66 protein-coding genes, 2 tRNA genes and 2 rRNA genes are annotated in these 83485 nt (G+C 27.4%); 48 read left to right on the forward strand and 22 right to left on the reverse strand.

The window, feature by feature from the left end:
- Positions 1–182: 182 nt before the first annotated feature.
- Positions 183–518 (reverse strand): hypothetical protein, encoded by a 336-nt coding sequence (locus ACWXVS_RS00940; protein ID WP_455994598.1) that lies wholly within the window; start codon positions 516–518, stop codon positions 183–185.
- A gap of 48 nt (positions 519–566) precedes the next feature.
- On the opposite strand from ACWXVS_RS00940, the gene ACWXVS_RS00945 reads away from it, so the two are divergent.
- The 8 genes from ACWXVS_RS00945 (at position 567) to ACWXVS_RS00980 (ending at position 11870) form a co-directional block, all read left to right on the forward strand.
- Positions 567–806, forward strand: a complete 240-nt coding sequence (locus ACWXVS_RS00945) for a hypothetical protein (protein WP_438340598.1) — start codon at positions 567–569, stop codon at positions 804–806.
- Positions 807–951: 145 nt separating this feature from the next.
- Complete coding sequence (locus tag ACWXVS_RS00950) at positions 952–1230, forward strand: hypothetical protein (protein ID WP_438340599.1); 279 nt, start codon at positions 952–954, stop codon at positions 1228–1230.
- Positions 1231–1762: 532 nt separating this feature from the next.
- Positions 1763–5548: an AAA domain-containing protein gene (locus ACWXVS_RS00955; protein ID WP_455994600.1), complete on the forward strand. Its 3786-nt coding sequence runs from the start codon at positions 1763–1765 to the stop codon at positions 5546–5548.
- On the forward strand, positions 5538–7553 hold the full coding sequence (locus ACWXVS_RS00960) for a hypothetical protein (RefSeq protein ID WP_455994602.1): 2016 nt from the start codon (positions 5538–5540) through the stop codon (positions 7551–7553). The genes ACWXVS_RS00955 and ACWXVS_RS00960 overlap by 11 nt, the downstream gene beginning before the upstream one ends.
- Positions 7553–8518: a hypothetical protein gene (locus ACWXVS_RS00965; RefSeq protein ID WP_438340602.1), complete on the forward strand. Its 966-nt coding sequence runs from the start codon at positions 7553–7555 to the stop codon at positions 8516–8518. The genes ACWXVS_RS00960 and ACWXVS_RS00965 overlap by 1 nt, the downstream gene beginning before the upstream one ends.
- A 2-nt stretch (positions 8519–8520) precedes the next feature.
- Entirely contained in the window at positions 8521–10515 is a 1995-nt protein-coding gene (locus ACWXVS_RS00970; RefSeq protein ID WP_438340603.1) for an AAA family ATPase, read from the forward strand.
- A 701-nt stretch (positions 10516–11216) separates the two neighbouring features.
- Positions 11217–11375 (forward strand): hypothetical protein, encoded by a 159-nt coding sequence (locus tag ACWXVS_RS00975; RefSeq protein ID WP_455994604.1) that lies wholly within the window; start codon positions 11217–11219, stop codon positions 11373–11375.
- Between the two features lie 234 nt (positions 11376–11609).
- The gene (locus ACWXVS_RS00980) at positions 11610–11870 is read left to right on the forward strand and encodes a hypothetical protein (protein ID WP_455994606.1); all 261 of its coding nucleotides are present in this window, start codon (positions 11610–11612) and stop codon (positions 11868–11870) included.
- A gap of 769 nt (positions 11871–12639) precedes the next feature.
- On the opposite strand, the gene ACWXVS_RS00985 is transcribed toward ACWXVS_RS00980, so the two are convergent.
- The 3 genes from ACWXVS_RS00985 to ACWXVS_RS00995 form a co-directional block, all read right to left on the reverse strand.
- On the reverse strand, positions 12640–13233 hold the full coding sequence (locus ACWXVS_RS00985; RefSeq protein WP_455994608.1) for a hypothetical protein: 594 nt from the start codon (positions 13231–13233) through the stop codon (positions 12640–12642).
- Between the two features lie 81 nt (positions 13234–13314).
- Positions 13315–14529: a DUF262 domain-containing protein gene (locus ACWXVS_RS00990; RefSeq protein WP_455994610.1), complete on the reverse strand. Its 1215-nt coding sequence runs from the start codon at positions 14527–14529 to the stop codon at positions 13315–13317.
- Positions 14507–15010, reverse strand: coding sequence for a DUF262 domain-containing protein (locus tag ACWXVS_RS00995; RefSeq protein ID WP_455994612.1), 504 nt, complete (start codon positions 15008–15010; stop codon positions 14507–14509). The genes ACWXVS_RS00990 and ACWXVS_RS00995 overlap by 23 nt, the downstream gene beginning before the upstream one ends.
- A 282-nt stretch (positions 15011–15292) precedes the next feature.
- Between ACWXVS_RS00995 and ACWXVS_RS01000 the strand changes: the two genes are divergently transcribed.
- From ACWXVS_RS01000 to ACWXVS_RS01015, 4 genes are all read left to right on the forward strand, one after another.
- Positions 15293–15418: a hypothetical protein gene (locus ACWXVS_RS01000; RefSeq protein WP_455994614.1), complete on the forward strand. Its 126-nt coding sequence runs from the start codon at positions 15293–15295 to the stop codon at positions 15416–15418.
- Entirely contained in the window at positions 15372–15758 is a 387-nt protein-coding gene (locus ACWXVS_RS01005; RefSeq protein ID WP_455994616.1) for a hypothetical protein, read from the forward strand. Before ACWXVS_RS01000 ends, ACWXVS_RS01005 begins: the two co-directional genes overlap by 47 nt.
- Before the next feature lie 243 nt (positions 15759–16001).
- Complete coding sequence (locus tag ACWXVS_RS01010) at positions 16002–16211, forward strand: hypothetical protein (RefSeq protein WP_455994618.1); 210 nt, start codon at positions 16002–16004, stop codon at positions 16209–16211.
- A gap of 22 nt (positions 16212–16233) precedes the next feature.
- A complete protein-coding gene (locus ACWXVS_RS01015; RefSeq protein WP_455994620.1) occupies positions 16234–16419 on the forward strand; it encodes a hypothetical protein in 186 nt (61 codons plus the stop codon).
- 245 nt (positions 16420–16664) lie between these two features.
- Here the strand turns inward: ACWXVS_RS01015 and gpmI are convergent, their stop codons facing one another.
- The gene (gene gpmI / locus ACWXVS_RS01020; RefSeq protein ID WP_455994622.1) at positions 16665–18179 is read right to left on the reverse strand and encodes a 2,3-bisphosphoglycerate-independent phosphoglycerate mutase; all 1515 of its coding nucleotides are present in this window, start codon (positions 18177–18179) and stop codon (positions 16665–16667) included.
- Between the two features lie 302 nt (positions 18180–18481).
- On the opposite strand from gpmI, the gene ACWXVS_RS01025 reads away from it, so the two are divergent.
- From ACWXVS_RS01025 to recO, 6 genes are all read left to right on the forward strand, one after another.
- Positions 18482–21232 carry a DUF885 family protein gene (locus ACWXVS_RS01025; protein WP_455994624.1) on the forward strand — a complete coding sequence of 917 codons (2751 nt, stop codon included), beginning with the start codon at positions 18482–18484 and terminating at the stop codon, positions 21230–21232.
- A gap of 219 nt (positions 21233–21451) precedes the next feature.
- Entirely contained in the window at positions 21452–24178 is a 2727-nt protein-coding gene (locus tag ACWXVS_RS01030) for a DUF885 family protein (RefSeq protein ID WP_455994625.1), read from the forward strand.
- 312 nt (positions 24179–24490) lie between these two features.
- Positions 24491–24594: ribosomal RNA gene (gene rrf / locus ACWXVS_RS01035) — 5S ribosomal RNA — on the forward strand.
- A 393-nt stretch (positions 24595–24987) separates the two neighbouring features.
- Positions 24988–27501 (forward strand): hypothetical protein, encoded by a 2514-nt coding sequence (locus ACWXVS_RS01040; RefSeq protein WP_455994627.1) that lies wholly within the window; start codon positions 24988–24990, stop codon positions 27499–27501.
- Positions 27502–28182: 681 nt separating this feature from the next.
- A 5S ribosomal RNA gene (rrf, locus tag ACWXVS_RS01045) occupies positions 28183–28286 on the forward strand.
- A 42-nt stretch (positions 28287–28328) separates the two neighbouring features.
- Positions 28329–28994, forward strand: a complete 666-nt coding sequence (gene recO, locus ACWXVS_RS01050; protein WP_455994629.1) for a DNA repair protein RecO — start codon at positions 28329–28331, stop codon at positions 28992–28994.
- A 6-nt stretch (positions 28995–29000) separates the two neighbouring features.
- Here recO and ACWXVS_RS01055 read toward each other — a convergent pair whose 3' ends face one another.
- The gene (locus ACWXVS_RS01055; RefSeq protein ID WP_438340617.1) at positions 29001–30848 is read right to left on the reverse strand and encodes an RNase J family beta-CASP ribonuclease; all 1848 of its coding nucleotides are present in this window, start codon (positions 30846–30848) and stop codon (positions 29001–29003) included.
- Positions 30849–30963: 115 nt separating this feature from the next.
- On the opposite strand from ACWXVS_RS01055, the gene ACWXVS_RS01060 reads away from it, so the two are divergent.
- From ACWXVS_RS01060 to arcC, 4 genes are all read left to right on the forward strand, one after another.
- Complete coding sequence (locus ACWXVS_RS01060) at positions 30964–31410, forward strand: hypothetical protein (RefSeq protein WP_455994631.1); 447 nt, start codon at positions 30964–30966, stop codon at positions 31408–31410.
- Positions 31403–31882, forward strand: a complete 480-nt coding sequence (locus tag ACWXVS_RS01065; protein ID WP_444704993.1) for a large conductance mechanosensitive channel protein MscL — start codon at positions 31403–31405, stop codon at positions 31880–31882. The genes ACWXVS_RS01060 and ACWXVS_RS01065 overlap by 8 nt, the downstream gene beginning before the upstream one ends.
- Positions 31883–32129: 247 nt before the next feature.
- Entirely contained in the window at positions 32130–33173 is a 1044-nt protein-coding gene (argF, locus tag ACWXVS_RS01070; RefSeq protein ID WP_438340620.1) for an ornithine carbamoyltransferase, read from the forward strand.
- A gap of 2 nt (positions 33174–33175) precedes the next feature.
- On the forward strand, positions 33176–34111 hold the full coding sequence (gene arcC / locus ACWXVS_RS01075; protein ID WP_438340621.1) for a carbamate kinase: 936 nt from the start codon (positions 33176–33178) through the stop codon (positions 34109–34111).
- A gap of 40 nt (positions 34112–34151) precedes the next feature.
- Here the strand turns inward: arcC and rlmB are convergent, their stop codons facing one another.
- Both rlmB and ACWXVS_RS01085 read right to left on the reverse strand, forming a co-directional pair.
- Entirely contained in the window at positions 34152–34856 is a 705-nt protein-coding gene (rlmB, locus tag ACWXVS_RS01080; RefSeq protein ID WP_438340622.1) for a 23S rRNA (guanosine(2251)-2'-O)-methyltransferase RlmB, read from the reverse strand.
- Positions 34856–36064 carry a class I tRNA ligase family protein gene (locus ACWXVS_RS01085; protein WP_455993904.1) on the reverse strand — a complete coding sequence of 403 codons (1209 nt, stop codon included), beginning with the start codon at positions 36062–36064 and terminating at the stop codon, positions 34856–34858. Before ACWXVS_RS01085 ends, rlmB begins: the two co-directional genes overlap by 1 nt.
- Positions 36065–36131: 67 nt before the next feature.
- Between ACWXVS_RS01085 and argS the strand changes: the two genes are divergently transcribed.
- Positions 36132–37757 (forward strand): arginine--tRNA ligase, encoded by a 1626-nt coding sequence (gene argS, locus ACWXVS_RS01090; protein WP_455994633.1) that lies wholly within the window; start codon positions 36132–36134, stop codon positions 37755–37757.
- Positions 37758–37841: 84 nt separating this feature from the next.
- On the opposite strand, the gene ACWXVS_RS01095 is transcribed toward argS, so the two are convergent.
- The 4 genes from ACWXVS_RS01095 to rpoE form a co-directional block, all read right to left on the reverse strand.
- Positions 37842–37935, reverse strand: a tRNA-Ser gene (locus tag ACWXVS_RS01095).
- An 81-nt stretch (positions 37936–38016) separates the two neighbouring features.
- Positions 38017–39363, reverse strand: a complete 1347-nt coding sequence (locus ACWXVS_RS01100) for a thermonuclease family protein (RefSeq protein ID WP_455994635.1) — start codon at positions 39361–39363, stop codon at positions 38017–38019.
- Positions 39363–40283 (reverse strand): class II fructose-bisphosphate aldolase, encoded by a 921-nt coding sequence (locus ACWXVS_RS01105; protein WP_455994637.1) that lies wholly within the window; start codon positions 40281–40283, stop codon positions 39363–39365. Before ACWXVS_RS01105 ends, ACWXVS_RS01100 begins: the two co-directional genes overlap by 1 nt.
- On the reverse strand, positions 40237–40506 hold the full coding sequence (rpoE, locus tag ACWXVS_RS01110; RefSeq protein WP_438340627.1) for a DNA-directed RNA polymerase subunit delta: 270 nt from the start codon (positions 40504–40506) through the stop codon (positions 40237–40239). The genes ACWXVS_RS01105 and rpoE overlap by 47 nt, the downstream gene beginning before the upstream one ends.
- 336 nt (positions 40507–40842) lie before the next feature.
- Between rpoE and arcA the strand changes: the two genes are divergently transcribed.
- Positions 40843–42075: an arginine deiminase gene (arcA, locus tag ACWXVS_RS01115; protein WP_455994639.1), complete on the forward strand. Its 1233-nt coding sequence runs from the start codon at positions 40843–40845 to the stop codon at positions 42073–42075.
- A gap of 70 nt (positions 42076–42145) precedes the next feature.
- Here arcA and ACWXVS_RS01120 read toward each other — a convergent pair whose 3' ends face one another.
- Positions 42146–46063, reverse strand: coding sequence for an MAG2960 family serine endopeptidase lipoprotein (locus ACWXVS_RS01120; RefSeq protein WP_455994641.1), 3918 nt, complete (start codon positions 46061–46063; stop codon positions 42146–42148).
- Between the two features lie 447 nt (positions 46064–46510).
- Between ACWXVS_RS01120 and rpsB the strand changes: the two genes are divergently transcribed.
- Both rpsB and tsf read left to right on the forward strand, forming a co-directional pair.
- Positions 46511–47398 (forward strand): 30S ribosomal protein S2, encoded by an 888-nt coding sequence (rpsB, locus tag ACWXVS_RS01125; protein ID WP_455994643.1) that lies wholly within the window; start codon positions 46511–46513, stop codon positions 47396–47398.
- Positions 47399–47427: 29 nt separating this feature from the next.
- Positions 47428–48306, forward strand: coding sequence for a translation elongation factor Ts (tsf, locus tag ACWXVS_RS01130; RefSeq protein ID WP_444705000.1), 879 nt, complete (start codon positions 47428–47430; stop codon positions 48304–48306).
- 432 nt (positions 48307–48738) lie between these two features.
- Here tsf and ACWXVS_RS01135 read toward each other — a convergent pair whose 3' ends face one another.
- A complete protein-coding gene (locus ACWXVS_RS01135) occupies positions 48739–49251 on the reverse strand; it encodes a dUTP diphosphatase (RefSeq protein WP_455994645.1) in 513 nt (170 codons plus the stop codon).
- Positions 49252–49376: 125 nt separating this feature from the next.
- Here ACWXVS_RS01135 and ACWXVS_RS01140 point away from each other — a divergent pair.
- The 5 genes from ACWXVS_RS01140 to ACWXVS_RS01160 all read left to right on the forward strand — a co-directional run bounded on the left by ACWXVS_RS01140 (position 49377) and on the right by ACWXVS_RS01160 (position 55689).
- Positions 49377–49461: transfer RNA gene (locus ACWXVS_RS01140), tRNA-Leu, on the forward strand.
- A 112-nt stretch (positions 49462–49573) separates the two neighbouring features.
- The gene (locus ACWXVS_RS01145) at positions 49574–50410 is read left to right on the forward strand and encodes a hypothetical protein (RefSeq protein WP_438340638.1); all 837 of its coding nucleotides are present in this window, start codon (positions 49574–49576) and stop codon (positions 50408–50410) included.
- 193 nt (positions 50411–50603) lie between these two features.
- Complete coding sequence (locus ACWXVS_RS01150) at positions 50604–51782, forward strand: acetate/propionate family kinase (protein WP_455993915.1); 1179 nt, start codon at positions 50604–50606, stop codon at positions 51780–51782.
- A gap of 150 nt (positions 51783–51932) precedes the next feature.
- Complete coding sequence (locus tag ACWXVS_RS01155; RefSeq protein WP_455994668.1) at positions 51933–53801, forward strand: ABC transporter ATP-binding protein; 1869 nt, start codon at positions 51933–51935, stop codon at positions 53799–53801.
- Positions 53794–55689, forward strand: coding sequence for an ABC transporter ATP-binding protein (locus ACWXVS_RS01160; protein ID WP_455994647.1), 1896 nt, complete (start codon positions 53794–53796; stop codon positions 55687–55689). The genes ACWXVS_RS01155 and ACWXVS_RS01160 overlap by 8 nt, the downstream gene beginning before the upstream one ends.
- A 122-nt stretch (positions 55690–55811) precedes the next feature.
- Here the strand turns inward: ACWXVS_RS01160 and ACWXVS_RS01165 are convergent, their stop codons facing one another.
- The 8 genes from ACWXVS_RS01165 to ACWXVS_RS01200 all read right to left on the reverse strand — a co-directional run bounded on the left by ACWXVS_RS01165 (position 55812) and on the right by ACWXVS_RS01200 (position 67526).
- The gene (locus tag ACWXVS_RS01165) at positions 55812–56528 is read right to left on the reverse strand and encodes a pseudouridine synthase (RefSeq protein ID WP_455994649.1); all 717 of its coding nucleotides are present in this window, start codon (positions 56526–56528) and stop codon (positions 55812–55814) included.
- Complete coding sequence (locus tag ACWXVS_RS01170) at positions 56528–57835, reverse strand: M20/M25/M40 family metallo-hydrolase (RefSeq protein WP_455994651.1); 1308 nt, start codon at positions 57833–57835, stop codon at positions 56528–56530. The genes ACWXVS_RS01165 and ACWXVS_RS01170 overlap by 1 nt, the downstream gene beginning before the upstream one ends.
- Positions 57836–57856: 21 nt before the next feature.
- Positions 57857–59146, reverse strand: coding sequence for an endonuclease (locus ACWXVS_RS01175; protein WP_455994653.1), 1290 nt, complete (start codon positions 59144–59146; stop codon positions 57857–57859).
- Positions 59147–59348: 202 nt separating this feature from the next.
- The gene (locus ACWXVS_RS01180) at positions 59349–59471 is read right to left on the reverse strand and encodes a hypothetical protein (RefSeq protein WP_455994655.1); all 123 of its coding nucleotides are present in this window, start codon (positions 59469–59471) and stop codon (positions 59349–59351) included.
- A gap of 59 nt (positions 59472–59530) precedes the next feature.
- Positions 59531–62269 carry a DNA topoisomerase (ATP-hydrolyzing) gene (locus ACWXVS_RS01185; RefSeq protein WP_455994669.1) on the reverse strand — a complete coding sequence of 913 codons (2739 nt, stop codon included), beginning with the start codon at positions 62267–62269 and terminating at the stop codon, positions 59531–59533.
- A gap of 74 nt (positions 62270–62343) precedes the next feature.
- Positions 62344–64266: a DNA gyrase/topoisomerase IV subunit B gene (locus ACWXVS_RS01190; RefSeq protein ID WP_455966449.1), complete on the reverse strand. Its 1923-nt coding sequence runs from the start codon at positions 64264–64266 to the stop codon at positions 62344–62346.
- A gap of 466 nt (positions 64267–64732) precedes the next feature.
- A complete protein-coding gene (gene thiI, locus ACWXVS_RS01195; protein ID WP_438340649.1) occupies positions 64733–65899 on the reverse strand; it encodes a tRNA uracil 4-sulfurtransferase ThiI in 1167 nt (388 codons plus the stop codon).
- Position 65900: 1 nt separating this feature from the next.
- Positions 65901–67526 (reverse strand): hypothetical protein, encoded by a 1626-nt coding sequence (locus ACWXVS_RS01200; RefSeq protein ID WP_455994657.1) that lies wholly within the window; start codon positions 67524–67526, stop codon positions 65901–65903.
- A gap of 103 nt (positions 67527–67629) precedes the next feature.
- Here ACWXVS_RS01200 and rpmG point away from each other — a divergent pair, with 103 nt between their 5' ends.
- The 17 genes from rpmG to greA all read left to right on the forward strand — a co-directional run bounded on the left by rpmG (position 67630) and on the right by greA (position 83044).
- Positions 67630–67776, forward strand: a complete 147-nt coding sequence (gene rpmG / locus ACWXVS_RS01205) for a 50S ribosomal protein L33 (protein WP_438340651.1) — start codon at positions 67630–67632, stop codon at positions 67774–67776.
- A gap of 3 nt (positions 67777–67779) precedes the next feature.
- Positions 67780–68070 carry a preprotein translocase subunit SecE gene (gene secE, locus ACWXVS_RS01210; protein ID WP_438340652.1) on the forward strand — a complete coding sequence of 97 codons (291 nt, stop codon included), beginning with the start codon at positions 67780–67782 and terminating at the stop codon, positions 68068–68070.
- Positions 68071–68089: 19 nt separating this feature from the next.
- Positions 68090–68668 (forward strand): transcription termination/antitermination protein NusG, encoded by a 579-nt coding sequence (gene nusG / locus ACWXVS_RS01215; protein ID WP_438340653.1) that lies wholly within the window; start codon positions 68090–68092, stop codon positions 68666–68668.
- Between the two features lie 31 nt (positions 68669–68699).
- Positions 68700–69275, forward strand: coding sequence for a variable surface lipoprotein (locus ACWXVS_RS01220; protein WP_455994659.1), 576 nt, complete (start codon positions 68700–68702; stop codon positions 69273–69275).
- A gap of 67 nt (positions 69276–69342) precedes the next feature.
- Entirely contained in the window at positions 69343–70299 is a 957-nt protein-coding gene (gene tsaE, locus ACWXVS_RS01225; protein WP_455966445.1) for a tRNA (adenosine(37)-N6)-threonylcarbamoyltransferase complex ATPase subunit type 1 TsaE, read from the forward strand.
- Positions 70299–71243, forward strand: coding sequence for a tRNA (adenosine(37)-N6)-threonylcarbamoyltransferase complex transferase subunit TsaD (gene tsaD, locus ACWXVS_RS01230; RefSeq protein ID WP_455994661.1), 945 nt, complete (start codon positions 70299–70301; stop codon positions 71241–71243). The genes tsaE and tsaD overlap by 1 nt, the downstream gene beginning before the upstream one ends.
- Position 71244: 1 nt before the next feature.
- The gene (yihA, locus tag ACWXVS_RS01235) at positions 71245–71796 is read left to right on the forward strand and encodes a ribosome biogenesis GTP-binding protein YihA/YsxC (RefSeq protein WP_438340657.1); all 552 of its coding nucleotides are present in this window, start codon (positions 71245–71247) and stop codon (positions 71794–71796) included.
- Positions 71797–71908: 112 nt separating this feature from the next.
- Positions 71909–73879 carry a GGDEF domain-containing protein gene (locus tag ACWXVS_RS01240; RefSeq protein ID WP_444705021.1) on the forward strand — a complete coding sequence of 657 codons (1971 nt, stop codon included), beginning with the start codon at positions 71909–71911 and terminating at the stop codon, positions 73877–73879.
- Positions 73860–74297, forward strand: coding sequence for a 50S ribosomal protein L9 (rplI, locus tag ACWXVS_RS01245; RefSeq protein ID WP_455966444.1), 438 nt, complete (start codon positions 73860–73862; stop codon positions 74295–74297). The genes ACWXVS_RS01240 and rplI overlap by 20 nt, the downstream gene beginning before the upstream one ends.
- Positions 74298–74342: 45 nt before the next feature.
- Positions 74343–75755, forward strand: a complete 1413-nt coding sequence (dnaB, locus tag ACWXVS_RS01250) for a replicative DNA helicase (protein WP_438340660.1) — start codon at positions 74343–74345, stop codon at positions 75753–75755.
- Positions 75756–75758: 3 nt separating this feature from the next.
- The gene (locus tag ACWXVS_RS01255) at positions 75759–77159 is read left to right on the forward strand and encodes a YitT family protein (RefSeq protein ID WP_455994663.1); all 1401 of its coding nucleotides are present in this window, start codon (positions 75759–75761) and stop codon (positions 77157–77159) included.
- A gap of 107 nt (positions 77160–77266) precedes the next feature.
- Entirely contained in the window at positions 77267–78379 is a 1113-nt protein-coding gene (gene mnmA, locus ACWXVS_RS01260) for a tRNA 2-thiouridine(34) synthase MnmA (RefSeq protein ID WP_438340662.1), read from the forward strand.
- A 31-nt stretch (positions 78380–78410) separates the two neighbouring features.
- Positions 78411–81074: an alanine--tRNA ligase gene (gene alaS, locus ACWXVS_RS01265; RefSeq protein ID WP_455994665.1), complete on the forward strand. Its 2664-nt coding sequence runs from the start codon at positions 78411–78413 to the stop codon at positions 81072–81074.
- Positions 81067–81492: a Holliday junction resolvase RuvX gene (ruvX, locus tag ACWXVS_RS01270; protein ID WP_438340664.1), complete on the forward strand. Its 426-nt coding sequence runs from the start codon at positions 81067–81069 to the stop codon at positions 81490–81492. The genes alaS and ruvX overlap by 8 nt, the downstream gene beginning before the upstream one ends.
- A 4-nt stretch (positions 81493–81496) precedes the next feature.
- Positions 81497–81844, forward strand: a complete 348-nt coding sequence (locus tag ACWXVS_RS01275) for a hypothetical protein (RefSeq protein ID WP_438340665.1) — start codon at positions 81497–81499, stop codon at positions 81842–81844.
- Positions 81832–82584 carry a BC85_0335 family putative methyltransferase gene (locus ACWXVS_RS01280; protein ID WP_455994667.1) on the forward strand — a complete coding sequence of 251 codons (753 nt, stop codon included), beginning with the start codon at positions 81832–81834 and terminating at the stop codon, positions 82582–82584. Before ACWXVS_RS01275 ends, ACWXVS_RS01280 begins: the two co-directional genes overlap by 13 nt.
- Positions 82574–83044 carry a transcription elongation factor GreA gene (gene greA / locus ACWXVS_RS01285; protein ID WP_438340667.1) on the forward strand — a complete coding sequence of 157 codons (471 nt, stop codon included), beginning with the start codon at positions 82574–82576 and terminating at the stop codon, positions 83042–83044. The genes ACWXVS_RS01280 and greA overlap by 11 nt, the downstream gene beginning before the upstream one ends.
- The last annotated feature ends 441 nt before the right edge of the window (positions 83045–83485 follow it).

The raw sequence follows: 83485 nt of genomic DNA on the forward strand, positions 1-83485 counted from the left end.
TTCTTTTTGAGATTATGGTTGGTTTTGCAATCTTTTCTTTAGGCAAAATATTTGGTTTATAAGGTATATATTTTTTGACAAAAGTTTTTTTCTTTTTATTGTATTTTTATGAGCAAAAGCACTTAGAAATCCGCTTTGTGTAAGTTTTTTTATTAATTGGCTATATGATATTTTTACATTAGTTATTCTTTCATAAAATAAACGCTAAGACAAATATGAATTACAAGAACTATTTTTGTTCCAACAATTATTTTTTGCTTTCATATTTTTTCATAATTGATAATTAAATCATTACTGTAAATCTTTTTTCTATCGCCTCATTGATTGCCATGTGCTAAGTTAACTTCTTTTTTGCATAATTTAGCATTTCTTAATTTTTGTTTTAATCTTTTTATGATTGATATTGAACATTTTGCCTTTAAGGATAATCGCTTATTTGTTAAATTGGAATATGTAGTTATAACATCTAATTTTTGTTTTCTATTTAATTGAAAATAGTTTAATTCTATTTCATGCATAATAAGACCACCTATAACATTTTACTATATATGTTAGGCGGCTCGTTTTTGTTGCGATTTAACGGTTTAAAAATTTTAAGAAATGAAGCTATATCTGTTTTTAATGGAGTAAATTTAAATAAAGCAAAAGGTATTTTGTTTTACATTCCGACTTTATGAGAGATTTATTTAGAAGAATTTTTAAAATCTGATGAATATACTCTTTTTTCTCAATATAAAATTAAAATTATAGATTACAGTGGAGATAGAATATTCAAACAGACAACATTGCCTGATTATGTTTTTTAGCAATGATAATAAGCAAAAACCTTTCATGATTTTAGATGCAAAATTCAAAGAGGCATGAAGTAATATTATTTTAAAAATGGTTCTTTTAGTGATGTATTGAATGATTATGATAAATGTATAAGGGATATGGTGTCAATCAATTGCCATGCTAGCGGCGTTATTTTTTCCAAGTAATCATAAATTATCATTAAGCCCCGAAGCTTTTGTTGAACATTTTATTAGTAAATTCAATAATGTTGATAAATTTTATACATTTCCGGTTTTTATTCCTTTTCCATCTAATGATTATAATTTGTGATTAAAAGACTTTAAAAATAACTTTAATAAGACATCATTGTTTGTTAAGTCATATATTATCAAAGAAAAAATATATATTCAAGATACAGAAATAATTTCAAAGCAAGCAGAAGAATTAAGAACATAAGTTATATAAAATAAAATTAAACTTTTAACATGTATATAGTTAATTTAATTTAATAATGTTTTTAATTTGTATTATTGATATCTTTGTTCTTGATTATCAAAATAAAAAAAATAGTAATAGGAGTTTTTAATTAGTATTTTTATGATTGTATTTATCCTTAATTGTTATTCAAAACTATAATAAAATATTTTAAATATTAAGTTAAGCTTATTTTTTATTTTTAACAAATAATTTCATTTTTATGGTTGATATTAAAACTTAGAAATTTAGATTATAATTAGTATTTTTTTATATGAATACTAGTTTTTATTTATAATTAAAATACTATGAATTTTAGAATTCTCTCTCTCTCTCTCTTATAATCTATTTAAGAAAAAAGGAAGTCAATGAATAATATTGCCACAAATATAGTGGCTTTTTTCCTATCGAATAGAAATGTTGTTTTCAATAATCTATTTATTTAATGATAAAGATTTTAAACAATTAAAAAGCATTAAAGAATTCTAATAATTTAACTATATAAAGGGGCGTTATGAAACTTATATTAAACATTTTAAATAAATGTGATATATCTCATGCAGAATTAATTAATGCTAACGGCGTATTGAGAAAACAAGATTTTCAATTAACTTTTGGTAAAAGAGAAGTTCGCGGCAAAAAAATAACAATTTTAAACCAATTAGAAAAAGAATTAGAAAGTAAGAAATTAAATACAAAAGAAAAATTAGATTATAAAAAACTATTTAAATTTCTTAATGAAGGCGAAAATTTAAATTTTTATACGTGTGGTCTTTCTAGGGTATATTTAAAAGAAGATAATGACGTATATGACGAACTTATTAGAATCTCGAAAGACGAAAAGCTAACTCACAAAGAGTATGAAAATTTTTTAGTTGCAGTCCAAACTAAAGATTTGTCAAATTTAAAAATTAAAGGTATAGAAGTTGATGGCAACGCTATTAATCTATTTTTCAAGTTAACAATAACTAGAGAAATGAATAATATTGAGAACTCAATTATAAATTTCGAGTTACAAAGAATAAATATTTCCAATTATAATTTAGCAATTAGCAAAATTAATAGCAAACTTAATAAAATTGATGGAATTCAATTTGTATGTGATAGTGATAACAAATGTAACTCGCCAACTTGTAATAATTCAAAATCAATATCAATACAAATAATAAAAAGCGTTTTGCAAAATACTAAATCGATTTTTAAGAAAAATGAAGATTCTTTAAAATTGAATGATATTGAGAGATATTTTAGATTATTTTCAGAATTTTATAACAATATGAAAAATTCTGACGCTGCATTTTTCTTGAATTTGTCAGATAAGGATATTATTTTAGAGAAAAAACAAAACGAAAAAGACAATATTATTAATTTTGATAGTAATTATTTATATTTATTTCAAAAAGATAATTTTAATGTTTTGGGACATAAAAAAGACTGAAATCTTTCAGATATTCATTCAAGGGGAAGTTTGTTTGATTCGCTTAAAATAACATTTAAGTTTTACGAAGAAAAAACAGAAGATAAAAATGAGCTGAAAAATAGACAAAAAAGAGATTTAAAAAGCTACAACTTCGATAAAAATGTGGAAAAAATTGATGAAAATATTAATGCTATAAATAAAGAAATTCAAGAAATTAGTATCAACGTAGATAACTTTAACAAAGATATTAAAACATATAATGGCAGAATAAGAGATATTCAAAATTTAATCGATGAATATAAAATCTCAATTAGAAAAAAAGCACCTATATTATCTGATGATTTAATAAAAAAACAAAGTCTTAAAACTATTGAAAAAGAAAAAGAAGAAATTAAAAGTAAAATCAAAGAAAAAGAAAAAATAATTTATGAATATATAAATGAAAAAAATAAATTAATAGATAAACAAAATGAATTAAATAAGAAAATTAATTCCAAGAATGAAGAAATAAGCAAACAAAAATTACTTAAAAAAGAATATCAAAATTTGATAAACAAAATTGATAATGAAAACTATCTTGTTAAAAGAGTAAAATCGATAAAAATAGACCCTAAAACCAAAGATGATGTATCAATTGAAATAGAACCCTATTTTAAAAATAATAATTGAAAAAGATATCAATTATCAACTATTAATATTGGCGAAAAGACAATAATAACCAGATCACATAATTCTATTAAAAATTTATTTAAAGGTTATATAAAAGAACCTTCATTTTTAGCATCATTAATTGAGCCATTAACGGTGAAAATAGATGAAAATAGCAAAGCCGTTGATGATATTAATAATTTTATCTCTAAATATAATTTGAACGAAAAACAAGCTTTGGCCTTTAAAAAAGCAATTTTTTCTGATGCATTATTCTTATTGCAAGGTCCTCCAGGAACTGGAAAAACTCAAGTGATATCAGCTTTAATTGATTACTATCAATATAAAAATCAGAATATTATGCTAACCTCTTCAACACATGAGGCTATTGATAATGTTTTTGATAGATTTGCTAAATTAAGTCCAATAAATCCTAATGTTTTTGCAATAAAAGTGTCAAGTGGAAATAGGGCAAATAATATAAATCCTTATTCAAAAGAAAATTTATCTAATCGTTATATAAAAGCATTAATATCCGAAGAGAATTTATTGAATCAAGCTAACTCAACTAATAATAAAGTACTTGAATTATGCAATGATATTGATAAAGATGTTAAAGAAAATAATATGAGAATCTGAAATCTATTTATTAGAAAAATAATAGTAGATGGAAAGAAAATCGAAGAATTTGAAGAGTCATTAGAAGATCATTTCTTCATGTCAGAAGATGGCGGTGTTTCTGATAAAAAAAACTCTAGGAAAATTATTGATATTTTAGAAAAATATGACTATTTAAAAATTGGAAAAGAACTAAAAAAATTAGGAATAGATTCGCTGGAAAAAATATCTAACTATATAAAAGAAGTGGAGAATAAAAATACTAATAATTTTTGTAATTCTGAAGTTTTATCTAAAATAAAAAGCAAGTTAAACATTGCGATTGAACTTAATGACTTAAAAGACCAATATGAAGGTTTCTATTGAAATGAAAAATTAGTGGATGTTTTATTTGATAATGAATTAGTTAACTTATTTGGTTTGACAACTACATCAAGTAGTGAAATTGAACATAATGGCAATTTTGTTGACTTGACAACAGATTATAAAATTGATTTGACAATCATGGATGAAACTTCGAAATCAAATTTATTTGAAATAATAAATAGATGTTTACAATCAGGTAAATCAATTTTATGCGGTGATGCTTATCAATTACCTCCTACTGTTGATTTTTCAGAAGAATTATACAATTGAGTGATAGAAAAAGAACTTGGCCCAGATAATGTTGATAAAAAAATGCAAAATGATATTGTTAATAAAATTAATGATGCATTGGCATATCCTTATTTTAATGAAAAAATAAAAGAATTAACGAATATGCCGAATGGCAATTCATTGTCTTATGAATTTTTAGATATGCAACATAGATTCCCGGCTGAAATTTGTCATTTTATAAATGTTTTATATAAACAAAAAAATCAGGAACTTAAAACATTTAACAAAAATGCCGATTTTAAAAAATATAGCAATATAACTAGCAAGCTAAATTTGATAGATACTTACATTCTTCCAATAAAATACATTAATGATATAAAACAATTTGATAATAAATTTAACCTTGTTAATAATTTTGATCACAATATGCTAATTGAAGATGGCTTTATACCAATTTCATTTATTAAAAAATTTAATCAAAGTACACTAGACACTAGAATGAATCAATATAATGCGATTGTAACATTTAAAATAATTCAAAAATTAATTAATGATTTAGAAAATAATGGAATAAATATTAAAAATGAAAAATCAAAAATCGGAGTTATTGCTTTGACTAGAAATCAGGCAATTGTTATTAGAGGAATTATTCAATCTAAATATCCAGATTTATATACTAAATATATTGCAACGAGATCAATAGTAATTGATACGATTGATAACTTTCAAGGTAGAGAATGCGAATTTATTATTGTTGACTTAGTGAGATCGGAAAATAAAGGAACAGAGGAAACTCCTAATAAACGTAATACCAACTTTTTAAACGATGAAGCTAGACTGAACGTTGCTTTTAGTCGAACAAAAAATATTTTAATTGTTGTCGGTGATTTTTCATATTATAAAAATTCTAGCCAAGGCTTAACTGTATTGAAAAAATATATAAATCATTATTTGCAAAACAAAGATTCTTTTGTAACCCCAGAAGAATTTATAGGAGAGGAATATAATGAATGATAAGATAAAAATTAAACTTAATTTTCCGGTTATTCAAAAACGGGTTGAATTTACGTATCGTGAAATAGAAAAAATGGAAAATTATTATAAATTGATATTGATTCCGCTTATTGAATTTAAAAAATTAAATAAGTATATTACTGTAAATGACATATTTAAGGAGTTTTATAACATTAATAGTGATGTGTTAATTCGTAAATTTTGACTATTGATTTTAAGGGATATGCATAACAAAAATATAATAACTATAAATTTTAATTCTTCTGAAAGTAACATTGAGGATTTTGATTTATTAGAAATGGATATTAAAAACATTGACATAAATAAAAAAATTGAAAAATATGTTGAAATGAATAAGTTTTACAGTTTAACTGACCGAGTGATGAAAAAAAACTTCACTTTCTATATTAAGAGTAAGTTTTTATCGGAGAATTATGATAAATACTTTAACACTAAAAATATAGATAAGGCTTGAAATGGCTGCTCTTTTGAAGGCTTTGATAAAAATGAATCGAAAGAAATTGAACAAAAAGTTTCTGAACTTGAATATGATTTTGAAAAAGATGACTCAAAATTAATATTGAAAAAAAGTGTTGAAAATAGTAATGATATTAAGGTAGCATTTTTTGAATCTGATTATCCCTTTTATATTGACAATTCATCAACTATTATTTCTATTAATATAAGACCAATGAATATTGCTCAAAATTACTTTATGGAAGATTTTATAAAGAGTGATTTAATTGATGAACTGAATAATCGTAAATTGTTACATGAGTCTATATTCCCAAATAATACTTTTTTGAGTAATTTTCAAATTAAAGATAGCTCTGAAAAATTAGATATAAAAGAATTCGATATTAATAAATGAATGGTAAAAAAATCTTTCAATCAAAATAATATTGTTGAAGGAAAAAATAATGAAAAGTTTTTGATATTAGATAAAAAAATATTTGACATAAACAAAATAATAGTTGATGTAAAAATTGATGATAATGAAGTTGAAGAAAGTGCAGTAGACTTTTTTATTCCAACTGAAATACCCGAATCAAAATACCCTAAGTTACTTGAAGATATTTATGATAAAAAAATATCACCCACTGATATTATGGCTTCTGCTTTAGAAAAATATCTAGACGAATTTTTAAAAGACGTTAAAGAAAAATCTAACTCTAATTTTGAATTAATTTTAAAGATTTGAACATTTTTAAGTAATTTTAAAACTAAAGATTGATTCAAAGAAATTACTCAACTATTTTCTAATAATGTGTTTTTAGATGTTTTAAATACTATTAAAACTAGCGATGATTTAGATAAATTCATGAGCATTTTAAATAATGGCGAACTTATTTTTAAAAACATTATTAGTAAATACAATATTAATTCAGACAATCTGGATATTTTTAACTTTGTATCTTCATGAAATAACAATATGCTTAGAGAAATTTTTAAAAAACATGTAAATAACCATCATATGTTTGATTTATATAAAGACAATAAATTTAAAGAAACACTATTTTATAACGATTTAAAAAATCATATTTCTGGCGATTTTGAAGATTTAAATAAACAAATTGATTCGGACATTGAGGCTTCAGTTAAATTAAATTATTTAGAAAATTTCAAGAAAAAAGAAGTATATAAAGGTTTATTGGCTATTGACTGTTTAGATTACATTAATGAATATATTTTTAAAAAAGAGGAAGAAATAAAAAACTCTTTAGAATATATTAGAAATAACTTAATTTCTAAAGCTGTATCAATCAGACAAAGACTTGAAAAATTTAAAAAAAATAGTAAAACAACATTTACAAAGTCATTAGAAAAAATAGATCTAAAACTCGCTGAATATTACAAATATTTATCTAATAACTATGCCCATTCTTTTAGAAAAGACACAACTACGGCTGAGTATATTTTTAAAATTAGTAATGAAGAAGTAATAGCCGAAAATAATAAGTTAGATGAAATTAGTGAATATATAAAACAATTCGAGGTTAATAAATAATGAGCCATATAGCAACCGTAACATTGAATTTAAGTCAATTAGAAAAACGAGAATTAGAAAATATTTGTGATAAAAATACTGAACTACTAAATAATATGCTTTTATCTAATGAATATCAAAACAATGGTTTAATAAAAGAAGCTATTAAACAAATTAAGAATGTAAAATCAAATATTAACCAAAAAGTTGAAGTGGATTTAAATTCATACAAAGGATTAAGTTTATACGAATTAGAATATGACAAAATCAATAAATTATTATTGAATATAATTGATACAGTTGATTACAGAAAAATTGATAACTCAATTTCGATAAAAAATTTTAACCATTATGTATATGAATTTGGAAAATTAGCTTATGAAGCAAGAGATTTGATTATAAATAGTGATTTAGAGTTAACTGAAGATAATCTTAATTTAAAAATTAATGAACTAATGAATGCTAAAGCTTCTATTGAAGAATTAAGAAGCTTCAAGAATAATATTTATGCAAAAATAAGCAAAATTAAAAATAACGAATTAAAACAATATTTTGAAGATAAGATAAAAATAATTACAACTAAAAAAGATATTGATGATTTTAAAATTTGATTTAAAGAAAAAAATAATTCGATATTGAAAGCCGCTAAAATAGCAAAACCATTTATTGAGTTTTTAATGACTGAAGAAAAGTATAAATTAGCCGGAAAGCAAATAAAAGTTGTTAATGAAAAGCTTGGCGTAATTTATCTTTTAGAAAATGATTTAGAAGAGCAAGTGATATTTAATGTTTCGCCAGATGGAACAGTTGAATATCAAATTGGCGATTATAAAAGGCATGTATGTTCTAAAACGGCTAATCAGATGCTTGAATATATAACTAAAAATTCGAATATGAATATTGTTAAATATACCATGAATAGAACTTTTGTTGCAACTAAACCTAAATATAGCGCAAAGGAAAAAATAAAAAGATGAGGTAATTAATTATGAATTTAAAAGAAGCAATTACAACGCAATTAAAATTTAAGTTACTAAACAAAAATATAGTAATTTTGAAGGGGAATACTTCTGAGTTTTTATCGCCAAAAGTATTGAATTTACCAATTAAAAAACCCTCTTTAGATAGCATAAATAAGAATCTATTAAAAAGTGAATATTTAGAATTGCTTACTGAATTTTCTAATTTAGATTTTTTAACCTTTAATCAATATTTATTACACTATTTATACCAAGATAAAAATCTTTGTATTGATAATATATATCTTTACAATTCTAATTGAGAAATGAAAAGTGAAATAGTTCATGGTAACATAAAAATTTTTAAAAATAAAGATAATAAAAACGATCTTTGAGAAACTTTTGATGGTATTGAAAAATCAGAAATATTTGATTTTGTAAATATTGATAGTAATGATAATGGTAAAAATGAAGATATTAATTCAAAATTAAAAAACTTAATAATTGAAAAAATTAATAATGATGGTATTGCATCACAAAATTTATTTATCTTAGATTTAGCTGAATCTATTTATAGTGATAAAAACACTCAATTAGATATTGCTAAATTAAATTCATTGATTGATATGTTTACTAATGAAATTAACCAGATAACGCATAAGATTAAACCTTCAAATTTTAAATTAATAATTTTGATAAAAAACGATCAGATATTTAATTCGATACTTTTTAACAATAATCAAGAAATAACTTCTCTAACAATTCCTAATCCTTCATTAGATGAAAGAAAATCTTTTTTTAACATAAGAGGATCTTTATTTAAAAAACTTGATAATAAATTAATAACTAAAAAAGAAATTAGTGACGCAAGTGCAATAACTAATGGACTAACTTTTAGAGAATTATTTCAACTTGAAGTATTTTCTAACAAACTTGATAGTATAAAAGATTTTAAAGAACTATATAGACTGTGTTTTTTTGAAAAGAAAGAATCGGAATGAGAAAAAATTAATGCTGAAAATTTGAACAAATTCTTAGAAGATTTTGACAATAAAGTCAAAGGCCAATCTCATGTTGGCATTAAAATAAAAGACACACTAATTAGAAGTCGGGTAGGATTACAAGGCATTTTGCAAACCTCTGACATTCAGAAAAATTCAAAACCAAAAGGAATTTTATTTTTTGCAGGGCCTACAGGTGTTGGCAAAACCGAATCAGCAAAAGCCTTATCTGAATTTATTTTTAATGACCCAAATCAAATAATTAGATTTGATATGTCAGAATATAACCATGAAGAATCTGATCAAAAACTTTTAGGAGCTGCTCCAGGTTATATAGGTTATGAAGCGGGAGGGACGCTTACTAATGCTGTTTTACAAAAACCGTTTTCTATTTTATTATTTGATGAAATAGAAAAAGCTAATTCAAAAATTTTTGATAAATTCTTACAGATTTTAGAAGATGGCAGATTGACTTCTTCTAAAGGAGAACTAGTTGATTTTTCGGAAACATTTATTATTTTTACTTCAAATATAGGTGCGTCTACAATGCCTAAAGATGAGGACGGTAAAAAAATTCAAGAGCATTTTATTTCAGAAGTTAAAAAATATTTTAGAGATGAGCTAAAAAGACCGGAGATTTTGAATAGAATTGGTATACCAAACATAATTCCTTTTAATAAAATTAGCTCATTAGAAATTAAACTTGACATTATAAAATCTAAAATCAAGAAAATAAAAGAATTTTTATTAAAAGAAAAAAACATAAAATTAATATTCGATGATTCGATTGAAGAATATTATTCATTAGTAGCTAACAATATTGATGATTCGATGGGGGCTCGTTCACTTATTTTATTTTTAGAAACCGATTTAGTAAAAGCAATATCAAATATTATTTTTAAAAATAGAGAACTAATTGAGAAGAAATTATCAAAGTCTGAAGACGAAGACGGTTTAGTGAATCTAAAACTAAAATATGTATCTTCAAATAATAGTCACGGTTTTAAAGAAAAAATACTCTAAAATAAGTCAATTAAAGCAAAATATTTAGGCATTGTACCTAAATATTTTTGTTATTTATTAAATTTACAATAATTAATTTAAAAAGTAATTGATTTATATATTTTAATTTGCGACAATAACATTCAAAACTAAAAAATAGCAATTAATATTTTTGATAATTATGTTACTATTCGACTTTATTTAAAAAACACTCATAATAAAAAAATAATATTAAAAGTAATACACTAAATACTAACATTGTTAATAGCATCGACGTGAATATAATAGTGATGATGTATATTGACATAATATTTTATTTTGTAATCAGAGCGGGAGGCTACAATAATAGCAAAAATCAATGAAGTGACACTTAATATAATTGCATAAGTTAGTATTGCTATTGTAATACAATTTCAATATAACAATATAGGATGAAAAATAAACATAAATATGAAAAAAATTTTTTATCAATGTAAACAGAATATAACCGTAAAAGTATATAAGTTAGCAATGAAAATATTCAAAAAGTAAATGACATTCAAAAATACATCTTTTTCCTTGCTAATACTTTTCGCTCATTTTATTGTTTATAAATATAAGTTTATAAATTTAATTATAGCTCAATATAATTTTGCTTTTTAAGCATTATATTAAAATGATTTTTTGTGAATTCTCAATTATTTTGCAACATTCTATAGTTTAAAATAATTATAGGAGGTAATGTGAAATATAAAAAAATAGAAATCCAGAATTTAACAGATTTTGAGAAAAAAAGAAAAGGTATTTATATCGATATGACTAATGAAAAAATAAAAATAAACCAAATCGCTATAGAACACGAAGTTAGCCGTTTTACAGTTTCTAAAATTAAAGATCTATAAATTTTGACGGGACATTTAATGTCTCAAACAAAAATAAAGGAAATAAAAATAGACAAAAGTTTAGTGATGATTTTGTAGATTCTAAAATTGAAAAAATCAGAGATTTTAGTTCTTTTGTTTTTCACCAACCTATTGATAGAACTAGAAATGTTACTATGGCAATTTATTATAGAACAAAAGGTTCAATAATGTCTTTAAAAACTCTTTACAGACGCACCTTTAAAAAAAGGAGCTATGCAACAGAGCACTCGCACAAAGGGGCTAGAAAAGAAGCTAAAAGAAACGTTAAAAAATATTTTAAATAACACGGTTTTAGAAACAATATTTTATTATGTAATAAATAGTAGTGTTGAAAAATCTTTTAAAACTGCTCAATCAAATTATCCTATATGCTTTAAAATAAACAATATAAAACATTGAACAGAAATTAGTAAAATTGAAGACCAATTAATAGATTACTTTAATTTTATATCTCCAAAATTAAAAAAGAAATAGCGATAAAAACTGTTTTAGAAAAATAACTGAAGGCGATCCTGGTTGGTATGTTGATTATCATTTTAAAAACAAAACTCATTCAGGCGCAGACGAATATTATGCCCCAGTTGATACTAACGGCAATAGAGTTAATTTTTCAAAGAAAATAAGAGTTTTATTTCGTATGAACTCAAGTGGTGAATATTTTTTTTCAAAACTCCAGAAAACCGTTACAAAGCAAGTAGTGATTTATCTAACTTTTAACTCACAAGAGATTTTTTTTAATAGGTAAAAATCTTGACGTTTGAGACGATTTGGCTTATAAATTGAGTTTGATAGTTGTAACACATAAGTCAGTAGTTTCGACATTTACGGACAAGTTTAATTACCTGATTATAAATTTATAAAAATTTAAATTAAATACATCAGGTTCAAAAGAAGAAACGAATCACTTAAAAACAATGTTTAAAAACACAATTAAACAAGTGTATAATGACCTATCTGAATACTTTAAGTAGATTTTTAATTTTATTTTATTGTCCGAAAAAGTGGGTTTAAAAAATTTTGTTTACCAACCAATCAAAATATGAATAAAGCTTAAAAAATAAATTTAATATCATAAGTTTAATAAACATTTTTAAACTATAAGAATGTTGCAATTTGATTAAGAATTAACAGCAATTTATAGAACTTAAAATTATGATACTTTATGGTTTTAAATTATTCGTAATTTATTAATTATCTAATGAAAAAATTACACCAGTTAAACCAATGTAATTTTTTGACCATACTATCAAACATTATTGTTTTGTCTTCTTAATTCATCATCTACTATTTTTTCGATAACTTTTAATTTTTGCTTCATTTTTGTTTCATTAAATATATTAGACCCATAAGATTTTCCTGCATCGGCTTCTAGTTTTTTTCTTAAAGATTCATCTTTTATTAATCTAATTTTTTCTTGTAACAGTTTTAAATTTTCTTTGGCTAATTTGGTGCGATTTTTGGCTGATAAATATATCGCAAAAACAAAAATACCAAAGAAAGCTATAAGCAATAGAAATAATATTGATAAAAAAGGTGTGGTGAATACAAATATTTTTGAGAGAATATATTTGTTTTTTATCTTCATCGAATCAATTTTCTTTAATTCTAATGTTAATAAAACAGCCAAGATAAATGATCCAATATTAAATAAAATTGCAAATAGTAATATTGTTATTCCTGCTCCATCTGGATATACTTTTGGTATCAACATTGATAAAAAAGAAAAATCTACATCTTTTACCACATAATAATATCCAGTCGAAACCAAGTACAATATATATGCTAATATGGCAAAGGGTAATGATAAACCAAAATAAAGTTTTATTTTATTATTCATATTTCTCCTATTAATTATGTTTATTTTTCAATGTATTTTTCTATATTTTGTAATGTTCTTTTATAAATATCATCATTCATATTAATCCTTTGTTATTTCTTTAAATTTTTTAACTAATTCGTCATTTCTTTTCTTGATATCATTTATTGTTCAATAATCATTTTCAAGTTGTGAGATTTGTATTGCAGATCTAAATTTTGCCGCCTTTTTATATATCTCTTTTTTAGACTTAAATCAGTCATCAGAAGCTCTAATATTACGCCTTTTGTCTAAAGGAATTATGTTTCCAATTTGTTCATATAATTCTTTATTTTCTTTATCGAATTGTGCATGAGATTTAGGTAAAATATGTTCTATTTCTCATTTGGATGGCAATATATCCATCTCTTCTTGATCGTTTTGTGAATATTCAAACATTTTTATAATCATACTTATGATTTTTACATTTGGACTTTTGATTTTTTCCATCACATCATCTGAATCTTTTTTTTCTAATTTAGAAAAATCAAACTCATGGCCTTTTATTATGCTTTTATTTAGTAACAAAATGCCGTGTTTAATATCGTTTATTGAAGGAATTACTAAATATCTTGTGACAATTCTATTTCTTAGTTTTATTAATAACTCAAGATATTCACTTGTATCATCATTATTAATTTTGTCTTTATTTTTTAAGTAATATATTAAAGCTGGGTATTTACCAAAATCATTAGAGAAAGAAAAAATAATATCTAGTTGTTGTTTAATCTTCGAGTTTAAGTCTTTTTCTTCATTTAAGTTATTCACCATTTTTAGAAATGAAATAATATTTTTAATAGTTTCTATCATTTTGTTAAAAATATCATCAATGTTATTTTGTTCTAGATATTTTAATATGTATTTTCTTATTCCTGGGGTGGTACTGTCGATATCTCCTTCTTCTGCCCTTAAATAGAACATATAGTATGAAAAAATATCATTTAATGTCTTATTCATTGAAACACAATCATATTCTAATTCTTTTCATTGTTCTATGAATTTATCTTTTTCATTTTTATCTTTTAATAGGTTATATATCTTAGCTTTAAAAATATCGGCATCAGAAAGAGGGACCCCTCTATTATTAAGAGTTTCAAAAACCGTCATAGCAGATTGTTGAGATTGCGAAGATACAGTTAAGATAAGGGTTTTTTCTAATATGGTATTAAAAAAGTTAAATATCCCCTCAATTTCATTTTTTGCTTTTTCTTCAATCAACTCTATTAATTTTGCATAGTTTTTCGAATAATTACTTTTACTTTTTTTTGTTATATTCACCACTTTTGATGATATTCTCAAAATCTTCTAAATTACTTTGCATTACTGAAACATTTTGAATGGACATTGAATTTCTATCAATTATTTTTTTATAATCATTTGAAATATGTCAAATACATTCTTCAATTTCTTTTGCTAAATTTTTAGTATTTTCACTATTAGTGTTTTCACATTTTTTAAGAATTGCTCTTAAAAGTAGAAAAATGGTCGTTATGCGTTGTTGTCCGTCGATAATTTCTCATTTTCCATCTTCGTTTTCAAAGAAAACAATTGAACCTAAAAAATACTGTTCTTTTGAATTTGGCTCTTTAAGTATAATTTTGTAAAATTCTCATAAATCACTGAATAATTTTTCGGTTTGTTCTTCTCCTCATGAATATGGTCTTTGATATTCAGGTATTAAAAAATTATGTTCTTTAGAAGCATTTTGAAATAAATTTCTAATTGTTATACTATCTATATTTATTTTGTTTTGTGTCATATATTTGCCTTCTCCATGAAAATACGCAAAAATACACCTAATAGTTAGGTGTTAATTTATTGTTAAATTATTTATTAAGAGTCTGCTCTCTCTCTCTCTCTCAATCTTATTAAAAGAGGATTAGGGAAAGAAAATGCATTTAAAGTTTTCTTTGTATTATTCATGGTAATATAATTATAATAAATTTCTTTAGATATTGACATATCGAAAATGTGTTTTGATCATGTAAATTCTCAATTATTTTGCAACATTCTATAGTTTAAAATCACTATAGGAGGTAATGTGAAATATAAAAAAATAGAAATCCAGAATTTAACAGATTTTGAGAAAAAAAGAAAAGGTATTTATATCGATATAACTAATGAAAAAAATAAAAATAAACCAAATCGCCATAAAACACGAAGTTAGCCGTTTTACAGTTTCTAAAATTAAAAAATCTATAAATTTTAGTGGGACATTTAATATCTCGCACAAAAATAAAGGAAATAAATATAGACAAAAGTTTAGTGATGATTTTGTAGATTCTAAAATTGAAAAAATCAGAGATTTTAGTTCTTTTGTTTTTCAACAACCTATTGATAGAACTAGAAATGTTACTATGGCAATTTATTATAGAACAAAAGGTTCAATAATGTCTTTAAAAACTCTTTACAGACGCGCCTTTAAAAAAAGGAGCTATGCAACAGAGCGCTCGCACAAAAGGGCTAGAAAAGAAGCTAAAAGAAACGTTAAAAAATATTTTAAATAACACGGTTTTAGAAACAATATTTTATTATGCAATAAATAGCAGTGTTGAAAGGTCTTTTAAAACTGCTCAATTAAATTATCCCATATGCTTTAAAATAAAGAATATAAAACATTGAACAGAAATTAGTAAAATTGAAGACCAATTAATAGATTACTTTAATTTTATATCTCCAAAATTAAAAAGAAATAGCAATAAAAACTGTTTTAGAAAAATAACTGAAGGCGATCCTGGTTGGTATGTTGATTGTATTTTAAAAACAAAATTCATTTAGTCACAGACGAATATTATGCCCCAGTTGATACTAATGGCAATAGAGTTAATTTTTCAAAGAAAATAAGAGTTTTATTTCGTATGAACTCAAGTGGTGAATATTTTTTTAAAACTCCGGAAAATCATTACAAAGCAAGTAGTGATTTATCTAACTTTAACTCACAAAAGATTTTTAATAGGTAAAAATCTTGACGTTTGAGACGATTTGGCTTATAAATTGAGTTTGATAGTTGTAACGCATAAGTCAGTAGTTTCGACATTTACGAACAAGTTTAATTACTTGATTAGAAATTTAGAAAAATTTGAATTAAATACATCAGGTTTAAAGGAAGAAATGAGCCACCTAAAATCAATGTTTAAAAGTGCAATTAACCAATCCAAATATGAATAAATTTAAAAAATAAGGGCCGTAAGGTTAATTTAAAAATATATTGCTATTTAATTTTTTTCAAAATATATAGATTGACAAAAAAATAATAGCAAAGTGTCACACTTTGCTAATTTTCCTGATTACTGGTTTAAATTTTTAGGTCTTAAAAAATAAATTTGATATCATAAGTTTAATAAGAATTTTTAACTATAAAAATGTTGCAATTTGATTAAGAATTAACACTTATATTACTTTTATAAATTTAATTAGAACTTCTTTAGCAATGATTGTCCTGTCATTTCCTTTGGTTTCTGAATATTTAAATATTCAAGAATTGTGGGTGCAACATCACAAAGCGACCCATTTTTTAATTCAATATTTTTATCAGTTGAAACAAATAAAACCGGACTTGTTGTATGTTTTGTTGCAGGTTTATTATTTTCATCCTCAGTTATTTCGGCATTTCCATGATCGGCAGTTATGAATCATGTTACTTTATCACGATTAGCTATCACGAATTTAAGAATTCGTTCAAATTGTTCATCTAGAAACTCAATTGCTTTTATTGTTGCTTGTAAATTTCCAGTATGACCCACCATATCTGGATTAGCATAATTCATGATAACAAAGTCATAATCATTAATTTTTTCAAGCAATTCGTCAGTTATTTCTTTAGCTGACATATGAGGATAATCAGCAAAGCTTGCAGCTTTGATACTATTTACTAAAATTCTATCTTCATTTTTATAAATAACTTCTTTTCCACCATCCATAAAGAAGGTCACATGCGCATATTTTTGAGTCTCTGCTAATCTTAGTTGTTTTAGATTATTGGTGGCTAACACTTCTCCAAGCGGGTTATCTACTTGCATTTCTTTAAATGCGACTAAGGAATTAATACCCTCATATTTCATTAAAGAAGCAAAGAGATTTGGTTTTGTTTTGCTTTTAGGTTTATATTCATATAGTTTGCTATCTAAAATTAGATGACTAAGTTGTCTAGCACGATCTGGTCTAAAATTAAAGAAAAAAACATTATCATTTTCTTTTAAAAATAAGCCATTTTGGTTTTGTGCAGGGTAGAAAAACTCGTCATAAATTCCTTGATTATATTGTTCGTTTATATACTTATTAATATCTTTATACTTGATGGGCGATTTACCAAGAATCGCTTCAAGTGCTAATTCATTTCTTTCGAATATTTGGTCACGGTCCATAGCATAAAAGCGCCCTGAAATGCTTGAAATCGGATAATTGAAATCTTCTGATAATTTTTTAAGTATTATCAATGAATCATTAATTGATTGTGGCTTGACATCTCGACCATCGCCAAAAATATGAATTGAAACTTTTTTAAGCCCCTTGTGGTTGGCAAGTTTTATAATTTCAAATAAATGGTTATCTAATGAATGTACACCGCCATTACTTAGCAAGCCCATTAAATGCAAAGTGGTATTGTTTGCTATTGAATTATCAATTAATTTATTTATTACCTCGTTTTTTTCAAAATCACCAGTCTCTATTGCTCTATTAATCAATGATAAACCAGTATATACAATTCTTCCTGCCCCGATGTTTAGATGGCCGACTTCTGAATTCCCAATTTGACCTTTTGGAAGGCCTACATATTCTCCGGATGCTTGCAAAACAGAATTAGGACACATTGCAAACAAATAATCAAATATTGGATGATAAGCCTGTGCAAAAGCATTTCCTTGTCTTTCATTTCTAAGACCCAAACCATCAATTACTGTTAATATTACTTTTTTTTGATTTTCCATACATTACCTCTATAATAAAAAAAATATATTTTTACTTATATAAATTTTATAATAAAACAAATGATGCTAAATCATTTCGATTGATTGAGGTGTTAAATTATAAAATATCTTAAAAAGATTGAGATTTGACTTTTTTTGGTCCATTTTTTCCTCTAATTATGTAAACTAAAGGCAAATGTAATATAATAAAAAATGTGTATCTATTGTGGACACACAAATCTTTATTTTTTAAACTTTATCAAAAGGTAAAAAATTTTATTAAATGATAAATTAATAAACTAAATTTAAGGATAAGTATATATATGACTCCAAAAACAAAAAAAGCCCTAATTATTAGTGGTATTGTAGGCGGTATTGTTTTAGTACCTACAGTAGTTACAATAATTCCATATGGCGCTCAAATTTCATGATTTAAAAGAGAAACTCAAAAGAATCAAAGATATGAGAAAGAATATGTAGAAGCTAAGAAAGCAGCTGTTGAAGATGAAGCAAATAAGGCTTTAAAAGCTAAAATCGATGCTAAGGATGCTCAAATTGCAGACTTAACACAAAAAAGCCAAAAAGCTGATGAAGCAACTAAAGCAAAATTAGAACAAGAAATTAGAAATGCTGAAGCAGAACGTGCTCAACTTGACGATCAATATCAAGAAAATATTGAATCTAAAATTTTACCTATATTAGCAAAAATTGCTGAAGAAGGTGATTTGAGATACTATGAAGGTACCTTAAAAAATACAGCCGAATATGTAGTATTGTCATACAAAAAATTTCAAAGAGATTTAGCAAAACTTGCTTCTAGAGATGATTTAGATATAAATTATCCAAGCAAGGAAAATGCTCAAGAAATTATTAAGTTCTATCAAGATTGAATTAATACATTTTCGAAAATTAATTCAAGAAACCTAAACACTGCCTCAACAGCATGAGTAAGCGGATTAAAATATGAATGAGAAATAGCTAAAACAGTTTATGCATCAGAAAGCCGTTTACTTGGTGTTTGATTAGAATGAGGTCTATCTTCAGCATATCCTATCAATGCTTTTTATGACACAATTAGTTCAATTGATGAAGAGAGAGCTCCAAAGGTTCAAAAGAATCTTAAAGAAGGAATTGAATCTGATGTTGTTTTATCAAAAGTGGTTATCAAAAATAATGTAAGATCAATTTTATCTAATTTTTACCAAGATCAATTGAAAGAATTTTTAAATGGATCTGATGATGAAATAAAAGTTACTGACCTTATTGCAAAAAATGAAGAATTAGCTAAATCAAGCCCAAAATTAGTGGAATTCCACAAATTCTATGCTAATGAATATTACAAGGCTTCTAAATCAGGTTTGGGTGAAAATCTAGATGAATTAAAACTATATAAAGCAAATAAAATCAACGAAAAAGAAAATCACGTTGAAGTATTTGATGGCAATGATGTTAAAACAGTTTATGGTGTTGGTTTAACTGAAAAAGACCTAAATGCTAAGAATGTTGGTTTAAATTCTATCGTAGGAAAACCAGGTGTAACAAATGGAGATAAGGTTTATAGTGGTATCTTAAAATTCTCTACTACTACAGATGATACAGCCCAAGATGTGTTTAATTCAGGTTATGAAACAACGACAACAGCTGCTAAAAATATGAAATTGACAGCCGCTGCAGTTGCTAAATTAATTACTGGAAAAGACAAAGGTGTATGAGCTCCAACAATTAAGTATGATGCTGATGGTCTTGGACCAAATCCAGTTGAAGAAGTTAAATTAAAAATTAGAGATGCTAATGGTGAAATCAATATTTCTGATTTCTACAAGTGATTAAACCAAGAACAATTCTTCTTTGGTCGTGAAGATGCTTCATATTACACAGAAGCTAAAAAACACGATTTAGCAAATGATCCTAAATTACAGGATGCAAGACAAAATCTAACCAGATTAGGATATGACTTCTTAAAGACAAATCACAACCAATATGGTTCAATTACAAATGAACAATTCTACTATGGAGCACTAGAAGCATTCAAGGGTTACCATGAATTTAGAGATACTACAATTGAGCATGGATATTCATATTTCCCTAAGAGTGTTCCAAGATACGGAATCACTTCATATGAATATAGAAGACGTGCCGAAGAAGGTGTTGGTGCATATAATGGTAATGCACAAGTTGAAAAAGACGGATTTGGTGCATTTACATTTAATGTCGATCCATACTATAGCTTACCAAAATGATCAGTAACTTCTTTTGCTAACCACGAAAGTGTTATGGGACACCACAACCAAATCTATTACGCTAAAGAGTTTTTAAAAACTATTGATGGATTAACTGTTGGAAATATCTTTGATTACACTTCATATGCAGAAGGTTGAGCTTTATTTATGGAATGATTCGGAATTGAATCAGGACTATATGGAACTCCTGACTTTGACAGCGAAGACTATTACGCTTTCCCAGTAAGTTTTAAACATTCAAATGGAATTACAAGCTTTGTTTCTTCAGCAATATCGCAAGATGAATCAGCTGTAACTGCCGCAGAAATTAAAGGAATGAAGGAATTACATGGTGGTGTATATTGGAGTTTAGTTGCATCAGAAGGCAAAAATAACTCAAGCGATGAAGAACACACTCTAAGAGCTGTTGAATTAGCTAATATGTTACAATATTTTGGTGCTTTAAATGAAGCTCAATTACGTAACATGAGACGTGCTGTCGATCCTGCATACCATGGAAGAATTGAAGGAAAAGAAGATTTACCTGCCGGTGCATCAATTCAAGATGTTAGAAACTTCCTACATGCTAACTCAGCATTAGGAATTGGTGATATTACATCAGAATCAAAACGTTATCTAAACCTACCTGGACAAGCAACATCATATAATGCTGGTAAAGAAGCTATGTTGAAGCTATATGACAGAGTACGTCAATCAAAGGGACTTTCAAGAAAAGATTTTGTTACTGTCGAAGATAAGGCAAACATTAAAGAACTATTAAATCTAATGTTAGAAACAGGTGGATTACCTCTTGAAACTTTAAAGGAAATTGTAGAATTACATTACAAACTATAAGAGATTTAATTATTCTTTTTTAAAAACATCTAGCTAGTCTAGATGTTTTTAATTTTCCTTTCTTGTAGTGAAACTAAAACTCTGTATAGTATCAAAGATAAATATTTTTATGCTTTTTCATTTAAAATTAAGGTACCTGCAATTTTTGGCAGGAACTACTAAACATTGGATTTATATTTTTAAATTAGACATATAATAAAAGGATTTTAAATAATATATATGACTCAAAAAAACAAAAAAGCATTAATAATAACTTCGGTTGTTGGCACCTTAGTTGCAGCTCCTGTGATTTTTACTGTAATCCCTTTTGCTGCTCAAAATGCTTTATTTAGAAAAACAATTAATGAAAACAAGAAACTAGAAAGCGAATTAACAAATGCTGAGGCAAAGGCAGTTGAGGCAAATGTTGATACAAAAAATAATATTGAGGAAAAGAATACCAAACTAAAAGATTTAAACACAAAGTATAATGAATTGGATGATAAAAAGAGTGAACAAGCCACAAAAATTGCTAAAGAAATCGAAATGCTTGCTAGCGAAATTAGAAATCTTGAGTTAGAATACAAAGTAAACATTGATAATGCAATATTGCCTTATTTAGCTAAAATCGCCCAACATGGTGATGCTAAGTATTATGATAATAATTACAAACATACAGCTAGATATATTGTTCTTTCATATGATAAGTTTCAGAGAGAATTAGATGATTTGGCGGCAAATATTGATATATTCTATCCTGAAAAAGAAGATGTTGACAAGATTGTTAAATACTATCAAAAATGAATTGATTTATTTTCAAAAATTAACTCTAATAATCTCAATGTAACTACAACAGCCTGAGCAAGTGGATTGAAATATGATTGGGAAATCGCGCAAACCGTCTATGCTTCACAAGGGCGACTAGCAGGTGCATTTTATGAAGGTGGACCAACATCAGCTTACCCAGTTAATTCATTTTATAAAACTATTTTAAGAATAACTGGCGATAAAGCCGAAAAGATGCAAAGAAACTTAAACGAAGGAATGCAAGCTAATATTGTTTTATCAAAAGTTGTTATTAAAAACAATGTTAATATCATCTTATCAAGACATTATTCAAAGGAATTGCTAGAGTTTGCAAAAGGAACACAAGAATCAAAGTCTGTTATTGAGATAATTGATTCTAATAAAACTCTTGATGAAAAAACCAAGGCATTCCATAAATTTTATGCAACTGAATATTACAAAGCATCAACTACTGGCTTAGGCGAAAATTTAGAAGAGCTTAAGGTGTTTAAATCAAATGTAGTTAACGAATTAGAAAATACTATTGAAATTTTTGATAATTCAAGTAAAAAAGTTGTTTCAATTTACGGGCTTGGTTTAACTGAAAAAGATCTTGATGCTAAAAATGTTGGTTTATCAAGTATTCCTGGTGATGAGAAAAATACAACTGGTAAAAAGATATATGATGGTATTTTAAAATTTGCTACAACTTCAAATGATTCTGCACAGGACGTATTTAATTCGGGTTATGAAACAACAAAGACGGCTGTTAAGAACATGGAATTAACTGCAAAAGCAGTTGCCAGATTAATTACCGGAAATGAGAACGAGCCATGAACCCCAACTATTAAGTATGATTCTGATGGTGTTGGCCCACAAGAGGTTAAGGATGTTGTACTTGAAATAAGAGATGCAAATGGGAATATTAATTTGCCTGAGTTTTATAAATGATTAAACCAAGAACAGTTCTTTTTTGGTCGCGAAAATTCCTCATATTACACGCAAGAAAAGAAGAATGAATTAGAAAAAGACCCAAAATTACAAGATGCTATTAAAAATTTAAAGACTTTAGGTTATGAATTCTTAAAAGGCCAAAATTCTAAATATGGTTCAATTACAAATGACCAGTTTTATTACGGAGCTTTAGAAGCTTTTAAAGGTTATAATCAATTTAGAGACACTACTATTAACGAAGGATATTCTTATTTCCCTAAACAAGTGCCGAGATATGGAATTACTACATATGAATATTCAACTCGTTTAAGTTCAGGTGTCGGTGCATATAACGGAAGAGCTAAGGTTGAAAAAGACGGATTTGGTGCATTTACATTTAATGCGGACCCTTATTTTGGCTTGCCAAAATGGTCAGTAACTTCTTTTGCTAACCACGAAAGTGTTATGGGGCACCACAACCAAATATACTATGCGCAAAAATTTCTAAAAACTGTTGATGGGCTAACGATAGGAGACATTTTTAACTATACTTCATACAAGGAAGGTTGAGCTTTATTTATGGAATGATTTGGAATCGAGGCAGGTTTATATGGAACGCCTGACTTTGAAAATGAAGATTATTACGCTCTACCTGTTAGCTTCAAATCGGCAAAAGGAATTACAAGTTTTGTTAAAGCGACAAGACCACAATATGTAACTAACGAAGAAATTAAAGGAATGAAGGAACTACATGGTGGCGTATATTGAAATTTAGTTGTTTCAAAAAACAAAATTGATGATGATAAATTGCATACTTTGAAAGCTGTTGAATTAGCTAATATGTTGCAATATTTTGGTGCTTTAAATGAAGCTCAATTGCGTAACATGAGACGTGCTGTTGATACTGCATATCATGGAGATATTAAAGGTACTGATGATTTACCAGCTGGCGCTTCAATTAATGACATAAGAAAATTCCTACATGCTAACTCAGCATTAGGAATTGGTGATATTACATCAGAATCAAAACGTTATCTAAACCTACCCGGACAAGCAACATCGTATAATTCAGGTAAAGAAGCAATGTTGAAACTATATGACAGAGTTCGTAAGTCAAAAGGCCTTTCAAGGGAAGAATTTGTATCAAATAAGGAAAACATTAAGGAATTTTTGAATTTATTATTAGAGACTGGTGCATTACCTCTTGAAACCTTGAAAGAAATTGTCGAATTACATTACAATTTATAATTTTATCTGCAAAATTAAAACTAGCCTTTTTGGCTGGTTTTTTTCTTATTAATTCTCAATCAAATCGCAACACTTTTATAGTTTAAAAATGTTTATTAAACCTATGATATCAAATTTATTTAAGACTTAAAAATTAAACCAGTAATCAGGAAAAACTGGTGATGTAGTAAATTTTGTGTAAATTTATCTCCTACTTACTTTTTGAGTAAGAGATTTGAGAATTGCAATATAGTATAAAATGATTGAGAATTTACATAATGGATATTTTTTTAAAAAAAATGAATATAAAAAAAATTAGTATATAATTATATCCATAGCAACCATAACGAAGGGGACCACCTGATTCCATTCCGAACTCAGCAGTTAAGACCTTCCGTGCCGAAAATACCATAAGGGAAGATAGGTCGTTGCTTTTTTTTATTTCCTTTTTTACTTTAAGCATTGTAGGTAACTAAAAACTGATATTTATAAATTTATGAAATAATAATCTTCATGTTTTAAAAAAATATAAAAAAGTTATAACTAATTACTTTGGTAATTTCATTCTATTTACTATATAATATAGTTAATGATTGATTATATAAAATGTTATTTCCACATTTTAATGTAATAAAAAAGTCCTTAAAATAAGATAGATTTGAATATTTGCAATACAAATCAATCAGTTAACATGTAAATTTTAATTTAATTCGAGACTAATTTTAATTCTTAAAATAATAAATTTTTTTTATAAAAAAGTTAATATTTTTCAAATTTTGTAATTAGTTATTTTTAAATAAATTTAAATATAAAATAAATGAGGTATTTTTATGAGGTTATTTAATTTATTGTTGAATGTGTTTTCGAGCGTTTTAATTCCAACAACCCCTGCCGTAATTAGTCGCCAGAGTGAGGATGTTCAAAATAAACAAGAGATTTTAGAAGCAAAAGATAGGAACACTGATATTCTTGATAATTCAATAATTCACAAGCCAACATCTGATGAAATTGAGAATTTGGCCGATTTAAAAATTTTTTATTCAGCAATGACTTTAAAAACACAATATAACTTGTTGCATGCCTATAAAGTTTTGAAGAAATTGCTCAAAATTAATGATTCTGCTGAAATTGATGAATTACCATATAAGAAATATAATGATGAATTAAATCTCGTTCCAGATAATAAACTTAACAACCAATTTTCAGAATATAATATCGCATTTTTGTCGTCATCTTGAAAAGAATTTATTCGTTTATTTAAACAAGCTTCGTTTAATTACGAAATTTTTCTTAACGAAGAAATAAAAAAACAAAATATTAATACTGATTTAAAGGCAAAGGAGGAGCCTCAAAAACTTAGTATTTTTAACCAATTAGATTCCAAATATGATGATGTGTATTTTATTAGAGTTGTTATTGCTGAATTTGAGGCCCTTGAACTGTTAAAAAATAATAAAGAAAATGTGAAAATTGATACTAAAATAATAGACTTATTAAAAGTAGAAGATGGAACAAATCCATCTTCTCCACAGTATGTCAATACCTTGAAAAAAATTATTCCAATTATTACCGAAATAAGAAACATCGCTGGAGAAAGTATAGCTAATAAGCTTTCAAAAGAAGTGGATAAGGAATTAATTAATGACAAGATTAGACTTGAAGCGTTAACAGCTGCCGTTAGAGCAAAAGGCTCAGCTGAATATGAAAAAGATATTAAACAGCGAGCATTAAATGTTACAAAAAATACCTCAATGGAAGAATTAATTAAACTTAGAGATGATGCTGAAAAAGTGTATGATACATTAAAAAGTAAAGCAGAAGAATCATTCCAAAAACTAAAAGAAAAAATGAAATTTCGTGAGCAAATAGATAATGCATGAAACGTTAAGGTTTTACAAAGAGTATATGGCGAGATTATTAAGCAGCAAATTAGTGAGCTTAGAAAAGACACAGAAGCAGTTGTAAAAAAAACTATTGGTTCAGATATGCATGACGATTTTGAAAAGCGTTTATCAAATCAAAATTTAACTTTGGAACAATTGACTGTTATTTTTGAAGAAGCCAATAATGAATTTATTAATGAAAAAGAAAATGCTACTAGAATAGTAAATTCTATTCTTGATGAAGAAGCCAAAAGAGAAAATATTGAAAAAATAGAAAAATCAAACAATATTACAGAATTAAAAAAAATTGCAGATGAAGCTAAGAAAATTAGAGCAAACGAAGATTTGCTAAACGCAAGAAAAAATGCTAAAGAGGCAGTTGATAAAACAGTTGGTTCATCAAAGCATGATGAATATCAAATGAGATTAGAAAAATCACAAGAGGAAATAGATAAACTTTTAGAATTAATAAAAGAAGCAAATCTTGAATATACTACTAAAAAAACAGAAGTTAACAAGATTTTGGAAAGCCTTGATGATAAAAAAGATTTTGTTGAAAAATTTAATAATGCTAACAATATAGCGAAGTTAGATGAATTGCAAAAGATTTTATTGGTTGAAAAGCAAGAACAAGATTTGGTTAATTTAACTAAAAGAGCACAAAAAGCAGTTGACCAACTTGAAGGTTCTAGTCAATATGATGAATTTAAAAAAATGCTTGCTAATGCTAAAGGTGATATGGCTAAACTTCTTAGTGTTGCTGAGAAAGCAGAACCCATTTATAATGCCGAAAAGCAAAAAGTATTAGATATATATAATAAATTATTGGATAAAAAGGATTACCAAGCAAGAATTGACAGCGCGAAAAACATTGGGGCACTAAAGCTTTTATTAAAAGAAATAACCCAAGAAAAAAAGTCGCAGGATAATGCTAAGATAAAAAAAGATGCTGTGGATGCTGTTAATAAGTTAGAAGGTTCTGATATAAAATCTCAATTTGATAAAGAATTAAAAGAAGGCCTTGATGATCCTGAAAAATTAAGTAATATTATTGAAAGAGCTAATAAAGAATTTAGCAAAGAGTTTGAAACAATTAATAAAGAATTAGATAAATTAAATGACTCAAATGTAAAGAAAAAAGAGCTAGAAAAATTAGCTAAAAAAGCTAAAAACATAAAAGAATTAAGAAGCATAAAATTACAAATTCAAAAGGCCATTCTTGAGCAAGAAAACAACAAGAAAGATGATCCAAAAAAAGATAATCCTAAAATGAATCAACCAAAAGAAGAAGAGAAAAACCCTAGTATTCCTAAAAAACCTGATATTTCTAAAAAAGATAGCAAATCTAAGGTTAATGTAGCTGCAATTGCAACCCCGCTTGTGGTAATACCAACGTTGGCAGGAGCAAGCGTTGGCACTTGATATATGATTAAACGTCATAGAAAGAATAAAAAAATGTAATTTTAATATATATTAAAATATAGCAAGCATACTAAATAAAAAGATAAAACCTTAGTCATTGCGAAAAGATAATATATAATTGCGCAATAATATTTAAAAAAATAATTTTTATAAAACTAGCTATACGGCTGGTTTTTAATATTATTTTGTTTCTAGTAAGTAGAGAAATAGTTTTGAATAATTAGATAAAGTAAGGATATTATGCAAAGCTTTAAAAAACTAGAATAATATTAATTAAGCTAATTGTTAAAATAATGAAACATAGTTAGAACAAGAAACTTGCGGATTTTCATAAATAAGATATTTGGTTATTTATGAAATACAATTAAAAATATTATAGATATATTTTTTAATATTCTTTATTGACTATCTTGTTAAAACAATAGCAAAAAAATAGAAACATTTTGTATCCAAACCCTTATGATTTAAAAATTATGCAAGATGATTTGATATATTGATTGGGAATATAAATTAAGTTACTTTTTTGCGGTAATAAACCTTTATAAGTAAAAAGCATATCTAGATATAATGAATTTTATTTTTACAATAAAATTAATTTTTATTATAAAATAATGTGCAAACATGTTTTGCAATTTCTAATTAAAAAACAAGTTTATCGATATAAAAATAATAATTTTAAAAAAATATTATAAAAAAATTTTTTTAATATATAATTATATTTACAGCAACCATAACGAAGGGGCCCACCTGATTCCATTCCGAACTCAGCAGTTAAGACCTTCCGTGCCGAAAATACCATAAGGGAAGATAGGTCGTTGCTTTTTTTATTTTATTTTTTTAAAAAATAGAAAGTAAAATTATATTATATGGTTAATAGAGAATTCGAGACCGAGGGAATAGTTCTAGAAATAATAAATCATGGTGATAATGATGCTATCATCCAAGCTTTGACACAATCGGGTGTTTGTTATTTTTTTGCCAAAGGAATACAAAATGTCGAATCCAAAAATAGAAGAAATTTATTATTATTAGGATTGGTAAATTTTGAATTAATAAGATCGAAATTTATTGGTAACATGCCTAGACTAAAAAGAGCAACACTAGTTTCGTTTTTTCCATTGCAAGAAACCTTGCAAGATATATTTAATAAAGTTCATTACTTTTTAAAGCGAGCAGGTAAGCAAAACAATAATTTTTTATATGCTAGATACAGGGTTTTTTTAGAAAATGTTGAAAAAAAACCAAACCATAGTTTTATTTATATCTTATTAGCTTTTTTAGATATGTTTGGTTATAGGCAAAATTTAAGCTCATGTGTAGAGTGTGGAGATAAAGAACATATTGTAGATTTTGAATTTTATAAGGGAGGTTTTTTATGCCGAGACCACTCACAAAAAAGTAAGGATATAAATTTATTAAGATGTTTGTATTGGATTGAAGCTGATTTTGAATATTTTAAGAGTAATATTGATGAAATTGATGTTATACAAATAATAAATATAGTTATTTCTTTTATGAAAACGATGATATAAAAACCCCTATTCTTCAAGGGGTTTTTCAACTTTTTTAGGTTTTTCTTTTTTAATTTGTTTATTTTTTTTATTTGCTGAGTTTTTTCTTATTATTTTTTTTGGTTTTGAATTTTTGTTTTCAGTTTCAACTTGACTTGATTTTTTAGTATTGTTTTCTTTCTGCATCTTTTGTTTATTAATTTCAACTTGATCAACAAGAAGAATAGTAGGAATAATAACAACATTTCTTCTTTTGCTTTTATAAAAGAAAGGGTCAAGTCTATCGATAATTAATTGTTTAATTCTAGGTATCGTTCAATCTTTTTCGTTTTTAATTGTGTATAAAACCGCCCCGTGTACAAGTCTTTTTGCGTCTTCTACTAATTGCAATGAGTTTTTAACAAAAAATGCTCCTCTTGATACGATTCTTGGCTTTCCAAGAATTATATTTTTTTCTTTATTAATAGCCATTATTACATGGACAAAACCATTTTGTCCCAATTCCATTCTTTCTTTCATGATTTGTGAATTTGTTTTTGATAGAATGTTTCCATCTATAAATACAGGACCAAAATATACTTTTTCATTTGATAAAGAAATCATATGGTTTTGTAAATAATAAACGTCCCCCAACTTAGCAATAATAATGTTATTTGGTTTGATTCCTGATTCAATTGCCGTATAGCCATGAACCACACTCATTCTAAATTCACCATGATATGGCATGAAATATTTTGGTTTTGTTAATTCAAATATCTTTCGATGTTCATCACGGTAGGCATGCCCTGAGGTGTGTAAGTAGCCATCAACACCATTTTCTCTTATAATTGCTCCTAGTTTATATAATCTATTAACTAATAACTCACATTTAGATCTATTTCCTGGTATTGGACTAGATGAAAAAATTATTGTGTCCTTAGGTTTGATTGATATATTTGGGTGTTTATCATATGACATCTTGGCTAGTCCCGCCATTTCTTCACCTTGGGAACCGGTTGTCAAAATTAGTAATTCATTGTCATTATATTTTGAAAGACTTTTTTTATCTATAAAGACTTCATCAGGCGCATTTATATAACCTAATCTTCTACCGATATCAATGTTATCGATCATTGATCTACCAAAAGCAATAACTTTTTTGCCTAATGAAGCGCCGAGCTCAATGATTGCTTTTATTCTTGTAAGATTTGATGCAAATGCCGTAATGATGATTTTCTTTTCAGCTTCTAACATATATTTTTTTATGTCTTTTAATATATCGCTTTCTGATGGAGAATGGTTAGGGCGCATGGCGTTAGTTGAATCCGAAAATAAGACATCTAGACCTTCTTCGCCAATCTTTTTTAGTTTTGAGAAATCGGTTAAATTGCCAATAGGTCGATAATCGAATCTAAAATCACCAGTCATCATTAATGATCCATTTGGAGTTTTGATTCTAACACCAAATGCGTCAGGAATTGAATGTTGAGCAGTTCATCAATCAACACTACAATCACCAAAATCAGCCACAAGATCTCGGTTTATTTCAATAAACTGGACATTTACCTTAATTTTCATATCAGAAAACTTAAGTTTTAGATATTGAATAGCAATTCTTGGGGCATAAATTCTTTTTACATTTACTTGTTGAACCAAATATGGAACACCACCGATATGGTCTTCATGCCCGTGTGTTATGAAAAGCCCTTCAATTCTATCCTGGTTTTCAGCTAAATAAGTAAAATCTGGAATTGAACCGTTAATCCCGGTAACAAAACTATCGCAAAACTTAATTCCGGTATCAATAATAAAAATATGTTGGTCATATTCAATTATTAGTGTGCTTTTTCCAATTTCTTGCATTCCGCCTAAACCAAATATTTTTGTTGGTTTCATATTTTAACCCTCCAGATGAAATTATCTTGTGTACTTTATAAAAAAAGGAATTATTAAATAATACTTTATATAATTATATACATTATTAATATTTTTTAAAAATGGAGTAAAAAAAATGAAAAGTGAAGCAAAAATAAGTATAAGTTCATTTATTTTTAAGATTCTTGTTTTTATAGGTCTTATTATTTCTGGATACTTTATTTACGCATCCGTGTCTAATTTTCTTGGTTCTGTTAATAACAAATTTGAGAGTTCGGATGTTAACCAGGCCTATAAAGGAATAAATGATTTTCTCAATGATATTATTAATCTACTCAAAGAAAATTTAAAATGATTTATTATTCTAGGTTTTTCCTTATTGGGTGCTATCTTAACTTGAATATTAGATGTTATTGTTCTTTCATTTGCTCCATGAAAAACTAATAAATTTGGGAAGACTATTTTGTTTTTATCAACAATTTTTCCTCTTTTTCCTATTTTTTGAATTATATCAATTATAGGGAATTTAGCAATTATGGCCAATAAGAATTCATATAAAAAGAGAGTAAAACAAAATGAATAAAAAAGAATTTGAAGAAAAAAAGAAATATGTAAAAAATGCATTCAAGGATGCTAAGAATGTTGTTAAGCGTGGAAATATGATAATGCTAGCTATAGGGTTATTATTAGGTACCTCGTTTGGCGCTGTAATATCTTCGCTAGCTAAGGATGTTATTCTTGCGGCTATTACCTCTGTTTTTAATGTTAACGAGGTAAAGGACATCAAAATCGGCAATATTCTTATTGGCCAATTTCTTGCGGCACTTATTCAGTTTCTTATTGTTACAGTGGTTATATTTGTAAGCTTATTTTTAGTATATTTGATTAGGAATATCATTCAGTATCACAAGGCAAAAAAATTACCAATAGTTGAAGAAGTTGAGGAGCCAAAACCATTAACTACAGAGGAACTAATTTTAGAAGAACTTAAAAAGATTAATGTTGAACTTGCAAAAAATAAGAAGAGTGATGAAGAGAAATTAGTGCAAGAATAAAACCTAAGAATTGAATTGCGATTTACTGATTTATAAAGTATAAGCTTAATAGCTTATATTTTTTTGTTCTTTTTAAATTTCATTTATTTTTTACTTTAGGCTAAATAAAGCTATAACTATTTAAAAAAATAAAAAAATTGCTATAATTTTAGCGTGTTTTATATAACCAAAAAACACTTAAAAACTATAAAAAGTCTATCTAAAAATATTAAATATATAACCAAATAAACATAGGAGATTTTATAATATGCCAATGAATTTAAAAGGTCGTAGTTTAGATACAGCTCTAAACTTCACAACCGATGAAATCAATTACCTTTTAGATCTTTCTTGAGAATTAAAGAAAGCTAAAATGCAAGGGCTACATATTAACAATCGTCCTTTAACAGGAAAAAACATTGTTATTATGTTCCAAAAAGACTCAACAAGAACACGTTGTGCATTCGAAGTTGCTGCCGCTGATTTAGGGGCAAGCTGCACATACATTGGACCTACAGGATCTAATTTTGGTAAAAAAGAATCAGTTGAAGATACAGCTATGGTTTTAGGCCAAATGTATGATGGTATTGAATTCCGTGGTTTTAAACAAACAGATGTTGAAGCACTTGCTAAATATTCAGGTGTTCCAGTTTGAAATGGTTTAACCGATGCTGAACACCCAACACAAATGTTAGCTGACTACTTAACATTTAAGGAATTCGTAGGTGATCTAAGAGGAAAGAAAATTGTTTTCGCAGGTGACATTAAAAACAATGTTGCTCGTTCATTAATGATTGGTGCTGCATTCTTTGGTGTTCATATTGTTTTATGTGGTCCTAAATCACAATGAGAAATTGTTAAAAGCGGGCCAAACCATAAAGATGTTTATGAAGCTGTTCAAAAACTTTTTGAACGTAACGGCGGATCAGTTTCATTTTCAGATAACAAGATTGAAGCTGCTATGAATGCTGATGCTATTTATACAGACGTTTGAGTATCATTAGGTGAACCATTTGAACTATTTGAATCACGTATTCAAGAACTTGGTGCATTTCAAGTTGATATGGCTATGATGAAAGCAGCAAAAGAAAGTGTTATTTTCTTGCACTGTTTACCTGCATTCCATGATGATAAAACTTTATTCTCATCAGAAATCAAAGAAAAACTTGGACAAAAATACCCAGTTGTTGCAACCGGAGCTATGGAAGTTACTGACGAAGTATTCCAATCAAAATACAATAAATCAATTCAACAAGCTGGAAACCGTATGCACACAATTAAGGCTGTTATTCTAGCTACAATAGGATATTAATTATGAGTAGAATCGTTATTGCCTTAGGTGGGAATGCGTTAGGAAATAATCCTGCAGAACAAAAAGAATTAGTTAAAATTCCTGCGAAAAAAATTGCTGAATTAGTTAAGGCCGGCCATGAAGTTATTGTTGGCCACGGAAATGGGCCACAAGTTGGTATGATTTTCAATGGTTTTGTTAGTGCTGCATCAGTTAATCCTAAATCACCATTAGTTCCTTTACCAGAAGCTGGCGCTATGTCACAAGGATACATTGGATACCATATGGTTAATGCAATTACCAATGCATTTAAGGAAGAAGGATTAGAAGAAAAAGAAGTACTATATCTATTGACTCAAACTTTAGTAGATCCAATGGATCCTGCATTCAAAAATCCTACAAAACCTATTGGTCCTTTCTTTATGACAAGAGAAGAAGCAGAAATGGCTAATCCTAATAGTGTTATTGTTGAAGATGCTGGACGTGGTTTTAGAAAGGTTGTCGCTTCGCCAAAACCAATTAACTTTGTTGGTATTAACCAAATGAAGAACGCTATTGAAGCTGGAGCTACTGTTATCGTTGGTGGTGGTGGTGGTATCCCTACTGTTAAGGATGAAAATGGTTTTATCAATGGAGTTGATGGAGTTATTGACAAGGATTTTGCTTTAGCAAAAATGGCTGCCTTAACAAATGCAGATTACTTCATTGTTTTAACTGCAGTTGACTACGTTAAAGTAAACTACGGAAAACCAGAACAAAAAGATCTAAAACACGCAACAAAAGCTGATCTTGAAAAATACATCGAAGAAAAACAATTTGCTCCTGGAAGTATGTTACCAAAGGTGCAAGCTGCTATTAAGTTTGTTGAAGAAGGCGGAAAGGCTGCATTCATCGGAGATTTAAAAGATTTAGAAGACATTATTGCCGAAAAAATTGGTACAAAAGTTACTTTAAATTAATTTTAAATTTATATATAAAAAAGTTGGGACGCAATCCCAACTATTTTATTTTGTTATTTTTTTGATTGTACAATTCATACAAACAAATGGCGGTAGCAGCAGAAACATTTAATGACTGAACAGAATCAAAATCTTGTTGTATATAAATCACTTCATCTGCATGTTTTAGTAATGTTTTTGATACTCCGCTTTCTTCATTACCCATAATTAAGGCAACAGGAAAGCTAAAACTTGTATTTGATATTGTTTTGGCTTTTTTATCTAGTGCTGTTGCATATATTCAAAAACCATTATTTTTTAAGTTTTCAATAGCTTCAAACAAGCTAGCAACCTTGATGATTTTGATATTTTTAAATCCACCGGACGAGGTTTTTAAAACAGCCGGAGTTATGTCTACACTTCTGTTTTTAGGTATGATAATATGTCTTATTCCAAAAACATTAGCTGAACGAATTATTGCTCCGAAGTTTTGTGGATCTTGTATATGATCTAAAATTAAAATTGTCTCAGCCTTATCCTTATAAATTGAACCAAGATCATGATAATTAAAACTTTCAATTTCTGCAATGTAACCTTGATGATTACCATTGACTATCTTATTCATTTCACTTGCTGGTAGATAGGTTATATTTTTGGCTTTAATTTTATTATTTTGTAATCCCTTTAATAGAAATATCTTTTTAATAGGAAAATCATTTTCGATAGCCTCAAGGACTGAATTTTTTCCATATATAAAGTTCTTCATTATATTAATTTCTTATCCTTTAATATTTTTCTTAGATTATCGGCCTGTATATATTTTTTTTCATCTAATAATTTTTGTCATTGATTATAAAGAGCGAGGTCTTTGCTACTGATTTTTTTATTTGTAAAACTAAAACCAAGAATTTTCATTATTTCTAGGAATGTATTAAAGTTTTCTTCTATTTTTGAAAGTTGTATTATTTCCTTATTTGCTTGCGCAAAATTCAATTTTGCACACAATTTAATTATTTCATCAACTTTATTTTTATTAATTTTATAAGTATTGTTTTTTAATTGGACAGTATTATTAATGACAATAAACTTATTTATAAGTTTCTGCAATGAATCAAATAATTCATCGCTAACATTTATCGGCTTAGCATAATTGGTACTTAATATCATTAGCTTATAAGTATCCGGATGGTATTTTTTTAAAAAATCATGGGGAAAAATAAGATTTCCTATTGACTTAGACATTTTTTGATTCTTATAGTTTAGTGTTCCAAAATGAATTCAGTTGTGTGAAAGAGGCTTATTGTATATTGAATAATGTTGAATATTTTCGTTTTCATGGTGCGGAAAAATTAGATCAATACCTCCACCATGGATATCAATAGTTTCGCCTTTGAAATATTTTGATATGAAACAACTACATTCAGTATGTCAACCAGGACGTCCCGGGCCAAAAGGGCTTTCAAATTTTATACCAATATTAGTTTCCTTTCATAAAGCAAAGTCTTGCTTATTTTTTTTATTTAATTCATTATTATCATCATCTGATATTAAATTTTCAATTTTTTGTTTGCTAACAGAACCATAGAATTCCTTAAATTTTAAGACATCAAAAAAAACGTTGCCGCCTACTTTATATGCTGCTTTTTTATCTATCATTTTTTGTATATATTCATACATATCATTTAATGAATCAGTAACTCTAACTATTTTATTTGGCATTTCAAGATTAAACAATTTGAATAAATCAAGATAATATTCTTCATATTTTTTTGCTATTTCTAGTTCGCTTTTGTTTTCATCTATAGCCTTTTTAATAATTTTGTCATCTATATCAGTTATATTATTAAGATAAAATATTTCTTCTCCTAGAAATCTTTGGGCTCTTATAAGGATATCAAATGTAACACATGGTCTTATATTTCCGATATGAGGATAGTTATAAACTGTTGGACCACATAAATAATATTTTTTCATGAAAACATTATATATGATATATCCTTAAAATAAACAATTTATTATATAATAATAAATTATGGAAATTATGGAATCGGCAAAAGAAATTATTATATGTTCAATTAAAGAAGCATTGAACAAATTAAAGATAAATAAACCTGTAGTATTAACGGAGGCTAAAAACTACGGAGATTATTCTACCAATATTGCACTAACATTGCAAAAAGAATTAGGCAAAAAGGCAATTGAAATTGCCCAAGAGATTGTTAAAAATATTGATTTAAATAAATTTAGTCAAATTAGTGAAATTAAAATAGCAGAGCCTGGATTTATTAATTTTTGAGTATCTAATTCAGTTTTTGCAGATACAGTTAATTTAATCAATAAACTTGGAAAAAATTTTGGAAGTCTTTCTAAGGAAGGAAAAGGAAAGATTAATGTAGAATTTGTATCTGCAAACCCTACTGGCTATCTACATATTGGTCATGCTAGAAATGCCGCAATTGGGGCTACACTATGCAACATTTTAGAAAAAGCCGGACACCAAGTTATTAGGGAATATTTGGTAAATGATTATGGTAACCAAATGAATAAATTAGCAGTATCAATTTATTCAAGATATCAACAAATATTTAATCCTTCATATGAACTACCAGAAGATGCTTATCGCGGTGGTGATGTTATAGAATTTGCACAAGCATTTTATGAAATGTATAACGAAGAATATAAGGGTGTAGAATATACACCTGAAATCGAATTATTATTTAGAGATTTTGGTAGAACATTTGCTCTAAAAAATATTGAAGAAGATCTAAAGAAATTTGGTGTGTGATTTGATATATATACTTCAGAAAAAGCGCAATATGAAAATGATTTGGTTTGACCTGCTATAAGAAGATTAAAAACAACCTACGTAAAAGATGGGGCAACATGATTAAAAACCACAAGTGGTGGTAAAGATGATAAGGATAGAGTTATTATTAAAAGAAACGGTGATTCAACCTATCTTTGTGCAGATATTGCTTATCATGAACAAAAATTTAGACAACTTGAAGACTCAGAAAAAGGAATTATTATTGATGTTTGAGGAGCAGATCACTCTGGTTATGTTGAACGTGTCAAGTTTGCGTTTGAAGATCTAGGATACCGTAGAGATCAATTAGAAATTATCTTATTCCAACTAATAAGAGTTATGAAAGACGGCAAAGAAATTAAAATGTCTAAACGTCTGGGAACGTCTTTAACATTAAGAGAATTAATGAATGAAGTTGGCAAGGATGCAATTAGATTTTTCTTGATTGAAAGATCATACAATTCAAAAATTGATTTTGATATTAAAAAAGTTACAAGTACAGATGAATCCAATTCGATGTATATTATTAAATATGCCCATGCTCGTTGTGCTCAATTATTGCAAAAATTTAATTATGTTAACCCTATAGCAACCAATCTAACTGATGAATTTTCACAAAAATTAGTAGCTCAATTGAAGGAATACCCAGACTTAATTAGTACAATGGCTAAAACATACAAGGTTAATTTATTGCCACCATATTTACTAAAATTGGCTAGAGCATTTAATTCATTTTATTCAAATGTTAAGGTTATTGGATCTCAAAACGAGGAAAGCTATGTGGCTTTAGTTAAAGCTATTAAAATAGTTTTATTTGATGCGATGAAGTTAATGGATTTAGAAACTCCTGAAAAAATGTAGCTTTTGTTCTAAAATATAATTAGTTAACACCACTTGATTGGTGTTTTTTATTGCTTCTAGAGGCCAAAAAAAATAAATAAAAAATGGCGGGTAAGAGAGGATTTGAACCTCCGCGGGTGCTTTATACACCCCTACAGTCTTAGCAGGACCGCCTCTTCGACCACTTGAGTACTTACCCATACCTATTTTAAGCATTGTTAATTATATACTAATATAAGTTAATTTATGTGAAATAATAAGGAAGACAAGTAAATATTTATTATTTTATTCTTTTTGGAGGATAAATTTCCTTAATATTATCTGACCATATTCCTAATTTTTGGTTTCTTGCTTCTTTTTCATTATTCTTTAATCAAAAATAAAAGTTTTCATTTTTTGTGTAATATTTGCTTCTTTTATCAAGAGAAATATAAGAAACTTTGCTAAAGCCGTTTTTTATGAGTTCTTTATTGATGCAAATTATTGAACCGTCGTTTTTATAAACTAAAATTATTGCGACAATTCGACCATAAGCATCAAAGAATTTCTTATTTTCATCCTTATTTTGGTCACTAATTGTTGTTTGGGGAATTACTCAAATTTTTTTTGCTTCAAGAAGATTTCTTGTTGTAAAGTTTTTTGCAATCTTACCATATTTAAATTGTAACCCAACTGTTGGTTCAAATTTTTGCCCTACTTTTTTCCATGTTTCTGGTGTATCGATACCAGAAAACCTGAATCTAAAAGTTTTATTATTTTTTATGTTTTTTAATTCAGCAGTATCACCATCATTTATCTTAAAAGCAGATACTTCGGTGGCATTGTTTTCTCTAAAATCATTAGATAGAAGGTATTCTTTGTTATTAACATAAATAGATTTACTAGTTAGGTATATTTCTTTGTCTCTGCTATCTTCTGCACTTATATCTTTTTTATCTTGGCTATTCTCGTTGCTATCTATTTTGGAATCGTTATTAAAAATTTCATCAAGGTCACCATTATTTATTTTATTATCATTAATTTGGAAATCTTTAAATAAGAATTTTAATAACGATATTTCTTGTTCGCTTCATTGTGAAAGTTTTTTTGTATAAGTTTTTCTTATTTTTTTAGCTAAAATAATGAATTTTTTAATTATTGAGTCAAAGACTTCTGTATCAATAACCTTCTTAAAGGAAAGCAAAGATCTAATTTTTAAAAACGTTGTAGTTATTTGGCTGTTTTCTTTCTTATTTAATAGGCTATGCTTATTGAAGATAGAAATTCAAATTTCATTTATTACTTTTAATTTATTCGCTAATTTATCAATATTTATTGGTAATGCTTGATTATTTATTGGAAATTTTTTTATGTCTTCTAGAATAATTATTAGTTGCTTTAAAAAGGTTTGGTCTTTTTTTCTTGAATAGCTTTTTGAATCCTCGTTTGTAATGTCTGCAATTTCATTACATAACTTTAAATCTATGACATTTTTACTAATTGTATTTTTATATTCGGTTATTTTTCTTAATAGTTTCTGTGTATCATTATTTTTTTCTATTGTGCATTGAACTAGCATATAGCTAGCTATCGGAAGGCTAGGAGCTATTAGACTTGATAATAAAAATCTTTTTATATTTTTTTTCATTAGTATTTGGTTAATATCTCCAATGCTTTATTGTAAATAGCCATATTACTATTTTTATAAAGTTTTCTCGGATTATAGTTTTTGTTTTCCATTATATTATTGTTTTTAAGAAAGTGTTCAAGTGCCTTTGCATTCTCTATTTGTAACTCAGTATTTATATTAATTTTTGCAATGCCATTTTGAATGCATTTTTTGATATCTGCATCACTAATTCCCGAACCGCCATGTAAGACAAGCGGCATTTGAAGAGCTTGATTTAGTTGATTTAGTAATTCGAAGTTTATACCTTTTCAATTTTTTGGATATTCCCCATGAATATTGCCAATACCAATAGCAAGCATATCAATACCCACATTTTTAAACTCAATCGCTTCTTCAATTTTTGTATATACAACGTCACTGACGATACCATCCTCCGTTCCTCCTATTCTTCCAATTTCACACTCAAGTGAAATATTTTTTTTCTGGCATATTTTATAAAGTTTTTTTGTTATATTGAGATTTTCAAGAAATGGTAATTTACTTCCGTCAAACATTATAGATGAAAAATTTGCATCGATTGCTTTAATACAATCGTTATATGTTCCGTGATCTAAATGAAGACAAACGGGAATTGTTATTTTTAAATCCTGTATTAAAGAATTTACGACACTATAGCAAACATTGTAACCGCCAAAATATTCAGCAGCAGATGAACTCACCCCCAAAATAATCGGTTTATTTGCATTGTTAGCAGCAAGCAAAACTTGCTTAGTTCATTCTAAATTGTTAATATTAATATGGAACACAACATCTTTGTTTTTATATGCTTTTTTTAATAATTCTTTTGCATTAACTATCATAAACAAAATAAAAAAACCAAACAAAATAAGTTTAGTTTTTATAGTCAGGTCTAATTGTTGTTCATGTTCCATCGGCATTGTGAAAGAATCTTCCATCTACAGTTAGTAAACGGTATAATTCCCCGCGTTTTTTTAGTAAAATTTCTTCATCAGTACTAGTATCAATACTTTCACTTCTTCATCTTTCTAATAGAATTTTTTGTATTGAATTAAATAAATTATAGAAATCTAAATTTTGTTTTTCATTTAGAATTTCTTCAGTAATATCAAGTAATGTTTTATATTCTTTTTCTTCTGTCATATAACCTCTTTATTTACAATAAGTATATATTTTACCTTGTATTAAATATATTATAATTATAAATACTTATTATTTAAATTTATTAGGAATTTTAAAAATATGAAATGTTAAAAAAACTCTATTTTTTCAACTAATAATAAGGTCTAAAAACTTAAAAATTCCGGCATTGTCAAGTCTCAAATCTCTTATTTTATTTTATTATTTTTTATTTTTTAGTTTAAATTAGTATAAAAACCCAAAAAATAAAAGTGTAGTATAATTAATATTGTATAAATAGAGCATTTATTTGCACTTTTTTATACGCTAAATAACATCACTTATTTGAAAGGGAAACAAATGTCTGTATTTGACAGTAAATTTAAAGGAATTCACGTTTATTCAGAAATCGGAGAATTAGAATCGGTTTTAGTTCACGAACCAGGGCGTGAAATTGACTACATTACACCAGCTAGACTAGATGAATTATTATTCTCAGCTATCTTAGAAAGTCATGATGCAAGAAAAGAACACAAACAATTTGTATCAGAATTAAAATCTAACGACATCAATGTTGTTGAACTAACTGACCTAGTTGCAGAAACATATGATTTAGCATCACAAGAAGCTAAAGACAAATTAATTGAAGAATTTTTAGAAGACTCAGAACCTGTTCTTTCAGAAGAACACAAAATGGTTGTAAGAAACTTCTTAAAATCAAAAATGTCATCAAGAGAATTAGTTGAAATTATGATGGCTGGAATCACCAAGTATGATTTAGGTATTGAAGCAGATCACGAATTAATCGTTGACCCAATGCCAAACCTATACTTTACCCGTGACCCATTTGCATCAGTTGGTAATGGTGTAACAATTCACTACATGCGTTACAAAGTTAGACAACGTGAAACATTATTCTCAAGGTTTGTATTTTCAAATCACCCTAAACTTGTAAACACACCATGATACTACGACCCATCTCTAAAATTATCAATCGAAGGTGGAGACGTATTCATCTACAACAACGAAACCTTAGTAGTTGGTGTTTCAGAAAGAACCGATTTACAAACAATAACCTTGTTAGCTAAGAATATTGTTGCTAATAAAGAATGTGAATTCAAACGTATTGTTGCAATCAATGTTCCTAAATGAACAAACTTGATGCACTTAGACACATGACTAACAATGTTGGACAAGGATAAATTCCTATACTCGCCTATTGCTAATGATGTATTTAAATTCTGAGACTATGATTTAGTAAATGGTGGAGAAGAACCACAACCAATGGAAAATGGTTTACCACTAGAACAATTATTAGAATCAATTATTAACAAAAAACCTATCTTAATTCCAATTGCTGGTGAAGGTGCTTCACAAATGGAAATTGAAAGAGAAACTCACTTTGATGGTACAAACTATCTAGCAATTAGACCAGGTGTTGTTATTGGTTATTCACGTAACGAAAAGACAAACGCTGCCTTAGAAGCTGCTGGAATCAAGGTTCTTCCATTCCATGGTAACCAATTATCATTAGGTATGGGTAATGCACGTTGCATGTCAATGCCTTTATCACGTAAAGATGTTATGTGATAGTAACTATCTAAAATTATTGAATTTTATATATTAAAAATCCTCAGCAATAAGCTGGGGATATTTTTTTGATTTAAATTTTAGGGTTTAGCTTAATAGTTTTAAGCTTATCTACTTCAAGTTTTGTTATGAAATCATGCTTTATATCACCTGAAAATTCTTTTGGATCATATTCACTTTCGCCTCTAAACAAGATAATTTGGTTACCCCTGTTTTCAGAATTGTCACTTTCGACAATATGAATAAAATTAATTCCAATTAAATTAAATCTTGAATCTATTACCATCGAACCGCTTGAACCGCTATCAAGTGATTCGTTCTTTTCATTGTCAAGATATAGTGTTGTCATCTGTTGGAGAATATTTTTAGGCATTCCGTGTTCAGATGCTTTTCCAAATGGTTTTTCATAGTCCATTCATTTATTGTCTATACTATTTCAATCTTTGTTTTCTTTTTCGTTATATCTTACCCATAAGCTATTAAAGTTATCTTTGTTATTTTTATCATTATCAACAACACGGTTTTTTGTTTCAATATAGCCACCTTGTGATCTGGCAGCATTTAATTTAATTGTTCCATTGACATCTGGAAAACCGAGCACAAAATGAGTTTGGATAGGGCTCTCGTGATTCTTTTGCTTATTTGTTTCATTACCAAAACCAATATATCAATCCTTTTCGGCTGGTGTATCTAAAATTTCATATAGGGTAGGAAATAGATCTCTTATATTATTTTTAGTGAATCTTAGTTTAAGAATTGCAAAATCAGCTCCGCCATTTTTAACTGTCCCAAGGCGGTTATTGACATCTGTGAGTTCATCAAAGAAATTTGTGACAGCCCGATTTGCTCTTAATCCTTTCGAGCTAAATCTTGGAGTGTAGTATATCCAATCTAAATACTGACTTTTTGTATCAGTACCCTGATGTGTGTCTAGCGGTTTTTTAAAGTATTTTTGATAATCATTAATAATTTCACTATTATCCGCAGTTTCATAGTTATGCTTATTGAAATTAAAATTAGAGTCTAGTCTTCCAACAAAGTTATTAATATTTTTTTTATCTGTATTTTTGTTGTACACAATACTTTTGTCAAAGATATGAGTTAATGATGCAACGTGGGCATTGGTTGCAACTAAAAATTCATATTCTTCGCCACCATTTTTATTGGTTGTTATTTTATTATCAATTCTATCTACAATTCATGCTGTCCCAGAAGTACTTGTATAGCGTTGCGAAGGACTTCCACCAAAGGGTGGCCGTACTGTATAAATACCTTTATAATTTAGTGAGAATGACCTATCATAGATGTATTGATAAAAATCATCATTTTTTCTTAGTAATGAATTGCTTGTGTTAAGTGTTAGATGTCTAAATTGTGCAGATTTAGTTTTAAATAATAATGTTATTTCGCCACTTAAATCATTATGTTTAGCTTTTATTTCTTCAATTTCTTGATTAAAGTCTATCATTTTTTTGATTGTATCTAATTCGATATAATAAAGAAACTGACTTAGATTAGATGGAAGATAGCCAAAAGGGTTATTTCTTATAATTCCCTTAATTTTATTAGCAATATTCTCATCTTGTTTAATTTCGATAGAGTTGTTTGGTATGGTATCAAAAGTGTCAAGGAACAAAGCTTTCATCATATGTTCTTTATTGTACCCATTAAAGAATTGACGTCATTTTTGTTCATCATTATCACCATATTCTCCATATATACCCACTTCCTTAAGATAGTTTAAAAAACCAGGATCTAAGCGATTATTTGATAAATCTAAACCAGTGTTGTTATTCGCTGTTTTTAGATAGTTTTTAAATTCTTGAAGTATCTTTTTATAATAAGGTGTTTGGGTGACAATAGCATTGGCATCATTGAATTTTTGTGTAGATTTATTGAATATTAAATCAAATCCTAGACTGTGCTTTGGTGAATCGGTTTTAGAATTATTAGTTGTTGAGTTTATATCGGTATTAAGTTTTTGAAGCTCATGGTTTCTAATAATCTTCTTAAATTTTTGGCTTAGATTATATAACTGTGTTTTAAATTCTTTTAGGGCATCATTTAATTCATCGATGTTATTATTGTAATCTCTTTGGCGGTCGCGATATTTTATTAAGTTTGTATATGCTATTGCAAGCTTATGGCGTTCATCGACCAATTCAGGATCATTATCTGTTTTTTCAAAGAATTCATTTACTGTTGATATTTGTTTTTGAGCTTCGGCAAGTAATACTTGGCTATCATTTATTTTTTCATAGTTAGGAGCAGGTACATCTATGCCTGGTGATGGAGTTATATCTGGCACGTTTGGAGATGGTATTTGTGGTGCTTCATTTGAATTATTATTTTGCTTGCTTATTTCATTATCAATCTTTTGTGATAACTCGCCAAAAAGATCGCGATAATCATTATTTGTGAAAGAAATTTTTTCTAGTTCATTTTTTAGTTTTTCTTGTTTTTCAATGTCATGAATTGAAGATATATCATTATATAGTTTTGCTTTTGATTTATAAAAATCACTATTTTTTATATTTTTAGAAGTTTTAATTAGGGTTGATAATTTGTTTTTGATTGTTATTTCAATGTTAAGAGCATCTACATACGCAATTGCTTCTTGGTTATATTCATCAAAGATACTATTGGCATCATTGCTAATTTGTTCTAGCTCATCTTCAGTTATATTGCCTTTTTTAATTTCATTTTGGTATTCATTATATTTAGGTGATCCATCAAGCTTTTCTATGTTTTTAGCAGTTTTGTCTAAAATTTTTTGAATTTCATTATCTAACTTTTTAATGATGTTGTCAATTTCTTTTGCATTAATATTTTGTTGGTTTAGTTGGTCTGACAACTCTTTTTTTAATGGATTTTTACTAGAAAGTCTTGAAATTAATTCTAATATTTTTTGCACATCCGGTTTCATTTGATGAGCAAGAATTTTTGCTTTAATATCTAATATTTTTTCTTCATTATCAGCACTACTTAATTCGGTTTTTAATTCCTTTTTTAAATTATCATCTTGAAAGGAATCAAGCAATATTTCTACATCGGATTTTAGTTTATTTAAGTAACTATTAACTTGATTTTTAATATCATTAAAATCGTCGACGTTTGCGTCTTTATTACTAAATTTTTGTTTTAATTCTTTGTATTTTTGCTTTGTTTTAGAAAGTTTATTAAGCAAAATTAACACTTCTTGTTTTAGAGTTGCTTTGTTTATTTCTAAATCTAGCAATTTTGAAACTTCTTCGATATTTTTGTTCGTAGCTAATTTAGCTTTATTTGTTAGTTCTTCTTTATCATTGTTTGAAATATCAGATGCATTAATTTTTTCGATTAGGGCATTTATTTTATTTTTTAATAGTTGATCTTCAGTACTTATTTTTGATAGGAAATCAATAATATTTTTTTTAATTAGGTTTATTTCTTCTAGTGTTTTAGCTTCACTTATTTGGATGATAAATTTTTCTTTTTTATCCTTACTTAAATCTTTTATCAAGGCATTTAGTTCTATTTTAGCTAATTCCAAACTTTTTGTTTTTTCTTGCAATATTAATTGTCTGTTAGTTTCTTCTAAAATATTTTTTAGGTTTGCAGCATTATTGTTATTTTGAAAACGATTGAGAAGATTGTTTTTTATTTCGTTGTTTTTTAATTGATTAATTTTTGATAAAACAAATGCTCTATCCTCTTCTATCTGCTTTTTTATGTTTTTTAAAATAATTTGTAGAGTAGCATAATTTTTAGGCGAATATTGTCTAAATTTAGGATCATTAATTTGTTTTAAAAAATCTCTTTTGCTATCCTCATTCACTATGTTTGCAACTAAATTTTTAGCAGCCGTGATTAAGTCTTGTGTTTCTTGCTGCTGTTTGTTGTTTTTTAAAAAAGTAGCATATCCTATTCCCACAGCAGTCCCTATAATACCTAGCATTGAAACAGTGGAAATACTTGCTATTAAAATCTTCTTCTTTTTGCTTTTTTGCATAAAAAACCTCAATATTAAATTTTTATCTTGTGTAAAAGTGTTTTTATTATACCTAATTTTTACTTCTATTAAGCTAAAAAAGAAATGTATTTTTATACAAAAAAATTTTGAATTATCATAACAAAACTCCTTATTGTTGATTAAATTTAGATTTAAATTTCTATTTTTTTATATTTGTCAATCCTTTGGTATGTACTGAATCATTCACATAATTAATCCACCATATAAATTTCAGTCTTCTAACTTATTATTTTTTTACTAAAATTGTGTTAAAATTTGAAAGTACTTTTTATAAAAGTATCGATAGATTATGAAAAAACAAAATTAATTTATCAAACACTATTGTGAATTCAATCGCATGTGCCTTTTTTGGTGTTGATTGTTAGAAACAATAGGGAGAAAAAACAAACTTATTTTTATTTATATCTTAAAAAGGAGATTAAAAAAATGACAACAGAACAAAAACAAGTTGAACAAAAGCAAGTTGAACAAAAAACTGCAGTATCTAGCGAACCCGTTATTGTTTCAAGAGAAAAATTATTAGAAGCAGGAACATATTTTGGTCATAGAGTAAGCCGTTGAAATCCAAAGATGAAACAATACATTTATGGAAAAAGATCAGGTATACATATTATCGATATTGCTAAAACTCAAAAAACTTTAGAATATGCATACAAACTATTAAATAAAATGGCTCAAAAACCAATCTCATTTATTTGAGTTGGTACTAAAAAACAAGCTAAATCTGCTATTGAAGCAGCAGCAGCAAGAACTAATTCAGTTTATGTTACTGAACGTTGATTGGGCGGAACTTTAACAAATTCGCAAACAATTTTTAAGAGCGTTAAGGAACTTGACAGATTAGAAGCTTTGCAAAAAAATGGATATCAAGGATATACTAAAAAAGAAGGTCTTCTAAATGATAAGAAGATTGCTAAGTTGCAAAAGAACCTTGGTGGTATTAGAAAACTAGCTAACAAGGCGCAGATGCCACAAGTTATGATTGTTGCTTCACCTGTTGAAGATGAAATTGCTATTAGAGAAGCAAAGAGAAAAGGTTTAAAAGTTTTTGCAATTCATGATACAAATTCAAATCCAGATTTAGTAGATTTTGTTATTCCAGCAAACGATGACTCGGCAAAATCATTAACTTTAATTATTACAATTTTAGCTGATGCTATCGCTTCTGCTAGAGGTGGTTCTCAATTATTTGCTTATAAAACTAATGAGGAAATTGTTTTACCAGAAGATCCTAGAACAAGCGAAATGAGAGAAATGAGAGAAAGAAGATTTAATAAACCAGTAGAATCTTCGAAAACACCTGAGGAAAAATAAATTATCTCAAAGTATAAGAAAGGGTATATATGTCAATCGATTTAAATAAAATTAAAGAATTAAGAGAAAGAACGAATTTAGGATTTTTAGATGTTAAAAAAGCGCTTGAGGCTAATGACAATGATGTTGAAAAATCAATCGACTGATTACAAGAAAGAGGAATTTTAAAGGCTGCTAAAAAAGCTGGAAGAATCGCAGCCGAAGGTATCGTTAGAGCTGTTGTTAAAGATAACGTTGCAGTTATATTTGAACTTAATTCTGAAACAGATTTTGTTTCTAAAAATGAATTATTTATTGAATTAGCAAATAAAATCGGTGAATCATTGTTGGTAAATGATTTTACCAGTGATGAAGAATTACAGGCAATTAAAATTGATGGTGTTTCAATCGAGGATCAAACCAGTTTATTAACAGCAAAAATTGGTGAAAAAATAACATTAAGAAGAGCGCTAAAATATGTTGCTAAGGAAGGCGAAATTGTGGCCGGCTATACTCATGCTAATAATAGAGTGGCAACGATTATTATGGGTAAGGGTATGAATGCTGAAGCATTAAGAAATGTATCGATGCATATCGCTGCACTTAACCCATCTTATTTAACAGAACAATGTTTGTGTCCAGTTGAGTTAAAAGGTATTCATGATATGTTGGATGCATCACCTGCTCTAGCAAATAAGCCCGAAAAGATTCAACAATCTATTAAGGAAGGTTTACTAAGAAAACAATTAAACGAAAAAGGTGTTTTATTATATCAACCCTTCGTAATGGAAGATACTAAAACTGTTGGACAGTATCTAAATGATTCTCACTTGACTTTAGTTAGTGCTAAAAGATATGAGGTCGGGGAAGGAATAGAAAAGAAAACAGTTGACTTTGCCGCAGAAGTTGCCGAACAAATGGCTAAATAATAATTAAGATTAACTACCAAATTATGTGGTAGTTTTTTTATGCTAATTTAAAACTAGAAAGACAATCTATGATCAATTCTTTGAGTTCTTTTATAAACTTAGGTTTATTATCTTTAGATAAACACATTTTGGAGAACTTTAACACCTTATTTTTTATCTTTAGCATTACGCTTGAGAACTAATTAATTAAATACAGAAGTTAAAGAACTTTTTTGTTGCATGTCTAAGTTAGCTTAATATAATTTAGCCTAAATTTTAGGAATATTTAAATATTGTTTTTGTGATTCAAAAATAAATGAATTAATTAAGTTAGAATCATTTTATAAATTTATATTTAGGTTAACAATGTGATGTAATTTGAGTATTTTTTGTAAAAAAAATATGGCTAGTTATGTAAAACTAACTATATTTTTTAATTGTCACTTTCCTTTATTAATATCTATTTTTGATTCTTTGATAATTCTTTTTATTTTTAGCAAGATATGAATTAACAATATCCTCTTCTTGAATATCAACCAATAAGCCTAAACCTAAATAAGCCTCATATGCCTTTAAGACCTTATTTTTGTCTTTGGTATTTAAAAGTTCGGTAAAAAGTTTGTATGTATATGCCAATTGAAGTGTAAAATTTTTGTGCTTAATGTAGGGGTTGATAATTGGACTTATACCTTTTGGATATGCAATACTAGTTATAAAATGAATTCCATCAGCAAACTCCTCTAGCATCTTTTCGCGATCTATAACTTTATTTTTTTTTCAATATTTGAAGGCCTTAACTTCGTTGGCAAATTCTCCCAATTCAACTAATAGAGCAATAACAATTTTTGTATCAAAAAAACGAAAATCCTTTTTTGAAATGGTTTCAGAAAAAGCCTTATCCAGGTCAATTTGCAACATAAAAATTTCTTTTAAATCCATAGTAATAATTATTATATTACCAATCATAAAAATAAAAACTTTTTATTTGTCAATTAGTTAATTTTACATTTTAAAATTAAAAAGAAATAATTATGATTTTTTATTTTTAACATTATTTTAAAAATATAATTTATAATTATTAATGCTTTTATGCTCCAGTGGCGGAATGGCAGACGCAGTTGACTCAAAATCAACCGGTTAAGAGCCGTGCTGGTTCAAGTCCAGTCTGGAGCACCATATAAATAATTTACCTTTCACAAATGTAGATACAGAATACTTATAATATAAATATAAGTATTTTTTTATTATAATTTATCTTAATAAATAATAAAATACCAAAGGTGGTTTAATGAATAACAGAAAACAAGAATTAAGAAAGTTAAAACGGCTTGATTTACATTCAAGTTGATATTCGATATTAACCATTGCTGTCATTATCATTGTATGAGCCTTAATTATTTATATGGTTACCATATTCGAAAATAAATATTCAAGTGATAGCACTTTTAAAATATTTAACGATATTACTGTCAGCATTATTGCTGGTTTAATTTCGGGAATATTATCAATATTGCTAGCTTTTATTTTTCTTGATTTAATTAAAAGAGCTAAGATAAAGGATTATTATTCATATTACTGTTATCTAAAGTCGATGGCTAATAAATCAAAATTTGTTTTTTTAAAGGACCCTAGAATTCCCTTTGCCTTGTATTCCAAGAAAGAACAAGAATTGACTAAAAATGATATTATTTTGATTACCGCTGAAATATTGGGATATTCACATGAATCGCCTCATTTTAAGAACTTGGAAAAAGAAATAGAAACAGACTTTGCTATGCATTCATTTATGACTCCTGACTTTATAAAGCAAAAAAAGATTGCAATTTTGAGAATACTTATGTTTGATATTTTGATTCCATTGGCTATAATGAGTATTTTGATTGCTTCTGTTATTATCTTTTATAATAGACATCATGAAGAAAAAAACATCCCATTATCAGCAATATCAAGAATGCTAATTATAATTATTTCTAATGTTTTTTCGCTAGCTATTTCGACAACTATATATGAATTTTATATTTTAAAACAAGTCAAAAATTATCAAACCTTTAATGATTTTTATCTGCTATCGTTTAATAATTTTGGGTATAAATTCTTAAATTCATCGATTGTTAGAAATTATTAAATAATCATATATTTTACAAATTGTTATTAAAAAAAGTTTAACTAGCTTTTCAGTTAGTTAAACTTTTTTAAGCTTCTGAAATCTATACTTAAAATCTTTAAAAAAATAATTAGAGCTAAATAATTATAAATAATATAGTTTTATATCTAGTCTTTATAATATAATTTAAAAAACATATTTAGGAGTATATTTTATGAAAAAAATATTAGTTATAAATGCAGGATCTAGTTCTATTAAATGAACATTGTTTAATGAGAAATTGGTTGTTGAGGCTAAGGGAATTGCTCAACGCATTAAGTTGAAACAAGGTATTCTTACATTGAAATATAAGGAAATTAATAAAGATTTTGAAATACCTCTTCCTACGTTTTTAGAAGCTGTCAAACAATTGGTAAAACAGTGAAAAGAATTCAATATCATAAAGGATTTTAATGATATTGAAAAAGTAGCATTTCGTATTGTGAATGGTGGTCCAAAATTGCAAAAAACAACCCTTATCGATGAAGAGAAAATCGAAATTTTAAAGCAATCAATAGATTTGGCACCAGTTCACAACCCTGGCGCAATTGAAGCAATTGAAGCATTCAAAACTTTATTACCTTCTGCAAAAATGTCAATGCATTTTGATACTACATTTCATCAAACCATGCCTAGGATCTCGTATTCATATCCTATAAATAAGGATTTAGCAAAGGAATTAAATATTAGAAAGTATGGATTTCATGGATTAAATCACAATTATATTACTTTAAAGTGCCAAGAAATTTTAAATAAAAAAGACGTTAACATAGTTAGTTTACATATCGGAAATGGTGCAAGTTTATGTGCTGTGCAAAATAGTCAGTCAATTGATACGAGTATGGGTTTTACACCACTTGCTGGTATTATGATGGGTACTAGATCGGGAGATTTTGATCCATCGATTATTCCATTCATTCTAAAGCACAAGGATATTAGTGTTGAAGAACTATTTAAATTATTCAATGAGCAGTCTGGTATGTTGGGCGTTTCTGGTATTTCATCTGATCTAAGGGATATTCAAAAGGCCAAGGTAACTAATTCAGATGCGCAATTTGCTCTTGATTTATATACTCAAAGAATTGCTGATTATTTAATTACCTATTTAAATAGAATTACAGAAAAAGTTGATGCTATAGTATTTACTGCAGGCGTTGGTGAAAATGACGACTATATAAGAAGTGAAGTTATAAATAAAATAAATATTGTTAATCTTTCACTAGATAATAAGAAGAATCAATGCCGAGAATTTAGTGATTATAAGATTATTTCTGATGCATCAAGCGCTATTCCTATTTATGTAATTCGTGCCGAGGAAGAACAATTCATTGCAAATGAAGCAATAAATTTATAGTTTGATTTAAAGTAGCCTTATAAAGCTACTTTTTTTCTAGGTATTGCAATGATTTTGAAACAATAAGCAATCATGATTAATTAATATATAATTAATAAAGATATTAAATTTTAATTAAAGGAGTTAATGTTGCTTCGATTATTTAGATACATGGACCATAAGTATAAAATTTTATCAATTATAACCATTTTGCTAACATTACTTCAAGTTATCTGTTTTTTATTTGTGCCGATTTTCATTGGAAATTTATCCAATTTAATCGCACAAAATTCATTTTTACAATTGCATAAAGACCAAACAAGTATATTAGATTATTCTAAAATCAATATTCTTAGATTGTTTACAATTGAAGGAACACTCTCTTATTCTATAAAGTGGTTTACCTCATATTTTGCTCTTGTGTTATTAATTGGAACAATAGTAACCTTATTAGGGTCTATGCTTGCTTCATATATTTCGACAGGTGCTGCAAAACATATTCGAAAGTCGTTATGACAGCATTTAACAATTCTTTCGGAAAAAGATATTGAGTTTTTTAGTCATTCAAAAATTTTAACAAGATTTACTATCGATATATCTAGGATACAAATTGGAATTTCCTCTGGTTTAAGATTAAGCATTATCGGCCCTTGCAATTTAATTTTTGGGTTAGTTTTTGCTTTGCTAACTGATCTGAATCTTTCAATTACATTAGGTGCTTTTGTTCCTGCATTATTTGTTATTATGGCAATAGCAGGAATGTCTTCTATGAGATTATTTCCAAAGGAACAAAAAGCATATGATGAAATTAATAATGAAGCAAGAGAAAGTATTTTAGGTGTAAGAGTTATTAAATCATATAATCTTGAAAATGTTCAATTAGATAAGTTTCAAAATAGTAATAAAAACTGGTCGCACGTAGCTAAAAAATCTTGAATTATTTATCATATTACTTTTTCATTTATTAATTTGTTTGCAAATATTGTGACTTCATGTATATTATTAGCCACTGGCTTTATTATTAGATCAAGAATTAATCAAGGTTCTTATGGTGTGATAACTGATCTGAAAGTTTTTAAGGATTTTAGCGATGTATTATCCTTATATAAAACAAAGATATCTAATGCTACAACATTTATAAATTATGTAATGTTTATTACTATTGGGGTAGTTATGTCTTCATTTGCAGTCTTTTTAATTTCTCGTGGAAATGTTTCATCAAAAAGAGTTATTGAAATCTTAAAAAAAGAAGCAGATATAGATTTTATAAAATCTAATAAAGTTATTACTAAAGGTGAAATTGAATTAAAAAATGTTTCATTTAAGTATCATGAAGAATCCGAAAATTTTGTTATAAAAGATATTAATTTAAAAATAAATCCAGGTGAAAAAATTGGAATAATAGGGCCGACCGGATCAGGCAAGACAACGCTTGCTAGATTACTTAGCCATGAATTTAAAACTATCCACGGAAGCATTAGCATTGATGGCAATGATATTAATGAAATTGATACAACTTCTTTGCGAAAAAATATTTCATTTGTTTATCAAAAACCAATTTTGCTTTCCGGAACTATTAAGTCTAATTTATTAATGGCAAATAACAAAGCTACACAAGAAGATTTAGAATATTTTGCAAAATTAGCATTTGCTTATGATTTTATAAATGCATACAATGATGGATTTGAGCATGAGGTTCTTAAAAATGGATCAAATTTGTCAGGAGGACAAAAACAGAGAATTTCAATAGCTCAAGGCCTTTTAAAGCAACCAAAGATTTTGATATTAGATGATGCAACATCTGCTCTTGATACTAAAACTGAGAAAATGGTTAAGGATAATATTGATATGCATTTTTCTTCAAGAAAAATTGTGACTATTATTATTACACAAAAAATATCATCAATTATTGATGCTGACCGAATACTGGTAATGGAAAATGGTTTGATAAGCGATATCGGGACACATAAAGAGTTATTAAAAACTTCAAAGCTATACCTAGAAATAGCAAAAACGCAGTTAGGAGGTTTAGATGTATAATTTGGATCCTCTTAAGGTGGATGATAAGCAACAAAGTTTAACAAAAACCCAAAAAAAGAATATTCAAAAGCAAAGAAGAAAAATAAAAAGAGACGCTTTCAAAAGATTAATTTGGTATTTGAATTATAGAAAAGGGAATCTTTTTTGGATAATTGTCTTTTCAGTTTTTTCGGCCTTATGTTTAACTACCGGTACTTTCTTTTTAGGATATTTTATTGATAATTTTTTATCTGCTTCATTTCTTGTTGGCGAAATAAAATCTTTAGTACCAGAATATGTTGATAATTTTAATATTTCAAGCTTTGTGTGACATTTTGTTTTACTTATATTAATATTTGTTTTTCAGCAAATTTTTTCGTTAATTTCAAATGTTTTATCAGTTAGAGCCTCAATTTTGTCATGTTTAATTATGCGAGAAGATGCTTATAAGGCAATTATGAAAATGCCTGTTTCATTTTTTGACTCAGTTAAGACTGGCGAATTAATGTCTATACTAACTAGTGATATTGATAATATAAATAATGGTATGACTGGAAGCCTTAATACTATTATTATAACTTTTACAACAATTATTTCATCCTTTGGATTTATGTTTTACTATTCTGCTTATTTAACTCTAATTACTCTATTTTTAATGCCTTTAATGCTTTGTTTTGTTTTTATTGTTTTAAAGAAGGCTAATCCACAATTTAGAAAGCAACAATCACGTGTTGCTTCATTAAATGGGTTCATTGAAGAAAATCTTGCTGCACATCATTTAATTAGATCACTTGATTTTACTAAACAAATTGAAGACGAATTTATTATTAAAAATAATAAATTATATAGTTCATCTCTTAAGGCTAATCTGTATATTGGTTTAATGTGACCTCTTGGCAATGCCGTTATTAATATATTGCAATTAATTATCGTTGTAATTGCTTCTGCATTTACGGTTGCAAATATTGGTACAGGCTCTAATTCTAATTTTACGCCCGGGGTTATTATTACATTTGTTTTATACATAAGAGTTATGGCTAATAGTATTGTTCGTGTTTTTGAGAATCTTTCGTCTATTCAAATGGCGCTAGTTTCAGCAGTTAGAGTAATGAATTTGGCTACATTCAAACCACTTGTTGATGAAACCAAATTGAGGTCAATTAATTATACAAAAGGAAATGTTTCATTTATGAATGTTGATTTTTCCTATACAAATGATGTTAATAATCTTCAATTAAAAAATGCTTCATTTATGGCAAAAAAAGGCCAAGTATTTGCTATTGTTGGCCCTACTGGTGCTGGTAAAACTACGATTATAAATCTTTTAAGTAAGTTTTATTTACCGCTATCTGGTAACATTGAAATTGATGGAAATAATTCACGCGATATTAACGAACGAAGTTGAAGACAACAAATATCGATTGTTTTGCAAGATACATTTTTATTTAAAACCACAATTATGCAAAATCTTCGTTATGCTAATCCAAATGCTACTGATGATGAAATAAAGGAAGCTGCAAAAATTTCGCACGCAGATGAGTTTATAATGCGATTAGGAAATGGATATGAAGAAATTATTGAAGAAGGTGGCGCCAATTTATCGCAAGGTGAAAGACAATTAATTGCTATAACACGAGCAATCATTGCTAATCGAAATATTTTAATTCTTGATGAGGCAACTTCTAATATTGATACGAGAACCGAAAAAATAATTCAAAAAGCAATGATGAAATTAATGAAGGGAAAAACTTCGTTTATTATTGCTCATAGACTTTCGACTATTTTGAGCGCAGATAAAATTTTGGTTGTTAATAATGGCGAAATTGTTGAATCTGGTACCCATAAGGAATTATTAGCTAAAAAAGGTTTATATGAAAAAATGTATAATTCATCATTCAGGGAAGACTAGCACCTATTTGTTTGCTAACTAATAAAGCCATTTTTCATGGAGCTAAATTAAAAAATCTGGTTTAAATCCAGATTTTTTGTTAAAGCAATAATCTTTGTTATATCTTTTGAAAAAACCTAATTTTACTTTTTAAAAGTTTTACAATTCTCTAAAATTTTGCTAATTTCATCTTGACATATTTCTCTGATTTCGCCCAGATTCAAATTATTATCTAATTTTAGTGTGCCTATTGATATTCTTTTTAGGTAGGTTATTTTATAACCAAAAAAATTTAGCATTTCCTTAACTTGATGAAATTTACCTTCATAAATAGTTATATAGGCAGATTTAGAGTCTATAAAGATAAACTCATATCTTTCTACATGATAATTATTTGCAATGATAATTGGTTTGGGATAGTGATTTTTTATTTTGTCATCAAAAGGTTTATTAGTCTGAAAATAATATGTTTTAGGTATTTCGAATTTTGAGTTCATAATTTGGTGGCCTAAAAAACCATCATTACTTATTATTAATAATCCCTCTGTGTCTTTGTCAAGTCTACCATATGAAAAAAATTTATTGGGATCAAGGTCGATAATTTCGAAAATTGTTTTACTTTTTTTATCAAAATTTGCCGTTATGTATCCTGATGGTTTGTTGAAAACAAAATATTGTTTTTCTTTATATTCAACTAGCTTACCATCAATCATAATTGTATCATTATTAATATCAACACAAATTGGCTTAAGGATTGATTTATTATTTATTAGAACCCTTTTAGCTTTTATTATTTTTTTGCATTCATTTCTTGAAATGTTAAGATATCAAGAAATGATTTTTTCTATTCTTATTTTCATTATATTTCATCTTGTATTCTATTTAGAGCATTAATGTAAATTTCGAGCGATTTTTTTATTTCTTTGAATGTGAAGCATTCGTTTGGTCCATGCATTAAATGCATATATTTTGTTGAACCAAAAGCTACGCAATTATTAACTATACGTGCGTAGGTCCCTCCGCCAATTGCTAATGGTAGCTCTTTGGTATTCATTGCTTCATTATATGTTTGCATTAGTAATTTTATTAATTTGCTTTCCGGTGACATAAACATAGAATTTTTAGTTCCAACTACTTCAAAATGTACATCCGAAAAATTGCATGAAAGGTATTTTTTTATAGAATTTGTAACCTCTTCAACAGAATGGGTTGCTGGGACTCGCAAATCAAAAGTTATGATATGTTTGTCAGAGGTTGTTTTGATAATACCAAGATTAGCACTAAGGCTACCCGAGAAATCATCATAGTCTGGAAAAATATTTTTTAATCTAAAATCACGAGTTTCTAAATTTTCACTAATAAATTTTATTAGATTATATCTTAATAATTGGGGATGTTTTTCTTTTAGTTCTAGGATTGATTTGATAATAGCATTATCACCTTTTTCTGGCGTTGAACCATGGCCACCCTTCCCTAATACACTGTGTAGCTTTCCGCTGTATATATATTCAGTTTTGTCTGGTATTTGATTTACAACATTTCCGGCATTTATTTCAAGATTATCAATTTTATTAAAAATAAAACTAACTTGATATATAAGTTTTTCGGCAAAAATAAGTGGCCATTCTCCGTCAGGAGTATATGAAACATATGGATGGCCGAAGTCTGCAAGATAAAATTTCATTGATTTCATAGTTGTCTCTTCGGAAATCCCAAAGATAATTCGAATAGACCATTCATCATTGACTAGACCATTGTCTTTGAGATATTTCATTGCATACATGTTAATGATTGCAGGACCCTTGTCATCAAGACTACCTCTACAAATTATTTCATTATCAGTGATTACTGGAACAAAGGCGCTAGTTTTTCATTGCTTTTCATCGCCAGCAGGAACAACATCCAAGTGAGCTAAAATACCTAGAATTTTTGCCCCATTACCAATTTGTGCATATCCATATCGATTGTGTGGATCTTTATATGTTTCAAAGCCAAAAGAATCAGCTAATTTTAGGGCATAGTTTAAAGCATTATCAGCGTTTATACCAAATGGATATTTTCCTTCTTGCTCTATACTGATGGAAGGGATTTCACATAAGCTTGCAATGTTTTTGATCATTTTATCAAACACTTCTTTTTCTTGCTTAAATTGAATATATTTTTTCATTTTAAATCCTCAAAAATAAGATTAATTTTTAACTAATTTTATAGCAATCCCTTTGTTTTGAAAGACGTAATTATCGTCATGTTCAAAATAGACCTTTATTAATTCAGGATAGTCAGTAAATGGGTTACGATTTCTTTGATGTTTATAAACACCATTGTTTCTATCGATATCAAATTGTGAAATTCCATCTAATTTATTTCATTTTAAATAAGTTTCTAAATATTTTTGTTTTATTTGATTTATGCCATTTTCTTCAAAAAATACTCTTTGTGCGGAGTGGTTGTTTGTAATATTTTTGTCTCTATAAGTTAACACAAAATAGAAGAAGACTCTTGCTATATCACCTTTAAATTCATCTATTACTTCAAAAACCTGCTCTCCATCTTCTTTTCCAATTCCTAACTTTGAACCATTGCTTGAAACTATTTTACCATTTTGAGTTTCTCCATATGGTAAATTACCATGGATAGCATTGACTTTTTTATCTGACGGTCAAACATGGTGAGCATCATTTCTCATTGGCCCTTGTTTTGCAAATCAGGATTGTGCAATGATATGTTCACGATTCATACCTTGCCCCTCTTTATTTCCAATGTCACGATATTTGCCAAATTCAAAGTTGTATTTGTCTTTTCCCCCAATTATTTCCGTATATAGATCTAAAACTGTGCCATCTTTTTCATAATACTTATCAACAAATGCATCAACATAAGTATTGTGCAACTTTGCATAAGCAGCTCTACCGACACCTGTTTTATCTCGGTTTTGTAGTTGAATCATAAAAAGTTTGTCTCTTAATTCTTGTCCACTTAACCCATTTAGTGATTCATAAAATTTATTCGAGTTATCATATTGGATGTGAAATCCATTATTTGTGGTTGGGGCAGCGCCATTTCTTGCCAAGGTGTTATTATCTTGTTCTTGTTGTCTATTATCTTTCTCTTTCTTATCGGGAGTAATAGGATTATTCTCGCTTCCTGTTTCTGATTTCTTATCATTTGGATTTGGTGAAGGACTTATTTCCCTTAGAGTTTCATTATTTAATATTTCAATTTCCTTAATTAATGAATCAAAGTTTTTAGAGTTTTCCTTGCTTTCTATAATCTCTAGCTTGTTTCATAGTTTATTTAATTTTTCATTATCTTTTATTTTAAGGATGTTTTTTAGAAGTTCTTCTTTTTTATTTAGATATTTTTTTTCATTTTCAGAAGTTTGTGTTTGCGTTGAACATGAGGATAAAATCAAAAATGTTGTTGGTAACGTTAGCGTTGTTAAATAAATCATTATGTTTTTTGAATAAGTTTTTTTCATATTAATAATTTCCTTAGAATAAATTGGTTAACATTTTAATTATAATACTATTTAATTTTTAGCGTTTTTATAATACTCTAATATGTCTTAAAAGAAGGTTAATACTTACGACATAGAAGCTGTGTTATTTTATATTAATAGCAATCTTCTTAAAATTAAAAAAACACACCACAGTGTGCTTAAAAGGTTACAAAATATATTATTATTGTGATTTTGTTTCAGCTTTTCTTGCTTCTCTTCTTAGGTCGCGGGCTCTTTCTTTAGCTAATTTGTGAGCTCTTTTTTCAGCTTTAACCTTATTTGCTAATCTAACGTCTTTTCTCATCGCATTTCCTTTCAATATTTGCTAATTTTATTACTTTAGAAGGATAGTTAATATTATAACTATTTTTTCTTAATTTGCTCAACTTTTTGCTCGATCAAATCAAAATCAATATCATCCATTGCTTTTATTTTTTCTTCAAGTGATAATGTTTTCTTTAAATGTTCCTTATTTGATATTTTATGATTAAGTTCTTTGAAGTCATTAGCCGCATCAAAAAGGTTAATTTGATCTTCTTCATCAAAGATTTGGTTATTAATCTTTGATGAATTAGTGTAATAATTTTTTTTAAATAGTGTTGTTTCAGTTGTTTCTTCAATGCTGCTATTTTTTGTTAAATTATCTTGAAATTTCAGTTTTAGAATTTCTTTTTGTTTACTATCATCTTCAATAAGTTTGTTTATTTTTATATGCTGAATTAAGTAACCTGAATTATTTAATTCATTGCTAAATTTATTTAATTTTTCGATCTTAATTTTATCACTTTGACTGCATTTAAAATCAAGTTTTTGTGTTTCATTATTTTCATTTGTTATTAGTAATTCAAGGTTTTTAGTATTTACTTCTAGACATTTTGGAATGCAATTGATATTTTTTAAACAGTTGAATAATTTGGTCCCACGGTTTGCGCGCCCTGTATATTTTATGTCCCTCATATTTCATTGTTTATACATTCCGCCTTCAGTTATCATTGTTACTACATTTAAAGGTAAACAAGTTGTAAAAGTAGACACAAAAATTTCTTCATTTGTTTGTAATTTAGGCAATAGTTTTATGCCTTGCGCTTTGAGGGCTAGATCAGTTGAAAAAACATTTTCATTTAATAAGAAATATGAACCATTATTAAGCAGTATAAAAATATCCTTTTCATCATTGCCAATTTTTGCATCGATTAATTCATCATCATTATTCTTAAAATTTATACAAATTCTCTTCTTGTTTAATACTTTTGAATTAAAGCTAGATATCTTTACTTTTTTAGCAAAACCATATTTTGTTATTAGTATAATGTTAGCATACGATTCATATGATGTTATTTCCATTACTCGAATAATTTTTTCATTGCTATCAAGATTCACTAATGAAGATATATGCATACCCAATTCTTTTCATGAATTATCTTTTAAAATATGTGCTTCAATGATGAAAAAATTCCCCTTGTTAGTAAAGAAAATTAATTTTGAAAGAGAATTAATTTCATCATAATATTTAATTGCATCTCCTTCTTTTAGTTTATATGTAGCAAAGTCGTTAGCATTATAGATTTTTGTACTAATTTTTTTGATATAGCCTTCTTGAGAAATAAAGAAATAAAAATTTTCATTTTTAGCAAGAAGTTTATGATCAATATCTTTATTTATGCCTTCTTCTTTAATTATGGTTTTTCTATCCTGTGCATATTCAATTTTTATTTCAGTTAGTTGTTTTATTAAAAAAATATTAAATTCGTAGTTATCACTAAGTAAGGTTTTACATTGTGTAATTAAAGCTTCAAGGTTAGTTTTTTCTTGCTGAAATTCAATTTGATCCATTCTCGAAAGTTTATATAGTCTTAGCTCAGCTATGGCTGTTGCCTGAATTTCACTAAAATTAAATGCCTTTATTAGTGAAAGAATTACACCTTTTTTGGAATTATCACTTTCCTTGATTAATTTGATAACTTCATCAGAAATTTCTGCTACTCTAATAAAGCCTTCAACGATTTCATGGCGTAATTTATATCTTTGAAGATCGTATTTTATTCCATTGGTATTTATTTGTTTTGAATGCTCAAGAAATGCATATAATGCTTTGTAAAGCGATAATAGGCTAGGTGCATTTTTATATATAGCAAGCATATTGTAATCATAATTAACTCTTAGTTTAGTTTTGTTCATTAGATATATCATGATTGCCTCGGCATTTGCATTTTCTTCAAGTTCAATGTATATTGATAATCCATCGCGATCAGATTGATCTCTAATTTCTTTAATTCCAGAAATTACTTTTGAAGAAATGATTGTATCAATTTCAAAAACCATTTTTGACTTAACTACACCAAAGGGAATTTCAGTAATTTCTATACCAACAATGTTTTCTTTTTTGTCATAAACATAATTATATTTTGAGGATAGTGAAATTTTTCCTCTTCCGGTCATAAAAGCATCGTGAATTCCTTTGGTCCCGTTAATTATGCCTCCGGTCGGAAAGTCAGGGCCTTTAACATAATTCATTAATTCGCTAGTGGTGATATTTGGGTTTTTAATCATAGCAATTAAGGCATCAATTAGTTCGCCTAAATTATGGGGAGGAATTTGCGTTGCAAAGCCTGATGCAATCCCCATTGCTCCATTTACTAGCAAATTAGGAAAAAGGGTCGGTAAGACAACAGGTTCATATTCTGAATCATCAAAGTTTGGAATCATTGGTACTACTTTGCGCTCCAAATCTTTTAGCATTAGTTCTGTTATTTTTTCTAATCTTGATTCTGTGTAACGCATAGCAGCAGCAGGGTCATCATCAATGGAACCCTTATTTCCATGCATTTGTACAAGCGGATAATTGCTTTTTCATTCCTGCGCCATTCTTACCATTGCTTCATAAACAGAACTATCGCCGTGTGGGTGATATTTACCTAAAACATCCCCAACAATCCGTGCCGATTTTTTGAATGCCTCCTTGTTTCTAAGTTTTAGATTTCACATTGAATAAAGGATACGACGTTGTACTGGTTTTAAGCCATCTCTGGCATCGGGTATTGCACGCTGTTGAATAACATATTTTGAAAAACGGGCAAAACTATCGCTCATAATGTCGACCATATTCTTATCAATAATATTTTCAATTACTTGGTCATAATTATTTTTATTTTTCTTGTCCATAAGTCGTGCCTCATTTATTTTTTATTAATTTCAAATTCATCAATACTTGAAAAGTCGATGTTATTATTGATTCAATTTTTTCTTGCCTCCGAATCATCACTCATAAAGGTAGTTATATACCTTTCTATTAATGCTTGCTGATCGATGCCTACTTTAATGATTGAACGAGTTGCAGGATTCATTGTTGTTTCTCAAAGTTGGTCAGCATTCATTTCTCCAAGCCCTTTATATCTTTGGATTTCGTAGTTTGTATATTGCGACGTTATTTCTCTTAGTTGTTCTTCGTCTCAAGCATAGAAATATTTGTTATTTGAGTTTTTAATTGTTATTTTATATAATGGGGGCAAAGCGATATATACCATTCCTAATTCAATTAGTTTTTTCATATATCTTCAGAAAAATGTTAATAAAAGCATTTGGATATGGGCTCCATCAACATCCGCATCAGTCATAATAATAATTTTTCCATATTGTGAATTCTTGGCATCGAATTCGCTACCAATTCCAGCTCCAATCGTGTTAATAATTGTTGCAAGTTCTTCATTTGCAAGGACATCAACTAACTTGGCCTTATCAGTATTCATTACAACCCCACGTAAGGGAAGAATGGCTTGAGTCATTCGATTTCTGCCCATTTTAGCCGACCCTCCGGCCGAATCACCTTCGACTAAAAAAAGCTCTTTGATTGTTTTGTTCTTTGTTTGTGCAGGAGTTAATTTGTTTGAAAGAATTTTTTTTGAATCGAGTTTATTTTTTACCTTTCTAGCTTCATTTCTAGCATTTCTTGCCGCAATTCTTCCGTCATATGTTCGCTTAATTTTCTCGATGATTTTGTCAGCTTCTTGCTTGTTTTCATTTAAAAAAAATGTAAATTTTTCACTAAAGAAATCTTCGACAGATTCCCTTGCTTCAGGCGTTCCTAATTTATCCTTAGTTTGCCCAACAAATTCAAGAATACTTTCAGGAATTTTTAGTGATACTACAGCAATTATTCCCTCTCTAACATCTAATCCATCAAAATTAATTTTTGTTTTAGAACTTGAATTTTTTGCATACCATTCATTAATTGTTTTGGTTAATGCAGATTTAAATGCTGTTTCATGAGTTCCTCCATCCCTAGTTTTAACATTATTGACAAAGGAATATATTGATTCACTATAGTTTTCAGTATATGCTAACGATATTTCAACCTCAATATTGTTTTTTGATTTTCCTGACGCAAAGAAAATTCTACTGATAAATTTTCGGCCCTCGCCAACAAAGTTGATATATTCTTTAATTCCTTCATTGGTTTGAAAAACAACATTTTCGTTAGTATTTTCATTGATATAATTGATTTTCAAATTTGATATTAAGAAACTGGCCTCTCTTAATTTTTCTTTAACTGTTTCAGATGAAAATTTTGCTTTTTTAAATATTGAATAATTAGGTCAAAATTGAACCTTAGTTCCACGTTTTGTAGTTGGTCCTATAATTGTTGTTTTACTTGTAATTTTTTCTTGTTCAAAAGATGTGAAGTATTCTTTTTTGTCACGATAAACGCTAACTTCAACCTTAGAACTAAGGGCATTTACTACTGAGGACCCAACGCCATGAAGTCCTCCACTAGTTTTGTATGCCCCATCGCCAAATTTACCGCCAGCATGTAATTCGGTAAATACTAGTTCAACACCACTTTTTCCTGTCTCATGTTTATTGATTGGAACACCTCTTCCGTTGTCTTCAACAATAACAGACCCATCACTTTTTAATATTACCTTAATATTATTAGCATATCCGGCTAATGCTTCATCAATAGCATTATCAAAAATTTCCCAAATTAGATGATGTAATCCGTTTGAATCAGTAGAACCAACATACATTCCAGGTCTTTTAATAACTGCCTCTAAACCCTTTAAAACTTTTAAATCTTTTGCTTCGTAATTAGTTGTACTCATGATAATTAATTATATATTTTTTGAATATTTAAATAAAAATTAAAAAATATAAAGACACAAATGAGTGTTTTATAGACGTTGGTTTTTATTGTTTTCTTCCAGTTCTTGGTTAATCATATGAATATCTGCATTCATAATTTTTTCACCTAAAAAGATAATAGCAATTTTGTTAATTATTTTATTTTTAGTTATTTTATATATTTTTGCAAATGTGATTTTAATAATATATCTAATTAAGAAAAAACAGGTAAGTCAGCTAATAAATAGTATGCTAGTGATCGAAATTAAAACTATAAAATTATTTGATTGCATTAGAAAATGTTTTCCATTATTTAAAATAAGATAAACAATTCATGCTGTAATGAGAATGATAGGAATAATAATTGCATAAATGCATAAAGCAAGAAAGAAAATGTAATTTCTTTTAAGTTTTGGATATTTTTTTAGTTTATAAAAAAAATTATTTTTATTTGTCATTTCTTAAATTAAATGTTTTTATTTCAACTTCGTTAATTATTTCATTCTCAAGTTTCTCAAGATTTTCAAGTTCTTCTTCTAATCTTTTTGCTTCCTCTCTTGTGGGTTTGGTGACTGGGAATCTTGGGGCAAAAAGTTCACATGTTTCGCAAGCTTTTTGGATCGATATTTCCATTGTGTTAATGGCTTTGGCAATTGTTATTGTTTCATTTTTATCGAAGCTTAATAATGGTCTAAAAATAGGCAAATCACAAACCTCTGATATTGCGTGGATTGATTCTAATGTTTGCGAAGCAACTTGTGCTAAATTTTCACCATTCGAAATTGCTTTTATATTATATTTTTTGGCTATTTTTTGTGCAATACGATAGAAACTGCGACGCATTAGTGTTATTTTATATTTTTGATTTGATACAAGACCTATATAATTCATTAATTTTGTGTAATTAATTTGAAAAAGAGTAGAAGATCCTTGAAATTTGGTTAATGTTTTGATAATTTGTTCGATTTTCATAGTCGTTTTTTCATCGGTATGAGGGGGTGTAATGAAGTTTAAAAATTCAATCTTTAATCCCCTTTTTTGCAATAAATGTGCAGCAACAGGAGAATCGATTCCACCACTTATTAAATGTAAAACACGTCCTGATGAACACACTGGCATTCCACCAAGGGCATAAATGTAATCGCTAAAAATATATGTAAATTTGTCTCTTATTTCAATATATATGGATAAATCAGGATTGCTAAGGTTTACAACTTTATTTTTAAAATTATTTAATATAAAACCGCCAAAGTGCATATTGATTTCCGATGAAGTTAAATGATAATTTTTATTATGTCTTCTGGCATTTATAGCAAAAGAGTTGAATGATTTTTTCGAGGCTAGTTCAAATACTTTTTTTTCAATATCTTCAATATTGGTTGATGTCTTATGAACTATTGAATAAGATGAAATTCCAAAAATAAATTTTAGGGATTTTAAATTTTGCTCTGAATACTTACAAAAAGCTCTGTCGTATTCCATTCTTAACTCATTTTTAGGTATATATAGTTCAATATTTTTTCTTAATTGATTAATGAAATCCTTTTTATTTTCACCTTTTAGTGTTAATTCTCCGTATCTAATTAATATTTCCATTTCTTGATTAGCACACATTTTATTTCTCCTTTGACTTATTAATTAATTTTAGCGATTTATTAATTATTTCATCATATTTATTCTGATATATTAAGTTAATTAATTCAATATTTTTTTCTTGAAATTTATTTTTTGTTAGCAAGTTAAAATTATCGATTAGATGCCTTGCAACCAAATATTTTATGTTAATCACAATAATTTTTTTTTGAATGACTTGATTTATTAAGTTTAGTTCATATTCGTCATTTATATTTTGCTTTTCTAGTAATGATTCAAATTTATTTTTGTAATAAATTATTTCCTCATTTAATGGTATTTTAAAGTCATGTAGTCCAAATGTCTCAATTAACATATTGGTCATTTTATCCTTGAAAGCGGTCTTATCTTTTTTGTTTCAATTATTTTTAAATTGTCTTTGAAAAAACGGGATTTTACACATTTTTTTTAGAATATTATTTAGATTATTTAATCTTTCAAAATATGAAATATTGCTTGAATTTTTTTTATTTTTTGATTTAAAATACGCCAGATTTTGGTAATAAAATTCATAAAAATTATTTATTAATAATTTATATTTTGCGTTTTGGCGGTCTGATTTAAGATTTTTTCAATGTTGTATATCAAAAAGATCAATTATTTTGCTTATAAGCCCAGAATTTGATTTTAATATTTCAAAACTATCTATTTCTTTTTTGATTTCAATATATTTGTAAATTATTTTTTTTGAAAGGTTTTCAAGTTTTGTTTTGAATGTTACAATTCAATCAAAAAAATTAGTTTTATGAATTTTAATTTTAATTTCTTCAATCACACTTCTAGTTTCATCAATGAAAGAATTTAGCATTTGCCAATTAAAAAAAAATTGGTGAAAAGATGAATATTTGATGACAATGTCCTCAATAAATTTAAATGGAATTTCAATATTATTTTCAATATATGAGTATAGTGTTAAACCATTTTTTATAAAGAACAAAAAATCATTTAATATTTTCTTGATATTTTTTGAATTAATTAAAAAATGATTATTCCAACCTTTATATAGTTGAAGCTTGCTACTGTATTCAACAATATTTTTTATTTCATTGTATTTTTTATTAAATTCAATTGAAAAATCTTGAAAGAAAAGGTTGTTTTTATTGTTATCAATACATTTATTTATATTTAAGAAGACGGATTTTAAATTATTTGAAAAGATGAGAAATTTTGAGATATTTTGACTTTCAAGAAAAATAAAATCTTTGTTTTCTTTTATTGTTTCTTTTATTGTTTTTCATTCGACAATTGCTTTATTAAAAATTTTTTTAAATTCAGGACTTTTCAATTTTTTTTCTTGTATGTTTCTTATGTTATTAATCATATGCAATTCGTTAAGAAAAAAAGTTATCTTTGATAGTGAAAATTCAATAATATTTATTACATTAGCAGTTATTTTTTCTTGGTATGTGCATTTATTGTTTTTATCTGTAAATTCATGAAATTGATTATTAATTTTTTTAATTTTTTTTAAATTTTGGTTTATGTATTCAATCTTTTTTTGAAGTTTTTTGATTTTAAATTCCTTTTTTAAAGATCGAATAATGAAGGCGATAATAATAGGTATTATCCAAATTACATTTAACAAAAAATACAAATAATTGTGTACCATAGTAAGTAAAATTATATTTTATATATCTTATTTATTGTTCACAATATATCTAAGTCTAGTTTTATTTGAAAAAAATGTAAAAAAATAATATAATTTTCCTTATATGAGAAAGCAAAAGAAAGTGTCACTATCTTGTCAGGAATGCTTGCATAAAAATTATTCTGTTAATAAAAGTAATGAAAAAAGACTAGAGATTAAGAAATTTTGTAAATATTGCAATATTCAAACAATTCATAAAGAGGAAAAATAAGGTATGCTAGAAAAAACAAAGATGAGTCCTGAAGAAAAAAAAGAGATTAAAGATAGAGTAAGAAGAGAGAAAGCTCTTTTAAAGGAAAGAAAAAAGGATGAAGCTAAGGCAACGAAACTTTACACTTTTAGAAATTTAGTAAGGGAAATTAAGAGAGTTGCGTGGCCAAGTAATTTCAAGTCTTGAAAATGGTTTGGAATTACTATTGCCTTTGTGTTAATCATGGCTATATTTTGCTTTGTTATAACTTTAATTTTTACCGGTTTATGAAATGTAGTGGGTATTAGAACATAATATTTTTTAAGGAGAAAAAATGTATTCAGATTGTAAGTGATATATGATATCAACTGTTTCAGGCAAGGAAGATAACGTTGTTGAAGCATTGAAAAACAAAATTAGTTCTCAAAAAATGGAAGATTTCTTTAAGGATATTAGAATTTTTAAGATGCCCCATTTGTCTAGCAAAGAATTGCAAAAGAAAAGCAGGGGTGAGGAATACAACATTAAGTATGTAAATATTTATAAAGGTTATATTTTTCTTAATATGATAATGACTGATGAATCCTGGTATTTAGTTCGTAATACACAATACGTTACTGGTTTGATTGGATCTTCTGGGAAGGGTGCAAAACCAACGCCAATCAGTGAAAACACCTTTGAAAAAATGGTTGAAAAAGAAAGGATTCTCATTGAGAAATTTGAAGCGGGAGATATTGAAACAGCATTCAAAGAGGGGATTATTGTTAAAATTAAGAGTGGTATATTCAAGGGCGAAGTTGGCGAAATTATTAGAAATGATGACATTGAACAAAAAGCATTTGTAAATATTGAACAATTTGGAAGAAAGGTGCCAACGGAATTCTCGCATAATGACCTTGAGATTTGCTCTTAGTTATTTATGGTATTTATTTTAGAGGAGAATTATGAATAAAATAACAAAAACGTTAATTAGTATTGGTTCGATTTCTGCTTTGACTCTCCCATTAATTGCCATTTCATGTACTAACTATAAAGCAGAATTAGAAAGAGAAGTTTCTCTTGCTAAGCAACAATTATCTAATATTGAATTTGCTGATGATTATGAGGACAAATTAAGAAAAGAAATTATTGATGCTGAAAATATATTAAAAAATAATAGCAATAAAAATATCGATTATCAGAAGGCACTTAGTGATTTTATTGAAAATACAAATAAAATTCTTAATGATAATAAAACAACAGCTGAAAAATATAGTAATAACCAAAGAGATGTATTTATTTTTTTAAATACATTAAAGCAATATGCACATGAACAGTTGTCAGATAAAAAATATGATGAATTGAAAATTGAGTTAGTTAAACAATACAGCGCAAAAGAAGAAGAAATTAAGAAAATAAATTCAGTTTTATTTAATGATAATGCTAAAACCAAATTAATACAAGAACTAAATAAAATTCTTGATGACATTAAAACGAAAAAAGCTGAAGTTGACAAAAAAGCCAGTGCTAAATTATTTTAAAAAAGAAGAATCATAAAATATTTGAATCTTCTTTTTTGTTTTTATATAAGGAGATTATTTTAAAAAAATGAAGGAATTTTGGTTTAAAGAAGGCGAAAAGCTAGATGAATTAGTTAATTATCTTCTGTCATTTAAAAAAATAGAAGCTATATTATTAGACGGGGAATTAGGCGCAGGGAAGACAACATTAACTGCGCAAATAGCCAAAAAATTAGGTGAATCTAAGGCTGTGGTTTCCCCAACATTTAATACTATAATTTGCTATGATAAAATGGTACATATTGATGCGTATAAATTAGTTGGTGATTTATTCCCATATGAAGAATATTTTGAAGATAAAATTGTTGTTATTGAATGGTCAAAAAACATTATACATAATTTTAAATATTATTTTAATATTGAGGTCAGTCTTCATGAAAGGGATGGTCAAATTTTTCATTTATTTAAAATAACTAAGCAAACTTGTTATCAAGGCTTATTCATTGAAACTTCTTTGCCAGATTTTTGCATAGCTTTAACTGAAAATGGTAATGTAATTGACCATATATTAATTGAAAAACTAATTAAAAAAACTGATAAATTCTTTGAATCAATAGATGAGTTATTAGGAAGAAATAATACAAAGTTGAATTATCTAGATAATCTTTACATAACAAATGGACCCGGAAGTTTTACCGGAACACGCCTAGCCTTTGTTTTTGCATCTACTAATAAACTTCTTCAAAATGTAATCGCAAAAAATGATATAAAAGTTTTTATTGCGCCAACATATGATTTGTTTTTTAAACAACTAAATTTGGACGTTATTTATATAAAAGCTAATAGGTATAAGGCATATGAAGTAATTAAAACTAATTTAGGAATAACTATAAATTTAGTTGATAGTATAAATTCAGTAATAGATTTTAATTACCAAAATTTCTTTAAAAATTTTAGTAAATATGTTGATTTATTTAGAGAATCAAATGATATCTTAAAAGAAGAATTAATTTATGCTTCTGATCCTCAAATTGGAGGTGTTTAATGAAAATTTTTGCTATCGAGAGCTCTCATGATGATACCTCTTTTGCTGTTTTGGAAGATAATAAGCCTGTTTGAATGAAAACTATATCTCAAACAGAAATTCATAAAAAATACGGTGGAACCATTCCAGAAATTGCTTCGAGATTGCATGTTAGAAATATTGCATTATTAATTGAGGAATTTAAGAATACCGTTGTTAATAACAAGGAGATTTGTAAGAATATTGATTATATTGCTTATACTAAGGAACCGGGATTGGTAGGATCGTTGCAAATAGGTTTTATTGTTGCACAAACAATGTCCAGAATATATCAAATACCAGCAATTGGGTTAAATCACTTAGAAGGCCATTTTTATTCAGCTTTTATATCGAAAGAATTAGAATTTCCTGCCTTATGCTTATTAGTTTCAGGTGGACATTCGCAATTGATGTTATATACTGATTCTAGTAGTTTTGAGATAGTCGGTGAAACTTTGGACGATGCCGTTGGTGAGGTTTATGATAAGATTGCTAGAAAACTATCATTAGGTTTTCCGGGTGGACCGATTATTGATAATATTTGAATTAATAATAAAGAAAAATATAAAAATAAATTTTCAATTCCGCATACATTAAATGAATTAGATTTTTCATTTAGTGGAATCAAAACAGCCGTTATAAATCATTTTAATAGTCTAATAAATAGAAACGAAGAAATTAATATTAATAAGATTGCTTGTGAATTCCAAAATACGATAATTGCCTACCTTAAAATTAATTTAGAAAAGGCAATTAAAAAGTATGGACCAAAATGTATTACTTTAGCAGGGGGAGTAAGCGCTAATAAAGGAATTAGAGAAATGGTGTTAACCCTTCACAACAATGTTTATCTACCATTAATGGAGTATACAACCGATAATGCAATGATGATTGCTAGATTAGCTTATGAAAAGGTAAAAAAATAATATGTGAAAATTTATAAAAAGTTCAACTTCACAGGAAAATTGATTAGATTTTACCAGTTATGAGATTGTTTTTTGAGGACGCTCAAATGTAGGAAAGTCTTCGTTAATTAATGCTCTAGCTAATAATAAATTGGCAAAAACTTCTTCAAGCCCAGGACGTACAAGATTAATAAATTATTTTGAAACTAATAATAAAAAGATTGTGGTTGATTTGCCTGGTTATGGTTATGCTAGCATGTCTAAAAAAGAACAGCAAAAAGTTAGCGGAATAATAGATTATTATTTTCGCAACAGCCCAAATGATAAGATAGTTTGTTTCTTAATTGATGCCAAGATAGGTTTTATGCCGATAGATTTGGAAATGATTGAGTATATTAATAATTTAAAAATACCATTTAATATTATTATTACTAAAATTGATAAGGCTAACCAATCACAAAGGCATAGAGTAAAAACCCAGGCGCTAACATTTAAAAAAGAAGTAAATATTTTTATAGTCTCATCAGAAAAAAAAGTAGGGTTGCAAGACATTATCAAACATTTTGATTTTTAGTATTTAAATATGTTGCTTTCCAAAAATTTAAAATTACTAAAAATTAAATAATCTATGTTTAATTTAGTGCGCATTGGTCCATTTTTATATCAATTTTTGTATAATTTTACATATGAAAAACAAAGAAGACAAAAAAAGATTACTCATTTTAATAATTCAAGTATTTACTTTATTTATAGTACCAATGATTCTTTTGTTTGTAGGATTATTTCATTTACCTAATAATTGAAGAGTTCCTATTATTGTTATTTATTCGCTTTTGGTATTGGGCCTTGGAGTTTTTATATTTTTCATCATAAGAAGATATTTAAAAGAATCATCAATTGCAAATCAAACCCTAAATCAGTTCATTCAAAATGAAATAAGTGATCAAGGGATTGGTACTATTATTTTTTTAAATAATGGAAGGATTATATGAGCTTCAAACTTTGTTATTAACAAATTTGGCAAGTCGATAGTCGGAAAAAATATAAAAACTGTTTTTAATATTGAAGAATGAGATGGGAATAATAATAACTTTGTTTTTAAAAAAGATGACTATGAGTACGATGTTCAGGTTATTTTTGAAAAAAATATTGTTCAGATTAAAGATATAACTATTCAAACAGCTTTATTAAATGATTATAAGATGCAACGTGTTGTTTTTGGCGAATTTCATATTGACAATATGAATTTATACCAAGTATCCTTATCACAAGAAGATCTTTATGCTATATATTCAAGTTTTGGGTCCTTGTTTGATGATATTTCTAAAAGTTATAATATTATTTACCGGCAATATGAGAATGGGCGTTTCTTTGTTTTAACTAATCAAGAAACTCTTGAGCAACTAGAAAAAACCAACTTTGAGGCATTTAATCAACTTAAAAATAAGAGTCTGCATAAAGGTATATCCTTGACATTGTCTGGTGGGTTTTCATATGGTTTATTCAAGTTGGAAACACTGGATAAATTAGCCAAAGAGGCATTATTACAATCCAAAACCCGTGGTGGAGACCAAATAACTGTTTTAACAAAAAATGAACATCCAAGATATTATGGAACTAGCTCAGAAATAAACATCAATATGTCTCGTACTAATGTTAGCTATATTTCTAAGGTTTTGATTGCAAAATTAAAGTCTAAGAATATTAACAAAGTTATAATTTATGGTCATAAGAACGCCGATCTTGACGCGCTGGGTTCTGCGTGGGGTATTCATAAATTAGCAAGAGCTTATGAAAAAGAAACATTTATTCAAAACAAGACATTCGATGAAACCACGCAACGCGTTTATGATCATATGAGTCCATTAGACAAGCAAATCTTTATATCGCCAAAGGAAGCGACATTATTAAATGATAAAAAAACACTTGTAGTAATTTGTGATGTTGCTGATGAAACAAGAATTGAAAATCCCAACGCATTTAAAGGTATTGAAAAGGATAATATAATCATTATTGATCATCATCGAATCGGGGCAAACCCATTATATGCTTTTAGAGAAAATACTTATATTGACTCATCAGCATCGTCAGCCTCAGAAATTGTTAGTGAAATAATTGCTATTTCAAATAATGGTGACAAGATGGACGAGATCACAGCACAATATTTGTTAAATGGCATTTATCTTGACACTAATAATTTTCAAAAACAAACAAGTTCCAAGACTTTTTCAGCAGCTGCCTTATTAGAGATATGAGGCGCTAAGATCCAAATTTCAGTTAATACTTTAAAATTAGATATAGAAACCTTCAAACAAGTTTTAGAACTTCTTGAAAACTTGCAGGAGGTTAAACCTGGATATTTCATTGCTTATAAGAACATTTTTGTTTCCCCTGATGTAATTTCAATTGCTGCCGATGAAATCCTAAGAGTTAATGGAAGAAAAGCAGCCTTTGTTATTGGCAAATTAGCTGGGACTAAAAAATGTAAGATGTCAGCCAGAGGAATTGATACTAATGTTCAATTAATTGCAGAAGCAGTTAACGGTGGAGGGCATTATGGCACGGCAGCAGCTGAAAGTGATGAAAATATCGAACTTTTTGTTGATAACTTAATACAAGCGATAGTGAGTGTAAAAAATGAAAGTAATAATAATTAAACAATATGATAAATATAAAGCAAATGAAATTATTGAAATCAATGATGGGTTTGCAAAAAATTTCTTAATAAAAAACGGTTATGCTCAACCAGTGAATAAGCAAACTCTAGCTAATTTAGAAAGAGTTAAACAAAACATTGCCGAAGATCATGCAAGGGAAGTTGAAAAAGCGATTGTTTTAAAAGAGCAAATTGAAAAAATAACTTTAAACTTTTTCTTAAAATCGAACGGAAATATTGTTCATGGTTCAATAACCAACAAGGCTATTGAAAAAGAATTAATAAAACATAATATTAAAATTAGTGCTCATGCCTTAAATAAAGATTCTTATAACACTTTCGGAAAACATTATATTAATGTAAAGCTTCACCCGGAAGTTAATGCGATTTTATTAATTCAAATATTCGAAGAAAAATAATTTTATAACATAAAAAAACAATAAAATGAAGGGAACAAAATGAGCATGCAAACATTAAACCCAAGAGAAACTGCTATTGCTAATAATGAAGCCTCCTTATTGGGATTAATTTTATCTGAACCTGAAACATATTTGAAAATTGCTGTTTTAATAAGGCCAGAAATGTTTCACTTTAAGAGTCATCAAATATTATATTCTGCTATTGTTGAAGTGCATAACTCTACTGAGCATTTTGACCTTTCTAATTTATTGGTTTACTTAGAGCAAAAAAAGCAGTTTGATTTAGTTGGTTCATTTTATATGAATACTCCTGAATATATTGGCTATTTGGTTCAAAATGCTGGTTTCTTGAGTGAAATTGAAATATATGTAAAAAACATAATCGATCAATATAAAATCGATAAACTTAATGAATTAATAGTTGATATTAAAAATACTATTGATAATAAAACCTTTAATGTGTCGGACCTTTTATCACATATTCAATTATCCTTGATCAATATTGATATATCAGAAATTAATTCCTCATTTGAAAAAATTGGTGATGTTGCAAACAATATAATGCAACAAATTTTGCGCAAGGAGGATAGTGATATTGGAATAGGATTGCAACTTGGTTTTCCAGAATTAGATGAATGCTTGCTTGGTTTAAATAGTGGGGATTTAACTATTATTGGTGCTAGACCGGCTATGGGTAAAACGGCCTTTGCTTTGAATATTGCTAATAATGTAGCTAAACAAGGGAAAAACGTTTTATTTTTTAGCCTTGAAATGTCCAATCCACAATTAGTCCAGCGTATGATTTCTATAGATTCAACTGTCCCTATTTACAAACTTAAAACCAAAGAATTAAGTATTGATGATCAAAGAAATTTATCTCATACTGTCGAAAACATGTTCGAGTGAAATATTGTATTAAATGATCTTGCTACTTTAAATATTTCGGATATTATTACCTTATCAAAAAGATACGCCCGAAATGCTAAGGTTGATCTTGTTATTATAGATTACCTACAACTTATTGGAGACAATTCAAAAAGGTCGCAAGAAAATAGACAACTTGAAGTGGCCAAGATTTCACGTTCATTAAAGCAACTTGGTCGGGAATTAGCATGTCCTATTATTGCCTTAAGTCAATTAAGCCGTAGCGTTGAAAAACGTGAAGACAAAACCCCTATAATTTCTGATTTAAGAGAATCTGGAGGTATTGAGCAAGATGCTGATAGAGTTATCTTTTTACATCGCGATGACTATTATCGAAACAAAAAAAATGATCAAAATGCTAATAACGAACAAAAGGAAATGTTTTCAACAACAAACGTTATTGTTGCCAAAAACCGTCACGGATCAACTAAAACTATTCAATTAGGGTTTTATCCTGACTTTAATAAATTTGTCTATGTCTTAAAGGAACACGGCAACAACAAACATCAAATTTTCAAAGAAAAGGAGGATTAAATCATGGATAAGAAACAAAAAAACTTAGATAAAAAAATTCAAAAAACGAAGCTCTCCGTTGAGCAAAAAAAGGCTCTATATGATGAAAAAATGGCTATCTTAAACCCACAGCAAGTAACCATTTTTAATATATGGAAAAAATATCCTAAAAAAGTTATTTGAATGTTATTGAGTGCTTTTTTATACAATATAGCAATTACTGTTTTTCTTAGAAAGGCAGCAACTATTGCTTCGGGCACATCATCGCTTTCTCAAATTATTACTTTTACTGCTCCTGCTACTGCACAATTCTATGGTTTATTTTATGTGTTAGTTAATTTACCATTAATGTTTGTTTTCTGAAGAATGAATCCGAGAATGTTTATGGTTTTAACATACTATTGAATGCTATTTCAGGTTATTGTTCAATTAATATATATAGAATATGACGGTCGTGGATCAAATCCAATTGTTAACTTTATTAATCAAAAAATTTCATTCTATAATCCGGTTGGCGAGAATAATTTCTATTGAGCTCCTTTCGGAATTGATACGAGAGTAGTTTCAAAATTATATAACAACGGACAAAGTAAAGAAATATTAAAAGTTCTTCAAGGCGAAAATTTAACAATTGAATTTGATAAAGGCGCTAAGGAAGTTATTGCTTATTTTCAAAATCAATACGCTCCAAAAGACTTGAATTTGATAGTTAAAAATATTACTGATTCTGCATTAGTTGAACAATTTAAAATAGGAAAAGTATCACTCTTAGGTTCAATACCTTTATTATTAAAAGACACTAAAATTTATGGTGTTTATGATGGCCAAAATTGGCCGGTTCTTGTCTATGCTATTATGGGTGGTGCTTCAGAAGGATTTGCTTCTATAGTTGCATGAAGACAAAAAGGTTCTATTGGAGGAACATCAGTTATTTCTAACTTTATTGCATATAAAAATAAAAAACCAGTTGGTAATGTATTCTTAATGGTAGCGATTTGTTTTTCATCTTCATCAACGATTATCATTGGTTCATTAGAATTTAGCGGCAATATTACAGGGCATGTTTGAAATTCAGGCTTATTCTTAGTAAGAATTTTAGGTACTATTTCATATTTATTAGTATTTTCGACACTTGTTAATAAGTTTTATCCTAAATATAAGAAAGTTAAAATTGAGATATATACAAGATATCCGGAAATTGTTGCTGAACAATTTAAAAAGATTGGTTATGCTCACTCATTTAATATCTTTAATGGCGTTGGTGGATTTAGCCATGAGGAATTTGGCAAAATTGAAACTGTTGCTTTATTTTTAGAAAAAGATATTATTATGGAACAAGTTAAGAAAGTAGATAAGTCTGCGTGAATAACTACCTCAAATATTCATAATATATCCGGTGTATTTGATACATCGTTTGTTGATTAAGAGTCTATATAGAGACTCTTTTTAATTTTTTATAATACTAGTTTCGTATAAAATAAATTTTTATTTCGTTAAAAACTTTATAATTTAATATATTTTATTGGAGCAAAATGAGCAAAAAAGTAATTTTAGGAATGAGTGGCGGAGTTGATTCTAGTGTGTGCGCATACCTACTTTTAAAACAAGGATATGAAGTTGAAGGTTTGTTTATGCGAAATTGAGATTCATTTTTAAACAATGATTTCTTAGGCAATGAAGACATTTCACAAAATATTTGTCCACAAGAACAAGATTATCAAGATGCAAAGGATGTTGCAAATCAACTAAATATTAAGCTACACCGTGTGGATTTTGTTAAGGAATATTGAGACAATGTTTTTAAATACCTAATTAATGAATATGAAATTGGCCGTACACCAAATCCTGATATTTTTTGTAATAAATTTATAAAGTTTAAAGCTTTTTCGGATTATGCATTCAATGAATTAAAAGCCGATTATATTGCTATGGGTCATTATGCATACACTAATGATGGGGAATTATTTCGGGCCTTTGACCAGACTAAGGATCAATCGTATTTCTTGGCTCAATTAAACAATGAACAACTAAAAAAGGTTATTTTTCCTCTAGCTAATATAACAAAAAATGAAGTAAGAACAATTGCTAAGAAGTTAAACTTAAAAACTGCCTTTAAAAAAGATTCAACAGGCATTTGTTTTATTGGCGAAAGAAGATTCACAAAATTTCTTGAAAATTATATTCCTGCTCAACCAGGTGACATAATTGATATTGCCACAAGCAATAAGGTTGGGGAACATATCGGCGCAATGTATTATACAATTGGTCAACGCAAGGGTTTAAATCTCGGTGGATTTAAGAAACCTTATTTTGTTGTTGGACATAATATTAAAAAAAGAATTATTTATGTTGCTAATGAAGACCATAAAGAATATTTGTTATCCGATAAGATTATTGCCAAAGATTGAAATTTAATTGCTAAAACATATAATCAGGAAAACCTGTCGGCCAAATTTAGATATCGTCAAGAAGATATCAAATGTAAGATTCAACTTTTAGACAATAATGAAATTGCGGTCATGTACAATGAAACAGAAGCTATAACCCCAGGACAACAAGTTGTAATTTATGATGGTCAAAAAGTTGTAGGGGCAGCAATCATTGATAGAATTTTTTATAAACAAAAACAAAAGAATTTTTTATAAATCAAATAATGATATAAAACAAGGAGAAAAAATGCTTTCATCAAAACAAATTAGACAAATGTGACTTGATTTTTTTGCTTCAAAACAACATCTTGTTGTAGAATCTAAATCTTTAATACCTCAAAATGACCCTTCATTATTATGAATTAATTCGGGTGTGGCAACATTAAAAGATTATTTTAGCGGTAAAAAAGTTCCGCCCGCAAAGAGAATAACAAATTCGCAAAAATCAATTCGTACTAATGATATTGAAAATGTTGGTATAACCGCAAGACATCACACCTTTTTTGAAATGCTAGGAAATTTTTCTATTGGTGATTATTTTAAAAAAGAAGCTATTGCATTTGGATATGAGTTTATTTTTAATGTATTGAAACTCGAAAAAGAAAAAATATATATAACATACTATGAAGAAGATTTGGATACATATAATAGATGAATTGAGTTAGGTATAAACAAGGACCATCTTATAAGTGGAACAAGAGATACTAATTTTTGAGATGTTGGTCAAGGACCTTGTGGCCCTGATACTGAAATTTTTTATGACCGGGGTGAAAAATATGATAAGCGCGGCATTGAATTGTTAAAAGAAGATATTGAGAATGATAGATATATTGAAATATGAAATATTGTATTTTCGCAATTTAATAATGATGGCGAAAATAACTACTCTGAATTAGCTACTAAAAATATCGATACTGGTGCAGGGTTAGAAAGAATAACCTCTATTATTCAGGATGCGCCTACTAATTTTGATACTGACCTATTTTTGCCTATTATTAGAAAAGTAGAAGAATGAACAAAATATCACTACGATATAAATAACTATTTTACAAAAGAGCCAGAACAGTTAAAAATTAATACTTGATTTAAGATTATTGCGGATCATATTAGAGCAAGTGTGAATGCTATTAATGATGGCGTTAGCCCTTCAAATGTTGGTAGAGGATACATTATTAGACGTTTAATAAGAAGAGCTTACCGGGCTGGTTTATCATTAGGAATACAACAAAAAACTTTTTTATATAAATTAGTTCAAGTTGTTAAGGACTCATTGATATATGAAATCGATGTTAAAACTGTTTCAAGAGTAATTTCTGATGAGGAAAATTTATTTGCTAAAACCATTAAAGATGGCGAAAAACTTCTTGAACACGAACTAAATAAAAAAGGTTTTATTGATGCTAAAATTGCCTTCAAAATGTTTGATACCTATGGCTTCCCTATTGAATTAACGGCTGAAATATTAAAAGAAAAGAATATCGAAATTAATTTGCAAGAATTTTATGATTTTCAAAAGGAACATCAAGAACGTTCAAAAGGCAGCTTAAAGGCTGCGATGCAAAAGGTTATTAATTCGCTTTCACTGGTTGACAGAAAAATTTCTGAATTTATTGGTTATGAATTTCTTGAGTCTAGATCAAAAATTATCTATTTGCTAAATGAAGAGCAGGAAATTGATAAGGTAGATAGCGATGATGATTTTTCATATGTTATTCTTGACAATACTCCTTTTTATGCAACTAGTGGTGGACAAAATCATGACTTTGGCTATATGATGCAAGGAAATAATAAAATTGAAATAATTGATGTATTTAAAGATAAATACCAAAATCATGTTCATTATGTTAAAGGAAAGATTGATAAGAATTTACCTATTGAATGTTATGTTGACAAAGAAAAAAGAATTAATTATGCTAGAAATCATAGTTCAACACATATTATGTTCCATGCTTTAAGAAGAACTTACACAAATGATATTATTGAACAACTTGGTTCAAACATTCATCCTGAATATTTTACATTTGACTTCGGATTAGATAATCGGCCAACTAAGGATGAAATTAAAAAAATTGAGCATATTATGCATGAATATATTGCAATGCAGGCTAAGAGAAATTATATTATTACTTCAGTCAAAAAAGCGCAAGAAATAGGGGCATATATGACAATTGATGAATCTGAATATTATGATGCTAATAATGTCAGAGTTGTTGAATTTGAAAATATTACTAAGGATTTATGCGGTGGGACACACGTTGAAAATTCTGGCATAATCGAAAACTTTAAAATTGTTTCTGTTGATTCAAAGGGAACTGGAATTTATCGTTTGAAGGTTATTACCTCGGAAGAGTATGTTAATAAACATTTACATAATGAAATTTTAGAAAAGCAAAAATTATTGTCTTCCTTGGTAAAGAATAATAGAGCATTAGAATCTAATTATAATTTATCTTATTTGGTAGATATTCCTAGCCTTTCATCGCAGAAAGAAAAAATGTTGGATTATTATGATGAAGTCGAAAGTAAATTAAGAGAAGATTATAAGAAATTATTAAAAGAAAAGAATAATGAATCAGTAAATTTAAATGCTTATAATCCTGAAATAATTGGCAATAATGTTAAGTTATTCATAATTAATGAAAATGATGCAAGCTTACTAAGAAAAATTGCTGTGCAAATTCGTGAAGCAAATGCTGATGCATTGATAATCGGTCTTTCTAGAATTAAAGATGATAATTATTTTTTAATTGTTGCTTCAAAACAATATGACTCAACAAAGATTTTTAAAAGGATAATTTCTAACTTTAATGGTAAAGGTGGCGGTAATCAAATAGTATCGCAAGGATCAATTAATTCAACTAAACAGATTAAAATAATTATGGATGAAATTAAGGAATTAATAAATGCGTAAACTAGCCATGGATTTAGGCTCAAAAACATGCGGTTTTGCTATCAGTGATATTAATAATATAATTGCTTCTGGATTAGAAACACTCTATTTTGAGGAATGACATTTTATCGACGTTATTAGGAGAGTGAAATATTGACTATATGAAAGTCAATATAAGAATGAAATTGATACAATTATCTTAGGTTATCCAACAAGAATGGATTTTTCAAGAAGTCCAAGGACAATCATGGTGGAAAAATTTAAGCAAAGACTTCAAGACAATGTTGAAATAAATGTTATTTTACAAGACGAAAGAGAAAGTACAATATTTGCTGAAAATATTTTATATAATGCCGGATACAATGGCAAAAAAAGAAAAAATAAAAAAGATTCATTAGCTGCCCAAATCATACTAGAGGATTATTTAAAAAAAGGTTAGATTTATGGAAGAAATCAATAAAAACAACAATAAAAACATACGACAAAAATTATTTATCTTCTCACAAGAAAGAGAAATCATTTTGGAAAACAATGTTAAAATGTGAGTTTTGTTTTCGATTGAAGAAAATGGTGAAAAATACATATTTTTAACTAATAAAAAAGGTATTTTTCTATTTAGACAAACAAAATCTCATATTTTAGAAGAGGTAGAAGATGAAGGGATTGTTTCAATCTTAAGTGATTTATTAGAAGAGTTTGCTAATGAATTTGAATTAGTAGATGAAAATGGCGAATCTATTGAACACATTTTGTTTGAAGCTGAGACGGTAGATAATTTATGCGCAAATTAATATATATATCATCTATTTCTAACGGGACAAGCAAAATACCTCCCAACGTAAGAACGGGATTAATTATTTCTATTGCTATAGCTTTATTAATTGCCATTATCGCTCTTGTTCTTAGTCTTTATTATAAGAAGAAGGCTATTAAAAAATATTTATCCCCTAATGAGGAACGCGAAAAAGAAAAACTTATTAAAATTAATCCTAATTATGGTGTGGTTCTAAGCGGTATTAAGAAGTTTTACAATAATGATTTAAGTGATTTTTTTGTATGTTTTGTTGTTAATACCATTTATTTAAATGATTACCATAATATTTATATAGAAGATGATGATAATTATCTTGCTTTATCAGTATCAAATTTAGCTAATAGGAAAGTATTTTTTAATGGAACAATAGATTTAGGCATTAATGAAAAAATTTTATATGAATTTCCGGATCTAAAATTTGAAAATATTCAAAGTGTTGCTAAGCTTCCAAATGACAATGAATTAATAATAATTTTAAATAATAAAGATCAATTATTGGAATCAACCATAAGTTCTAAAATAAACTTTTTAAATCCAAAAGGAATAATGATTATTGAAAATAATAAAAACATTAATTTAGATTTGTTAAAGAAGATATCAGCAAATCTTGGTTTGCGTTATGAAACTTTAAAATTCAAAAATAAAAGTGTTATACTTTTAGCTAAAAATAACATAAAAGACATTGTTGAAAGAGGAGAAAAAGAAGATGGAAGATAAAAAAATATATTTAACAAAGGAGAGCCTTGAACAATATGAAAAAAGATTAGCATATTTGCAAGAAGAAGCTAGACCGTTAGTCATTGAAGAAATCAAGGAAGCTAGAAATCAAGGCGATTTATCAGAAAATGCTGAATATGATTCGGCCCGTGATAAGCAAGCCGCCATTGAAAACGAAATTCTAGAAATTCAACATATTTTAGAAAACGCCCATATTATTGTTGAAGACACAACTGGTTCTCATATTGTTAAAATTGGTTCAACAGTTAAGGCTTTAAATTTAAAAAATAATGCTGTTTTAACTATTATCATTGTTGGCGCACTAGATGCAGATCCATTTAGTGGGAAAATATCTAATTCTTCTCCGTTAGCCAAAGCAATTCTTAATCATAAGGTCGGCGATATTGTAGAGGTTGAGGCCGCTCCTAAATATAAGGTAAAAATTGAATCAATAATGTAGCTAAATATCCAGATTGTAGATAATTAAAATATATATTGTAGGATATAATAATAAATTATAGAACTTCCGTATTTTTTAAAAATATAAGGAGGTTTTTTATTTTAAATCTTGAACTTTTTGTAATATTTGCTTTTAGCAAAAATATATAAAAAAATTTTGTTAAATTTATTTTATTTTTTTAACTTAATCATGTATAATGATATGGTACTTATTTTAAAAACGTTCTTATTTAATGTAAAAAATTAAAAAATTTTCATAATAAAAAGTTTAAAATAATGTATACTTATAAAAGTGCACTTTTTTGTGCCTAATATGTAGTTCTTTGAAAACTGGATACGAATACCATAACGTCAATTTTAATTTTTTAAAAATATAATAAAACCAAAATCAAATTTTAAGAGTTTGATCCTGGCTCAGGATGAACGCTGGCTGTGTGCCTAA

The sequence above is a fragment of the Mycoplasma sp. 327 genome (assembly GCF_053851655.1).